This window comes from Fodinibius sp., from assembly GCF_034521915.1.
GTDB lineage: Bacteria > Bacteroidota > Rhodothermia > Balneolales > Balneolaceae > Fodinibius.
Window position 1 is genome coordinate 1 of record NZ_JAXHLU010000004.1, and the last position, 115,343, is coordinate 115,343.

Annotated in this window: 100 protein-coding genes, 1 tRNA gene, 1 pseudogene and 1 riboswitch (1 of these 103 running past the window's edge); of the genes and pseudogenes, 32 read left to right on the forward strand and 70 right to left on the reverse strand. The window is 43.7% G+C overall.

Features of this window, described 5'->3' with window-relative positions; translation table 11 throughout:
• The first annotated feature begins 316 nt into the window (after positions 1–316).
• Positions 317–739: an IS200/IS605 family transposase gene (gene tnpA / locus U5J89_RS02625; protein ID WP_322574050.1), complete on the forward strand. Its 423-nt coding sequence runs from the start codon at positions 317–319 to the stop codon at positions 737–739.
• Between the two features lie 351 nt (positions 740–1,090).
• Here tnpA and U5J89_RS02630 read toward each other — a convergent pair whose 3' ends face one another.
• The 9 genes from U5J89_RS02630 to U5J89_RS02670 form a co-directional block, all read right to left on the reverse strand.
• Positions 1,091–1,564: a hypothetical protein gene (locus U5J89_RS02630; protein ID WP_322574051.1), complete on the reverse strand. Its 474-nt coding sequence runs from the start codon at positions 1,562–1,564 to the stop codon at positions 1,091–1,093.
• A gap of 111 nt (positions 1,565–1,675) precedes the next feature.
• On the reverse strand, positions 1,676–4,192 hold the full coding sequence (locus U5J89_RS02635; protein WP_322574052.1) for a glycoside hydrolase family 31 protein: 2,517 nt from the start codon (positions 4,190–4,192) through the stop codon (positions 1,676–1,678).
• A 464-nt stretch (positions 4,193–4,656) separates the two neighbouring features.
• Entirely contained in the window at positions 4,657–5,826 is a 1,170-nt protein-coding gene (locus U5J89_RS02640; RefSeq protein WP_322574053.1) for a porin, read from the reverse strand.
• A 41-nt stretch (positions 5,827–5,867) separates the two neighbouring features.
• Positions 5,868–6,635: an MIP/aquaporin family protein gene (locus U5J89_RS02645; RefSeq protein WP_322574054.1), complete on the reverse strand. Its 768-nt coding sequence runs from the start codon at positions 6,633–6,635 to the stop codon at positions 5,868–5,870.
• 74 nt (positions 6,636–6,709) lie between these two features.
• On the reverse strand, positions 6,710–8,278 hold the full coding sequence (locus U5J89_RS02650; RefSeq protein ID WP_322574055.1) for a glycerol-3-phosphate dehydrogenase/oxidase: 1,569 nt from the start codon (positions 8,276–8,278) through the stop codon (positions 6,710–6,712).
• A 41-nt stretch (positions 8,279–8,319) separates the two neighbouring features.
• Positions 8,320–9,816 carry a glycerol kinase GlpK gene (glpK, locus tag U5J89_RS02655; RefSeq protein ID WP_322574056.1) on the reverse strand — a complete coding sequence of 499 codons (1,497 nt, stop codon included), beginning with the start codon at positions 9,814–9,816 and terminating at the stop codon, positions 8,320–8,322.
• Between the two features lie 178 nt (positions 9,817–9,994).
• Entirely contained in the window at positions 9,995–10,780 is a 786-nt protein-coding gene (locus U5J89_RS02660; RefSeq protein ID WP_322574057.1) for a GntR family transcriptional regulator, read from the reverse strand.
• Between the two features lie 140 nt (positions 10,781–10,920).
• Positions 10,921–11,442 carry a class IV adenylate cyclase gene (locus tag U5J89_RS02665; RefSeq protein ID WP_322574058.1) on the reverse strand — a complete coding sequence of 174 codons (522 nt, stop codon included), beginning with the start codon at positions 11,440–11,442 and terminating at the stop codon, positions 10,921–10,923.
• Between the two features lie 159 nt (positions 11,443–11,601).
• On the reverse strand, positions 11,602–12,369 hold the full coding sequence (locus U5J89_RS02670; RefSeq protein WP_322574059.1) for a lysophospholipid acyltransferase family protein: 768 nt from the start codon (positions 12,367–12,369) through the stop codon (positions 11,602–11,604).
• A gap of 137 nt (positions 12,370–12,506) precedes the next feature.
• Between U5J89_RS02670 and U5J89_RS02675 the strand changes: the two genes are divergently transcribed.
• Entirely contained in the window at positions 12,507–14,057 is a 1,551-nt protein-coding gene (locus tag U5J89_RS02675) for a Na+/H+ antiporter NhaC family protein (RefSeq protein ID WP_322574060.1), read from the forward strand.
• An 81-nt stretch (positions 14,058–14,138) separates the two neighbouring features.
• Here U5J89_RS02675 and mscL read toward each other — a convergent pair whose 3' ends face one another.
• The 4 genes from mscL to U5J89_RS02695 form a co-directional block, all read right to left on the reverse strand.
• Complete coding sequence (gene mscL / locus U5J89_RS02680; protein ID WP_322574061.1) at positions 14,139–14,594, reverse strand: large-conductance mechanosensitive channel protein MscL; 456 nt, start codon at positions 14,592–14,594, stop codon at positions 14,139–14,141.
• 119 nt (positions 14,595–14,713) lie between these two features.
• Positions 14,714–14,887 (reverse strand): hypothetical protein, encoded by a 174-nt coding sequence (locus U5J89_RS02685; protein ID WP_322574062.1) that lies wholly within the window; start codon positions 14,885–14,887, stop codon positions 14,714–14,716.
• 116 nt (positions 14,888–15,003) lie between these two features.
• Positions 15,004–17,001: an ATP-dependent zinc metalloprotease FtsH gene (gene ftsH, locus U5J89_RS02690; protein ID WP_322574063.1), complete on the reverse strand. Its 1,998-nt coding sequence runs from the start codon at positions 16,999–17,001 to the stop codon at positions 15,004–15,006.
• Between the two features lie 181 nt (positions 17,002–17,182).
• Positions 17,183–17,255 (reverse strand) — tRNA-Lys (locus U5J89_RS02695).
• 170 nt (positions 17,256–17,425) lie between these two features.
• On the opposite strand from U5J89_RS02695, the gene U5J89_RS02700 reads away from it, so the two are divergent.
• From U5J89_RS02700 to U5J89_RS02720, 5 genes are all read left to right on the forward strand, one after another.
• Entirely contained in the window at positions 17,426–18,382 is a 957-nt protein-coding gene (locus U5J89_RS02700) for an MBL fold metallo-hydrolase (protein ID WP_322574064.1), read from the forward strand.
• A gap of 190 nt (positions 18,383–18,572) precedes the next feature.
• Positions 18,573–18,971: an HIT family protein gene (locus U5J89_RS02705; protein WP_322574065.1), complete on the forward strand. Its 399-nt coding sequence runs from the start codon at positions 18,573–18,575 to the stop codon at positions 18,969–18,971.
• On the forward strand, positions 18,968–19,402 hold the full coding sequence (aroQ, locus tag U5J89_RS02710; RefSeq protein WP_322574066.1) for a type II 3-dehydroquinate dehydratase: 435 nt from the start codon (positions 18,968–18,970) through the stop codon (positions 19,400–19,402). Before U5J89_RS02705 ends, aroQ begins: the two co-directional genes overlap by 4 nt.
• 71 nt (positions 19,403–19,473) lie before the next feature.
• On the forward strand, positions 19,474–20,946 hold the full coding sequence (locus U5J89_RS02715) for a lipopolysaccharide biosynthesis protein (RefSeq protein ID WP_322574067.1): 1,473 nt from the start codon (positions 19,474–19,476) through the stop codon (positions 20,944–20,946).
• 95 nt (positions 20,947–21,041) lie between these two features.
• Positions 21,042–21,851: an NYN domain-containing protein gene (locus tag U5J89_RS02720; protein ID WP_322574068.1), complete on the forward strand. Its 810-nt coding sequence runs from the start codon at positions 21,042–21,044 to the stop codon at positions 21,849–21,851.
• Positions 21,852–21,979: 128 nt separating this feature from the next.
• Here the strand turns inward: U5J89_RS02720 and U5J89_RS02725 are convergent, their stop codons facing one another.
• Positions 21,980–23,290 carry a ScyD/ScyE family protein gene (locus tag U5J89_RS02725; RefSeq protein ID WP_322574069.1) on the reverse strand — a complete coding sequence of 437 codons (1,311 nt, stop codon included), beginning with the start codon at positions 23,288–23,290 and terminating at the stop codon, positions 21,980–21,982.
• A 249-nt stretch (positions 23,291–23,539) separates the two neighbouring features.
• On the opposite strand from U5J89_RS02725, the gene U5J89_RS02730 reads away from it, so the two are divergent.
• A complete protein-coding gene (locus U5J89_RS02730) occupies positions 23,540–26,455 on the forward strand; it encodes an IS30 family transposase (RefSeq protein WP_322574070.1) in 2,916 nt (971 codons plus the stop codon).
• A 150-nt stretch (positions 26,456–26,605) separates the two neighbouring features.
• On the opposite strand, the gene mdh is transcribed toward U5J89_RS02730, so the two are convergent.
• From mdh to U5J89_RS02780, 11 genes are all read right to left on the reverse strand, one after another.
• Positions 26,606–27,562 (reverse strand): malate dehydrogenase, encoded by a 957-nt coding sequence (gene mdh / locus U5J89_RS02735; RefSeq protein ID WP_322574071.1) that lies wholly within the window; start codon positions 27,560–27,562, stop codon positions 26,606–26,608.
• Positions 27,563–27,766: 204 nt separating this feature from the next.
• On the reverse strand, positions 27,767–28,081 hold the full coding sequence (locus U5J89_RS02740) for a four helix bundle protein (protein ID WP_322574072.1): 315 nt from the start codon (positions 28,079–28,081) through the stop codon (positions 27,767–27,769).
• A 138-nt stretch (positions 28,082–28,219) separates the two neighbouring features.
• Positions 28,220–29,092 carry an NAD(+)/NADH kinase gene (locus U5J89_RS02745; RefSeq protein WP_322574073.1) on the reverse strand — a complete coding sequence of 291 codons (873 nt, stop codon included), beginning with the start codon at positions 29,090–29,092 and terminating at the stop codon, positions 28,220–28,222.
• Positions 29,093–29,096: 4 nt separating this feature from the next.
• Positions 29,097–30,602, reverse strand: a complete 1,506-nt coding sequence (locus U5J89_RS02750) for an ABC transporter substrate-binding protein (protein ID WP_322574074.1) — start codon at positions 30,600–30,602, stop codon at positions 29,097–29,099.
• A 26-nt stretch (positions 30,603–30,628) separates the two neighbouring features.
• Positions 30,629–31,837 (reverse strand): D-alanine--D-alanine ligase family protein, encoded by a 1,209-nt coding sequence (locus U5J89_RS02755; protein WP_322574075.1) that lies wholly within the window; start codon positions 31,835–31,837, stop codon positions 30,629–30,631.
• 172 nt (positions 31,838–32,009) lie between these two features.
• Complete coding sequence (recQ, locus tag U5J89_RS02760; protein ID WP_322574076.1) at positions 32,010–34,190, reverse strand: DNA helicase RecQ; 2,181 nt, start codon at positions 34,188–34,190, stop codon at positions 32,010–32,012.
• 49 nt (positions 34,191–34,239) lie between these two features.
• The gene (locus U5J89_RS02765) at positions 34,240–34,623 is read right to left on the reverse strand and encodes a GxxExxY protein (RefSeq protein WP_322574077.1); all 384 of its coding nucleotides are present in this window, start codon (positions 34,621–34,623) and stop codon (positions 34,240–34,242) included.
• A gap of 131 nt (positions 34,624–34,754) precedes the next feature.
• Positions 34,755–37,592 (reverse strand): carbamoyl-phosphate synthase large subunit, encoded by a 2,838-nt coding sequence (gene carB / locus U5J89_RS02770; protein ID WP_322574078.1) that lies wholly within the window; start codon positions 37,590–37,592, stop codon positions 34,755–34,757.
• 90 nt (positions 37,593–37,682) lie between these two features.
• Entirely contained in the window at positions 37,683–38,801 is a 1,119-nt protein-coding gene (gene carA, locus U5J89_RS02775) for a glutamine-hydrolyzing carbamoyl-phosphate synthase small subunit (RefSeq protein ID WP_322574079.1), read from the reverse strand.
• 304 nt (positions 38,802–39,105) lie between these two features.
• Entirely contained in the window at positions 39,106–39,315 is a 210-nt protein-coding gene (locus U5J89_RS15875) for a CPXCG motif-containing cysteine-rich protein (RefSeq protein WP_416208494.1), read from the reverse strand.
• Between the two features lie 358 nt (positions 39,316–39,673).
• The gene (locus tag U5J89_RS02780) at positions 39,674–40,570 is read right to left on the reverse strand and encodes a dimethylarginine dimethylaminohydrolase family protein (protein ID WP_322574080.1); all 897 of its coding nucleotides are present in this window, start codon (positions 40,568–40,570) and stop codon (positions 39,674–39,676) included.
• Between the two features lie 177 nt (positions 40,571–40,747).
• On the opposite strand from U5J89_RS02780, the gene U5J89_RS02785 reads away from it, so the two are divergent.
• On the forward strand, positions 40,748–41,668 hold the full coding sequence (locus U5J89_RS02785) for a DUF58 domain-containing protein (RefSeq protein WP_322574081.1): 921 nt from the start codon (positions 40,748–40,750) through the stop codon (positions 41,666–41,668).
• 6 nt (positions 41,669–41,674) lie between these two features.
• Here U5J89_RS02785 and U5J89_RS02790 read toward each other — a convergent pair whose 3' ends face one another.
• A complete protein-coding gene (locus tag U5J89_RS02790; RefSeq protein WP_322574082.1) occupies positions 41,675–42,466 on the reverse strand; it encodes an SDR family oxidoreductase in 792 nt (263 codons plus the stop codon).
• 191 nt (positions 42,467–42,657) lie between these two features.
• Here U5J89_RS02790 and U5J89_RS02795 point away from each other — a divergent pair, with 191 nt between their 5' ends.
• The 11 genes from U5J89_RS02795 (at position 42,658) to U5J89_RS02845 (ending at position 54,957) form a co-directional block, all read left to right on the forward strand.
• Positions 42,658–43,359, forward strand: coding sequence for a response regulator transcription factor (locus U5J89_RS02795; RefSeq protein WP_322574083.1), 702 nt, complete (start codon positions 42,658–42,660; stop codon positions 43,357–43,359).
• Positions 43,360–43,662: 303 nt separating this feature from the next.
• On the forward strand, positions 43,663–45,060 hold the full coding sequence (locus U5J89_RS02800) for a HAMP domain-containing sensor histidine kinase (RefSeq protein ID WP_322574084.1): 1,398 nt from the start codon (positions 43,663–43,665) through the stop codon (positions 45,058–45,060).
• 172 nt (positions 45,061–45,232) lie between these two features.
• Positions 45,233–46,351 carry a ferrochelatase gene (gene hemH, locus U5J89_RS02805; protein WP_322574085.1) on the forward strand — a complete coding sequence of 373 codons (1,119 nt, stop codon included), beginning with the start codon at positions 45,233–45,235 and terminating at the stop codon, positions 46,349–46,351.
• A 4-nt stretch (positions 46,352–46,355) separates the two neighbouring features.
• Positions 46,356–47,618 (forward strand): glutamyl-tRNA reductase, encoded by a 1,263-nt coding sequence (gene hemA / locus U5J89_RS02810; RefSeq protein ID WP_322574086.1) that lies wholly within the window; start codon positions 46,356–46,358, stop codon positions 47,616–47,618.
• On the forward strand, positions 47,611–48,402 hold the full coding sequence (gene hemC / locus U5J89_RS02815) for a hydroxymethylbilane synthase (protein WP_322574087.1): 792 nt from the start codon (positions 47,611–47,613) through the stop codon (positions 48,400–48,402). Before hemA ends, hemC begins: the two co-directional genes overlap by 8 nt.
• Positions 48,403–48,625: 223 nt before the next feature.
• Positions 48,626–49,363 (forward strand): uroporphyrinogen-III synthase, encoded by a 738-nt coding sequence (locus U5J89_RS02820; protein WP_322574088.1) that lies wholly within the window; start codon positions 48,626–48,628, stop codon positions 49,361–49,363.
• 66 nt (positions 49,364–49,429) lie between these two features.
• Positions 49,430–50,476, forward strand: a complete 1,047-nt coding sequence (gene hemE, locus U5J89_RS02825) for a uroporphyrinogen decarboxylase (protein ID WP_322574089.1) — start codon at positions 49,430–49,432, stop codon at positions 50,474–50,476.
• A 269-nt stretch (positions 50,477–50,745) separates the two neighbouring features.
• On the forward strand, positions 50,746–52,128 hold the full coding sequence (hemF, locus tag U5J89_RS02830; protein ID WP_322574090.1) for an oxygen-dependent coproporphyrinogen oxidase: 1,383 nt from the start codon (positions 50,746–50,748) through the stop codon (positions 52,126–52,128).
• A gap of 107 nt (positions 52,129–52,235) precedes the next feature.
• Entirely contained in the window at positions 52,236–53,231 is a 996-nt protein-coding gene (gene hemB / locus U5J89_RS02835; protein WP_322574091.1) for a porphobilinogen synthase, read from the forward strand.
• A gap of 100 nt (positions 53,232–53,331) precedes the next feature.
• Positions 53,332–54,630, forward strand: coding sequence for a glutamate-1-semialdehyde 2,1-aminomutase (gene hemL / locus U5J89_RS02840; protein ID WP_322574092.1), 1,299 nt, complete (start codon positions 53,332–53,334; stop codon positions 54,628–54,630).
• Positions 54,631–54,957 carry a DUF6787 family protein gene (locus U5J89_RS02845; protein ID WP_322574093.1) on the forward strand — a complete coding sequence of 109 codons (327 nt, stop codon included), beginning with the start codon at positions 54,631–54,633 and terminating at the stop codon, positions 54,955–54,957.
• A gap of 8 nt (positions 54,958–54,965) precedes the next feature.
• On the opposite strand, the gene U5J89_RS02850 is transcribed toward U5J89_RS02845, so the two are convergent.
• From U5J89_RS02850 to U5J89_RS02860, 3 genes are all read right to left on the reverse strand, one after another.
• Positions 54,966–55,331, reverse strand: a complete 366-nt coding sequence (locus U5J89_RS02850; RefSeq protein ID WP_322574094.1) for an MmcQ/YjbR family DNA-binding protein — start codon at positions 55,329–55,331, stop codon at positions 54,966–54,968.
• A gap of 231 nt (positions 55,332–55,562) precedes the next feature.
• Positions 55,563–55,937: a DUF423 domain-containing protein gene (locus U5J89_RS02855; protein WP_322574095.1), complete on the reverse strand. Its 375-nt coding sequence runs from the start codon at positions 55,935–55,937 to the stop codon at positions 55,563–55,565.
• A 246-nt stretch (positions 55,938–56,183) separates the two neighbouring features.
• Positions 56,184–56,834 (reverse strand): CDGSH iron-sulfur domain-containing protein, encoded by a 651-nt coding sequence (locus U5J89_RS02860; RefSeq protein WP_322574096.1) that lies wholly within the window; start codon positions 56,832–56,834, stop codon positions 56,184–56,186.
• 119 nt (positions 56,835–56,953) lie between these two features.
• Here U5J89_RS02860 and U5J89_RS02865 point away from each other — a divergent pair, with 119 nt between their 5' ends.
• Positions 56,954–58,135: a Gfo/Idh/MocA family oxidoreductase gene (locus U5J89_RS02865; protein ID WP_322574097.1), complete on the forward strand. Its 1,182-nt coding sequence runs from the start codon at positions 56,954–56,956 to the stop codon at positions 58,133–58,135.
• Here the strand turns inward: U5J89_RS02865 and U5J89_RS02870 are convergent.
• On the reverse strand, positions 58,122–58,937 hold the full coding sequence (locus U5J89_RS02870; protein WP_322574098.1) for an SDR family oxidoreductase: 816 nt from the start codon (positions 58,935–58,937) through the stop codon (positions 58,122–58,124). The two genes, U5J89_RS02865 and U5J89_RS02870, sit on opposite strands and share 14 nt — an antisense overlap.
• Positions 58,938–59,079: 142 nt before the next feature.
• Here U5J89_RS02870 and U5J89_RS02875 point away from each other — a divergent pair, with 142 nt between their 5' ends.
• A complete protein-coding gene (locus U5J89_RS02875; protein ID WP_322574099.1) occupies positions 59,080–59,514 on the forward strand; it encodes an Rnase Y domain-containing protein in 435 nt (144 codons plus the stop codon).
• A gap of 146 nt (positions 59,515–59,660) precedes the next feature.
• Here U5J89_RS02875 and pruA read toward each other — a convergent pair.
• Positions 59,661–61,293 (reverse strand): annotated as a pseudogene (gene pruA / locus U5J89_RS02880) (L-glutamate gamma-semialdehyde dehydrogenase).
• Between the two features lie 112 nt (positions 61,294–61,405).
• Positions 61,406–62,761, reverse strand: coding sequence for a protoporphyrinogen oxidase (gene hemG, locus U5J89_RS02890; protein ID WP_322574101.1), 1,356 nt, complete (start codon positions 62,759–62,761; stop codon positions 61,406–61,408).
• Between the two features lie 152 nt (positions 62,762–62,913).
• Here hemG and U5J89_RS02895 point away from each other — a divergent pair, with 152 nt between their 5' ends.
• Entirely contained in the window at positions 62,914–63,981 is a 1,068-nt protein-coding gene (locus U5J89_RS02895; RefSeq protein ID WP_322574102.1) for an iron ABC transporter substrate-binding protein, read from the forward strand.
• Between the two features lie 420 nt (positions 63,982–64,401).
• Here U5J89_RS02895 and U5J89_RS02900 read toward each other — a convergent pair whose 3' ends face one another.
• From U5J89_RS02900 to U5J89_RS02930, 7 genes are all read right to left on the reverse strand, one after another.
• Positions 64,402–66,879, reverse strand: coding sequence for a TonB-dependent receptor domain-containing protein (locus tag U5J89_RS02900; protein ID WP_322574103.1), 2,478 nt, complete (start codon positions 66,877–66,879; stop codon positions 64,402–64,404).
• Positions 66,879–68,279, reverse strand: coding sequence for an HTTM domain-containing protein (locus tag U5J89_RS02905; protein WP_322574104.1), 1,401 nt, complete (start codon positions 68,277–68,279; stop codon positions 66,879–66,881). Before U5J89_RS02905 ends, U5J89_RS02900 begins: the two co-directional genes overlap by 1 nt.
• Positions 68,280–68,285: 6 nt before the next feature.
• Positions 68,286–68,987, reverse strand: coding sequence for an imelysin family protein (locus tag U5J89_RS02910; protein WP_322574555.1), 702 nt, complete (start codon positions 68,985–68,987; stop codon positions 68,286–68,288).
• Positions 68,984–69,241, reverse strand: a complete 258-nt coding sequence (locus U5J89_RS02915; RefSeq protein WP_322574105.1) for an imelysin family protein — start codon at positions 69,239–69,241, stop codon at positions 68,984–68,986. Before U5J89_RS02915 ends, U5J89_RS02910 begins: the two co-directional genes overlap by 4 nt.
• The gene (locus U5J89_RS02920; RefSeq protein WP_322574106.1) at positions 69,213–69,389 is read right to left on the reverse strand and encodes a hypothetical protein; all 177 of its coding nucleotides are present in this window, start codon (positions 69,387–69,389) and stop codon (positions 69,213–69,215) included. The genes U5J89_RS02915 and U5J89_RS02920 overlap by 29 nt, the downstream gene beginning before the upstream one ends.
• A 65-nt stretch (positions 69,390–69,454) precedes the next feature.
• Complete coding sequence (locus U5J89_RS02925; RefSeq protein WP_322574107.1) at positions 69,455–70,612, reverse strand: DUF4856 domain-containing protein; 1,158 nt, start codon at positions 70,610–70,612, stop codon at positions 69,455–69,457.
• A gap of 158 nt (positions 70,613–70,770) precedes the next feature.
• Positions 70,771–72,270 (reverse strand): hypothetical protein, encoded by a 1,500-nt coding sequence (locus U5J89_RS02930; protein WP_322574108.1) that lies wholly within the window; start codon positions 72,268–72,270, stop codon positions 70,771–70,773.
• 104 nt (positions 72,271–72,374) lie between these two features.
• Here U5J89_RS02930 and U5J89_RS02935 point away from each other — a divergent pair, with 104 nt between their 5' ends.
• The 3 genes from U5J89_RS02935 to U5J89_RS02945 all read left to right on the forward strand — a co-directional run bounded on the left by U5J89_RS02935 (position 72,375) and on the right by U5J89_RS02945 (position 74,897).
• Entirely contained in the window at positions 72,375–72,746 is a 372-nt protein-coding gene (locus U5J89_RS02935) for a carboxymuconolactone decarboxylase family protein (protein WP_322574109.1), read from the forward strand.
• Positions 72,747–72,758: 12 nt separating this feature from the next.
• Positions 72,759–73,901: a BamA/TamA family outer membrane protein gene (locus tag U5J89_RS02940; RefSeq protein ID WP_322574110.1), complete on the forward strand. Its 1,143-nt coding sequence runs from the start codon at positions 72,759–72,761 to the stop codon at positions 73,899–73,901.
• A 255-nt stretch (positions 73,902–74,156) separates the two neighbouring features.
• A complete protein-coding gene (locus U5J89_RS02945; RefSeq protein ID WP_322574111.1) occupies positions 74,157–74,897 on the forward strand; it encodes a uroporphyrinogen-III synthase in 741 nt (246 codons plus the stop codon).
• A 157-nt stretch (positions 74,898–75,054) separates the two neighbouring features.
• Here U5J89_RS02945 and U5J89_RS02950 read toward each other — a convergent pair whose 3' ends face one another.
• On the reverse strand, positions 75,055–77,457 hold the full coding sequence (locus U5J89_RS02950) for an endonuclease MutS2 (RefSeq protein ID WP_322574112.1): 2,403 nt from the start codon (positions 77,455–77,457) through the stop codon (positions 75,055–75,057).
• Positions 77,458–77,752: 295 nt separating this feature from the next.
• Between U5J89_RS02950 and U5J89_RS02955 the strand changes: the two genes are divergently transcribed.
• The gene (locus tag U5J89_RS02955; protein ID WP_322574113.1) at positions 77,753–78,532 is read left to right on the forward strand and encodes a PhzF family phenazine biosynthesis protein; all 780 of its coding nucleotides are present in this window, start codon (positions 77,753–77,755) and stop codon (positions 78,530–78,532) included.
• Positions 78,532–79,341, forward strand: a complete 810-nt coding sequence (locus tag U5J89_RS02960) for a sulfite exporter TauE/SafE family protein (RefSeq protein WP_322574114.1) — start codon at positions 78,532–78,534, stop codon at positions 79,339–79,341. The genes U5J89_RS02955 and U5J89_RS02960 overlap by 1 nt, the downstream gene beginning before the upstream one ends.
• A 122-nt stretch (positions 79,342–79,463) precedes the next feature.
• Here the strand turns inward: U5J89_RS02960 and U5J89_RS02965 are convergent, their stop codons facing one another.
• The 21 genes from U5J89_RS02965 to U5J89_RS03065 all read right to left on the reverse strand — a co-directional run bounded on the left by U5J89_RS02965 (position 79,464) and on the right by U5J89_RS03065 (position 106,860).
• Positions 79,464–82,205 carry a prolyl oligopeptidase family serine peptidase gene (locus tag U5J89_RS02965; protein ID WP_322574115.1) on the reverse strand — a complete coding sequence of 914 codons (2,742 nt, stop codon included), beginning with the start codon at positions 82,203–82,205 and terminating at the stop codon, positions 79,464–79,466.
• A gap of 260 nt (positions 82,206–82,465) precedes the next feature.
• A complete protein-coding gene (ftsZ, locus tag U5J89_RS02970) occupies positions 82,466–83,794 on the reverse strand; it encodes a cell division protein FtsZ (RefSeq protein WP_322574116.1) in 1,329 nt (442 codons plus the stop codon).
• Between the two features lie 293 nt (positions 83,795–84,087).
• Complete coding sequence (gene ftsA / locus U5J89_RS02975) at positions 84,088–85,353, reverse strand: cell division protein FtsA (protein ID WP_322574117.1); 1,266 nt, start codon at positions 85,351–85,353, stop codon at positions 84,088–84,090.
• A gap of 149 nt (positions 85,354–85,502) precedes the next feature.
• Positions 85,503–86,252 carry a cell division protein FtsQ/DivIB gene (locus tag U5J89_RS02980; protein ID WP_322574118.1) on the reverse strand — a complete coding sequence of 250 codons (750 nt, stop codon included), beginning with the start codon at positions 86,250–86,252 and terminating at the stop codon, positions 85,503–85,505.
• 69 nt (positions 86,253–86,321) lie between these two features.
• Positions 86,322–87,746, reverse strand: coding sequence for a UDP-N-acetylmuramate--L-alanine ligase (gene murC / locus U5J89_RS02985; RefSeq protein WP_322574119.1), 1,425 nt, complete (start codon positions 87,744–87,746; stop codon positions 86,322–86,324).
• 151 nt (positions 87,747–87,897) lie between these two features.
• On the reverse strand, positions 87,898–89,067 hold the full coding sequence (gene murG / locus U5J89_RS02990) for an undecaprenyldiphospho-muramoylpentapeptide beta-N-acetylglucosaminyltransferase (protein ID WP_322574120.1): 1,170 nt from the start codon (positions 89,065–89,067) through the stop codon (positions 87,898–87,900).
• Entirely contained in the window at positions 89,060–90,250 is a 1,191-nt protein-coding gene (locus U5J89_RS02995) for a putative peptidoglycan glycosyltransferase FtsW (protein ID WP_322574121.1), read from the reverse strand. The genes murG and U5J89_RS02995 overlap by 8 nt, the downstream gene beginning before the upstream one ends.
• A gap of 74 nt (positions 90,251–90,324) precedes the next feature.
• On the reverse strand, positions 90,325–90,780 hold the full coding sequence (locus U5J89_RS03000; protein ID WP_322574122.1) for a glutamate ligase domain-containing protein: 456 nt from the start codon (positions 90,778–90,780) through the stop codon (positions 90,325–90,327).
• Positions 90,728–91,693, reverse strand: coding sequence for a UDP-N-acetylmuramoyl-L-alanine--D-glutamate ligase (gene murD / locus U5J89_RS03005; protein WP_322574123.1), 966 nt, complete (start codon positions 91,691–91,693; stop codon positions 90,728–90,730). Before murD ends, U5J89_RS03000 begins: the two co-directional genes overlap by 53 nt.
• Positions 91,690–92,826 carry a phospho-N-acetylmuramoyl-pentapeptide-transferase gene (gene mraY, locus U5J89_RS03010; RefSeq protein ID WP_322574124.1) on the reverse strand — a complete coding sequence of 379 codons (1,137 nt, stop codon included), beginning with the start codon at positions 92,824–92,826 and terminating at the stop codon, positions 91,690–91,692. The genes murD and mraY overlap by 4 nt, the downstream gene beginning before the upstream one ends.
• Positions 92,826–94,307, reverse strand: a complete 1,482-nt coding sequence (locus U5J89_RS03015) for a UDP-N-acetylmuramoyl-L-alanyl-D-glutamate--2,6-diaminopimelate ligase (protein WP_322574125.1) — start codon at positions 94,305–94,307, stop codon at positions 92,826–92,828. The genes mraY and U5J89_RS03015 overlap by 1 nt, the downstream gene beginning before the upstream one ends.
• Positions 94,304–96,430: a penicillin-binding transpeptidase domain-containing protein gene (locus tag U5J89_RS03020; protein ID WP_322574126.1), complete on the reverse strand. Its 2,127-nt coding sequence runs from the start codon at positions 96,428–96,430 to the stop codon at positions 94,304–94,306. Before U5J89_RS03020 ends, U5J89_RS03015 begins: the two co-directional genes overlap by 4 nt.
• Positions 96,431–96,469: 39 nt before the next feature.
• Entirely contained in the window at positions 96,470–96,880 is a 411-nt protein-coding gene (locus U5J89_RS03025; RefSeq protein WP_322574127.1) for a hypothetical protein, read from the reverse strand.
• A 19-nt stretch (positions 96,881–96,899) separates the two neighbouring features.
• Positions 96,900–97,838: a 16S rRNA (cytosine(1402)-N(4))-methyltransferase RsmH gene (rsmH, locus tag U5J89_RS03030; RefSeq protein WP_322574128.1), complete on the reverse strand. Its 939-nt coding sequence runs from the start codon at positions 97,836–97,838 to the stop codon at positions 96,900–96,902.
• Positions 97,828–98,295: a division/cell wall cluster transcriptional repressor MraZ gene (gene mraZ / locus U5J89_RS03035; protein ID WP_322574129.1), complete on the reverse strand. Its 468-nt coding sequence runs from the start codon at positions 98,293–98,295 to the stop codon at positions 97,828–97,830. Before mraZ ends, rsmH begins: the two co-directional genes overlap by 11 nt.
• 665 nt (positions 98,296–98,960) lie before the next feature.
• Positions 98,961–99,083 carry a hypothetical protein gene (locus U5J89_RS03040; RefSeq protein WP_322574130.1) on the reverse strand — a complete coding sequence of 41 codons (123 nt, stop codon included), beginning with the start codon at positions 99,081–99,083 and terminating at the stop codon, positions 98,961–98,963.
• A gap of 144 nt (positions 99,084–99,227) precedes the next feature.
• Positions 99,228–101,642 carry an aspartate kinase gene (locus tag U5J89_RS03045; RefSeq protein WP_322574131.1) on the reverse strand — a complete coding sequence of 805 codons (2,415 nt, stop codon included), beginning with the start codon at positions 101,640–101,642 and terminating at the stop codon, positions 99,228–99,230.
• Positions 101,643–101,648: 6 nt separating this feature from the next.
• Complete coding sequence (metX, locus tag U5J89_RS03050; RefSeq protein WP_322574132.1) at positions 101,649–102,692, reverse strand: homoserine O-acetyltransferase MetX; 1,044 nt, start codon at positions 102,690–102,692, stop codon at positions 101,649–101,651.
• A gap of 121 nt (positions 102,693–102,813) precedes the next feature.
• On the reverse strand, positions 102,814–104,145 hold the full coding sequence (locus U5J89_RS03055) for an O-acetylhomoserine aminocarboxypropyltransferase/cysteine synthase (protein WP_322574133.1): 1,332 nt from the start codon (positions 104,143–104,145) through the stop codon (positions 102,814–102,816).
• A gap of 18 nt (positions 104,146–104,163) precedes the next feature.
• Positions 104,164–104,661 (reverse strand): CoA-binding protein, encoded by a 498-nt coding sequence (locus tag U5J89_RS03060; RefSeq protein WP_322574134.1) that lies wholly within the window; start codon positions 104,659–104,661, stop codon positions 104,164–104,166.
• A gap of 134 nt (positions 104,662–104,795) precedes the next feature.
• Positions 104,796–104,909, reverse strand: a riboswitch (SAM riboswitch).
• Positions 104,910–105,144: 235 nt separating this feature from the next.
• Positions 105,145–106,860, reverse strand: a complete 1,716-nt coding sequence (locus U5J89_RS03065) for a M1 family metallopeptidase (protein ID WP_322574135.1) — start codon at positions 106,858–106,860, stop codon at positions 105,145–105,147.
• A 14-nt stretch (positions 106,861–106,874) separates the two neighbouring features.
• On the opposite strand from U5J89_RS03065, the gene U5J89_RS03070 reads away from it, so the two are divergent.
• Positions 106,875–107,507 carry a hypothetical protein gene (locus U5J89_RS03070; protein ID WP_322574136.1) on the forward strand — a complete coding sequence of 211 codons (633 nt, stop codon included), beginning with the start codon at positions 106,875–106,877 and terminating at the stop codon, positions 107,505–107,507.
• Positions 107,508–107,556: 49 nt separating this feature from the next.
• On the opposite strand, the gene era is transcribed toward U5J89_RS03070, so the two are convergent.
• The 3 genes from era to U5J89_RS03085 are packed head-to-tail and all read right to left on the reverse strand — an operon-like array spanning position 107,557 to position 109,222.
• On the reverse strand, positions 107,557–108,444 hold the full coding sequence (gene era / locus U5J89_RS03075) for a GTPase Era (protein WP_322574137.1): 888 nt from the start codon (positions 108,442–108,444) through the stop codon (positions 107,557–107,559).
• Positions 108,445–108,495: 51 nt separating this feature from the next.
• The gene (locus U5J89_RS03080; protein WP_322574138.1) at positions 108,496–108,828 is read right to left on the reverse strand and encodes a pyridoxine 5'-phosphate synthase; all 333 of its coding nucleotides are present in this window, start codon (positions 108,826–108,828) and stop codon (positions 108,496–108,498) included.
• On the reverse strand, positions 108,779–109,222 hold the full coding sequence (locus U5J89_RS03085) for a pyridoxine 5'-phosphate synthase (protein ID WP_322574139.1): 444 nt from the start codon (positions 109,220–109,222) through the stop codon (positions 108,779–108,781). Before U5J89_RS03085 ends, U5J89_RS03080 begins: the two co-directional genes overlap by 50 nt.
• 93 nt (positions 109,223–109,315) lie before the next feature.
• Here U5J89_RS03085 and U5J89_RS03090 point away from each other — a divergent pair, with 93 nt between their 5' ends.
• On the forward strand, positions 109,316–109,903 hold the full coding sequence (locus U5J89_RS03090; RefSeq protein ID WP_322574140.1) for an NlpC/P60 family protein: 588 nt from the start codon (positions 109,316–109,318) through the stop codon (positions 109,901–109,903).
• A 13-nt stretch (positions 109,904–109,916) separates the two neighbouring features.
• Here U5J89_RS03090 and U5J89_RS03095 read toward each other — a convergent pair whose 3' ends face one another.
• Positions 109,917–110,309 carry a DUF805 domain-containing protein gene (locus U5J89_RS03095; protein ID WP_322574141.1) on the reverse strand — a complete coding sequence of 131 codons (393 nt, stop codon included), beginning with the start codon at positions 110,307–110,309 and terminating at the stop codon, positions 109,917–109,919.
• A 165-nt stretch (positions 110,310–110,474) separates the two neighbouring features.
• Here U5J89_RS03095 and U5J89_RS03100 point away from each other — a divergent pair, with 165 nt between their 5' ends.
• Positions 110,475–110,663 carry a hypothetical protein gene (locus U5J89_RS03100; RefSeq protein WP_322574142.1) on the forward strand — a complete coding sequence of 63 codons (189 nt, stop codon included), beginning with the start codon at positions 110,475–110,477 and terminating at the stop codon, positions 110,661–110,663.
• 3 nt (positions 110,664–110,666) lie between these two features.
• Here U5J89_RS03100 and U5J89_RS03105 read toward each other — a convergent pair whose 3' ends face one another.
• Entirely contained in the window at positions 110,667–111,011 is a 345-nt protein-coding gene (locus tag U5J89_RS03105; protein ID WP_322574143.1) for a DUF3127 domain-containing protein, read from the reverse strand.
• An 82-nt stretch (positions 111,012–111,093) separates the two neighbouring features.
• Entirely contained in the window at positions 111,094–112,014 is a 921-nt protein-coding gene (locus tag U5J89_RS03110) for a DUF4412 domain-containing protein (protein WP_322574144.1), read from the reverse strand.
• A gap of 203 nt (positions 112,015–112,217) precedes the next feature.
• On the opposite strand from U5J89_RS03110, the gene U5J89_RS03115 reads away from it, so the two are divergent.
• Entirely contained in the window at positions 112,218–113,816 is a 1,599-nt protein-coding gene (locus U5J89_RS03115; protein WP_322574145.1) for an AAA family ATPase, read from the forward strand.
• Here U5J89_RS03115 and U5J89_RS03120 read toward each other — a convergent pair.
• From U5J89_RS03120 to U5J89_RS03130, 3 genes are all read right to left on the reverse strand, one after another.
• Positions 113,813–114,262 (reverse strand): hypothetical protein, encoded by a 450-nt coding sequence (locus U5J89_RS03120; RefSeq protein WP_322574146.1) that lies wholly within the window; start codon positions 114,260–114,262, stop codon positions 113,813–113,815. The two genes, U5J89_RS03115 and U5J89_RS03120, sit on opposite strands and share 4 nt — an antisense overlap.
• A gap of 182 nt (positions 114,263–114,444) precedes the next feature.
• Positions 114,445–114,927 (reverse strand): HAD domain-containing protein, encoded by a 483-nt coding sequence (locus U5J89_RS03125; RefSeq protein ID WP_322574147.1) that lies wholly within the window; start codon positions 114,925–114,927, stop codon positions 114,445–114,447.
• 411 nt (positions 114,928–115,338) lie between these two features.
• Positions 115,339–115,343, reverse strand: the end of a protein-coding gene (locus U5J89_RS03130; protein WP_322574148.1) for a hypothetical protein. The gene runs 418 nt beyond the window's last position; 5 of the gene's 423 nt are visible here — the last part of the coding sequence; the start codon falls outside the window, past its right edge — the gene reads right to left on this strand; it ends in the stop codon at positions 115,339–115,341.

Genomic DNA, 115,343 nt, shown 5'->3' on the forward strand with positions numbered 1-115,343 from the left:
TTTGTCCCGATACACAAGAAGTGGGGAGATCAGTAGCGCGGGAATTTATTCCCGTGCATTAACTACCCACCCCATCGATTCCAAAATTTCGGGATCGCTACCCGCACCCCTCCGCAATAGGGCCTCAAGGAAAATGTGTAGGTCTTTTTACTTTGTAATGATATAATACTTTATGAAGATATCTATCAGAAATTAATCTGTTGAGATAGTGCTATCATGAAAGCTGTAATGTTGTAAGGATTATGTTTCTTAAGGGTCTTTCTATTACGCGGGAATGAATTCCCGCGCTAATAATGAATTATTAAAATATTGAGCCATGAAAAGCTATTCATCAATGTGGGTTCATTTGATTTGGACAACTAAAGATCGAAATCCACTGTTGCATAAAAACTTTCGGGTGGCGCTTTTCAAGTATGTGAAGGGCAATGCTCAGCAAAAGGGGATGATTGTAGATACGATAAACGGTATAGAAGATCATGTTCATTGCCTTGTAAGGTTAAAGACAAGCCAATCAATTGCACAAATTGTCAAGCAGCTAAAAGGGAGTTCATCTCGTTGGATTAGCAGTAAGAATGTAATTGGAATACCTTTTTCATGGCAAGTAGGATATGGGGCGATATCTGTAAGTCCTTCAGAAATAAATGCAGTTCGCCAATATATTATCCAACAGGAGAAACATCATGCAACATGGAAGTTGGATCAGGAAATAACTCAATTTGAAAGATATAATAACTTTTGAGCCATACCAGCACTAGCGCGGGAATTTATTTCCGTGCATTAACTACCCACCCCGCCTCGTTCCTCAGCACCCCTCCCGGGGAGGGGATTTCTGAGTTGCTATTTTTTGGGTTGAGTAATTAGAATATTAGCAGGAATAAATCCCCTCTATCAAGAGGCATGCAGATCAAAGCTTTAGCGTAGTTCTGGGTGGTCCCGACGGATGTCGGGAGCGGGGTGTGTTTTTTAAAAAAATGCTACTACCCACCCCATCGATCCCGAAATTTCGGGATCGATACCCGCACCCCTCCCGCGGAGGGGATTTATGGTGCATGTGTATTTAAAGATATTACGAAAGTATGGGCAGTTATTATTACTCCCGGCTGCCCATCGCTTCGCCGGCCATATCCCGAGTGGTAGCTAAATACGAGGTGGAATGGTCGATCAGGGACATATAACTATCCATAAGCTTCATAGCTTTGTCCATGCCGCCTTCCTGCTCAGCCATTTGGGCCATCCATTTAGCGTCATCGGGCGACGTCTCCCAATTTAATTCTTCAATTCCCTTTAAGGTCCAAACCATCAGCATGTCCCATTCGCCGGAGTGCAGGCGCATAATTTGCGGACCGGGCATATCCGATTCCATTTCCATACCGGCCTTCATAAAATGATTGTCAATGATCTTTGCAGCCGAATCAACCATGCCGGGCTTAAATTTAACCATCACAACCTGGTGCCAGGTATGCCCCTCCATCTTTTTGGCCTGTGGCATATCTTGAGCAACGGCATCAAACGTAATAGCGAGCGAAAAACATGCGCACAAAATAAAAGCGAATAGTGATCTCATAATGACCTCCCTCTATATTGGATATAAGTGATTTTAAAACAAGTAGTTATAGAATAATAAGGGAGTGAGCTCTAAAATATAGGGGAATCCCTGTGACAGCTATCAGGGAGATCAGTAGACTCTAATGGTTTTAAAATCGGGGTCAACTTCGAAAGCATATACGGATTGATCGGCAGATGATTTCTGGATGGAAACCGATCGTCCGTCTGCTTCAACGCCTTCGGGTTCAAACGGCAGGCCAATGAGATTGATTTTTACCGTATCATATTTTGGAGTAAAGGCACCCTCTCGATCGGCAGAAAGCCTAAGGGTTTTTTCTTGGGGATTCGATTCAAATTGGAATTTGGTTAAACGGTAGTCGCCCTCGTTGTGAGTAAACCCTTCTCCTTGATCCTCATACAGGTGGCTTTCGCTTACTTGCGTTCCGTAGTATACATTCAGTTCCAACAGCTCAGGATCTCGTTCCTGGGTATATTGCATGACTTCGCGCAGGGGTAGTACCGTACCCGCTTTAATAAAGAACGGGATCTCCGAAATGGGGGCATCAACCTGATGGGTTTTTCCTCCCTCGAGGAGTTCGTTGGTGCGATAGTCGTACCAGTGGCCAGAAGGGAGATAGGTTTTTCTGCCGCGTGCACCTTTTTTGATAACGGGCGCTACTAAAATATGATCCCCAAACATAAAGGTATTTTGCGAGTTAACGGACTTGGCATCGACCTGGTTGTGAAAGGTTGTGGGACGTAATATCGGGGTGCCGTGCTCCACGTATTTGTGAAAGGCGGTATAGAGGTAGTGAAGCAGGCGGTAGCGCAGCTCGATGACCGAGCGGTTGATGTGGGTATATTTTTGGCCGAAGGTCCAGGGTTCCTGGTTGTCATCGGACTGGATTTTTTTCTGTTTTGCCTGATCTTCTTTGACGACGTCAGCTCCTTCTGCATCGTAGCCCATGGTGTGGTTGCGGAACAACGGATGGAAGATGCCCAGCTGCAGCCATCGGGTAAAGAGCTCGGCGCTTGGTTGCTCGACGAAGCCGCCGATGTCGGTGCCCACGAAGGAGTAACCGGAGATGCTGAGCCGCACGCACTGCTCGAGGGCGTGGCGCAGGTGTTCCCAGTTGGCGATGTTGTCGCCGGTCCACAGGGCAGCGTACCGCTGTCCGCCCGAAAAGTTGGCGCGGGTGAGCAGGAATGGACGTTTGCCCTGGTTGTGTTTTTTGATGCCTTTGTATGAGGCACGGGCCATCTGCATGCCGTAGATATTGTGGGCTTTTTTGTGGCTGACTCCTTCACCCTCGTAATGGTGGCGAATATTATCGGGAAAGGTTTTGGCTTTGACTTCAAAGACGGCGGGTTCGTTCATGTCGTTCCAAACGCCGCTGACGCCTTTTTCGGTGAGCAGATCTTTGTAAAGATCGCCCCACCACTGACGTACTTCGGGATGGGTGTAGTCGGGGAAAACGGTTTTGGGCGGCCAGACGGGACCGATCATCAGCTCCCCGTCGGGACGCTTGCAGAAGTAGTCGTTCTTTAATCCCTGCTGATATATTTCATAGTCACCATCCACTTTGATGCCTGGATCTATCATGACGATGGTTTCGAAACCGTCTTCTTTAAGATCACTGATTAACTTTTTTGGATCGGGGAAGCGATCGTTGTTCCAGGTAAATACGCGGTAATCGTCCATGTAGTCGATATCGAGGTAGAGGGCGTCACAGGGAATCTCTTTTTCGCGGAAGGTTTTTGCCAACGTGCGTACTCGCTCTTCGGGATAATAGCTCCATCGGCACTGGTGGTAGCCAAGTCCCCAGAGGGGTGGCAGTTCGGGCGTTCCGGTCAGCGTGGTATAGCGCTCGGTGACGGTGGTGGGGTCCGGACCGTAGATAAAGTAGTAGTTCATGCATCCGCCTTCGGCCGAAAAGGTGCAGGTGTTGTTGTCATCGGAATCAAAATCGAAATGAGAACGGAAGGTGTTATCCATGAAGATCCCATAGGCGTTGCCATCCTTGTTGATAGCAGTAAAGAACGGGATGCTTCGGTAGAGTGGGTCACGGTGCTCATCAAGCTCGTAGGCATAGGCATCGGTATTCCAGTTTTGGAATGATTTACCCCGCAGCATGCCGTCGTCGGTGATTTTGTCGCCCAGTCCAAAGTAGTGGGTGCCTTCGGGGGCTTCTTTGGTGATTTTTACTTCGGTAATGCCCTTCATGATGCTGTCTTTGCGGTGGAAGGGTTTGGCATCTTTGCATAGTTCCGTGCCACTGGAATCCAAAAAGCTAACCTTCATGTCTTTTTGGGATATTTTGCAGATCAGTGAATCAGTAGTGATTTCGAGGTATTGATCCGTTTCCCGCGTTGAGAATTCAGCATTGTCGGGATTAAAGTCGGGAGCAATGGCGTAGGAAAAGTCTGTGGGACGATCGCCTTCCAATACGTATCTCAGCTGAATGATTTCTGGTGTATGAACCGTAACCCGAAGCTCGATATCATTTTCGGAGCGCACAAAAACAGTTTGTTCCTGAACTTGATAATCGGCAATGGCATTGGGCTTACGCCGGTAGGTGACATCGGCTTTGCGCTGCTCATCTTCTTCTGATTGTTTCTGCTTAGCTTCTGGATTGGTCTTGGCCATAGTCTGGTGCTAAAATTCGTAAAGGACTCCCGAAAATATAAAAACATGGCTTTAATGCAACGCGGAGATTTGTTTTTAAAGAGGTCTTTGATACCCTACTTTCGTGTCATTCTGAACATAGTTGGGAGGTGGTTGTACCACCGACCATAAAAGCTCGCAAGGCGGGAATGCAACTCCCGCCAAACGGAAATCGATAGTTTTACAAAGAACTCTATAATTATCCAATATAAAGCAGATGCTTATGTCAGAAAACGAGTTTAGCGGTTAGAAGTAGCTTAGGTATCATCCTGAACTTGGCCTGCCCCGACTTTTCGGGGTTTCAGGATCTGGCAGGGATAACAAACGTTGATTAAGATTCTTGCCAGATCAACGCTATAATCCTTACGAGATCCCGGATCGGAGTCCGGGATGACACGGCAGGTATTTCTTGGTTCTTGCCATCTAAGCTAACCGCTTAATACGTTTCAGAAAGAAAATTGTGTTCCCAATATCATAGCCTGATAGTCGGCCTGTGCATCGGAGGAGAAATTCTGGAGTTCTATCATGAGCATCAGGTTGTCGGTAACAGGCATGCGGGCAAAGAGCATAGCCAGTTGGTTTTTGATTGCAGGAGATGCGCCAACCGGCGTGGTTTCGGAATCTTGGTTGCCTTCACCGTAACTGCCGCCAACCAGGATATCTTCAAAATCGTAGGTTCCTTCCAGGTACCACTGGCTTGCGTTTACATCGGCTTGATCCAGTCCGGTGCCTCCTGAGATGTTCAGTCCGATGAGTCCGTCGGCACCAATACTATTGGTACGGGAGTAGGAGCCGAGCAGCGTCAAAGCTCCTGTTTTTAGCTTTGATCCCAGTTCCAATCCTGAAAATGCATAGGAGAAATCTTGACTGATGACATTTACATTTTGATATAGTCCGCTGCTCCAAAGCTGTATATCAGCAGAATTATATTCCCTGCTGTAGTGTATTTGAGCTTCAATGCGGGGTGTTGCCGTTTGTAAATCAGCCGATCGGTTTCCGCTTCCGTTTGGTTTTTCCGGATTTATTAATCCTGCTTTAATCGTAAAGCCGTTAATTTCGGGAGTGGTATAGGTTACCCGTGGATTGAAATTGGCGTAGGTATAGCCGGTTCCGATGCGTCCAAGAGTAGCATCAGCGGCATCGGGTCCTCCAAATCGGCCTACCCCTAAACCGCTTCCATTGTCACCAATGGAAGTACTGTTAAAAATACCGAATCCCTTACCGGCATGAATGATCCCAAAATCTCCCGAGATCTTTATCTGAGCAATGCGGCTTTCGAAGAGCCCGTCGTTTTGAATGCCCGGACCTTGAAGGTGTGTATTGATTTGTACAATCCCAGAAACGGTGACCCCTTTCTGAGTAGGTGCCGTAATGCTGAATGTGAGATTCGCAGGATTAAATCCCGACATGATCCTGGTAGAAAATTGATTGGTGTTATCGGTATTATAATTTTGATGATTTGAGCCTACCATAAATACCGGAAAAGCACCGGTAAGCTGGGCTTGCCAGCCATTACTGTCGAAAGATACCTCTTGTGCAAAACCTTGAGAGGGTGATAGGATAATTAGTAACGAAAATATAGCTACAATCAGGGCATGGATGGTTGATTTTTGCATGATAAAAACCTTGGAAGTGAAATTTATTTTTAAAGAAGGGTCTATTGAAGCAGCAGGTATAATCCTGCAGCAATTATGGAACCCATGATAGGACCTAAAACAGGTATCCAGGAGTATGCCCAATCGCTGCTTCCTTTATTTGAAAAAGGTAATAAAGCATGGGCAATGCGTGGTCCAAGATCTCGTGCAGGATTAATAGCATAACCTGTTGGTCCACCCAATGAAAGGCCTATACCGAGAACCAATAATCCGACGGGGAGGGCAGAAAGGGCCCCCAGTCCAAAGCCCACTTCTTGGCCGTCGATAACTATTGAGGAAAGTAGTTGCCCATCACCATTCGTAAATCCGGGAGCATCCAGATAAAGCACACCAAACACAAGAATAAAGGTGCCAATTACTTCGGTAAGAAAATTGGAAGAGTAATTTCTTATTTCAGGTGCAGTAGAAAATATCGCGAGTTTTGTTGGGCCATCTTCGGTAGCTTCGAAATGATCTTTATAAGAAAGCCACACTATAATACCACCTATTAAGCCCCCAAGCGTTTGGGAAATTATGTAGGGAAACACCAAAGACCAATCAAATAGCCCTGCTGTTGCCAAACCCACCGTTACGGCAGGGTTGATATGTGCACCACTAAATTGGCCCATGGTAAATACGGCTATAAAAACTCCCATAGCCCATCCCCAGGTAATAACAATCCATCCGCTGCTGTTACCTTTGGTTTTTTTGAGAACGACATTTGCAACAACACCGCCACCAAAAATGATAAGGATGGCGGTTCCTATTATTTCTGCGATATATGGAGACATAACGATGTGATTTAATAAGTGACAATTTTAAGAATAAGGTGCTACATTATTTTGAGTTTGATAATCGATATTTGTTAACCTGAAAAGATGTATCGATCGGCTATTGTTTTGTATTCTTCCACTTGTTTTTCCTGCCATTGCTTATCATGACCTGCTTCTTTGGCCATAAGGCGTGCTACTTCGGGGGCCATCTCGATACTTGCTTTGGCATCGAGGAGCAGGGCCCGGGTCCGGCGTGACAACACATCTTCGACGGTAATAGCCATTTCGTTGCGAACGGCCCAAATAACTTCAGCTTTGAGGTAGGGTAAGCGTTCGTGCAGTGGTTCGCCCATTTTAGGATTATTTTCAATGATTTTATCGATGGCTACTTTGTCAGATCCGTAATTGTGAAGATGATCTTCACGATCAACATTTTTGAGCCAGCCGTGAATACGCAGTTCTTCGGTAATACAATCTTGTTCCTTAAGCCCTGCAACTGTAGCTGCTTTGTCAATGGTATCCTCAGCCATTTTACGGTACGTAGTCCATTTTCCTCCGGCAATAGTCACCAGACCCGATAGGGAGACCAGGAGCGTATGGTCGCGCGAAATGTCGGCGGTATCTTTAGAGCCGCTGGTATTTACGAGGGGGCGAAGTCCTGCAAAAACGCTTTTAATATCAGCACGAGTAGGATTGCCGGTAAGGTATTTGGTGGCATGATCCAGTATAAAATCTACTTCTTCTTCCATCGCCATGGGTTCAAGCTCGGGAGATTCGACCGGGGTGTCGGTGGTGCCAACGAGAATCTTGTCGTGCCATGGTACGGCAAATAATACGCGGCCGTCTTCGGTGTGGGGAACCATGATGGCGCTATCGCCTGGCAGAAAATCTTTGTCGAGCATGATATGTACACCTTGACTTGGCACAATAATATCCTGGGCATCTGAGTCGTCCATCTCCAAAATGTCGTCGGTGAAAACACCCGTAGCATTTACCACGGCGCGGGCATTGACCTCAAAATCTTCGCCGGTTAACTGGTCTTGTGCCTTAACGCCGCTCACTGCATCATTTGTTTTGAGAAGGCCCGTAACTTTGGCATAGTTAATAGTATAGCCCCCATGATCTAACGCAGTTTGAGCCAAATTTATGGCCAGCCGCGAATCATCAAATTGCCCGTCATAATAAATGACCCCGCCTTTGAGTCCCTCTGATTCAATCGTAGGAAGTAATTCAAGGGTTTTCTCTCGCGATAATTTTTTTGATTTGCCAATTCCAAGCCTTCCGGCCAGCATATCATACACTTTCATGCCGATGCCGTAAAAAGGTCCTTCCCACCAATCGTAGTTGGGTACAATAAACGACTGGTTTTTTACCAGGTGAGGAGCATTTTGGATCAATAGTCCTCGTTCTCTCAGGGCCTCCAAAACCAGTGCCACATTGCCTTGCTGTAAATACCGAACGCCACCGTGCACCAATTTAGTAGATCGACTTGATGTTCCCTTGGCAAAATCATGTTGCTCCAGCAGAAGAGTTTTATATCCTCTGGAGGAAGCATCAACAGCAGCACCAAGTCCGGTTGCACCCCCGCCGATTATGACAATATCCCAAAAGTCAGTTTCCTTTTTGACTTTATCTAACATGGTAGTTCTATCAATATTCATAACAAAAATGGTTTAAGTGGAATTAAAATTTTAAAATGGGATTATGCTTTTGACCAGGCATTGGCCGCTTTGAGCGCTCTGTTCCAACCGGCAATTAATTTGTCAGCCTTTTGAGGGTCCATTTCGGTCTCAAAGCGGTTATCCTCTTTCCATTGTTCACTAATTTCTTCCTGACTTTCCCAATATCCTACCGCGAGACCGGCCAGGTATGCAGCACCAAGGGCTGTGGTTTCGAGGACTTTGGGGCGTATTACGGGTGCGTCAAGAATATCAGATTGGAATTGCATAAGAAGATCATTTTCGGTAGCTCCGCCATCTACGCGCAATTCACGAATTTCAATACCCGAGTCAGCTTCCATTGCTTTGAGAACATCTCGGGTTTGATAGGCAATGGCTTCCAGCGAAGCGCGGGCAAAGTGACCTGAATTGGTGCCGCGCGTCATACCCACAATTGTTCCTCTTGCGTGCTGGTTCCAGTGTGGGGCCCCAAGGCCTGCAAAGGCCGGCACGATATATACCCCGTCGTTATCAGGAACAGTTTTTGCCAGTGCTTCAACAATAGATGACTGACGAATTAACCCAAGTTCATCCCGCAGCCATTGAACAATAGCACCACCGATGAAAATACTGCCTTCCAATGCGTATTGAACCTTCCCGTCAACTTCCCAGGCAATGGTGGTAAGTAGATTATTTTCGGATTTTATAAACTTGTCGCCGGTGTTCATGATCATAAAACAGCCGGTACCATAGGTGTTTTTAACCATTCCTGACTTTACGCAGCGCTGACCAAATAGTGCCGCTTGTTGATCTCCTGCTATTCCGGCAATGGGAATTTTACTTGAGAAGATGGTGGTACGCGTATGACCGTAGACTTCACTCGATTGTTTAACTTCAGGTAATAATGACTTAGGGATATCCAATAAATCAATAATTTCATCATCCCATTTTCCCTCTCTAATGTTGTAAAGCATGGTCCGAGAGGCGTTGGTTGCATCCGTAACATGAAGGTCACCGCCGGTGAATTTCCATGCCAGCCAGGAGTCCATGGTGCCGAAAGCCAGTTCTCCTTTTTGGGCTCGTTCTCTTACGCCTTCCACATTTTCGAGAATCCAGCGAATTTTGGTAGCCGAAAAATAAGAATCGATCATCAGGCCTGTTTTATCCTGGATCATATCGGTATGTCCCTGTTCTTTAAGCTCATCACAGTAATCTGATGTTCGTCGATCCTGCCAAACAATAGCATTGTAAACCGGCTTGCCGGTTTTGCGGTCCCAAATGAGCGTTGTTTCGCGCTGATTGGTAATGCCGATTCCTGCGATATTATTACCGTTTATTCCTGCCTTGGCGATTACCTCGGCCACAGTACTGGCTTGGGTAGACCAGATCTCGTTACCGTCGTGCTCTACCCATCCGGCATTGGGATAAATTTGTTGAAATTCGGCTTGAGCTGATGACACAATAGAACCTTTATGATCAAAGATGATTGATCGGGAGCTGGTAGTGCCCTGGTCGAGTGCTAATATATACTGGTCATACATGAGAAACGGGTTTAAGGATTATAGATGGCGATCATTTGTATTAATGTATGGTTGTCTATACAACTTGTAATCAATTTGTGAAACCGGTTACAATAAGTCAAGAAAAATCTTTCAAAGAGAAAAAAATCTTTTCTCTTACTAATATGCTGCAAGAGAGCGCCTTAGCGATGAGGTTATATTACGATATCGTCTGGTCGGAGATATCTATGGGTAAACCGGTTTCAGTATGGGTGCGATCGTACGAGATAGTTTTGGTCGTAAAACTGATTCGATCGCTTCTATAGACATCTTCGGAATACTGGAAATATTCACCCGACTTGGTTTGGATGAGTCGCTTTAGTAGCAACAATGGCGTACCTATAGGAATATTTAGCATTTGATGCTCAGGCTCACCGGCGTTAATTGCCTCGATATGCTGAACAGCTTCTCCCAGACGTATTTCGGTATGGTCGTATAATAATTTAAAAATTGAATTATTCGCCAGGTCTTTTTCATAGATAGGTTTGAATAGACGGTAATTGAAATAAGAGCGTTCAATAATTAATGGCAGATTATCGCCATAACGAACCCGGATGATATGTACTACTTTATCGTCTTCGGACAAATGCATCCGCTCTTTTAACTCCTCCGGAGGGGTAATAATCTCTTTATGAAGAAGCTTAGCGTCCGGTTTGATGTTATTTCGTTTCATCAGCTCACTGAAACCGATGAGCTGATCGGATGTTTGTTCAATTTTTTTATAGGTAACAAATGTCCCTTTACCTTGTTCCCGTACTAAGTAGCCTTGATTGATTAACATTTTAACAGCCTCTCGTACGGTTCCTCGGCTCACGTCAAACTGGTCAACCAGTTCGGTATCGCTGGGGAATCGATCATTTTCTTCATATTCTCCGGATTGAATCTTCTCCAGCAGCTTCTCATAAATCTGGTAATATTTGGGGCTATTTGGAGAAAATGAGATCATTAAAAATTATTTGTGGTTAAACGGTTCTGTAATGCTTATTCAAATATATCATCCCTATAAAATATAAAATACTTACATTAGTCACCGAAGGCTAATATCAGTAGTATAGTATCAGCAATAAATATTATTGTAAACTAAAACTATTCTGCGGTACTCAAAAGCATATCGGAATAGGAGTGGGAGATGAGTTGATTATCCTTAATGTCGAATAGCTCAAGATATTTTTGGCACTGCTTACGAAGCTTTTCTTCTCCGATGGTGCCATCTTCGTCAATTGCTTCAATCTCCACAAAATTACCAAGCTCTTTTACCTTATCGATATGAAATTTTATGTTATCGATGAAATAGATCTCACGCACTTTATCAACCACTACTTTAATGCCCAAGGCATTACCCAGAAGTGTATGTAATTTTTCGGGATGTTCTGCGGGTACCAGGTTGATATTTGAGGCTTTGGGTCCGGATTGGTTATCACGCCGGTAGAAAATGAGGTTGTTTTCGATTGTGCCTTGGCGCAGTTTCAGCCTTCCTTCAGGTACGTCAAAATAGGTATCTGTTTGATGGTCGGTACCTTCGAAATCGGCATTGTGCTCGTGAAGTATTGTACGGATGCGATCGGGCTGATCGCAGCGAGCTTTTATTTCGATATTGAGGATGTCCATTGGAATTTTTTTTATCTTTTTTATTGCTTAGGAGTACAACTCCTTCGCAACTATAAAATCCCTCTTGGAGAAGAGGGATTTAGGGAGATTGAACTTAAAGTTATCTGGGAGTTGAACAAGAGTTTAGAGGGAGTTGTACTCCCGAAAAGTTGATTAACATCACGAAATAGACCGTACATCATCATCTTCAACATTTTCCCACTCCAAATATTTGTTTCTTACTTCTTTCATTTTCTCTTCCAGATTATCGAGCGTCCAATCAGTAGTATCAATAGCTTCATGGATGTGTGCCGTAACTTGACCCGACTTGGTGATCATGGTTCCGCCCTTACTGAGATCACGGTTCCCTTCAAAATAGATGGGCACAATAGGATAGTCCAGATCCATGGCCATGCGAAAGGGGCCTTTTTTAAAGGGACCGATAATGCCGGGATGTTTGCGTGATCCTTCGGGGGCCATCATCACCGAAAGCTGATCGCGTTTAATGCGGCGGTGTGTTTTCTTCAGCGTTTGAATGGCTTTATCGGTTTTTTTGCGTTTGATGAAAATTTGTCCGGTAAGTCGGCCCAAAATCAAAAAAATGGGATTGTACTGGAACTCCCACTTGGCTACGAAACGAATTTTGGGCAATCCCAGAGCCAGCAGGGTAAGGACATCCAGCGTAGAGCTGTGGTTAATGATAAAAACGGCCGGGCTGGTTAGTTGATCGGCATGCATTTTGACATCAAAAGAGATGCCACTGACCCACATTACGGGACGCACCATTATGGGAGCAATTCGTTCTACAACAAAATTGGAGGCCTTGCCAAAAGATATCAGTAGCAGAAATAAAATAATAGGAGTAAAGAGCAAAAAGATCAGAAAAAATATAGCAATGGCAAGGATGCTGCGCAGATATTCTGGAAAGCCGAAGTCCGGGTAGCTCATAATGCCCTTAATCTATTCACCAGTTATGTTGAGGGCTAATATAGCAAATTGATGGTTTATTGCGAGAATAGTCATTTGACTTGATGGCCGCTTTTATACAGATTGCGGTGACCTTTTGAATACCAACCAAATAGAGGATGACAGATACCAACAGTTCAATACTTTCTAAATTGTCCCAAGGAAACCGTATTAACATTGTCATTGGTCTTATTATAATTGTGTTGGGGGTTGTTTTTGCGGGTGAGCTTCCCCAGTATGGTGACCATTACGGATTTTGGTCGGTGCTCCCGCCTCTTATTGCTATTGTACTGGCGTTTTGGACCCAAGAGGTGGTGAGTTCCCTGTTTGTAGGTATCGTATTAGGGGGTTTTATTTCGGGCAATATAAATGTTGTGGATGCTTACCTTATTCCTTCGATTGGAACCGAGGATTTTGCGCTTATTTTGCTGGTATATCTTTGGTCGCTCGGTGGTTTGATTGGTATCTGGACGCGCACCGGCGGAGCCGAACGTTTTGCCGAGTGGGCCGGTAGTAAAATTGTACGTGGACCAAAATCCGCTAAGTTTTTTACCTGGATGATGGGATTGGTTTTTCACCAGGGAGGAACAATCAGTACCGTTCTGACAGGAGCTACAGTGCGCCCGATTTCAGATGAACAAGGTGTTTCGCACGAAGAAAGTTCTTATATGGTAGATTCAACCGCATCGCCGGCCGCTACCGTAATTCCCTTTAATGTTTGGCCGCTCTATATTGCCGGATTATTGGTTGGTACGATCCCGCTGTTTGAAACGAATCAAGATGTTGTCAGCTTTTTTATTCAGGCAATACCATTCAACTTTTACGGGATCTTTGCTCTTTTGATGACACTCCTCTTTGCCTGGGAGCTGCTGCCCTGGATTCCAAGTAAGAAAATGCGCGAAGCCATCAAGCGATCTCGGGAAACCGGAAAGTTGGATCGGGATGGGTCGGAGCCGATGTCATCGAAAGAGTTAACAGAGATGGATATTCCGGAAGATTATAATTCAGGATTGATAGATTTCTTAGGTCCCATTGGGACGCTGCTTGGAGTAGCGATTATTCCCTATATTATCACGTTTTATGTGATGGGCAATACCGAAGATCCGCTACTGATGATTGCCGAGGCTTTTGTGTTAGCCGTACTTGCGGGTATGTTCATAGCGTTGGCAAAAGGGATGGAGCTTAAAACGGTGATGGATGGTTTTGTGGATGGCTGTAAAGGAGTGACAATTGGTGCTATTGTATTAGCTTTAGCAGTAACGCTGAAAGAGGTCGCCGAATCGGTGGGTACAGCAGAATATGTTGTTGCGATGGTGGGCGATTCTATTATGCCGATGTTTTTACCTGCTATCTTAATGGGATTATGTATGTTAATTGCTTTTGCAGCGGGAACCTCATTTGGGACGTATGCCGTGGTATTTCCGGTGGCGATGCCGTTGGCCTGGGCTATATTGCCTGATCCATTCTTTATTACGCTCTGCTTTGGAGCGGTTGTAGGCGGCAGTGTTTTTGGAGATCAGTGTTCACCTATCTCGGATACAACGATCCTATCTTCGCTGGCTACCGGTAGTGATTTAATGGATCACGTAAAAACCCAGATTCCCCTGGCACTTGTAGCTGCTGGAATTGGTGCTGTATTATACACGCTAATTGCTGCGGTATTTGTATAGTTCTCTGATAACATAGTCGAATATATGAACACTAAGGATTTTAGGAATCCTCAGGGTTTATAAATAAAATAGCTGGGAATATTACTCCTCTAAATCCGATGTACAATGTGGGCAACGTGTTGCCTTTACGGAAATATCAGAAAAACAGTAATCGCATTTTTTTACTGATGGTGAAACTGGCTCAGGAGTTTCTTCCGGCCGTTTTAGCTTGTTGATGTAGCGTATTAAAATAAATACGGCAAATGCTACGATCAAAAAACTAATAGCAGTATTTATAAACTGACCGTAATTTATGGTAACGGCTCCAACTTCCTGGGCAGCGGATATGGTAGCATATGGAGGAGGAATACTTCCCTCCTTGAGTACAATAAAAAATTCCGAAAAGTCTACCCCTCCCATCAGCAGTCCCAATGGAGGCATTAATAGATCCTTCACAAGTGATTGAACAACACTGGTAAAGGCTGCACCGATGATAATTCCCACTGCCATATCCACTACATTCCCTTTAATGGCAAACTCTTTAAACTCTTTGAGCATAGTCCCTCCTAATATTTGGATAATAGTTAACTACTGATAAAAATGACTTTACAAAAATGTAAGATAAAAACCTATAGAGAGGGCTTGATTATTCAATTTTAGATAAAAATGACGGGTGGTTAAGACTGAGGAATAATAGCGGAAATATCCTCGAAGTTGAGATAGAGCTCTTCCATCTCCTTGCCATCATCATCCTTAACTTCAACTTTATCCAGGACATCGTTTAACTCAATACTGCCAGCTGTAATATCTACCATAACTCCGCTCTCAAAGATGATTTTATATTCAGTCATTATATAAGTGCTTTTTGTTTAGAAATTACCAAGATATTTGCAGCGTGTTATATTATTCCATACATGAATACTGCATTACATGTATCTGAATTCCAAAACTCCGAAAAATATTTCAGTTATTCTTCTTCGTCAGCAGGCTCTTCGTTCTCTTTTAATTTAGTATCATCTTTTGATTTTTCCTGGTTTTCTTCGTCAGCTGTTTCCTCTTCTGCTGATCCATTCAGCCATTCCATTACTTTTTTACCGGAAATCTCTTCGTGTTCGATGAGCTCTTCAGCAAGTTTATCAAGGATATCTCTGTGTTCGGTGATAGCGGTAACGGCACGGTTATAGGCCTCTTTGAGGATTCTCAGGACTTCCTCATCTACTTCACGGGCCGTGCTTTCACTGTATTCCTTAGAACTTCCCATCTGTTCGCCCAAGAATACCTGTTCACGCTGACTGCCAAAAGCGATGTTGTTAAATTTATCGCTCATACCCCAGTCGAGCACCATCTTTCGGGCCAGCTTGCGAATCTGCTTGAGATCGTTTTCGGCACCGCTGGTGGCCGTATCAAAAATGAGATTTTCTGCAGCACGTCCACCCATCATTACGGCCATACGGTCGAGCATGTATTTCTTTTCGTATAAATACTTTTCTTTATCCGGCATCTGCATAGTTACGCCCATTGCTTGGCCACGTGGTATTACGGTTACCTTGTGGATGGGATCAGTGTTAGGTAACACTGCCGCAACAATTGCATGTCCGGCTTCGTGGTAGGCTAAAAGTTTTTTCTCGTGATCAGTAAGCCTGATGCCTTCCCGTTTAAGGCCCATCATTACCTTGTCGCGGGCCTGGTCGATATCTTGCTGTTCAATTGCCTTTCGTTTGTATCGCGCAGCAATAAGAGCAGCTTCATTGAGCAAGTTTTCGAGATCGGCACCGCTAAAGCCGGGGGTTGATCGGGCAATTTCTTCAAGATTCACATCCTCTGAAACTTTTTTGTTTTGAGAGTGGATTTTTAGAATTTGCTCGCGGTGTTCCTGCGTAGGCAGATGTACGGTGATCTGACGATCAAAACGGCCGGGACGCAACAAGGCCTTATCCAAAATATCGGGACGGTTGGTCGCTGCCATTACGACGACCCCTTCATTTTTTTCGAATCCGTCGAGTTCGGAGAGTAGCTGGTTGAGCGTCTGTTCTCGCTCGTCATGACCGCCACCAAGACCTGCACCGCGCTTACGTCCGATAGAGTCAATTTCATCAATGAAAATGATTGCAGGTTCTTTTTCTTTGGCTTTTTCAAACATATCGCGAACGCGCTTGGCGCCAACGCCAACAAACATTTCCATAAAATCAGAGCCGGTAATTGTAAAAAATGGTACGCCTGCTTCGCCTGCTACTGCACGGGCAAGTAACGTTTTACCGGTACCGGGAGGACCTACCATCAACAGACCGCGGGGAAGTTCTCCACCCAGCGAATCAAATTTACCGGGATTTTTCAGGAAACTGACAACTTCCTGGAGTTCTGTTTTAGCTCCTTCAAGACCGGCCACATCATCAAATGTGGTGTTTACTGTTTCGGCATCCTGCAGCTTGGCCTTGCTTTCTCCGATCTTGAACATGTTTTGTCCCTGCATGCGCATTTGTCGGAAGAACTGGAAGCCGATCATAACGAGGAAAATAAGAGGGAGACCCCAGAGTAAGACGGTCCACCAGTTAAAGTCACTTTTGGGACGCGTTTCTACTTGCACGTCGTGCTCCTCGAGCATGCTCATCAGTTTATCATCCCCAAAAGAAGGTAGATAGGTGTTAAAACTTTTATAATGAGTAGTATCGTTTTCGGCCGCATTTAAACGCGTTGCCTCTTTGAGATCACCGGTAACTTGTTCACCTTGAATAAGAACCTTCTCGACATTGCCGGAGGTGATTTGATTACGAAACTCGCTGTAATCAATAGTGGGAGGACCGCCAAAAAGTCCACCGCTTTGCGAGCTGAATAACCAAAAGCCAAAAAGCGCTGCTAAGACAATCCAGTAAAAGGTGTACTGATGTTTGCCTCCGGGCCCCTGAAGTCCTTTATTCTTTTTTTGATTGTTTTTATTTGAGTTTTGCTTCTTTTTATTCTCGGGCATAGAAAATAATTAAATGAAATCAACTAAAATTGGGATAAATATGTATCACATTCAACGAAAGTTAACGGTATTTAAATTCCAAGATTATCCAACCGTTTTACTTTTTTACTCTGAATTATACAAAAAAAGCCTCTGAGGCTATCAACCAGCAGAGGCTTAGAGAGAGTTTCTTTACATATTGTGAGTCGGGAGGGGATCGAACCCACGACCCACGCCTTAAAAGGGCGTTGCTCTACCAACTGAGCTACCGACTCTCGGGTCAAAAACAGATTCCAAATATACGGATTTCGACCGACTAATTTCAAGGAAAAATCAGCTAAAATTTTATTTCTTTTAAATTCAGAATAAAGGGGAAGGAAATTGATCGATTTTGGTAAAAAAATAGTACCTTCAACGTATTTCGAACTTTAAGACAAAAAGCGTGTTGCGGCCCGATATTTTAAAAGAGTATTCTATATATCCTATTAAAATTCCCACCCCATTTGCCGTGGGAGATGTTTTTAGCTATCTAATTAAAGACGAAAAAAATGTACTGGTTGATACCGGTCAATATACTGATGATGCCTTTGATTGTGTTCGTTATTATTTGGGTGAACAGGGATTAACGATCAGGGATATTGATGAGATTTGGCTTACGCATGGGCATCCGGATCATTACGGACAGGCTGCCCGACTTGCCGATCGTGCGGGAGCAACGGTGTTCGGACATCCATTGGAGCGATCTAATTTTGGAGGCAATGATGATGCCGATTTGTTTGAGGCGTTTTTTCAAAAACATAGTATTCCCAAAGGGGATATTCAGAATATGATTGATCAGCTGGATTGGCTACAGCAATTTCAGTTGGCGATTGAACCCGAATGGATCCAAGAGGGAGTAGTACTTAACAGTGGTGACCTTTCATTCAAGGTTGTTCATACGCCCGGCCATGCTCCCGGTCATGTATCATACAAAAGTGAGAACGGTGTTATTTTTGGTGGGGATTTGTTGCTGGCACATATCAGTACCAATGCCTTAATTAATTTTGATACGGAAACGGATCAGCGAAATAAGAGCTTATTACAGTACCGAAAATCGCTAAAATGGATTCGTAATCAGGGTGGGCTGGTGCTGCCGGGTCATGGAGAGATAATTGAAGATGCGGCGTCGGTTGCTGATCATCACTTAAACGAACACAAAAAGCGATATCAGAAAATAAAAAAGCTGTTGGGTAAAGAGTCGATGTCGTTATTGGAATTATCTCACCGAATTTTTGCCGATGCCATAAAAAAGGGAGCTCTATTTCTTGTTTTATCAGAGGTATTGGGCTACTTGGACTGGGGGATCGATGAAGGGAGTATTGAAGTGGATGAGTCGAAAATGGAATATCGAGCTACTAACTAATAAGAAGTCTCTGAGCTGGGATTATGAATTTGTAATTAAAAATGAAAAATTGTGATCGTTAATTTGACAATGAACAATGTGATCAACATTCTGCTAACTGTTAACCAAACTACGCTGAAGCTTTGTAGGGCAAGCTGCTAACTGCCTGTTCTCCGAAGCATATGCGTAGGAGAAATAACTGCTAACTGCTATGTCTACGATATTCACGAAAATTATTGAAGGTGAGATTCCTTGTCATAAAGTAGCCGAAACCGAAAATCATATCGCCTTTTTAGATATCAATCCCATTTCTGAGGGACACACGCTCGTGGTGCCCAAGGAAGAGATCGATTACTTTTTTGATTTGCCGGACGAGTTGATGCAGAGCACTATGGCAGTCTCCAGGGATATTGCAAAAGCAATCGATGAGGCATTGAATCCGCTGCGGACCGGCGTTATTGTTCAGGGATTGGAAGTACCGCATGCTCATGTGCATTTGATTCCCCTATATAAAACGAACCAGGTGATGGCACTGGGACATAATGTATCGGTGAGCGAGGAGCGGATGGTTGAGCTGAAAGAAAAGATTGCAGCCGAGGTATCGCTATGAAAATATCGGTTTTGAATGGACCCAACCTAAATATGTTGGGCAAACGCGATCCTGAGCAGTATGGCTCTGCTACACTGGAAGATATTGAACAGCTGCTTATCAGCTCGTTTCCCGACCATGAAATGACTTTCTTCCAAAGTAATTTAGAGGGAGAATTGGTCGAAGCTATCCAATCGCTGATGAAAAGTGATTTTGATGGGGTTATCGTTAATTTTGGAGGATTTTCACATACGTCAGTAGCAATTCGTGATGCGCTTGATTTGATTGATATTCCCATCGTGGAAGTGCACCTGTCCAATATTCATGCTCGCGAAGAGTTCCGGGAACGCACGCTTACGGGAGCAGTAGCAGATGGCATTATTACCGGATTTGGGAAACAAAGCTATCTTATTGGAGTACATGCTCTTGAGAAGTTGATAGTGAGCAAGTAACCTTTGAATTGTCATCTCGACGGCAGGGAGAGATCTTTGTTTATTTACTCAGCACAATCTAATTCTTCCTTTTGAAAAAGCTACGAGAACTACTTTCAGACACACTTATTTATGGTATCAGCAGTGTGCTGGCTCGGTTTATCGGTTATCTGTTGGTACCGCTGCATACTGATGTATTCCCAACATCGGAGTATGGTGTAGTAAGTTTAGTGTATGCCGGTCTTGCTTTCTTGAATGTGATCTTCACTTTTGGGATGGAATCGGCCTATCTGCGTTATGCCAAAGATCGTGATCAGGCAAAAAATGTATTTAAAACCCTGCAGTTGGGACTGGGAGCTCTTTCCACAGTCTTGGTTGTATTACTTGTTTTTCTTGCTCCTGCCTTGATGCCGGCTATGAGTCTGGAATCGACCGGAAGCCAAAACCTGTACTGGATGATGCTTGGTATCCTCTGGTTCGATACTATGGTACTGGTTCCTTTTGCTGAACTTCGCTTAGTCCGCCGTCAATGGTTGTTTGCGATATTTAAAACTGGGAATATTCTGGTAAATGTTGGTTTGCAGTTTTATTTAATTCTCGGACTTGGATGGGGTATCGAAGCGGTATTTTTTGCAAGTCTTATAGCTTCCGGATTAACAGCTATTGCTCTATGGATTGCTACAGCGCCCATGTTATCAGGACATTGGGATACCCCTGTATTTCGTAAAGCGCTAAAGTTTGGATTACCTTTTGTTCCGGCTGGACTTGGCTATGCTATCAATGAAACACTTGACCGTTTTTTCTTGGGCAATTACATGTCGCAGTCTACGGTGGCAGAACTCTATAGTCCTGATATGGCACCCGACGATGTAGTAGGAATATACAGTGCCTGTTATAAGCTCTCAGTGTTTATGTTGCTGCTGGTACAAATGTTTCGGATGGCGTGGCAGCCATTCTTTTTGCGTGAATCCGATGATCCTGATGCCCCTGAGCTTTACCGCGATGTGTTTCGATACTTCAACGTAGTCGCGGGAATATGCTTTTTGGTCGTGGCCTTATTTGCTCAGCATATTGTCCAGATAAAAGTACCTGTCCTTGATGTTTATTTGGTAGGTGAGCAATATTGGTCAGGACTTACAATTGTGCCGGTGTTACTTGGAGCCTACTGGTTTCAGGGCTGGTACATGAATTTTTCGGCTGGTATCTTCATCGAAGAAGAAACCAAAATACTGCCCGTTATAACGCTAATAGGAGCAGGAATAACCGTAGTTGCCAATCTGTTGCTGATTCCCTATTTCGGAATGATGGGTTCTGCCTATGCTACCTTTCTAAGTTATGCCTCTATGGCGATGATGCTCTACTATAAAAGTGTTCGCGTATATCCTGTCAATTATCAACTTATGCGCACATTTCTGATGATGCTGATTGCTGCCGGTTCATTGTATGCCTTGCCGTGGGTAATAGGATGGATGGGATCGGAATGGACAAGTCGCTTTACAGTGTTATTAGTAGGCGGAGCAGGAATGGTCTTACTGGCAATTCCAAATTATTTACTGAAGAAATAAGACCATTTTTCCCGGTTTTGAGTGAGTGATTTTCGGGAAATCCTGCCCCGTAAAACTATTAGATCAAATATTTAAAACTATTTGGTGATATTATTATGAAGGGCAAAGTTGGTATTTATGTTGACGCGGTAAACGTAACTATGAACGGTGGTTTTGGTCTTCGATACGATGTTTTGCGCAAATTTGCCTGTCGCGGCGGCATGATCCCCTCCCGCATGAATGTGTACTTAGCTTATGATGAGCAGCGAGCCGAAGAAGATCCGGATTATAAAAACAAGACTACTCGGTTTAGTGAAGTCCTGCGGGATTTTGAGTACAAGGTGATAAAAGAGCCCGTCCAATATTACAGGGACCAAGAAACCGAGGAGATTATCACCAAGTCTACGGTCGATATGGATATGGCCGTGGATATGGTTACGCAGGCCGATAATATGGATAAGCTGGTACTGCTGACCAACAACGGTAGTTATGTTAGTGTAGTGGATGCCGTTCAACGCAAGGGCACGCGCGTAGAGCTGGTTGGTTTTGATGATATGTCAAGTAATCTGAAAAAAGAATCGGATGTTTACATTTCGGGATACCTTATTCCGGGTCTGCTGCCCATCGAATCGCCCTATGGCTGGGGCGAACCCGGCTCCAAGGTGCGGGGAGTTTGCTATGATTTCTCTCATGAGGATGGTTATGGCTTTCTGCGTTTTCTTACGGATATAGGAGAAAATCTCTGGATTACCGATTCCCGCTTTGAAGAATCTCCCTATAGTACCGTTTTTGCGCATATTTCTCAGTTCGAAAACAACTTCGATACCGATTTCCTACCCAGCCGAGATCTTATTTTTGAATTCGATCTGGTCGAAAATGAAAAAGGACTGGTGGCCGAAGATATTGTGCTGGTTTCTGCTCCGTAAATTTAAAAGGGAATCGGAATAACTTCCGACTCCCTTTTGGATTACTACTTCAATGGTCTCTCTTGTCAAGTCCCGACTATACGGGTCTTGTTAAATTATTAGATAATTCTTGTTTAAATAATAAAAGGCTAATCTAAGGCCACTTGCCGTACCTTTGCAGGGTTGGCAATATTACTTTCCAACAGCCATAATTTGCCCCACTTGTCAAAGGTGACGGCACCAGGGTAAAGTAAGAAAGAATTATCTCCTTCAACGGTTTCGCAATTTCCTGTTTCAGGATTGCATCTTTTTATTACACCACCCGCCGGACTTTCGCCAGTGGTGGCAGTAAACCAACCGTCCTTGTCATATTCAACGATATACAGCCAACCATCCGGCCCAAAATCGAGATCAAGGATCGAAGTTAAACCGTCGAAGGCTACTTCGCACTGGTCGGATGGGCAGTTCACATTCCGGGCACCGGCCTCGATGCGCCATACGCGGGAAAGACCGGTTGTTTTTCCGCCTACTTCCAAGCCTATGTCAGTAGGTGTTACGCCAGTTAGTTCTCCTACATAAATATCACCGTCAGGTCCTACAGCAACCGCGGTTGGTACCGGTTGAACATAACAGGTAAAAGCGTCGGGTACTGAAAAAAGTACCATCCAGTCCTCTGCATTGATTGAACTTCCCCCGTTTTCGGTTGGTGGAGTAAATACTGCTACCCAGTCAATATCTCCGTTTGGACTAACGCTCAGCAGTGAATTACCGGCTGCATCCGCTACAAGTACATCATTTTTATAATCTGTAAGGTGATAAGGATTTGATTGGGGGCCGGCTGTGAAAGGCTCGGCTTCCTCACAAAGTACATTTTTCCACTGTACTCCTTTGTTGGCATCCACATCAACGGTCTGTTCATAAGCTTCAATATCACCGATCACCCATTGACCACCGGGGTTGATTCGATAAACTTTTGCTCCTACCGCCTGATCGGGGCCACCGGAAGCGGCAAAGAAGTTTTTGGCACCGTGAGCTTGCAACCCATTTATTCCTGCTCCCTTTACGGTTTCAACTGTTGTTAGGGTGCTTACGCCTCTTTTCCCGATTTTCTTTATTACCGTTTCGGAGGTTTCTCCATCTCCCGGTATCGTAGCAGAGGGGAAAATTGTTTCAGCAACCAGAATGCCGCCATCAGGCGTGGCACTGATATCAAAAACAGGTGCGTTAAACTCATAGGGGCCGGTGTTACCGATAGCTCCCAAATGTCTACCCGAATGAGCAGCTTCAAGGGTTGACTCTCCTGCTGCCGGCTTTTCGATTTCTGTTAAGCTACTGTCACATCCCACCAATAAAAAAGCTATAGCAACAGCAGCAATAGATATGCTTTTAGGTATTATCGACGATATTCGGCGGACGAATTTGTCGTATATATTACCCTGATTTAGATTGTATTTACTCATAATAGACCTCTTCTCTGTTTTATTAGGTAAGCGTTTCAGAGGACAGACTTGATAGAAGAATAAAAGCGAGCAATCCAATTGATCCGCTAACCCTAGTTTATTTTTTGACGAAAGTGGGAAGACAAGAATGACAAATTGGTTACTCTTATATTCCCAATTTCATGTAGAATATATATTCGACCTCTTTGCTTAATATCTTTTCTTTCTTAGATTACTTCTAAGAGATTAATTAGGGGGAGGAAGGGAGATATGATTGAATTAAGGGTGTTGGGCACTACAATTCTTGAAAAAGAGGATGGAAGTCTTGAGTATTCCGTTCTTTCAGGACCGAAGCGACTGGCTATTTTGACTTATCTGGTTCTCCACGACCCACAAGGTTTTGTTAGAAGAGATGAGCTTATTGCTATGTTTTGGCCGGAATCCGGACAAAAAAAAGCTCGTAATGCTCTTAGCAATATTTTATATCACATTCGAGAATCTTTGGGCAAAGATATAATTATCAATCGGGGTACAGAAGAAATTGGAGTGAATCAAGATAAGATATGGTGCGATGCTATCGCATTTGAAAAAGCTTTAGAAGATAGTGAGCCCAGGAAAGCACTTAGTTTATATAAAGATGATTTGCTTATCGGGTTTCATGTAAGTGATGTGTCCAATGAATTTGAGAACTGGCTGGATCGGGAACGTCAACGTTTAAGGTCTTTGGCCTGTGAAGGGGCATGGAAAATTGTTGAAGAGAGCGAGGAAAAGGGGAATTATGATGCTGCTCAAAGATGGGCCCGGAAAGCGACAGCGTTTGAACCCTATTCCGAAAAAGCGCATAAACGGCTAATTGATCTTCTGAAACGAACAGGCAATACATCCGATGCTTTGAGGATATACGAGGCTTTTTCAATACGTTTACAAAATGAGTGGGATATGGAGCCCAGCCCGGAACTGCAAAAAATAATTGAGGATATCAGTATCCAAGCTCAAGGTCATTCTAAAAGAACGTTACCCACCGAAACTCAGGAAGATATACCAGCCCGAGGGAGTGACTTGCAACATGACCGGGAATGGGCTGCAAAAAATTCCCTGAAGAAAGAAAATGTTCTAACTACCGAGACAGTTGGCAGTAGCTGGCTGTTAATAATTGCGGGAATCGGTATACTGGCTGTAGCATTTATAATGTGGTTTTGGTGGAATGATAGTTCGGTAAAGTCTGGTTCCAATGCACACTTTTCCGGCCACTCGGTTGCTGTTTTGCCTTTTACTTACCTGGGGGTTGAAGACAGTACTGATTATTTCAGCCTTGGTATGACCGAAGAAATTCTTGCCCGATTGGCGCAAGTCAGTGATCTGGCGGTGATATCGCGGACTTCGGTCATGAGATATCGGGATACAGAGAAAAGTTTAAAGACTATTGGGAAAGAACTGGGTGCCACAGCTGTTGTGGAAGGAAGTGTGCAGCGTGTTGGAAACCGTGTGCGTATTACCGCACAGTTGATTGATGCCCAAACTGATCGACATTTGTGGGGTGCGAGTTATGATCGGGCTCTGGAAGATATTTTGGGTGTTCAGAGTGATGTGGCAACCAAAATTGCGGGCGCTCTCGAAGCAAAACTGTTGCCCGGGGAGCGGGACCAGCTCGCGACCCGTCGCAATGTTGATGAGAAGGCATACCATTTGTATTTGCAGGGTCAGTATCTACTAAATCAGCTTGAACCGAAGGGATTGGAACAGGCTCCAGATCTGTTCCTTGCTGCTATACAACACGACTCCACTTTTGCTCCGGCCTACGGCGGGCTGGCTATGGCGTTGGTACAGTTAGGGGTACTTAATTGGGGTGATTTTGATGTGACAGGGATAGTAGGCTTATCACCAGAAACGGCAGCCCGAGCGGCTTTGGAAGCATCCGATAACGCCTTGGCTCATGACTCTACCGTAGTAGCAGCACACTTGGCTAAGGCCATGGTTCATGAGTTATTTCTGCGGAACTGGAAACAGAGTAGCATTTCGTTTCAACGTGCTCTTGGTATCAGTCCCAATAACAGTGAGGTCAGAAGAGAATACGGGTGGTATTTGCTCCGCATCGGTCAGTTGGACAGTGCATTAGTTCATATGGAATATTCGGTGGCATTAGATCCATTTTCTTGGGCAGCCCACCATGGTCTTGGCTATACCTATTATTGTGAACGTCGTTACGGGGAGGCGATTCAACACCTTGAGACAGCTCTTAATTTGGGGAGTGGATATCCAAATACAAAAAAATATTTGAGTACGGCTCGTTTCAAGGAAGCCAGCTTGTTGTTTGATCAAGGTCGGATAAAAGAGGCGGAAGCCCTGATGGATAAAGCTAGTGCTATGCTTAATGAAATGTGGGATTCCAGTTCGGAATGGAGAGAACCGCTAATGTATGCTGTTCAGAGAGAAAAAGCTCGAACTCTTGAAGAGTTGCAGAGGGTTGAGCTGCCATTTGCTCCAAAGCTTTATACGTTGCTTCTTGTTGGTCAAATAGATCCTGCTCTAACTATGATCAACGAGGGGCTCAATTTTAACAGCCGGGTATACTCTGATCCAATATTTGATATGGTGAGAGATGAACCGAAATTTGTGAAGCTTGTTGAGCAAAAGCTTGGAAGGGAAATAAATGACAAAGGACTCTACAAGCACCTCAAACATGGCCGCCATAAGCGCAGGCGCGGCAATCGACAAGACAGCAGAGGCCGAATTAAAGGCCGGGTATCGATCACCAAGCGACCCGAAGTTGTAGAAGAGCGCTCCCGACTGGGAGACATTGAAGTGGATCTAATGATGGGCAAAGCCCATAAGTCGGCGTTGTTGGTGCTAACTGATCGGGCCACCCTGCTGACGGCTCTTCAGAAAGTTACCAGCCGAAAGGCTGAGGAAATCGCTAATCAGATCACCGGACGCCTGGGCCAGATTCCATCCTCTTTTGTCAAAACCCTGACGTTTGATAATGACAAAGCCTTTGCCCGACATCAGGATATTGCCGAGAACTTGGAAGCTGATACCTACTTTACCCGCCCGTATACTTCCCAGGATAAAGGAACCGTAGAAAACCGGATTTGGGTACTCAGGCGGTTCTTCCCGAAGGGAACAGACCTGCGAAAGATCTCCCAAGAGCGCATTAGTATAATTAATCTGAATGGTTTTTATTCGTAACCAATCCAGTAATGTGAGAATAGGGTGATGTAGGTTGGAATCGTTTTGTAGTGTATCTGAAAAAGAAAAAGGGACTTCGCTATGGTCTGCGAAGTCCCTTTTTATAAATGCAAGTAGTGAGGGCCTTACGTCCTCATAATTTATTGCGATTTATTTGTCCATCAGCTGACGGAATTCTTTAAGTACAGAATGTACGTGATCAGCTGATTCATCTAAAAGTTGTTGTTCTTCGTCGTTTAAGTCAACCTCTATTATTTCCTTTATTCCGCCTTCACCCAGCTTCACGGGTACGCCAAGGAACAGATCCTCTTGGCCGTATTCGCCATTTAGGTGAGCAGCACATGGGAATACACGATTCTGGTCGAGCATAATGGCCTCTACCATTTGTGCGGCTGCAGCTCCGGGTGCATACCATGCAGAAGTTCCCATTAGGTTGACGAGTTCACCGCCGCCCCCTTTGGTACGTTCAACAATTTCTTCAAGCTTGTCTTCATCAATAAATTGGGTAACAGGCATACCGCATACCGTAGTAAAGCGGGGAAGAGGCACCATCGTGTCTCCGTGTCCGCCAAGTAAAAGCGCCTGAATATCTTTTGGGGATACGCCAATTTCTTCAGCGAGGAACGAGCGATAGCGAGCCGTATCCAAAATGCCGGCCATACCCATCACGCGATGTGATTCAAAACCACTGGTTTCGAGGGCAACCTGGGCCATCACATCCAGAGGATTTGATACAACAATTATGATGGTGTTGGGAGACTGCTCTACAAGTTTTTCGGTAACCTCCTGAACGATGTTTGCATTTATTTCGAGAAGGTCGTCCCGGCTCATACCCGGTTTGCGAGGTACACCCGCTGTAATAACGCATACATCTGATCCGGCAGTATCTTCGTAATCAACTGTTCCGGTCAGCTTGGTATCAAACTTGTGGATGGGCGAAGATTCCCACTGGTCAAGTGCGCGCCCTTTTGAGGGATAAATTTTATCTCCGTCTTTTTCTTGTACAATATCAACCATGACAACCTCTTTGGCAAAATCGCGTTGTGCTAAGGCTAATGAAACCGTTGAACCGACATTTCCGCCGGCACCGACTACTGTTACTTTCATGAGACTAATAGTTTTGGGGGTTAAAAATTTCAGAGTAGAAGATACTATTTTATGAGCTGAATATCAGGGATAGAAGCTGGATATTGGAAGGTAGAGGCTGGACAATAGAAGTGGGATGCTTGAAGTTAGATATTGGATGAATTAGTTATTAGCTATTTTGGTAGGTGGTCCAATTTTGATGTAGCTTAGTTAACATTTTCCTAACTATACTGAGCTCTTTTTATAATCTTGGTACTCTTTTTCGGATATGTAATTACAATTATTTGCGAATTTAATCCAGTTTTCTGTTTCTGAACTTGATCCTAAAGCATGTATTAGGTGTTGCTTAAAATAGTTTTCATAATTTCTTTTTGCCCATCCCTCAGTAATATTTGAACTGATTGATCGCGATGATCTAATTACTTGTGATGTTAGTGAGAATTTTTCTTCTTTGGGAAATTGTTTGCTTCTCCAAAATATTTCCATTGCTATTTGATAGGCACGTTCATATACCTCAAGATCTTCATACGATTTAATCATAATACTCTCCTGATTTCTCTATTTAATAAAAAGGCCTCTCACTTATATAGTTTGATGTAAAAAAATCTACCATATCTTATTGCTAACTTCCAATTTCTAGCTTCTATCATCGAGCTTCTAACTTCTAATCTCCGGTCTCTAGGTTCTATTCCGCGAATCCATGCCCCACATTAGCTTCTGGCGGAGAGTATCAAAATAACTTTGATTGGGCAGCTCGATAAGATCAATGGTAAAGTTTGAGCGTTTAATATGTACTTTGTAAGGATAGTCGGAGATCTCTTTAATTTGTCCATCATAGGAAAATAACACCTCGTGATCTTGCTTTTCGACAGTAACTTTAAGGTGTTTATCAGAAGGTAGAACAAGAGGTCGAGTTGTAAGTGTATGTGGGTTGATAGGTGTTACTACTATCACATCGGTATTCGGCATTACAATTGGTCCGCCGGACGATAGGTTGTAGGCCGTAGAGCCCGTGGGAGAGGCGACTATTAATCCGTCCGCCCAGTAGTTGTTGATAAACATCTCATTATACTCTGCGCCTACATTCACCATCGATGTAGAATCCTTTTTCGAAAACAGGAATTCATTAAGCGCATGATAAATGTTACCCTGATTGTCTTTAGCTTCCAGCAGATAGCGTTTTTCTATGCGGTACTCGTCCTTTATCAGATATTCGAGCGCCTGATGGAGATTCTCTTTCTGGGTATAGGCCATGAATCCCAATCTGCCACTATTTACCCCAAGTATCGGTTTTTGAATACTTTTCATAAGCCGGGCGGTATATAGCATGGTGCCGTCGCCGCCAAGGGCGATAATAATATCTGCTTGATCGATAGCTGACTCTTCATCGTCAACAACCACTGCCGAAGGATGGTCTTCACCATCGTATAATGTACGCAGATCTGAACAGAAGTAGACCTGCACTTCGTGCTCATCTGACCACTTGAGTAGGTCGACAAAGGGTTCTTTAACGGAGTATTTTGTGGGATTTGCTATTACGGCAAATTTCATGATACTAATTCAGTTTGTCGGCAGTCGGAAGAGAAACCCCGCGCAAGTTAAGCCACCATCCGTATTGATTAAAGTTGAGACCCGTTATCTCATTGCGCTGCAGAGCCGTTGGATACACCCGAAAGCGGAAGACTACGGGATAATTATTATTCAATTTATCCTTATCTTCATTTATGAACGAAGCGTGCTGTGTAACCCATAGCTCAGTATTCCTTGTAGGTATTCGAAACTTAGTCATTTCCAGATTAACCCCCTGTCGATTCAAAATTTTTGAAAGGTTACCCAGGTATGTTCGTATAAAGGGGTCGTCAGAAAAAACCGCATATAAGTTCTCTTCAGTAATGGTTGTATCTGATGGTTGCTGATTTTCAGTTGAATCAACAGCAACAATAGGGTCGGGCAGCTGTTCAAAATAGGATGAAGTATTCGCGTAGGTCAAGCGAGAGATGCGTTCTGCATCTTCTTCCGTAATGTCTGTATTTGGATTGAAGCGGAGAGTAATTTCAATGGGGTTGTTCCGTTTCGTCAATGTATACCGATCATTGAATCCTGCTTTAAGTGTTCCTGCATCTGTAGCAAAATTCTGTATTATATTGGGTCCAATTTCAGGGAGCAGATGGATATTGCCTGACGCCATTTGTCGTATTAGGTTAGATTCGGAGCTGCTTGTAAGAATATCCACTCTGTTTAAGCGAATGGTTTTGTATGCATGATATTTTTGGGATTTGGCAAAGATATAGCCCGAATCTGCTCTTTGGGATGAAAGCGTAAATGGACCTGACCCCACGGGTGCGAAAGATTTTTGTGTGTTATTGACAGCCTCACGGGGATAGATAAGTGCATAGGGTGTTGCCAGCTTTTCTAAAAATTGCGGGTCTTCCTCATGGAGTTCAAAAACAACGGTGCTATCGTTTGGAGTTTGGATGCCCGATACCTCAGAGAGTGTCCGTTTTTCCGGCTCATAAACGTTGTGCTGTTCCTGATAATAAGGCTCGAAACCTTTGATATTCCAAAATAACTTTGCAGCTGTTGATGGATTCCCGGCTTTGGCCATTCGTTCAAATACAAATTTAACATCTTGGGCTGTGAGTCGACGTCCCGTTCCGGTGCTGAATACTTCGCTGTCGTGATAGTAAATATTTTGGTTGAGTGTAAAGGTATAGGTAAGAGAGTCATTACTTACTTCCCAGTTTTTTGCTACTGCAGGAACGGTATTACCATTGGAATCCAGGCGGACGAGGCCTTCATAAATGAGCTGCAGGGCTCGCATGGTTGCACCATTGTCTGCCAGCAGAGGATCAAAACTTGTAATAGATTGATATTCGCCGATGACTAATTTTCTGAAGTCCGAATTGTCATCACCGGTGGGATATTCTTCAGTGGTATCTGCAGGGGCCGAAGCGGTGGGCGCATCTTCAATAACGACAGTTTCTGGCTGTTTACATCCCCACAGCAACACCAACGATACAATGAGTACAGGTAAATAATTCTGTGAGCTAATTAATTTCATGATCCGAAAATTATGGTTGATAACGTTTATTTATCCAAGGGTTCTTGTTGAGCACCTTTTAAGCCCTTAATGCCTTTTACAGCTTTTTCATTCAGGAGATTCGTATCATAAGAGCGGATACGACCCACTTTCTTCTGATGCTGTTTGATAGCTATGTCGATTAATTTTAGCATTAATTTGCGCATATTCATTCCGCTTTCCTCCCAAAGATAAAACGAGAATGACCCGGGAATGGTGTTAATCTCATTAAAATAGAGCTCTTCGGTATCTGCATTAATCAGGAAGTCGAACCGAGCAATGCCCGAAGCTCTAAATAATTTAAATATCTTTTCTGACCGTGACTGAATTTTTTGGGTAAGCTCATCTGAAATATCTGCGGGAATTTCTCGATCTGCCGAAGCCATTCCTTTTTGGGAACCATTATCGGACTGATACTTATCCTCAAATGAAAGTGTTTCGTCTTGTCCAAGTGGACGTTCGCAAACACTTGTTTGAAGATTATGAGAAGTACCTAACACCGAGCAGTTGATCTCAATGAGGGGTGATATGGCTTTTTCGACCATCAGGTTTTCATCATATCGGAAAGCAGTTTCAATAGCCTCAATAAGTTCATCTTCGCGTTCTACTCTGGAAACGCCGATGCTACTTCCTAAATTTACGGGTTTTAAGATAACCGGATAACCGAGCTGCTCGGCAAATTCTAAAATCGATTGCTGGTCTTTAACCCATTCTGATTCGAAGAAATCGAATCCCTCTACGACAGGTATGTCATGAGCTCTGCAAATATCTTTTGCTTTTATCTTGTCCATCCCAAGGCTTGATGCAAAAACACCGCTGCCTGCATAGGGAACGTTATACATTTCGCACGTTCCTTGAAAAGCGCCATTTTCTCCCTCTGAGCCATGAAATGCCGGGATTAGAGCATAAATCGGATAGCTTTCGGGAGAATTAAAGAATCCTTTTTTCTCTGTTTCCAGCAGTACCGGCTTTCCTAAATTGTCATGAGAAAAAGTACAGTGGGTAGCCTGTTCTTTCAGCTCGTCAAGATCTTGATAATTTTCCATTTCCAGAAGTGTATCGCCAGTCAGCCATCGTCCCGATTTTGAAATGTAAAGCGGAACGACGTTATAATTGGTCCCTTTCAGGGAAGCGATAACCTGCATGGCGGTAAGCACTGATACTTCATGCTCCGGCGAAATACCACCAAATGCCACAACGATATTGCGAGAACTCATGGATCAGTTTTGAATTTAGGTTAATATACCTCTAATGATAAGAAAAGATCGCCTCAGATGTGATATAAATACAAAAAAGCAGAAGTGGTTTTGTTAAACAAATAGATAAAAATCGGTGCCGTTATTATTTGCAAATATAGGGAATTAGGAAGTACGAGCACCGACGTTTTATTTACTTATTGCTTTTAGCCATATAATATAGCTGAATGATACGCAGCTCGCTATAGCTTACTGATTTATCGAGCTCGGTATAGACCTTACGTATCATGTGCGTGGGCACTTCGGCCATAATGTCCATGACTTCTTCTCGTTTGCGATGTGAAAGCGAAGAAACTTCTACAATTCCTTCGGGACGAATATTATTTCCTTCTTTTAAATATTTTTTTAGATGCTTGATGATGGTCACATCTTTAACGCCAAACTGTTCGGATAGATGGTCAATGGATTTTCCGGCATTATATTCCTTGCCGATGCGCTCATAGGGCTCACCATACTCCTGGAACTTTTTTAATTTTTCTTCGAGCGCTTCGCTCTTTTCCTCAACATCTTTGGCACGGCAGTATTTGTTAATAATTTTTAAAAAGTCAGTGCCATATTTTTTTAGCTTCACTGATCCTATCCCGTAAATAGGCATTAGCTTATCTTTTGATTGGGGATAATAGTACGCCATCTCCATAAGTGTTGTATCCGGAAATATGGCGTAGGGTGGAACTGATTGCTCGTCGGCCAGTTCTTTACGCTTGACCTCCAACTGCTCAAAGAGATCGTTGTCATAATTTTGTTCTACTTCGGTCGTAGTACGATCAATGGATTCATCATCGACTACGTTTTCTGTACGATCAAGAACGCCAAATACATTTTCTTTGCCATTTAATACGGCTTGTCCCTGATCGGTAATATGCAATGCGTTTTTTTCTTCTTCGGTTTGCAAATATCCTTGCTTCACAAGCAGCCGTGCCAATAAAATCCAATGCTCCTTGGCCCACTCTGTACCAATATTATAGGTTGATAGCTCATCATGGCCGTTTTTAAGTACTTTTGCCTTGGTGGACCCGCGCAGAATATCTGCAAGATAATAGCTATCAAATTGTTCGTCTGTTTGCGCAATACAGGATAGCATTTTTTGAGCTTGAACCGTTAAATCTTCCACTTCTGCATCTACCGACAGACAGTTATCACACATGCCGCAGTTATCCTTTTTGTAGGTTTCTCCAAAATATTCCATTAATGGTACGCGACGACATTCATCCGTTTCCAGGAACTTCATCAAATCCTTAAGGTGCTTTTCGGCTACCTCCTTTTGTCTGCCTTCTTTTTGATTAATGAAATACTGAATCTTCTGCTTGTCAGATCGGCTGTATAACAGCAGACAATCAGATCGTAAACCGTCACGACCGGCGCGGCCAATTTGCTGATAGTACGACTCAATATTTTTGGGCATATCGAAGTGCATTACAAAACGAACGTTTGGCTTATCGATTCCCATTCCAAACGCAATGGTCGCTACAATGATGTTGACATCGTCTCGGATAAAGAGTTCTTGGTTACGATTTCGGAGTCGTTTTGAGAGTCCGGCATGATAGGGCTTTACGGAGTGCCCTGCTTTTTTCAATTCCACAAAAAGTTCTTCTACCTGCTTACGGGAGAAGCAGTAAATAATTCCCGACTGTTTTTTTCGGGTATATAGAAAATCGAGGGTTTGTTCCACCGGATCTTCTTTGTCCGCTACTTTCAGGAACAGGTTTTTACGATCGAAGCTGCCAAGGAATGTATCAGAATCCTCGAACTCTAAGACGTTTTTGATATCTTCGCGAACACGTGGTGTGGCCGTAGCAGTTAACGCCAGGCAGGTGGCTTCGGGATACCGGTCACGTACGGTAGTAAGCTCGCGGTAATCAGGACGAAAATCGTGTCCCCATTCTGAAATACAGTGCGCTTCGTCAATGGTAAACAGATCAATACGCTGGTTATCAAGTAGCCTGAGCGTGCGTTCCATGAGCAAAGTTTCCGGTGCCAGGTACAACATCTTTACTTTTTTGTCTTTTAGTCGCTGGATATTGCGTTCATATTCTTCGTCAGTAAGTGAACTATTAAGATAAATGGCAGGAATATCGTACTGGCGAAGCTGTTCCACCTGGTCCTTCATCAGCGATATTAGTGGGGATACGACCACCGTGAGCCCATCAAAAAGAAGTGCTGGAATCTGGTAGCAAAGCGATTTTCCACCTCCCGTAGGCATAATGACGAGTGTATCTTTCTCGTCCATAACATTTGCAATAATATCTTCTTGCAGGGGGCGAAAATCTTCAAATCCAAAAACGTTGTTAAGCTTGTCGCGTGCTTCTGTAATCATGTATCGCTGATGTGTTAGATTAATCTGATACCACAGATTATGATCGGTATTATAATTTACTATTTATAAATCGTTTAAAGTTAAGGCTGTTTTCGCTGAAATTTATGAGAAGACCTATTTCCAGTTGAAAAGCAGTTAGGTAATTCAGCACCTGATTATAATGTGTTTCATTGATTTCTGAAAGCGCCTTTAGTTCTACCAATACCTTATCTTCAATCAGAAAATCAGCCATTCTTTTACCTATCGATTGGCCCTTGTAAAATAGAGGCATCGATTCCTCTCGTTTATAACTGATATTTTGATTCTGGAATTCGATGGCTAAACTACGTTGGTAAATAACTTCAGGAAAACCGTTACCTAAAGCTGAATGTACCTGCATAGCCGCACCAATCACAGCACCGGTAAGATCGCTGTACTTGTATTTTTCACTCATTTTATCACAGATTTACTTGATTTATCTGAATTCACTGATAGTATTATCATTTATAAGAATGATCTGCGTAGGCTTTAATCCTTACAAATAATTTTATCAAACAATTAGATAAATCAGTTTAATCTGTGATGTTACTTACTCAGATAAAGACTTTTAAACTCGTACGGTTTCTTGAAATGTTCGTCGTTGAAATCCTCCATAAAGTAGATGGTTTCTCCAGTGGATTTCATTTCGGGCCCCAGCTCTTTTTTAACTTCCGGAAATTTATCAAAGGGGAAGACCGGTTCTTTTATGGCCCAATTCTTAAGCTTAGAAGTTAAATCTTCTTTATCAAAGTCTTTGAGCTTTGCACCGAGCATTACCTTAACGGCAATTCGTGCCTCGGGACGTCCGGTTGCTTTTGCGAGGAACGGAATGGTCCGCGTTGACCGAGGATTAGCTTCAAGCACATACACATCGTCGCCTTTAACGGCATACTGTACGTTCAGGAACCCTTTGATGTTCATGTTTGAGGCAATTTTTTCGTGATACTCCTTAATTTTTTCGATAGCGGTATCACTCAGTGAATAAGTCGGAATGACCGCGGTAGAGTCACCTGAATGTACACCGGCTGGCTCGATATGCTGCATGATCCCTGCAATATGCATATCCTCTCCGTCATAAACGGCATCCACATCTACCTCAACCGCATTTTCCAAAAACTTATCAATGAGGAAGGCATTTTCGGGATGGGTTTCGAGGACGCGCTCGGTGTAAAATTCAAGCTCTTCCTGTTTTACTGCGATGCGCATGCCCTGTCCGCCCAGTACATAACTTGGTCTGATAAGTACGGGATAACCGATGCGATCCGCGATTTTTAAGGCGCCCTCTACATCTTCGGCTGTACCGTACGAAGGGAAGGGGATATCGAGCTTTTTCAGGAATTTCGAAAATGATCCGCGGTCTTCTGCGAAGTTGATCATCTCGAAGTCAGTCCCGAAAATCTTGATACCTTCTTCTACAAACTTTTTCCCAAGTTTAAGCGCGGTTTGTCCGCCCACTTGTAGGATAACGCCCTCGGGCTGTTCGTGCTCGTAAATATCCATTACACGCTCCCAGAAGACCGGCTCAAAGTAGAGCTTATCGGCGGTGTCGAAATCAGTAGAAACCGTCTCAGGGTTACAATTCACCATAATCGCTTCGTAGCCCATTTCCTGGGTAGCTTTAACAGCGTGCACGCAAGAGTAGTCAAACTCAATACCCTGACCGATGCGGTTGGGACCGCTTCCGAGGATCATCACTTTCTTTTTGTCGGATGCTTCGCTCTCGTTTTCCCCTTCGTAAGCGGAGTAAAAGTAAGGCGTCTCAGCGGGGAATTCTGCGGCGCAGGTATCCACAACTTTAAACGAAGGCTTCAAGTCGAATTCATTACGTTTTTTGCGTACCTCTTTTTCGGTCACTTCGCCATTACTCTGGCTCATCATCCAGGCAATTTGTTCATCCCCAAAGCCGGCTTGTTTGAGTTCAAAGAGATCTTCCTTTGTGATGGTATCGAGTGATTGTCCTTCGGTACGGTTTTCAAGGGAAACCATGTATCGAATTTGTTGCAGGAACCAAGGATCAACTTTGGTGATATCTGCAATTTCTTCAACCGAAGCCCCAAACTTAAAGGCGTTGCGGATGTTCAGCATGCGATCCCAGTATGGCTTTTTGAGTCGTTCGCGTACCTCCTTGCGATCAATCTCGTTGTAGCCGTCGGCGCCCAATCCGGATCGACCGATTTCGAGCGACTGATACGCTTTATTCAGCGCTTCGGGGAAATTTCGACCGATCGACATCACTTCGCCCACCGCTTTCATCTGCGTGGTGAGTTCCTCATCTACATTGGGAAACTTCTCAAAGTTGAAGCGCGGCGCTTTTACGATTACGTAATCGATGGATGGTTCAAAGCAGGCTGAAGTATTTCCGGTAATGGGATTGGGCAGTTCGTCGAGATTATAGCCTACCGCCAGCTTCGTTGCAATTTTTGCGATGGGATATCCGGTTGCTTTGGACGCGAGAGCAGAAGACCGGCTCACGCGCGGATTAATTTCGATAGCTACATATCGGTCGCTGCCCGGCTCTACGGCAAACTGCACATTACATCCACCGGCAAAGGTACCAATCGAACGCATCATTTTGATGGCCGCATCGCGTAACATTTGAAATTGCTTATCCGTGAGTGTTTGGGATGGAGCTACCGTCATTGAATCACCGGTATGCACGCCCATCGGATCGACATTTTCAACGGTACAAATAATGACCACATTGTCATTGGGATCACGAAGTAACTCAAGTTCGAATTCTTTCCATCCGAAAATAGACTCTTCGATGAGTACACGGTGTACGGGACTCATTTCAAGTCCGCGCAATACTTTTTTCTCAAACTCATCTTCGGACCAGACGATACCTCCCCCGGCGCCGCCCATTGTGAATGAGGGACGAATGACGATGGGAAGTCCGCCTAACTCTTCAGCAATTTCTTTGGCCTCCAATACCGATTCGGCCGCTCGGCTTTTGCACTGCGGAATGTTAATTTCATCCATTAGGTCACGGAACTGTTGGCGATCTTCGGTGATATCTACGGCATCAATATCTACACCTATGATTTTAATATCGCGCTCTGTCCAATAGTTCTCTTGCTGTAGATTTCGGGTCAAATTTAATCCCGTTTGTCCACCCATGGTAGGCAGTACCGCATCGGGTTCTTCGATTTCTACAATTTCTTTAATAGATTCCTCGGTAAGCGGCTTAAGGTAAACCTCATCGGCCATCATAGGGTCGGTCATGATCGTGGCCGGATTTGAGTTAATTAGGACTACTTCGTAGCCGTCTTCTCGAAGCGATTTACAAGCCTGAGATCCAGAATAATCAAATTCTGCTGCTTGACCAATTACGATTGGTCCTGATCCGATGATAAGAATTTTGTTGATGTCGTTGCGTCGTGGCATTGGGTTATTGGGTATCTGTTTTTCTAATTAAAAATTTTTAGACTTTCTGCCGAGACACGGCGCGCCGCGTCCATACTATTGGTATTTTTATTAAACCAGCTTTCCTTTTCCTTCTTTGATCATATCCAGAAACTGGTCGAAGAGGTAGCGAGAATCGTGCGGACCGGGCGATGCTTCGGGGTGATATTGTACCGACATGCCCGGAAAGTTTTTAAACCGGAGTCCTTCAATAGTGCCGTCGTTCAGATTTTCATGGGTTACCTCTACTTTGGATTTATCCAGCGCTTCTTCATCTACGGCAAATCCATGATTTTGCGTCGTGATTTCAACCAGGCCGGTTTCGAGGTTCTTCACCGGATGATTGGCTCCGCGGTGACCTACAAACATTTTGGTTGTTTGGATGCCTTCAGAGAGAGCCATAAGCTGATGTCCCAAACAAATGCCGAATATCGGTTTGCCGGTCTCTTTCGCATAATTTACGGCATCCAGCGCATATTTGGCCGTGGCATCCGGGTCGCCGGGACCGTTGCTAAAAAAGAATCCGTCGGGATTCCACTGATCGAGTTCTTCTTTGAAGTCCCCCTTTGCTGGAAATACCCTAAGCGTGCATCCCCGATCTACGAGATTATCAATGATACTTTGTTTGATACCGTAGTCGAAAGCGGCAACTTTAAAAGGACCATCGCTGTGAAACGTTTGCGGTTCCTTGCGCGTAACTTCAGTCGCCAGTTCAAGGCCAACCATGTCATCCCAGTTCTTGGCCTTTTCAACCAGCTTGTTCTCATCAAGTTCGGTAGATGAGATGACCGCATTCATTACTCCTTTGCTGCGGATGTGTCGCACCAGCTTTCGGGTATCAATACCGGTAATGCCAACTACTTCGTTGCGTTCCAGATATTCCTGCAGGTTACCGTCGGCTTGTGAATTGCTGTGCTCCCACGAAAAGGATCGTACAATCAATCCGGCAATCATCACCTTGCGGGCTTCATCGTCGCGGCTCATGGTGCCGTAGTTTCCGATATGTGGGTAGGTCATCATCATGAGCTGACCGTAGTAGCTGGGATCAGTAAAAATTTCCTGGTAGCCGACCATGCTGGTGTTAAAGCAGAGTTCACCGCCGGTAGTACCTTTTTTGCCGATGGCGTAGCCGTGTTCTACGGTGCCGTCGGATAGAGCAATGATAGCTTTATCTCTGGGATAGAGTGACATAGTGAGGGTGTATTGGTTTTGTGGAATTAAAGTTTAGACATAAAAAAAATCCGACTAACAATAAGTCGGATTTTGAAAAAGGGAATGGAATGTGAGATTTCCGAATCGAAGTGCCGTTCGGAAATTTTCTATGGCAGTTGAGCCTGCCATCTACTTTAAATTTAGTAGATTGGTAGATCAAAAGAATTCTTTTAGAGCATCAAGATTTCAAAATGTGTACGCTTTATTCAGCTCCAGCGCAAAACTGTGGAAAGATACAAATCCGAATATCTATTTTCAAAGGAAGATTTGAGATTAATGTATCCTACTGAGATTTACGACTTTGGATAATAAAATTGTCGTTCCACTTATCATAAGAGATCGAAAGTTCATTCGGTCGGCCCCGAATACATCGGGGGCAATCCTCAATATATTTTTGCGTATTGCCTTGAGAAGGGTCTACGAAGGTGTGGCTTACCTCTCCGCAATATGCGCAGCGATATTTAGATCCTTGTGATTCTGCCTGATATTTCATGGCTTTGGTATCTGTGTTTTTTTGCTAAAAGAGAAATGGCAATAAATACGTTCCGTGGCTTTTTAATCCCACAGATGAATCTGTGGTCTATATTATTAGATTTAGATGAATAAAAGCTCACTTAAAGTGAGCTTAATTTATGTTTCCTGATGATTCATCATCAGGCTATGAAAGTGTTGTCTTAATCTGACTATAAAGCTCCAGCATCGTAATGGGTAAGAAGCGTGACAACACAGAATATGGTTTAAGAGATAAAAAAGCACTGCTGTAGAGTAATGGTGCCAGAATTGGTTATTAAACTATAAATAAAGTAAAAGCAGGTCGTCTCAATACTTACTACTCAGTACTCATAACTATCTCACCACAACAACATCTTCATGCAAAAGACACTACCGCCGCTTTTTAGAAATTGGTAGGTACTGACTTCATGTACTGAAAATCCATGATCACGCAAATTCTTGTTTACATCGGTGCAGCCCTGCTGAATAATTACGTTGCGCCCGTCGGGACAGGAGGCATTGCAGGCAAAAAGTTTTTCCGCCTCATACTTAGATGCATGGATGACTTTATCAAACATCTTGTTAATCATCTCGAGTCCCTCTTCGGTGAAAGCATCGGGATAAATCAGGGCCGTATGTTCATCCAGCACACACAGACAGGTATCCAGATGATAGAATGATTCGTCAACGAGTTCGAGCGCCAGGATGGGTACGTCAAACGTATCAGAAATTGTTTCGTATGCCTCTAAGGATGACCGGTAGCCATATCCGCCCCAGAGTAATCGTTTGCCCGTATGCCAAATGGCGTCGCCACAACCTTCAAAGTCGTTAATCTTATCCTCATCCAGGTAATGAATTTTATAGCCGTTTTGGCGATACCACTGCTCAATATAGGGCACCTCATCTTTGCGCTCATCGGCGTGCATGATGCTCATAAAAACATGTGTGTTGCCATCTTCGTCGATATAGGGTAAGCTCTGGTTGGCACAAAAAACCATATCGGGCAGTCCTTCCTGATCTTCAATAACGTTGATGTTCATCCCGATTTGATCAAAAAGCGAGCGTACGAGGTTCCATTCATTATTGGCTTCAATTTTATCAACCTTGCCCACCTGATCCGCCATATGGGGATTGATAACATAATCTACAGAATAATGTAGTGGCCGAACCATAAGCACCTCGGTAGGCAGGGGCATGGATGGACGGTCATCAACGGTAAAATCAATTTGATCTGCGGAGGTAATTACTTGCGCCATAATTATTGAACTTTGTTACAGTATTTCAGAAAGGTTTGCCCATAAATCGGACTCCTAAAATAACCATTTGTATAAAAGAATAAACTTTAAACTCTTTTTTATCTCTCCCTATTATTGAATACGGGATTAGGGAAAGATTCGTTAGTTTAAAGCTTCAAATTAAAAGAAACAATGAATATGCTGCTTGATCACGAATTACTGTCGCAATTGGCTCCGCTTGAGCTGCGTGCCCGAAAAATTGTGGAGGGTTTTATATCCGGGCTGCATAAAAGTCCGCACCACGGATTCAGCGTCGAATTTGCCGAGCACCGACCGTACAATCCCGGTGATGAAATCAAGCATATCGACTGGAAGGTGTACGCCAAAACCGAGCGGCTTTATGTGAAAAAGTACGAGGAAGAGACGAACCTCCGCTGCTATGTCTTGTTGGATACCAGCAGCTCGATGTTTTATAAATATTTTAGCCCTTGGAGCAAACTGCGGTATGCTATCCATTTTGGGTCGTCGCTCATGTATCTGATGAATCGCCAGCGCGATGCCTGTGGGTTGATTACCTTTGATGAAGGGATTAATAATTTTATTCCGGCAAAGTCGTCGTATTCGCACCTTCGAAGGTTATTTGCAGAGTTCGAAAACTTGCTTGAGCAGGAAAAGAATGCGGATAAAAATAAGCGTCAAACCGCAACGGCACAGGCTATGCACGAGGTGGCCGAACGTCTCAACCATCGAAGTTTGGTTGTTGTGCTTACCGATCTCTTTGAAAATGTAGATAAACATGATCAGCTGATTTCAGCTCTAAAGCACCTGCGTCACAGTAAACACGAGGTATTACTTTTTAATGTCTTGGAAGAAAAAAGTGAACGGGAGCTGGATTTTCCCGACCGGCGGTTAGTGATGCAGGATATGGAGACAGGCTCACAGATGGAGGTGGTACCCTCGCAGATCCGCGAAGATTATCAGAAAAAAGTGGAGGAGCTGACTCACAAATTTAAAATGGCGTGCAGTGAGTTCCAGATCGATTTCGAACAGTTGGATACCCAAAGTGAGTTTGACTTGGCGTTACTGGCTTATCTAAATAAGCGTAAACGGTTGGGATGATTGTTTTTAAGTCACTTCAGTATTGCGCAGCATTTTATTTAAAAGCCGTGGGAAAAGTCGTTTTAAATACACGGCCCAAACCTCACGACCGCCTATATAAATTTCATCCTTCTCTTTCAGGATTTTTGGGATGAGCTTTTCGGCAAATTCATCAGCCGGCATTCCGTTTTTTTGTCCTTTGCCCATTTTATTGTGCTTGCTGCCGTCACCTTCCAGTGCATTTTTAGTAATATCCGTTTTGATGAATCCCGGACAAACCAGGGAGATCTTAATATTATCATCGTATAGTTCTTGCCGGAGACTGTCAAAATAGCCGTGTAAAGCATGTTTTGAGGCTGCATAGGTCGATCGCAGCTTTGTGCCAAATTTCCCCATTACGCTGCTGGTAACAACAATATGTCCTGCTTGGCGCTCGATCATTGACGGCAATACTGCTTTTGTTAAGGCAACTGTGCCAAAGAAATTAATCTCCATGACTTTGCGTACAACCTCCAGCTGGGTATCAACAGCCTCCGATCGCTGACTGATGCCTCCATTATTAAAGAGGTAATCAATATGACCGTAGATGTTGAGTGCCTCTTTTGCTTTGGCTGGAAGCTGATCTGTTTCGGCAAGGTCAAGCGTAATGATGTGAACGTCGGCGGGATTTTTGCAATTATTTTTAACTTCCGCTAGGGCTTCTTCGCGTCGCGATGAGAGAATAAGTTTTGCGCCCCGGTTACTGAGTTCATAAGTAAGGGCTTCTCCAATCCCCGAGGAAGCGCCGGTAATCCATACAATCTTATCTTGAAATGACATTTGGAAATACGATTTGTAGTACTATTCTGTTATTGTAGATTTTAAAATGTATAAACCGAAGTACTATGACAAAAATGATATGAGAAGATGCACTTATTCAGATACTCGGTAACATTTGCTATTTTATGGCAATCAACGATTTGTGAGTAAAAGCTGTTCTTGACTCATTATTATAAGTAAAAATAATTATTGTGAGACCAAAGCATAGCATATTATTAGTTGAAGATGAAGAGGAACCGGCAGAGATGCTGGCCAATTTCCTGGAGATGAATGATTATGAAGTACTCGTAGCCCATGAAGGTAATCGAGCGCTGGAGCTTATTGAGCAATACGCCGGGGAAATACATCTGGCAATTCTCGATATTATGGTTCCCAATGTAGACGGCAAGGAGATCTGCAAGCATATTCGCAGCCATCCCGTACTGAATGATATACCCGTAATTTTTTTAACGGCCAAAGATGAAGAGCAGGATGAGATTGAGGGGCTGGAGCTTGGAGCCGATGATTACATTCCCAAACCGGCCAGCCTTCCGTTGGTAAAGGCGCATGTGGAATCGCTGCTGCGTCGTCAAAATCCCCAGAAAGCCAATTGGTTACAGTACGGTGATACTTATCTGGACACGGATGCCAAGGAGTTGTATGTGGAGGATGAGAAAATTGAACTGACGTCGACGGAGTACACGCTGATCGAACTCTTTTATCAAAATCCAAAACGTGTTTATACGCGGCAGGAAATTTTAGAACACATCACAGAAGATGACCGATATGTCTTTGATCGCACGGTGGATGTACACGTAAAAAATTTGCGACTGAAGATGGGCGATGCCGGAGAAGTGATAAAAACTTATCGCGGTATCGGATACGGCCTAAACCGCGAAATTGTCAAAGTGTAGAAAGACACGTCTTTAAAGGATATGGTGAGTTATAACAGATATAAGAGGCCTTTGCAAAACCTTACTGTCATTGCGCCTTGTCCCGCCTATGCGGGGAATGTAATGCGGCGATCTCCTTTTATTAACTTTGATTGGGAGATTGCCTGCCTATGCCGAAGCTTTTTTAAAATAGTTTCTCATATATATAGAAGGCTCCGCGCAGGCAGGCTTCTCAAGCTCGCAATGACAAGCTTAATTTTCTGGGTTTTGCAAAGACCTCTATAAATCAGTGGGCATCAGTACAACTAGCGTAACCTGTGTTTTATGAAGATTCGTTCAAAATTAGCGTGGACATTTATCCTGCTGTTGATTTTTGGGATAACTTCCATCAGCAGCTACTCTATTTTATTTATTCGCGACTATCTGCTCGAAGAAGGGCGCGCAGAAATGGAGCGTGATACCCGCTGGCTGGCGGTGACGGCGGCAAATTTATCAGATGATGAAAATTTTGAGGATCGGTTATTAAAGACCGCACGTACATCAGGATACCAGCTGGCTGTTTACGATTCTACCGGAAAGCTAATCGACAGTTATCAAAGCAGTGATACTACCATTACTCCCACACAGAAACTGGACGCCGGCATTATTGAAAGTTTGAAAGCCCGTGATAACCTGCCGTTGCTTCCCCGAAATTCTGATTCAGAAGTTCTGAAAAGCTATATTATGCTTCCTGATTCTACGGCCGGCACTGTGTTTCTGCAGGCCGCCCAGTTTAAGGATCAGATCTATGAGCCCATCAAAACTATCCGCTGGATTATCTATTACGGGATGTTTATTTCCATCGGATTGGTGGTGATCGTCAGTATATGGATTGCCCGCTACGTTACGAAACCAATCACACAGATAAAAGATGCTGCACAGGATATTGCTGACGGTGACGTGGATCGGGAGATTGATATTAATCGCAGTGATGAGTTTGGAACGCTGGCAACATCGCTCAACCAGATGGCATCGAAACTGCGGGCCGACACCGAGCAAATAAAGCAGTTTGCCGAGAAGCAGCGCCAGTTTTTTGCGGATATTACGCATGAAATTCGCAATCCGCTACATACCATTTCCGGCGCGCTTGACATGCTGGAACTGGATGAATTATCAGAAGAGAAAAAGGATAAATATATCACTACAGCAAAGAAACAGACCGAACGGATTTCACATCTGTTTAAAGATTTGAAGATTCTTCAGCGATACGATTCTGATGAGTATTTCGTGGAAAGGCAGGAGTTTGATTTGGCTGATATTGCACGACATATGGAGGATTGGTATAGTGACAAGGCCAAAGATAAAGGATTGGAATTAAATATCGATCAGCACTCCTGTAAAGCCGTTGGAGATCCCGGGAAAATTGAACAGGTGATGGACAACCTGATCTCAAATGCGTTGAAATACACGAATGAAGGATCAGTGGATGTTACCTACAGAGCCGAAGATGCTGAAGTGACGGTTGCTGTAGAAGATACCGGTATTGGAATATCAGATGAACATCTGGATCGTTTGTTCGATCGATTCTACCGCACGGATAAAGCACGCTCCCGCGATAAGGGAGGTACCGGACTTGGATTGGCGGTCGTAAAGAGCATTTTAAAAGGTCACGGTTCTGATATCCACGTGGAAAGTGAAGTCGGGGAAGGAACCCGTTTTTGGTTTACTCTGCCTAAGGGATAAATACGCGTTATATTCCTGCAGTTAGACTGATTCTAAATAGAATTCACCAGCTCTTCTTCAAATTTCCTTCACAAAGAATGACTTTCTTCACCATGATGAATGAAGATTGCATTCAGTTGAATGTCGAAATAAAAAATCAGCCTGTACAGGCTTGAAATAGGGAAATAATTTTATGGCAGAAGAAGAGAAACGTATCGGTGTTGTATTGATGAATCTTGGTGGTCCCACTGCCGACTACGCCGTTCGACCATTTTTGTATAATCTCTTTAGAGATGAAGATATCATTAAATTGGGCGGCGGAAAATTTCAGGACATTTTTGCGAAGATAATTTCAAAGTTTCGAGCCCCGAATGTCCAAGAGGATTATGAGGAAATAAATGGCTGTCCGAAGGGATGTATGGGAAATAAGCACTGTCTGAATCGCAAAAAAAACGTTGTATCAACTTGCTGTTCGCCCATAAATAGTCTAACCGAAAAACAGCGGCGCGGGCTTGAGAAGCATCTTTCGAAGATAATTCCCGATCATGAAGTAAAGGTTTATACCTGTATGCGTTATTGGCTACCGTTTGCTGAAACCACGATGGACGATATGGTTGAGGATGGCATTACGCATGCCGTGATGGTACCACTTTATCCTCAATTTTCCTGGACGACAACCGGCAGTAGTTATCGCGATTGGGAAACCAAGCGTGATGAGAAGTTTGGTCATGATACCCCTTGGAAAGAGTTTCATGTTAAGAATTATCATCTCGATGAAAAGTATCTCACTGCGATGAACGATCGCATTGATGAGGCCCTGGCCGAAATGGATGAAGAAACGCGCAACAAAACGCACTTTATATTTAGTGCACACGGTACGCCTAAGCTCGAGGTGCGAAGCGGAGATCCCTATACCACGGAGATCAACCAGACGATGGAAGCTATTATGGAGATGCGTGGCTACGACTACGATTACTGGCTGGGATATCAATCAAAGGTGGGTCCACAAAAATGGACGCAGCCCAATACCGCCGAACTTGTGGAGCGACATATCGAGTACGGTATTAAAAACTTTTTGATGATTCCGGTTGCTTTTGTGACCGATCACGTGGAAACGCTGTTTGAGTTAGGTGTTGAGCTGGTCGAGGATCTCGAAGAGGAGGGTTACGAATTTGAAAACCTTAAAGTGATGGAAGGGATTAACGATCATCCAAAGTTTATTGAAGCTCTGGCTGATCAGGTTTTGGACAAGTTGGATCACGAAGTCGATGGTGAACAGGAAGAGCAAACATCTAAAAAAGTTTCTGTCTAAATAGATGTCAGAGCAACCTCAAATATCGGATTTTTGTGTTGTTGGCGTAAATCACTGGGAGGCAACCATTGATGTGCGCGAACGTTTTAGCTTGAAAAATGCTCAGAAGCGAGAGCTTATCGCAGGTGCTAAACGCGAAGGTATTAACAGCTTATTTGTTGTTTCGACCTGTAATCGGACGGAGATCTTTGGGCAGGACGTGACGCCCCAGGAACTGATTCGCCTTCTGGTGACTTATTCCAATGCTTCGCTGGAAGAGTTTCACAATTATGGATTTGAAAAAGAAGGGCAGCAGGCGGTTGATCATCTTTTTCAGGTTACCGTTGGGCTCGATTCCCAGATTCTTGGCGACCTGCAGGTGGTAAAGCAGGTGAAAGAAGGATACGAGTTGGCCAGCGAAATGGATGCCGTGGACGGTGAGCTCCACCGGCTAATGCAGCATGTTTTCCGGGCACACAAACGTTCGCGTAACGAGACGTCGCTTGGTGAAGGAGCAGCTACTACCGCTTATGCGGCGGTAAAGTTTGCCGTGAAGACATTCGACAATTTGAAAGACAAAAATATTCTACTGGTTGGAACCGGCAAGATTGGTAAAGTTACGTGTAAGAATCTGATCAATCTCGGTGCTAAAAAGCTCACACTTATCAACCGGACGCGAGAACGGGCCGAGTTTGTGGCGGATAAATTCGATCTTCAAGTGGCGGATATGGAACAGATGCCTGAGGAAATTGCTGAGGCTAATCTGATTATTGTTGCAACAGGAGCTAAAGAGCCGGTTATCACGCTGGACGATATGAAGCCTTCCCTGCTGGATCCCCAATTTAAAGTGATGGTGGACTTGTCCGTTCCCCGCAATATCGATCCGGAAATAGGGGAAATGGATTTTGTGGATCTGGCGAATATGGACTTTTTGACGGATGTGACCGATGAGGCCTATCGTAAGCGCGAAGAGAATATTCCACTGGTCAAAAAGATTATCGAAGATGAGCTGACTGACTATAAGAACTGGCTAAGCAAACAGAAGGTGGTACCCACCATTAAGGCGTTGACGAACAAGTTTGATTCCATCCGTGAAGACGAATATGATTTTTTTAAGAATAAAATTTCTGATACGGATAAAGAAAAGGTTGAAAATCTGACTCGTCGTATTGTGAATAAAATTGCGGCTTATTCCATAGAACATCTGCGCGATCATCACGAGTCGGAGCAGGTGACAAAAGTGGTGAATGATATGTTTAAGCTCGAAACCAAGGCCGGAGATGAGTAAGAAAACGATTCGCATTGGAACGCGTGACAGTCAATTAGCAACGTGGCAGGCCGAAAAGGTTGCCCGCGAATTGCAGAAGCTCGGCCATGACACCGAGCTTATTTTTGTTAAGTCAGAAGGTGATTTGGATCTGACCACCCCACTGACGGAAATGGGCGGTAAGGGCGTGTTTACCAAGGCTCTTGATGACGCACAGCTCAACGACGAGATCGATATTGCCGTCCATTCTTTTAAGGATCTGCCGACCGAAAATCCTTTGCCGCTAAAAGTGGCCGCTATTATGGAACGTGCCGATGCCCGCGATTCACTGGTTGCGCCCGACGGGACCGACTTTTTGGAAGATCCTGATTACAAAGCGACTATTGCCACAAGCAGTAACAGGCGTCGTGCGCAGTGGTTGAATCGTTATCCCCATCATGAAATCGTAAACATCCGTGGGAACGTCAATACTCGTCTCGAAAAAGTAAAAAACAAAGACTGGGACGGAGCTATTTTTGCAGCGGCCGGATTGGAACGTATCGATCTCGGTCATCATATAAGTGAATACCTTGATTGGATGGTTTCGGCAGCCGCGCAGGGTGCCATGGCAGTGATGATTCGTGAGGATGACAGTGAGATGGAAGAAATTGTATCGCAGCTCAATCACGATGAAACGGCACTTTGTACAACGATTGAGCGCGATTTTTTACACGATATGGAAGCTGGTTGCAGCGCCCCGGTGGGTGCCTATGCTTATATTGAGGATGAGAAAGTTCATTTTAAAGCCGTTGCGCTTGACACTTGATGGCAGTGAGCGATATGATTTTGAGGAAAAAGTCAACTGTTGGTGAAGCCGGTGAACTGGGCCACGAAGCCGCCCAGATGCTTCTCAGCGAAGGGGCTATTAAGGTGATTAACGAAATGAAATCGGAACGCGGATGAATCAGATTACGCTGATAGAATGATTAACTTTCAGCAATAAGAAGAAATAACAGCGAAATCATACTAATCAGTTTAATCAGCGATCAATGAGACAGAACAAACGAAATATCTTAGTAACGCGACCTTTGTCTGCACAGCAGTTTGAATACGCTCGTATTCTGGGGCTGGAGCCCATGATAGAACCAGCGCTACAGTTCAACTTTCCCGACTACTGGGATAGCGTACTGAAAGTTATTAATGAGAATCTTAAGTCGGATTGGGTTTTTACCAGCACAAATGGAGTTAAAGCGTTGGAGGAATTGATGAAAGCCGGATTACAGGTGCGTCCCGAAGTGCAGATATTTGCAGTGGGATCGAAAACACGCGATGCCCTTCAGGAGTTGGGTCTCGATGCTAAAATCCCGAGAACTCAGGATGGGAAGCATCTGGCTGAGTTGATTATGCAGGAAGGAAAAATTAATTCGGTCATTTATTTCCATGGAAATTTAAGTCGGGACGAGATGACTGACCGACTGAAGGATGATGGCATAGAAGTGATTGAGCTGGAGGTTTATGAAACGATTATTAATCCGGTGGAAATGCCGAATAAATCGGTGAGTGGAATTCTGTTTTACAGCCCCAGTGCGGTAGAAGGATTTGCCCGAGGCACTGGGTTTGATAAAGAATTGCCACCACTTTTTGCTATCGGCCCTACGACGGCAGGTGCGCTTAAGAAGCACACCGATCAGCATGTAGAAATTGCTAAGCAACCTGACACCGAAGTGCTTTTACGCACCACTGCTGACTATATTTTTAACAAAGAAAGTACAGAAGCCGCGGATTAGCACAGGTAGAAACAGGTAAATCTGTATTAATCCGTGTAGATCTGCGGCTATATCAAAAAAGTATTTATGAGCAACAATTTTCCAGAACTTAAAAACGACTTATTACTACGAACACTACGCGGCGAAGAAGTCGAACGTCCCCCGGTGTGGATGATGCGTCAGGCCGGACGTTACTTGCCACAGTATATGAAGCTCCGCAAGAAATACACGTTTTTTGAACGCGTCGAGACGCCCGAGCTGGCGTGCGAGATTACCATTCAGCCCATTGATGAACTGGAGCCCGATGCCGCTATCATTTTTTCGGATATCTTAACAATACCACAGGCATTGGGCATTGACGTGGATCTCGTAAAAGGTAAGGGGCCGGTAATGGAGAATCCTATCCGCAGTGTAGATGATGCCTTTTCGATATTGGCAGAGGATATTCCAGAAAAACTTAATCACGTAATGGAGGCGATTACGCTAACGCGCAAGGAGCTTAATGGACGCGTACCGCTAATCGGCTTTGCCGGGGCGCCGTGGACGCTCTTTTGTTATATGGTGCAGGGCGAAGGATCGAAAAATTTTGCCAAGGCCAAGGCGTTTATGTATCAGCATCCCGATGCAGCCAAGCACGTAATGAAAGAGTTAACGAAGGCTACGATTGATTATCTGAAAGCCCAAGTCGAAGCTGGTGCACAGGTGGTACAACTTTTTGATTCGTGGTCCGGTTTGCTGAGTCCCGAAGATTTTAACGAGTGGGCCATGCCGTACCTGATGGAAATTTGTGATGCTATTGATGAGGTGCCGGTGATTTTATTTGCTAAGGGCAGCTGGTATGCGCTGGAAAGATTAAGTTTTAAAAGCAATGCCTCGGCACTCGGTTTGGATTGGACAATCACTCCGGAATATGGCCGTGAAGCCACGCGCGGTGATGTGGTACTACAAGGAAATTTTGACCCATCTAAGTTGATGATGCCGCGAGATGAAATTGTACGCCAGACCAAGCGGATGATCGACCGATTTGGTGCACAAAAATATATTGCAAACCTTGGGCACGGTATTTTACCGAACATCCCCGTAGATAACGCCCGCGCTTTCATCAATACAGTTAAGGAATATTCTGCCATATAAAAACTTTGATAAGGGTGTCCCCCTTCGAAGGGGGATTAAGGGGGATGGCCCAAGGCAACAAACGCGTTGATTGGTAATGATCTGAATGTAAGGGAAACGAACCGAGAATAAGTCAAATTATAGCAATGGAAATAGTTAGTGATTATACGCCTGGCCATCCTCCTTTTTCTTCCGGTTGTCACCGGAATTCATTTTCCTCCTTCGAAGGAGGACATAAAGCGAAATTCTAAAAAAATAAAAAGTACCCTTGGCTGAAAAAGACATATAAAATGGAAAAGAAATTTGATCATTTAGGTTATAATAAAAAGCTCAAAGAATTGGCTCGTAAGCTTCGAAAAGACTCAACAAAAGCTGAAATAAGGCTTTGGTCTGAAGTGTTGAGAGCGGGGAAAATGAAAGGATATACCTTTCTTCGTCAGCGACCGGTGTTGAATTATATCGCTGATTTTATGTGTAAAGAACTCCAGCTGGTTATTGAGGTTGATGGCTACACCCACGAAGACGAACGGCAATGGTACAAAGATTTAGATCGACAAAAAGATCTCGAGCAAAAAGGATTTACTGTGTTGCGATTTTCTGATGAGGAGGTAATGAATGATCTTAGAAATGTTGAGAGATCCATCGAGCAGTGGATAGAGAATCATCCCCCTGCGCCCCGCCACGTCGCTAAAGCTATGAGGCGCCGGCGACCTTCGAAGAGGGACTCAAATGAGTCTTCGATCAAAAATAGATTTGAAGCCTACATCCAAAATCTCCAAGATGAGATTTGTGATCGCTTGGAGCAAATCGATGGCAAGGCCAAATTCCGTCACGATGACTGGGACCGCGAGGGCGGGGGTGGCGGACATACCCGCGTGATCGAAGAGGGGGATGTTTTTGAAAAAGGTGGTGTCAATATTTCCAGCGTGCACGGGGAACTTCCTGAATTGATTCGCAAGCGTTTTGAAGTAGACCAAGGCTGGTTCTGGGCCGGAGGGTTGTCACTTGTTATCCATCCCCAAAGTCCGATGATTCCGACGGTACACGCTAATTATCGCTATTTTGAGCTTTATGATGATGCTGAAATGAACGAGGTGCGTGACCAATGGTTTGGCGGCGGCGCAGATTTAACGCCCTACTATTTGTGGGATGAAGATGCTGTTCATTTTCATGAAGTGCTAAAAGCCGCTTGCGATAAACATGGCAAGGATTTATATCCCCGGTTTAAAAAAGAGTGTGACGAATATTTTTATAACGATCACCGATCCGAAGGACGCGGCATTGGCGGATTATTTTTCGATTACTTGCGTCCCAATGATAAGCGCTCGGCCGAAGACTGGTATGATTTTACGACGGAGGTGGGCGATGTCTTTTTAGAAAGTTACGTTCCTACTGTTGAGCGGCGAAAAGATGAGTCGTATACCGATCGACAGCGATATTTCCAGGAGATTCGGCGCGGGCGTTATGTGGAGTTTAATTTGATTCACGATCGCGGTACATTGTTCGGCCTCAAAACTGATGGTCGAACTGAGTCGATTTTGATGAGTTTACCGCCGCGCGTGCGCTGGGATTACGATTTTGAGATTGAAGAGGGCAGTGAAGAAGCATATTTGCTCGAACGACTTAAAAATCCTATTGACTGGATTGAATATGGAAAAAAAGAGGAATTTTGAATTAATGTGTCATCTCGACCGTCAGGGAGAGATCTTTGTTTTAGAGATATTGAACATAGATTTCTCGCTTCGCTCGAAATGACATCAATTATAATTATTTAATTAGTATGTCACACGGACAGTTTCCTTACATACGCGGACGACGATTGCGAACATCGGCAGCCATGCGCGATATGGTAGCCGAGCATAATCTAAAGCCGGCTGACTTTATTGCACCGGTTTTTGTGATGGAAGGAGAAGACGAAAAAGTCGAAATTCCATCCATGCCAGACTATTACCGCTACACGCTCGATCTGCTGATGGATGAAATCCAAGAGCTGAAAGATGTTGGCATCCGATCGGTATTGGTATTTGTCAAAGTACCCGACGAGCTCAAAGATAATAAGGGTACGGAAGCACTTAATCCCGATGGATTGATGCAACGAGCCGTTCGTAAAATCAAAGATGAGTTTCCCGAGATGCTGGTCATGACCGATATTGCGATGGATCCTTATTCGAGTTATGGTCATGACGGTATCGTGGAAGATGGCGAAATATTGAATGACGAGTCGGTTGAATTATTATCTAAAATGGCGGTCAGTCATGCCGAGGCCGGTGTTGATATGGTCGCGCCATCAGACATGATGGATGGTCGAATTGGCGCTATGCGCGAAGCACTGGACGAGGAAGGATTTGAGCATACAGGTATCATGGCATATAGTGCCAAATATGCTTCCAGTTACTACGGACCGTTTCGGGATGCACTGGACTCTGCGCCTGGGTTTGGCGATAAGAAAACCTATCAGATGGATCCCGCTAACGTTCAGGAAGCAATCAAAGAAGCCCAGCTCGACGAACAGGAAGGCGCCGATATCGTGATGGTAAAACCCGGATTGCCATATATGGATGTGATTCGAGCCGTTAAAGAAAATGTATCGGTGCCTGTTTCCGTTTATAATGTATCCGGTGAATATGCTATGTTAAAGGCCGCTGCCGAAAAAGGGTGGTTGAATGAAGAAGAAGCGATGATGGAGGCACTAGTCGGATTCAAACGAGCCGGTGCCGATTTGATAGCTTCTTATTTTGCCAAGGCAGCATCGAAGATTTTAAATAATACAAAATAGTCATCTCGACCATTAGGGAGAGATCTTTGTTGTAGCAGTGAGATAAAGCAAAGATTTCTCGCATACACTCGAAATGACAAAGAATTTATTTAAGGATTACATGTTAGATAAGAGTAAAAAATTATTTGAGCGAGCACAGCAATTTATTCCCGGGGGTGTAAATTCTCCTGCCCGGGCTTTTAAATCAGTAGGCGGTACTCCCGTATTTTTGGAAAAAGCCAAGGGATCAATTCTCACAGATGTTGACGGAAAAGAATATATCGATTACGTAGGTTCGTGGGGACCGATGATTTTAGGCCATGCCTATGAGCCGGTAATTAAAGCCGTTAATGAAACAGCGGCGAAATCCACCTCCTTTGGAGCACCAACAGAGATTGAAGTCAAAATGGCCGAGTTGGTTCAACAGATGGTGCCGGGAGTAGATAAAATTCGCATGGTAAATTCCGGAACCGAAGCATGCATGAGTGCCATACGAGTAGCTCGGGGTTATACCGGAAGGGATAAAATCATCAAATTTAAAGGCAATTATCATGGTCACGGAGATTCTTTTTTAATTAACGCGGGCAGCGGCGCATTAACACTGGGCCAGCCGAGTAGTCCCGGAGTTACTCAGGGAACAGCAAAAGATACTTTGACGGCTAATTTTAATGATCTAAACTCTGTCAAGAAGCTGATTAATAAATATGAGGGAGAAGTTGCGGCTATTATTTTGGAACCTGTTGCCGGTAATATGGGATGTATTCCACCCCAAAAGGGATTTTTAGCCGGGCTTCGTGAGCTGTGTGATGCCCATGATGTCATTCTTATTTTTGACGAAGTGATGACTGGTTTTCGCGTAGCAATGGGCGGGGCGCAAGAACGTTATGGTGTTACGGCTGATCTTGTGACTTATGGGAAGATTATCGGTGCGGGATTGCCGGTGGGAGCTTTTGGCGGAAAGCAGGAAATTATGGATGTTGTCTCTCCAGTGGGACCTGTTTATCAGGCGGGGACCCTTTCGGGTAATCCGCTGGCGATGGCTGCCGGATATACACTGCTTTCAGAGTTGCAGCAGAACCCTATGAATTATGATGAGTTGGAAGAAAAGACCGTCAAGCTGGCTGCGGGATTAAAAAATGTGTTAGAAGATCTGGGAGTGCCTTTTGTGTTAAACCAGGTTGGTTCCATGTTGAGCATCTTTTTTACAGAGGAAGAAGAAGTTGTTGATTTCAACACAGCTAACACGACCGATCAAGCTTTCTTTAAGTACTATTTTCATGAGATGTTAGAACGAGGTATCTACTTGCCGCCATCGCCATTTGAATCGCTGTTTCTTGCAAATTCTTTAACAGATGATCATCTGGAACAGACCATTGAGGCCGCTGATGAATCTATTAAAAAAGCCCTGAAGAAGAGTTAAATGAGGATAATTGTGGGCGAAATGATTGAAAAAATGAAAAAGCGGTGGGGCGTCGAAAGTTTCGGTGGCTTACTGCTGATCCTTTTTATATTTGCCATAACCGGGATCACGACCCTATATGTACGCGAGTTGGTTTTTGGCTGGTTTGGAATTGGCGCAGCAACACCGTTTTGGTTAGAGCTTATAGCGTGGATTCTAATAGTATTTCCAGCCTATCAGCTTCTGTTTTTGCTGTTCGGCTTTGTGTTCGGACAGTTTGAATTTGTATGGGAATTTGAAAAGAAAAGCCTTAATAGGATTAAGAACCTTTTTACAAGTAATAAGTGAAAAGATTCCTAATCTTCTTCCATCTTTTCGAGCTTCTTCTGTTTTTTGCGCGATAATCCTTCTACCACTAAGTTATACGAATCTTTAATCCATTCTTTAATAATTTCGTCGTCGAGTTTGCCCTGTGGATTAACGGTATTCCAGTGCTTTTTATTCATGTGATAACCCGGCTGTACATCTTGATAGAGATCGCGAAGCATGGCGGCCTTAACCGGATCACATTTTAGATTTATACCGTCAAACTCCTCAACATCTGTGATTGCAAAAATTTTGTCCATTACTTTAAAGGCAAGGGTTTTTTCATCATCAAAGGGAAAATCCTCGGTTACACCATTGAATGATAGGCAAAATTTTCTGAAGTCTTCTAAATTCATGTGAAATGATTGATTGGTAACGAATTGATTTATAAAAAACGCCTACAGTTTATATGTTGCTCGATACAGAGCTAAATTTGTGTTGGTTAATTTGATATAAATGTGCGTCTATTTGTGACAGATGATAGCCTCAAGAAAAATGAGACGTTTTTTTATAATTAGTCTTAAAATATAATAATGATCGGGAACTGCAAGTGCTTTTTTAAAGCGTGTGCAGCGGGTTTTGAGTTATTAGAGGTTTTGCCAGCTTGCAAGGGCCAGTAATATCCAAGCTACGATAAAGCATAGGCCGCCAATTGGAGTTATGGCTCCCATCCAGCGAATACCGCTTATCGAAAGGATATATAAGCTTCCAGAAAATATGAAGATCCCCGCAAGCATTAACCAGCCAGACCATTGCAGAAGTGAAGAATCGGGTATCAGCTGTGCTACAAAAGCGATAACTAATAGCCCAATGGCGTGATAAAAATGATATTTGACGCCGGTCTCAAATATATCCAGCATTTCATCAGTAAGCATCTCTTTTAAACCATGAGCACCAAAAGCACCTAACCCCACGGCAAGAGCCATAGCAATTGAGCCGATAATCAAAAATAGTTTTTGCATAGGTAGTATTAGCTTTTTGTGTGAAATCAATCAATAATTGGCAGAGAGAATTTTTGGGCCGGCACTATATAAAAATGGCAAATGAAGCTATTGTGAAGCTTTTCGATTCTAATTAAAAATAGAAATGGGAAGGGTTTTAAAACCATTTAAATAGTCCTTCTTCCTGAAATTAGAGAGAGAGGACAAAATTGATTTACGAAGCTATGTAGTCAATTGTAGGTTTTGAGAATAGGGTAAAAAATAAGGTTATCCCTCAAAATCTACATCCTTATGTGTGCCATCGCAAAAGGGTTTGCCGGATGATTGACCGCAGCGGCAAAGAGCTACATTTTTAGAGCTGTTTACTGCTTCGTTTGCAATAGAGTGTACGCGATAAGTGCCCTCAAGTAAAATCGGCCCATTGTCCATCAATTTTACAATTAGTTTACTTTGGGATGGATCTCCATCTTTGGTGGGATGTAGTTTAGCCTTATCAAACGAGGCGGGTGCTTCAAAGTCGACGTCCTTGTGCGTATCGTCACAAAGGGGTTTATTTTCGGATGCCCCACAACGGCAAACGGCAACTCGCGTATCTTCAAGTAACGTTTCGCCCTCTGCATTCTGAATCTCGATATCGCCCCGAAGGTATAGGGGACCATCTGGTACAATGGTAATGGTATTTTCTCGTGCCGGAAGTTCCTCTTCATCATCCTTATAGTGTAAGGCTCCCGTAGGACAGTGGTGCACAACCTCTTTTACTTTTTCTGTCGATGCTTCTTCAGGGGTTATCCAGGGTTTATTATCGGGATTAAAAACCGAAGGCAAGTTCTTGACGCATTCCGCAGAATGGATGCACCGCTTGCTGTCAAATTCTACTGTGATATCGTCTGATTCGTAACTGTGTATCTTCTTTTCCATGGCATCAAAATTCTTGATTGGTTTTGTACATAAGATATATGATTTGAGTAAATCGTCAAGCGGACAAAAGATTTATATATTACAGTTCTTATAAGAAGCTAAATCAAAAGTAATTGTAGATGGATATGCAAGGAAAAGTTCGGTATGGAATGGTGGGCGGAGGTCCGGGAAGTTTTATTGGCAAGGTGCATCGTATGGCTGCTAAATTGGATGGAAAGATGGAACTTAGGGCGGGCGCGTTTTCTTCAGATCTCCGGAAGTCCAAGAAAATGGGCCGGGAACTGGATATCGAAAATGAAAGAGTGTATGGCACCTTTCAGCAGATGGCCCAAAGAGAAGCTTCCCTGCCTGATGATGAGCGTATCGAGGTGGTAAGTGTAGCTGTGCCGAATAATCTTCATTTTGAGGTGTGCAAAACATTTATCGAGGCGGGCATCCATGTAATATGTGATAAGCCCATGACAAATACCATTGAAGAAGCAGAAGAGCTCTGTCGATTAGTCGATGAGCACGATACTATTTTTGCACTTACCCACAACTATGCCGGCTATCCGATGGTCAAGGAGGCAAGGAGTTTGGTAAAGAGTGGAGAGTTTGGATCTCTTCGGAAAGTAGTAGTGGAATATCCCCAGGGTTGGTTGTCAGGTTCAGTAGAAAACGATACGGACATTTGGCGTTTAGATCCCGATGTGGCGGGAATATCTGCTGCTGTCGCTGATATTGGAACCCACGCCGAACATCTGGTGCGCTATATTTCAGGGGCTAAGCTCAAAGAACTTTATGCTGATATTCACACCTTTGGCACGGGCCGGGAGCTTGAAGATGATGCCAGTATGCTGGTGCATTATGAAAATGGAATGCGTGGAGTTTTGTATGTATCTCAGGTTGCAATAGGAGAAGAGAATGCTTTAAAAGTTCGATTATATGGGGATGAAGCAGCCCTCGAATGGAGGCAGGAAAATCCCAATTACTTGCACCTGAAATATCCCGACAAGCCGGAGAAAATCCGCAAAAGAGGAAATGATTACCTTTCGGATGCGGCAAAATATAACAACCGCATTCCGGCTGGTCATCCCGAAGGATTTATAGAGGCCTTTGCTAATATTTACTCGAATGTAGCTGAAGTGATTGCTGCTCGGCGGGCCGGAGAAGAACCTGATAAATTAGCACTGGATTTTCCTACTGTGGAAGATGGGGCTCGCGGTGTGCATTTTATTCATAAAGCAATAGAAAGTGGTAAGAATAAAGAGTGGGTTGCAATGGATTACGATCCACCAATTTCGAATGTTAAAAATCCATAGGATTGGGATGGCTGAATGTGTAGTTCAGCATCATTTTTAGTTTTCTGTTCGAGACAATTTTGTACTCTTTGCTTTCATCGTCTTCGAAAGTAGGGGGTTCCAGGTCCATCGCTTCGGCCACCGCGGGATAGTACATTTTTTTAGGAGGATGACCGTCGGAGACTCCATTGAATATTTGATCAGTAATATTTTCTTCGATCACCTTCTGGATAATATTAATACAATCTTTCTGGTGGATTAGATTTACCGGAGCATTACCCATGGGTATATTTTTTCGCCCGGCCATATATTTGACGGGATGGCGATCATGACCATATAATCCTCCAAATCGTATAATGGTTGTCTTAAACGCCGACTCTTTTCGAAGCATCCTTTCTGCTGCCAAAAGAGCATTACCGGAAGCACGAGAGGCATTTCCTTTTTTGGTATCCTCTTCGCTTACAATGCCATCTGTCGGTGGATATACGGATGTCGAACTGATGAATACCACAAAGTTGATAGTGGAATCGGTAAGCTGATCAATAACTGCTTGTATCTGCTGCTTATGAAATTCTTTTACATTATCATTGCTTCGGCCGGGAGGGATATTGAGAACAAGGACATCGGCATTCCAAAAGTCATCACAGTTTTTGCAGTGCAAGTCGGGCGTTAGCTCAAGTAGAAAAGGCTGTATTTCTTTTCCCTTAAGGAGTTGCAGTTTTTCTTCAGTTGTTGTTGACCCTTTAATCTGATGCCCATTATCGCGAAGACGTTCAGCCAGGGGCAGGCCAAGCCATCCGCAACCCAAAATGCTAATTTTCATAGTTGGTTAATTACCTAAAAATAAATTCGGTTTAATATCTAAAAACCCAAACCCAATATCATTGTTGGAACAAAATGCAGGGTTTGGTATAAAATCATAGGTATTAAGTCATTCAACGAAATATGAATTAAACTATTCTGTCATGAAACGATTAACAATTTATTTGGTTACAATTTTATTTAGTCTGGGATCTGTTGCATGTACCGAAAAATCAGAAGATGATATGCAACAAGCACAAGAAGAGGTTGAGGAAACCATCGAGTCAGCTGAAAAAGAAGTTAAAGTTAAGAAGCAGGAATTTCTGAATAACGTAGAGGAAGATCTTGCTGAAATGGAAGATGAGATGAAGGAGTTAAAACAGAAAATTGATGGAGAATCAGAAGAGAAAAAATCTGAGCTCCAAAAACAGTGGGAGAGTCTTAATGATAAGAAGGATAAGCTTGAAAATGATTTGGAGGAGTTAAAAGCAAAAGCTGATGAAAACTGGTATGATCTCAAAGAGAATATTGACGATCAGCTTGATAGCGTCAAGGATTCGTTCGACAGCCTGAAAACCGAGCTGGGTATAGAATCCTAAGCAAATAAAAAAAGGCTCCCGACCGGAGGTCAGGAGCCAGAAATAATTTCATCGGATGGATGTAGTTGCCATCCGATGTATATTTAATTTGGAATAAGGTTAAATCATCTCGATCCGTACGAGATGTACGGAATGAGAGTGTTTTATTATTCTTCTTCCATGTACGGATAGGTCCAGTCTTTCGCCGGAACGGTCGTTTCCTTGATAGAACGGACTGAAATCCAGCGCATTAAGTTGGCGGCGCTTCCGGCTTTATCGTTGGTTCCGGATTTACGTGCTCCGCCAAAGGGCTGCTGGTTGACGATAGCCGCAGTTGGCTTATCGTTGATGTAAAAGTTACCGGCTGCCTGACGAAGGTAATCCGCCATCTTATTAAGGGCATAGCGTTCCTGAGCAAAAATAGCGCCTGTTAATGCATACGGTGAGGTGTTGTCACACAGCTCAAGGGTTTCATCAAATTTGTCATCTTCATAGACATAAACGGTGAGTACCGGACCAAATATTTCCTCTTTCATAGTCTTGAACTTGGGATCATGAGCCTGCACCAGGGTTGGTTCTATGAAGTATCCTTCAGAGTCGTCATAATTTCCTCCATACAGAATCTCGGCATCGTCAGACTCTTTTACGTAATCGATGTAGGAGCTGATGTTATCAAACGCTTTCTGATCAATAACAGCGCCCATGAAGTTAGTGAAGTCTTCCACATCGCCGTATTTGACATCCTTGACTTCGTCGAGAAATTTCTCCCGGAATTCCGGCCAGATTGATTCGGGAAGATACATGCGAGAAGCTGCAGAACATTTCTGTCCCTGATATTCATATGCAGCACGGATAGCTGCAATAACAACAGCATCCACATCGGCGGATTCGTGAGCAAAAATGAAGTCCTTACCGCCTGTTTCGCCTACAATGCGCGGATAGGTGTTGTAATGCTCAATATTTTCTGCAATGCTCTTCCAGAGATGTTGGAAAGTTGCTGTTGAACCAGTGAAGTGAAGTCCGGCAAGATGTTCGCTTTCGAGCACCGGATCACCAACATCGGGACCATTGCCCGGCAAGAAATTGATAACGCCATCCGGCATGCCCGCTTCTTTAAGCACTTTCATGATAAAATAGCTGGAATAAATAGATGAAACAGCTGGCTTCCAGATAGAAACATTTCCACAGAGCGCAGGGGCCAGTGGTAGGTTTCCTGCAATGGCGGTAAAATTGAAGGGCGTTACGGCAAAGACAAAGCCTTCCAGCGGACGATATTCCATGCGGTTCCACATGCCGTCCGGAGAGTAGGGCTGTTTCTCATAAATTTCTTGTAAGTAGTAAGCGTTGAAACGCAAGAAATCAGCAAACTCACCAACAGCTTCAATTTCAGATTGATGCGGGGTTTTCGACTGCCCCAGCATAGTGGATGCATTCATGGTGTATCGATAGGGACCGGTAATGAGATCGGCAGCTTTTAGATAGATCGCCGCTCGATCTTGCCACGGCATATCGGCCCATTTTTTGCGAGCCTCAAGAGCCGTTTCAATAGCCATCTCCACTTCTTCTTCTCCACAAAGGTGTACGGTTCCAAGCTTGTGGCTGTGATTGTGGGGCATGACCACATCTTGCTGGCGATCGGTCGTTACTTCCTTGCCGCCAATAATGGCCGGTATTTCAATCTCTTGACTTTTTCAATCGATCCAGTTCTTTACGGAGTTCTTCGCGTTCGGGTGTACCGGGAGCGTATGAGTTATAGGACTCATTTTCCGGTTCCCGAATTTCAAAAAATGCATTAGCCATAATAATTGGGTTGCTTTTATTTCGGATTTTCTTAGAAAATAATACTTGCTGATTTTGTGTATGAAGGTACTAAATTTTTAACAGAATTGGAGTTTTCAGACTCTAAAGAAATCTATTGTCCATTTAGAAACGTATGAGCTTTTTTAGCTGTTTTAAATCCTGATAAAATGCAGTCGGGTACGGATACCCCGCCTCTAAAATTACCTTCGATAAATAAACCTTTTTCCTGCTTTTCAATTTCTGCTATTTGATTGAGAAATTTATCATATCCAACTTCATATTGGGGAATCGTTTTTGGCCAGAAACGATGATGGGAAAACACCGGTTCCCCGGTAATATCCAACAGTTCACGAATTTCAGATAATACGATTTCTTGTAATTCTTGCTTCTGTTTTCCCGCAAGTTCCGGATTTCTTGCACCGCCGATGAAACAAGTCAGCAGCTGGTGATTTTCAGGAGCTCGGCCGGGAAAAAGTGATGAGGAGAATAGCACTCCCAATGTCTTTCGTTTTTCCGCTTCGGGAATGAGCATTCCAAAGCCATTGAGTGGGTGCTCAATTTGCTTGTCATAGAATCCTAATGCTACCACACTGAGTGGGGCATACGGTAGGTTATTCAGCGGCTTAAAAATAGAATCATCAAAAATAGCTGGGAGTGAATGTGCCGGCAGTGTTGATATGATGATATCATGCTCATCTTTAAAAGGTTGGTTGTTTTGTTGGCCTTTGACAGTCCATTTATCACCATTTTTAACAACAGACTGTATTTCCGTATTGGTTTGTACCTTTTTATCCAGTACATTGGCTATTGCTATGGGTAATTGCTGATTTCCCTTATTGAAAGAGAGTAGAGAGCTTTTTGAATTATTGTTGCGGTCACTTTTGAACATGCCTTTTAAGAGACTGCCGTATTGTTGTTCCATATTCCAGAGCGATGCAAAGGTGTGCTTGACCGATAATGTTTTGGGATCACCGGCATAAATTCCGGATACAAACGGATTCACCGCGTAGTCCAGTGGTTCCCTGCCGAGGCGACGTGTGATAAAATCCGCAATGGATTCATCCTCGTTATTCGATTGAGAAACAAATGGCTCTTTTAATAGTCGAAATTTAGCCCTGGCAGAGAAGAGATTGGTAATCAAAAAACTTCCCAACGACATCGGCAGAGGAATAGGGCGGTCATTCTTGACAATGAATCTCTTTTTTGCGGTTTTGCCTGCTTCGATACTGCTGTCGGTTAGATTTAATTCCTCAAGCAGCTCCCAAACTTCCTTGGATTTAACCATCAACGTGTTGGGACCTTCTTCAACAAGCCACTCGTCTTGATGATATGTTTTAATGGCACCACCCACCTGTTTCTCTTTTTCATAAACGGTGACGGCGTAGTTTTCGGAGGATAATTTATACGCTGCAGATAGCCCCGAAATGCCTCCGCCAAGTATACCAATCGACTTATTTTTATTGGTCATTGTATAATTATTTCGATACTTTCTGTAGCTTAATTAGAATTAATCTAAGTAAGCTAAGTGTGGTTACTACACACATTAAAAATGATAGTAATAAAATATTAATGACAAGTGAAGACTGAGGATTTATAATGATGAAAAATGTATTAAAAATTTTGGCAGTAGGAATTGCTGCTTTTTTCTTGAGTTCATGCGGTGAAACAACCGATGATCAATTGGTTGTATATTCAGGACGGAGTCAGGGGTTGGTTGATCCGCTGGTAGAAGATTTTAAGGAACAAACAGGTATTAATATTGAGGTACGCTATGGAAATGATGCTGAACTGCTGGCTGTAATGAGTGAAGAAGGCGATCAAAGTCCTGCCGATGTTTACTGGGCTAATACTACCGGAGCTTTGGCCAATGCATCACAAAAAGGAAAGCTGGTTACACTTCCCGACTCGCTGACATCAAAGCCTGCTTCTTATACCTCTTCTTCGGGCGAATGGATTCCGGTGACGGTACGTTTTCGAACATTGGCTTATAATCCCAATACTGTTGATCCCGAGGATCTGCCTGAGTCGGTAATGGATTTACCCGATATGGATGACTTTGATGGACGCATAGGATGGACGCCTACCTATTCCAGTTTTTATGATTTTATGACAAGCATGCGTCTTATCGAAGGTGAAGACGTAGCTAAAGAATGGTTGGAAGGGATGATGAGTCTAAATCCAAAATCCTACAGTTCAAATACCCCGATGTTGCAGGCCCTTGCCGGTGGTGAAATTGATATCGCACTGACCAATCATTATTACATTTTACGTATGAAACATGGAAGTACCGGAACACAATCTACAGATACGGATAGTGATACGGCAATGGACTCAGATTCGGATACTTCCATGGGTAGTGGAGAAATTGACCCTAATGCAACTGTAGAAATGTATCATTTTGCTGAAGGAGATGTAGGCAATTTGGCTATGGTAACGGGTGCAGCACAGTTGGCAACTTCGGATAATGCGGAGAAGGCACAACAGTTTTTAAGCTTTCTGTTATCAAAACAGGCTCAGAAATTTGCAGCAGAATCGGTCCATGAATATCCTGTGATTCGTGATGTGGAGCTTCCGGATTACATGCTGGATGCTGAGAAGGCTTTTGAGCTTAGTCCTGAATATGATTATGAGCAGCTAAAGCAGTTAGAGGGAACATTGAATCTGCTTCGCGAGGTAGGACTTATTTAGCGTTCCTTTTCGATTGTATACATGTAAAGCCCTGTCAATACTGGCAGGGCTTTTTTTATTAAGTGGAGATCGGAAATTTGTCTCGATCAAATACATCGAAGATAAACCGATCATCCCGAGCCCGGGAATTAATTCACGGGCTATTTATGGTAGTTTCCAAATGGAATATTTCGCTCACTCTATATTTACATTGTTGTCCTCACTCGAGGAGTTAGGAATGACTAGAACCGAAATACCTCCTGGAAGCTGTACATAAATGAAGGATAACCTTTGAAATCTATGAGAATGATGATCGGGAAATCTCTCGGTCAACAGCTGTCGGGATGGAATGAGACTGCTTTTTAGTTGTTACTGTTCAAACGCCATATTTATTGAAGGGAATTATTTAATTTGCAATAAAAAGCCAAATAATGGCTTATTCTAAATTTCTATTCCCACAGAAAAATAAAAATTGCGAATCTTTGCCGGAATAATACCCGGGCCCGGATAGCCGGTAGCGCGTCGCGTAAAATACTTTTCATTCATGAGATTATTAACGCCTCCTTCCAGCGTAAAACGGCTAAAACTGTATTTTGCTGATAAATCCATCACCTTATAAGAAGGAATAATACCTTCGATAGCAGTCGGCGTACGTCGAGCGTTAGAAGCATCAGAGAAGTGTTCGGCCACGTAGGAAAATTGATAGGACGCTTCAAATCCACTTTTGGAAAAGCTCAGTCCCGTCTTGAAATTGAGAGGTGGAACGAGCTCTACGTCATTTCCCTCAATACCGGGCTCATCAGATTCTGTGTACGTGGCCTGGATAAGTGCCAGGTTTGTAAAAACGGATAGGCGGCTTTCAGTATCGAGATCAAAAAGTTTTAGCAGATTGGCCTCGGCAAACGATTCGATGCCGTAAATTTTGGCATCGGCGATGTTAGTACGATACCGAAAAGTCCGGTCGACTAATCCATTAAATTTAGGATTTGGTTCGGTGCGTAATACCGTACCGATCCGATCTTCATAGGAAAGGTGGAAAGCAGTTACATCATATTGGAAGAAGTTGTCAACCTGTCCGCGAATACCTAAGTCGGCATTAAAACCGCTTTCATCTTGTATATTTGGATCCACTTTTAAGTTACCGACATCAACCCGAATATCATTAAAATTCATAGCGCGATAGTTCTGGGAGAAATTCCCGTAGATCTCCAGTTCACTGCTTGGCCGGTAGCTTGATCCGATGCCAAATAGCACAAACGAACGTTCCCGACTGCGATCTTCTGTGATGCGCTCATCTACCAAAATGTTACCGGCCAGATCTTTAACAATATTGCGATAATAACCTTCGGCTTCTGTTTTGATGTACTCAAATCGCAATCCCGGAGTAATACTAAATTTGGGTGTGATATTGAAAATATTTTCAACAAATACGGACCGGTTTTGACTGGGTAGATCAAAGTCAGACCCTTCGAGATTTGAGGGATTGAGATATTGGAATCGGGGTTCACTCCCGGCAGGACCATTACCTTGGCGGCGATGAGTATAGCCGTTATAAAAACGCGTGCCGGCTAAAAAGACAGAAATACCGTCGAGAAAGTCATAACGGTGCATCAGACGTGTTTCATTGCCCCAATTTTGGAAGTCATCTTTCAATAAGTTGCGTTCCCCACCGGTATCAAGTCGATCGATACGCTGTAAGTTTCCTAATGCATCACGACCGGCCAGCAAACCAAAAAAGCGACTATTGATTCGCGTTTTGCTGTTAAAAATATAGGTAGCGTCGAGGGCAAAAATATTCCAGTTTACTTTAAACCAGTTCCGTTCCCGGTTCGATTGGCTGGGATCATCGTAAAATTGGGCGTCGGTTAATCCGCCGGGTTGCTGCGCCAAATAGTACATATGGGTATATTCTGGCGTCAAAGTGAATTTATCGGTCAGATCGATATCAAAAGATACATAAGCAGTATGCTGATTGAGCTGAGAATTGGGCCGCCAGCCGTCGCTCGTTTTGTATTGGTAAAAGCCATAATAACTGACATCTCCTTTGGTACCGCCCACGCTGTTAAAAGAATTAAATAATCCGAATGAGCCATAGGATTGATTCGTGTTCAGCTGAAAGGGATCGTTTTTTGGAGGATCCTTGAACTCAAAATTGAGCATGCCGCCAAATTGGGTTCCGTACTGTAGCGAAGCAGCACCGCGAATAATCTCGATACGTTTCAGGGCTTGTACAGGAGGTGTATAATAGCTTTCGGGATATCCGAGGGCATCGGCGGCAATGTCATATCCGTTCTGCCTGGTATTAAAGTTAGAATTTCGTTTGGGACTTAGTCCGCGTCCGCCTACGCTGGTTTGTATGCCGGCATCCCCGCTCTGCCAGATATTGAGTCCCGGTACCTTGGCATAAATTTGGCGGGTATTATTTGCGGCTTTGTTAACCACCATGTCGTCAAGGACGAGCACTTCATTTTTTTTACTCTCGTTAATGGTTACGCCTTCGACGGCTTGCAGGCGGGTAATTCCATTCGTTTGTTGTTGCTTTCCGCCCACAACAACCTCTGCCATTTCACTTTCAAACCCCTTGAGCTGAAAATTCTTCTCCTTGGGACTGTCGGTGATACGTACTGTTTTGCTTTGCGTTCGCTTGCCGGGATAATAGGCTATTATAATATACTTGGCCGGTGACAAATCGCGAATAACATAATTTCCAAGTTGGTTGGTAGAGGTTTTTGACTGGTATTGTACAGGCAATGTCCCGTCGGTTTTTGAGGTGTCTTCAGAAACAAAAATGCTCACTTCCTCGATGGGATCGCCATTTTTATCAGTAACTGTTCCTGATAAAGTAAAACTTTGAGCAAATGCTAAATCAAAAGAGAGAAGGATTAGACAAAGTAAAAAGGGTATTACACGAAATTTCATTATTGTAGATTTTTGAACCAATTCTTTTGATCTTCGTTAAAGGGCAAAATCCATTCTTTGTGAGCAAAGCCCCGCTCTTGCTCGGTGAGATCTACATTGGGATCAATCAGCGGTTGGCTGCGTCGCCCATTAAGTGTTACGTTAGATGTCACCGTAATTTCCACATCACCGGAGAAGTTTTTCTGATATTCTTGTTCCAGGTGATGGGCAAACTGTAGGATCATGTCTGGCCGAGAAGACATCTCCTTTTCTTGATTTGGTGTGAGGTAATCCCAGTTCCGAACCTGCCATTCGTTACCTGTTTCGGGATTTCGCATGTGAAAGGTAGCATGTCCCGCTTTTTCCATGAGCATAACCCGCCAGGAAAAGCGAAATCCCTGTTCAGTCCAAAAAAGATTACCGGGATAGAGCATGAATCGAAGCGGTAGTAAAAGCTGTAGTACAAAATGAATGATAAGAATACCGCCTATAATAGAATTTCCTCTTCTGCTAAGTTGAAAATATTTGTTCTCGGCAGGTTTTGGTTTCGATAGTGAAAACGGAAGATAATTTGTGAACCCGGTTATGATTTGTATGATTTTTTTGTGGAAATCAGCCGGAAAAAAGATGAGGGTACACAAAATCATGATGAACGGAAACATGCCGATTTGGAACAGGAACCAGGTGAACATATGAAAGACGATCACGGCCAGATATGCCAGAGTTCGTGTCCGTTTCCAGAGCAGAAAAAAGGCAATGGTGAGATCGTAAAAGGCTCCCGCCCAGCTGAATATATAGGCACTGGCGGTATATTCCAGCAGGGGACCTACAATCGGGAGGTCGGCATTGGCAGGGAGCCATATTTGAAGTGGCATGGCGTTGAGCAGCCAGTCGGGATTGAGTTTGGCTACTCCGGCAAAAAAGTATACGAGCCCCAACTGTAGTTTAAATATGTTGATCGTCCAGGCGGGTACGTATTCACGACGAAGCGAAGGTTTTCGTAGTACGTCAAGGGAAAAACTTCGATTCGCTGGGACGAACATCAGCAGAAAACTGATGATGCTAACAAAATAGTAATGGTTTAAGTAGTTGGTTTTGTCTATGAGTTCGACATAGGTAAAAGCCAGGAAGAAGATGACGATACCGAAGCGATAAAAATAGCCCAGCATAATGGACAGGGCTGCGAGGCCCATCCCCAAAAATAGCAGGTACATGCCGGTTTCTCCCAGCGGCGTTACCCAGTCGAAACCGTAAAAAGTGAAAAAATAGTCGGGTTTTACATACAGCTCGTAGATCCAGCCGTTGGCGGCAAAACGGATGATGCTGACCAGCATGATGAATCCAAAAAGGAACCGAAATACCGCCAGTGGGGCAATAGAAATCCGACCTGTTATATGTTTTTTGATCGCCTCGGGAATCATGAGTTATTAATCACCGTCGTTGTCTTGATAGGTAATGGTGATGCCGAGAATGGAGGTCATGTCGGCTTTGAGAGTTGTAAACACCTGTTGCATTTCTTCGAAGGTTGTTAAAACCGGATCATTGTTTTCTTCAATCTGCTGTGAAAGCGGGTCACTGAGTCCATCGAGTGCAGACTGTGCCTCATCAAATTGTGTTTGTATTTCATCAGAAAGATCTCCCGCTCCGAGTGCTTCGAGGTTGTCGTCGAGTCCTCTGCCATCAGCCCCTGTAAATATCTTTTCAACCTGCTGTAAATTTGCAGAGGCCAGCTCAACAGAATATTCTCCGTAATAGGCTTCTACAGCAAGGGGACGAGGCGTTCCGGCACTTCGTACCCCGGCAGGAATGCCAATTTTGCCATCACGCAGAAAGCGTTCATAATGCTTGCTATAACTGTTGATAAGCATGCCCAGCGAACTTCCCACATCGGTACCGGCATTTTCTTCACTTAGAAACATGCCGATATAGTCGCCGCCGGATGCCTGCCATTCATTAGTAGCAGTGTCAACCTGATCTTTGATAAAAGATATATTATCCAAAAGATAGTTCATGCGGTTTTCGGCGTCTGCGTCGGTAGTATACATCGATAGTATTTCTTCATTGGTATCTCCCACACCGTGTAGCAGATAGCCAAGAGCAGGAAGGCCAGCTGCATCGCGGCTGTCTATGGTACCAAACGAGTAATCACCTGCTGGACACTTGCTTCAGAAACTTTGTCGGTATCAACCGGATAAGTATTTAGCGAGGCCCTCAGTAAGACATCTTCAGAAGGACCAAATTGAAATGGACTTACATCTTGCCATGCCAGCCGTGCATTTTTAAGGGCTTCTTGAAGTGTTTCTAAGTTTTCAGGCGTGCGTTCCGTTTCAAAATCCTGTGCCGCGGCCTGCAAATCATCCACAGAGGTTTGTAGCGGTCTCAAAAGCAGGTACAATAATATTGTTACCATAATTTTCAAGCATAGCTGCCCGATCAAAATTGGCTGTTTCATCGGGGTTCGTACTGCTGCTGCAAGCACTTACGATAAAAAGAATAAGTAATAGAAAGCAGGTGTTTTTTTGATATAACATAAGGCGTAAAAATTTAGAAAGAGCCGAATCTGTTTAGAAGATCCGGCTCCGTAAATTTGAAATGCTTAAAGTTGATCTTGTACCGATTCGAGATCAGGGTAAGTTTCAACAAGCGTAGACTTTGCATTGTTCAATCCTGAAGGAGTAACTTTCCAGAAGTTGCCGTTTTCACCGAAATCCGTGTTTAAGATTTGATCGATTTGGTCATTTGTAATTTTTCTGTTGGGACTATATTTCAACGCATTGACAAAAGCCCAGGCTTCCGAAAGTGCATGAAAAGCTTCTCCGGTATTGTCATCATTCAGATGTGAAAGCGTACTGTTGATATAGTGAACAGCAGTCGCTGCTGAGAGCAGTTCAAGCTCTTCATAGAGCACATCCACTTGTTCTTCTAGCTTACTATGATTGCCATTGACAATAGCAGTGCGCCCAAGGATGAAGGCATCCATAATTTTATCGTTGAAGCCGAGTTGTGCATCAGAGCCGTTGGAGTATTTGCTCCAGAATCGAAGCTCGTCGCTGCGGGAATCTGGCCAATCGGACTCAAAATCTGCAGGTGCATTAAAGTAACCGAAAGCTTCATCAAAGTGATGTTCTTTGGCTGTGTAATTAGCTCCTTCTTCGGTCTCACTGTTTTCTATATTAGGACCAATTTTTTCATCAGTAAGATAAACATTGAAGATCTGGTTGTAGAAAACGGCGCCCATCAGGCCTTTTTCAACGAGTTGGGTAAATTCGCGTCCTTTCTCGTCAACTAAGATTTGTCCATCTCCGCGTTGTAAAAGACCAGCTTTTCCATTGTCTGCTTGTCCGTTTTCACTGGCTGCAGCAGCCGCAGCAAAAAAGCCTTCGAAAAGGTTATTGTCGCGATCAGGAGCAAAGGTTTTGCTTTTGAGATCACGATCAGAAGTAAAAGAGAAGTTTCCGCCACCGTTGCCGTCAGTATTCTCATACATATCGAGCAGGGCTTGTTCGGAGAGAACGTCCCCTTCATGAGCAGTGGCGATATAGGCTTTCATTTCTTCGACCATATTCAGTCGATCGTTTTGACCGGGGAAGGCTACAGTCGATTCGCCATCGCGCGTAAATTCATAATTTTCAGGTGGTTCTATGGTAGAATCGTTGTCGCTGTCACTGCCGCTGATATCACAAGAAGAAATCAGCAGGGCAATAGCCAACAAAGGTACAGTTATTAGTAGTTGGGTGCGATTTGAAGAATGCATTCGTGCGTATTTTTATTTATATTAATTCTAATTAGCGAGAGAAAATAATAACTATATAGACTAATTCTAAATAAAAAATTGAAATTTATTAGCTTTTGGTAGTAAGTCTGAAAGCCAATAGGAATTTCTAAATTGAGGAATGTATCAGAGAGAAAGCCTTAATCCCGGTCTGAAAAAATATCCATCAATTGATTAAGTAAGCTGTTACCAACAACCGAAAGTTTTTCTTGCCGACCCATTGAGAGAAAGCGCAGAAATTTTCTTAACTCTACTAATACGTAGGGTGGATTAGTGACCAGCGAATCACTTTTTATGATGTGATCCCAGTCCAGAGGACGTTGAAATTCGACGCCGTGTTTCTCCATTGTTTCTTTGTATAGATGTGCTATAAGTCCATAGCCAATAGTCGTAGGGTGAATTCCATCCAGACTAAAAATACCACCCTTATATAGCTTACCCGTGTCTCGGTCTATGCGGACATAGTCGGTACTGAGTTTTGGATTATTTGTGTTCTCTACAAGATGGTTGGTATCGGGATTACGCTTCATAGCCCGGCAGAATTCTTTGGGATAGGGTAACCGCATTTTATTCCCGAGTCTGCGTCGTGCAATACCACTTACGTACCTATTTAACGGCACGGTAATCCAGCCGTACTCGTCGGCAACCTCTCGGATAATATTATTATATTCATCCACATGTTGATCAAGAGAGATTGCCTGTTCCTTGGTGAGATGGGGATGTTTGTCGGGATCAAAATCGGCATCCCAAATCCAGAATCGCGTATAATAATCGAAGTATCCGGTATGCCCTTCTCGCGATTTATCTGCGTTGACTCCTCGTGTAACAGGCGGAATGGTGACATAAGGAATGGTTTGGGTAATAACACGTTCGGCCCCAATTTTACTTACTCTTTCAGCCAATTTGCGGTACTCCTGCTCAAAATGTTCTGTTCGATAAACCGTATAGTTACGTTTTGAGGGAAACTTATCTAAATCTTCTTCTTCGGAAAGTTCATACTTCAGGTCAGATGCTGCACCAATAACATTGTTATGGCCTGCTGAAACGATGAGGTTTTCGATGCCGCCGTGCTTTTGCAGGTGCTCTGCATTATCGAGCTGTGTAAATTGGCTGAACTTTTCGTCAAATGATGGGTTGAGTACCAATCGCGCGGTAACATACATGGCATGATCGGGAAGCATATCAAACATAGAATATGTTTCGGGCTGGGTTTTGATATATTCCCGGCTGTTTTGCTCGGTAATCATCCAGGTATCATTCATGGAGAATCCCCATATCGATTGGTTGTGATAGGGCATGTCGCGCTCCTGTTTAAGGGGCTTTATCTTTCCCTCCCAATAGCGTTTTACACGTCGCAGGGTTGAGTACAAGTGAGTAATGGCAGGCAGGTATTCGTTCCATTCGATAGAGTTGCCAAACTCATCCGAAAGTCCGCGCGCTAATACCTCGAGATTAAGTGGAATTCCTGCCTGGGCAGTGAAAAGGGGCTGTTCAAAATTGGGTTCGGGTTCCCAGCACTGACGCAAAAAGTTGGGAAAGTTGAGATCGGTACGGTAAATACCCCCGTTTTGGAAACCCTGGCTGACACTGTCGCCCAGAACTACGAGCTTATGTTTTGGATGCTTTTTTTTGCTGCTCACAGATAAAATGGTGTCTTGGCCATCCGGCTTAGAATTATGATTAAACTTCCTGAGAATAAGTCGTATCTTAACAGGTCTTTTTTCAAACAGAATGTAGTAAAAGGATGAGCAAAATAGAAAGCAACCGACTGGAAGAATTTCGCAAGGAACGCGAGGAAGCAAACGAAAAGGTGTTTGATCTCGATCATTTGGGTATCAAACGTTTTTTTAATCTTGATAATAATACGTATCAAGATGGAGCACTTCCGGCCCAAACCAAAGAGCTTTTGGGATTAGTGGCTTCTACAGTACTTCGCTGTAATGATTGCATCGATTATCATCTGGAACAAAGTGCAAAAAGCGGATTTACCAAGGATGAAATTGTTGATGCCCTAAATGTTGCGCTGGTTGTGGGAGGAAGTATTGTGATTCCACACTTGCGTCATGCAGTGGATACGCTCGAAATTTTGGAGGAAGAAGGTCACCTCGATTCATAAATTATTGCAGTTTTGATTCGTTACACAACGCTATTATTCTTCATATTATTCTTGATAGGATCTTCGGCTAATGCCCAGATGATGGCTACCCAGGTAGGTCCTGATTCCATATCAACGGCTCTGGTACCAGCGGTGGGTTATAGTTCTAATGAAGGATTGTTAGGGGGACTGATCTTAAGCCGTTACGATTATCGCGGAAATCAGCGGCCGTTTAATAATTTGTTGGAGACATCGGCTATAGCAACTACTAAAGGATTTGTTGAGGTGAATGCACGCTATGAACAAACTGGGGCCTTTGATCAGGATATAAGATCGATAGCAGATTTTTATTTTTATCGCTATACACAGGATCAGTTTTTTGGGATTGGAAACGAAACGACGTTTACTGACCAGCGATGGGATAATGAATACTATTTTTTCAGGTCGTTAGGGTTTAGTCTGGATTACCGAATACGAAGACCAATATATGAGCAGGGACGTCAGCAGCTTGATCTGCAGATGGGGGCTGCTACTGAATATCATATCCCCTATATAAGTGAAGCTCAATCATCTTTTGCGCTGCAAACGCCTAACGGAAGTGAGGGCGGCTGGGTTAATAATCTGAATACCGGGCTTATTTGGGAGAATCGAGATAGTGAGTTTGATCCTCATCGTGGGAACAGAGCAGAGCTGGAACTTCGTGCGGCTCCAAAGTGGATTGGTAGTTATGGGTTAGCTACGGCACGATTAGAACTACGACAATATTTTTATCTGTTTGATTGGTTGACCGTGGCAAATCGATTCGAAGCACGTCATGCAGCGGGAGATACTCCGTATTGGGAATTGTCTACATTGGGAGATAAAAATACGCTTCGAGGTTATCCGCTGAATCGTTTTAAGGGTAATAGTTCATTGGCCTATACGCTGGAACTACGAACATGGCTGCTTAAATTTCCAGAACTTTACGGTCTTAAATTTGGCGGACAGCTTTTTACCGATGCAGGGCGTGTCTTTACCGAAACTGATGATGTAAATGATTTGTTTGAAGGATATCATCAAACTGTGGGATTTGGTGGAGCGATGTCAATTTTTAATCCCGATTTTATTTTGCGAGGAGAAATTGGTTTTTCCGAAGATGTGAGCCGTATTTATATCGGTATCGGATATATGTTTTAGGATTTTTAATTAGAGGCCTTTGAAAAACCACACGCTTTGAAGGAGTTGAACTCCTGAAGCGGGAGTATAACTCCCTTAGAGCCATTTTTTATATTTTCAAATAATTATTTATAAAATTGACAATGGTTTTTCAAAGTCCTCAATTAAAGACTTCCGTCAGCTTGAATTCGTCTCAGCTTTTGTCATTACCTAATTTCTAAACGAATTTGATCTGATAGATTACCGTAATTTTAAGCTTTAAGCAGTGTATAAATAATGAGTAGATCAGTTTTATTAACAGCAGCAAAAGAAGACACTGAAGTCTTTCGATCTGAGCTGGAGGAGAAACCCGTATCCATCTTGCATTATCCCCTGGAACGTTACGAAGCGCTGGAAGATAATGCCGATATCCTGGATGCCTTGGAGAATCTCGAAGAATATGAGAACATTGTCCACGCCAGTAAACGTAATGCCCAGTTTTGGATTAAGTGGTTGCAGGAGTTTGATAAGATGGAAGAAGCGCGTAATCAGCTGAATTTGGCGCTCAATCAGCATACCGCGGATTATCTTGAAGAGCAGGGCATCCCGGCGGTGCATCCACATTCAGAGGGTAAAGCCATTAACCTGCTGGAATTTATGCTACGGATTAAACGTATTGGCAAAACGCTTTATCCCTGCGGAGATAAAACCGCTGAGGATCTACCTGCCTTGTTACGTGAGTTGGATATGGAGGTTAATGAATTAGTGCTGTTTACCTTGGAGGGTCCGGAAGAAAATAAATTGGAAGAGTATCGAAAAGACTTTGCGGCACATCAACCGGAGTTTGTAATCTTTCATTCACGCCGTTCGGTGAATCGAACCTTAGCGGCTTTCCCGAATGCCAATTTCAACGATCCCTATATTATTTCCGGTGATCAGGCCGTAACCGATAAGCTGGAGAAAGAAGATATTGAGGTTAATGAACAGGCCGAGGGAAGCTGGGGATCTATTCTGAAAAAGGTTAAAGAAGCTCTGTAGGATAATCCAGTTTCGTCCAGCCATAAATGACTGGGCTATATAATTTTGAAGCTGTCTTAAGACAGCTTTCGCTGTTGTCAATTAGCCTATACATTCATGTATAGGAATGTGTTTTGTTTTGGATTGAGATCAAATCTTTACAATTCTGCGGCCTTGATTATTTAAACCTCACAATAGTACACCCCGCACCGCCCTGTGAAATAGGGGCCATCTGATACCCGTCAACTTCTTTGCGCTTATCGAGATATTCGTGCACCAGTTTTTTGAGGATGCCTTCGCCTTTGCCGTGGATGATTTGCACATCATTTTTGCCTGCAGCAACAGCATCATCGATATAGCGCTGGACCTCCTTCATGGCTTCATCGCCACGCATGCCCCGAATACTGAGTTGCGGCTTAACCATCTTGAATCGGCTGCCGTCCTCAAAATTAACTTTTACTTTCTGCTTTTTGGGTTTGCGGTCCGAAGCATCCTCAACCTTGATCAGCTTTTTGTATTTCGTTTTAACTCGAAGGCCACCGGCCGAAACCACTGCTTTATTACCGTTAATCTCTTTTAGTTCACCAGTCGTATTGGCGTCTTGTAAACGTACCAAGTCACCCACTTCCGGTTGTTCGGATGAATCCTGGTATTGTTCCTGCTGTTGCTCCAATTCTTGTAGCTCAGAGGATACTTTCTTGCGATGGGATTCTACTTCTTTTCGCGCCTCTTTTATCGTTTCATCATTTTTTTCGCCCTGTTCAACGATTCGCTGCACCGCCTCTTCAATTTTTTGGTTGGCGGAGTCCATAATTTCTTTGGCTTCCTTAAGCGCTTTCTCCCGAATTTGTTCTTTTTCTTTTTCGATGGCCGAGCGCTTTTCTTCGTAACGATTCCGTTCTTTTTCCGTTTTGGACTGCAGCTGATCGTATTTCTTTTTGAGCTCTTCAGCTTCCTGTGTTTTCGATTCAAGCTCGGTAATCAGTGTTTCCATATCACTTTTGGCTTCGCCCAGTAGCGTGCGGGAACGACGGAGAAGTTCGTCCTGAAGCTTCATCCGTTCGGCAATTTCAAACGCATAGCTACTGCCGGGCACACCCTTTTTGAAACGGTAGGTGGGGGAAAGCGTATCCTGATCAAATTCCATCGAGCCGTTTACGGCATGTTCGTGATCGTGGGCAAAAATTTTGAGCGATCCGTGGTGCGTAGTGACCAGCGTTTTAGCTTTACGCTCCATCAGTATTTCGATGAGAGATTGAAACAGCGCACCGCCTTCTTCGGGATCTGTTCCCGCTGCGGCCTCGTCTATCAGAACCAGGCTTTGGTCATCGGCATTATCCAAAGTATGCTTCATCCATTCCAGGCGCGAAGAAAAGGTACTTAAGTCATTTTCGATGGATTGGTCGTCGCCCATATCCACAAAAATGCTGTTGAAGATGGGAATCTCGGAACTATCCCGAGCCGGAATAGCAAACCCGGATTGAATCATCATGCTGCATAGGCCCAGCGTTTTGAGCGCGACTGATTTACCGCCGGCATTGGGACCTGTAATCACGAGACAATGCTCATCTTCGGTAAGCTCCATATCAAGCGGAACGACCTTTTCCTGTTTATCTTTGGGAAGTTGTAGGTTTTTTAGGAGTAGCAGCGGATTGTACGCTTCTTTCAGGTATAGATGAGAAGTCTCCGAAATGACAGGCACAAATCCATCCAGATCGATGCTAAGGCGTGCTTTGGCCGATATAATATCGAAGGTTGTAAGAGTTTCCAGGTTTTGACGGATAGAATCACGCTGCCGTCGTACGTGCGTCGTTAATTCACGAAGTATGCGTTCGATCTCCTGCTTTTCCTCAGATTCGAGCTGACGTATTTCATTGTTGATGTCCAGCGCTTCCACCGGTTCCAGGTAGACCGTTTGTCCCGATGAAGAAACATCATGGACAAATCCCTGCACTTTGCGTTTGTATTCGACTTGAACGGGAATCACCATACGACCATTGCGGATGGTAGCGCCCTCATCAGAGGTCATTCCCTTCTTGGAGAGGTTGCCCATCACCCGGTTGATCGTTGTGCGGAGGTCATTTTTTCGCTTGTTAATGTTATTGCGAATAGATTGCAGCTTGGGACTGGCATCACTTCGGAGTTCTCCATTTTCTGTAAGTACATCTTGGAGGGTTTCTTCTAAATCTTTCAGTGGAATAAGACCTACGGAGATATCTTTGAGGGCGGGATAGTGCTCCTTTCGCTGATCGATGTATGATTTTACGACACGCGCAGTAATACTTAGTTCCAGAATTTCGACAAAAGCTTCCAGTGGAATAATACTGTTTTCCGGGCGGGCTTTATCGAGATAGTCGCGAACATCATGCAGGTTGCGAAGCGGAAAGGCCGAATCATTAAGCAACAGGTCCATCATCTCTTTGACCTGGGCCAGCCGGCGTTCAATAACCTGCCGGTCGGAAAAAGGCATCAGGGATTTGAGCTGCTCACGGGCCATACCGGATTGGGCTTTTTTGACAGTGGCCTCACGAATCGATTCAAATCCAATTTTATCGCTTAGATGTTCCGGAAATAAGTGCATTTATATTTTCTATCTCGTGTCATCCTGAACTTGGTTCAGGATCTTTTAAAAGTAATTGTTTAAAATACACCTTAATATAAGCTTATTACCGCGGAAATGATGAATTTGAAAAGAGTAAAATAATTGTTAATTCCACAGAGTAAATCCTCCTTGAGGGGGAGTGTCCCGAATAAAATTGGGACGTGGGGTGTATCTATGAGTATTAACACCTCCCGACCAATTCCGAAATCATTCGGAATTGCCCACCCTCCTCGAGGAGGGATTTTTCTTCAACCGAATTAAAACTCGTAACCAAATGAAATTACCGATTTACCAAGTCGACGCCTTTGCTTCAGAGCCTTTTGAGGGAAATCCCGCTGCCGTATGTCCACTGGATGAGTGGCTGCCCGATGATTTGATGCAAAATATTGCCATGGAAAATAATCTCTCCGAGACGGCTTTTTTTGTCGAGCAGGATGGAAACTATCGCCTACGATGGTTTACACCTACCACAGAAGTAGATTTGTGCGGACACGCGACGCTTGCTTCAGCACATGTGCTTTTTGAGCATCTGAATTATGATCAGCAAATCATTCGGTTCGATTCCAACAGTGGAGAATTGAAGGTCCGAAAAGAAGGAGATCGACTGGTGATGAATTTTCCTGCTGCAGAATTAAATAGAACTGAGAGTCCTGAATTTTTAGAAGAGGCTGTAGGTATTCCCGCTAAAGAACTTTATCGCGACACTGATTATTTGTATGTGATAGAATCTGAAGAGCAAGTTCGTAATTTAGATCCGGATATTCGAGCGATGGCCAAGGCAGATGTGCGCGGAATTATTGTCACGGCACCCGGCCAGGATTATGATTTCGTATCTCGGTTTTTTGCTCCCAATGCCGGTGTTGATGAAGATCCTGTGACGGGTTCGGCCCACACCATGTTAACGCCTTATTGGAGTAAGCGACTGGGAAAAAAGAAGTTGGTTGGCAGGCAAGTATCACGGCGCGGGGGCACAGTGTATTGTCATTATAAGGAAAACCGTGTTGAGATAGCAGGGGAAGCCTGTACGATAATGAAAGGGCAGTTTAAAATCTGATGGATATACTTATACTTTTATTACTTGGCGTTATTGCGGGCATAGTAGCCGGACTTTTTGGTTTGGGGGGAGGCATTCTCTTTACGCCTATTTTGTTTATTGTTTTTAGTGATGCGGGTATCGAAAATCCGGTGATTTTAACCATAGGAAGTTCGCTTTTCTGCACTTTTATAGCTGCTTTTGGGAGTTCAGTGCGCCAGTTCCAGCAAAAGAACTTTTATTGGTCAGAGGGTTTAACGACTGGTTTAATGGGAGCGGGTGGAGTCTATCTGGGCAAGCTTGTAATTACATCCCCATACTACAGCCAGCAAGAGTTCGTCATATTTTTTAGTCTGCTGTTATTATATGTTGCTTACATGTTTTATCGACGGGGTGCGCGGAATAAAAATGAAATTGATCAAAATGATACCCCTGTAACGTTACCACAGTCTTTTGTTAGCGGTGGACTCGGTGGATTTGTAGCGGCCCTGGCCGGTATCGGTGGTGGAGGGGTGATGGTTCCGCTGATGAATCTTGTCTTTAAAAAAAGCTTTGCTCGCTCAGTTAGTATCTCTTCCCTGGCTATCGTTTTGATTTCTCTTTCTGGCTGGATTCAGCTCGGATTGACCGAAAATGGGATAGGAACACTCACGGAATTTCACTGGGGCTATGTGGATTTTGGAGCGGCTTTTCCGCTGGCGGTTGGTGGTTTGGCCGGTGGATTTTTTGGGGCGTTGTTTAATTTAAAAATTAATCGTCGTTATTTGCAGTATGCCTTTTCGGTATTGGCTATTGCAATGGCTATCAAATTGATTGTTGAAGTTTTTTGATCAGAAAAGCTGAATGGAAAGCAATTAGTAATTCAAACAATGCCATTTAAAAAGGAGTCCCGATCAAAGGACTCCTTTTCTTATAATAGCAATCAAAATATCTGAGTAAAGGGCTTGGTAAGTTATTTCTTTTCCTGTTCTTCTTTTTCCTGCATTGCTGGTCGTTCGATATAGGGAAGCCCATCGGTAATCCATTTCGGAGCCTCTTTTCCGAGCAGATAATGTTCGTGCCATTCGAATGCTCGGGTAGCGTAGTCAATTTGGTTTTCTTCGCGCGCCAGACCGTGATTTTCTCCTTCATATACCAGCATTACAAAGGGATTCTGCATGCGACGCATCGTATTATAGAGTTCCACACCTTGGTTAAAGTCGACCGCCCCGTCATCGGTGCCGAACTCAACAAGCAGCGGCGTTTTAACTTCTTCCATGTTAAAGATGGGCGAATTTTCAACGAAATTATCCCAGTCTTTCCACCAGGGGTCGGGGAAGCGCCCTTGACTTGTTTCAAAAATTCGGGCGTCGGTGGTACCAGTATTCCAGTAGATCGAATTATACATGCTAATCATGTTGGTAAGCGGGGCCCCGGCTACAGCTGAGTTAAACAAGTCGGTTTGCGTAATAATAAATGTCGTTTGGTAAGCTCCCCATGAGTGACCGGTAAGTCCAATTTGTTCCTTGTTGATCATACCGGTTTCAAGAACTTTTTCTACCGCCGGAACGACACTTTCTACGGCCGACATTCCGGGATCGCTCAATTCGTATGTAATATCCGGAAGAAAGACGAAGTATCCCTCAGAAGAGAATCGCCTAAGATTGTAGGGACTTTTCTTCGATGGCATACTGTAGCTGTGCATCGACTGCGAGAGCTCTTCGTAAATATAGGTGATCATCGGATAGCTTTTGTCCGGATCATAATTTGCCGGATAGAGTAAGCGTCCCTCGAGCTCTTCGCCATTTTCGTTGGTAAAGGTAATCAGTTCATCGTCTGCCCAGTGGTATTTGTCTTGTTGGGGATTGGTGTATGTAAGCGCAATTGGGTCGTTAAAATTATTATCCACATAAAAGTAATCGGGAGAATCGGTAGCCGACTGTTTTCGATAAACGAAGTTTTTGGTTGAATCGGCTTTGGCAAGACTAGTGAACATCTTGGAATCATAAATGAGTGTCTCGGCAGTTTGGCTGTCGTTAACACGCGCATACCCGCGATCCTTCGTTTTATCTCCATACATCGAAAAGTAAATATCCTCATCGGATTCGATACCCTCATTGTCGTACTCAAATCGAACTTGCCGGTATCGAATTTTATCCTTACTTCCTTCCGTAATTTTTTGGTAATTGCTGCCATCTGCCCAAACCTTATAGGCATTGTACTGATCATAAAGCAGCATCCAGGAATCGTCTTCCGCCCATTCGCCTGTTCCGAATGGCCTGCGGTTTTCGCGTCCATTTACATTTGTAAAGTTCTCGAATCGGGTGTCGATATCTTTTGTCAAGTTGCGATGTTTTTCGTTTTCAATATCGTAGGTCCACCAGTTCTGATCTTTGAAATACAACAAATATTTACCATCGGGTGATGTGCGCACCTGCTCGTGACGCTCCAGAATTTGTTGGGATTCACCCGTGGCAACATCCACTAAATAGATATCCCGCCAATTTTCTTCGAAAGTCGGCTCGTATGGATGCGGATTATATGCCACGGCATGTTGTTGGTCGCCGGTAAGCTGTAACTCCTCAAACTGTTCGGTGCCGAGCTGAACAAAAGCCTTCTCGTCAAGATGCCAGGCCGAGAGATGATTATCTTCTTTAAGCTGATTGGCCATTACCTCTTGTTTGGGTTGGATTTCATCATCCTGCCAGTGCCAGACTTCTACATTCGAGGGATCAAGCTCATCTTTTGATTCCGCTTTTGCTGTGTCAGATTTGGTAGCTTTTTCCCACTTTTTAATGCCGAAAAACAGAGAATTACCATCCTCCGACCACTTCAGTGATCGGTAATCGACGACACGAAAATCCTTGGGAAAAGCATCACTTTTCTGTTGATTAAATTTGAATTGTCTGGGGGTGGTATCGAGGTTTTTGAACGCTATAATACGGTGAGTGGCATCTTTGTAATCCTCATCCTCTTTTTCTTTTAGAAATGCCAATGCGTTTTTATCCTCATGCCAAGTAAGATCTTTATAGGTTGTGGTATCACTGTCTAATACGGTAATTCTATTGGATGGTAAATCATAAAGATGGACGCCGTTTCCAAGTTTTTCATTTGAATTAAGGAGGACAGCCAGTTTCGATCCACTATCGTTAAAAGCAAATTCCGAAACATTGCCAATCAACTGATTTGTCCCCCGGGAAAGGTCACGCAAGATAAGGTCAGTGCCATTGCTTTTAACTTCTTCAGGCTTATACTTTTTCATAGCCAGGTATCGACCGTCATCAGAAAAAGTATATTCCTGTATATTTTGAAAGGTATCTACGTTGGCAGTTTCCAAATTCATCAGTCCCAATTTGAAGCGAACCTGCTTTTTCTGTTCTTCGAGCTTTTCTTTCTTATCCTCGGAGACCCCAATTAGAAAAGCGGCCCACTTATTGTTTTGAGAGAAATCAACTCGTTCTCCATGCATAAATTTATGTTCTTCGGTAGAATCTGCTCCCACCTCTTTGATGATTAACCATCCATCGCCATCTTCCAGGCTTATGTTATACGAAAACCAGCCACCGTCTGCAGAAAGTTCGGTCGAAGAAATGTATTGCCACTGATCATAGTCTTCGGGCTCAAGTTTCTGCTTTTGATTTTGAGCTGTGAGCGAATGGAAAGAAAAGAGGAAAGTTACGACCGTAAGAAAACAAAGTTTTGAAAACCGCATCATGTTGACTTTTGTTGAATGTTAAAGCTTTAACAGTACAAATATTGATTCTTTATAGAAAACAGTTCTTGCGTACGATTATACTTCAAGTTTGTTATATAGATAAAGTTTTAAAGGAAATGCAAAATAAAAAGGAGTCCCGGTCAAAGGACTCCTTTTCTTTTATAGCAATCAAAATCCCAGAGTAAAGGGATTAAATAAAACTGGTTGTTACCAGCTATTCGTTAGGTACATAGCAATCTAAACAGGATTTAAATCGATGATTAATCCATTATTTTGCGCAGAAATGCCGGCTGATCAGAATCGGTTTTATCGATTCGTTCGCGGCGATTGTTCAGCAGTTCGTTGCTTTTTTCCTGCTCGTCCTGCATTTCTTTTTCCTCTTTTTCATCATCGTTGAGGGGACGCACATTTTTGAGTCCGCGACGGTGAAATGCCGGCTGATCCATCTGCTTTAGATTTTTTTCTCCTTTGTAAAAAGGTTCATTGGTTGCAGAATATCGGCTGTGTCCTGTAACATCACTGGCTTTTGGCATATCCAGTTCGTCATTATCTGCTTCCTTTTGAGTTCCTTTCTTTTTCTCATTGGGAGCGACACGAGCTTCTTTGTTGCTTTTAGCCAGATCAAAACCGGTAGCGATAACGGTAACTCGAAGTTCATCCTCAAAACTTTCGTCAAGCACCGTACCAAGAATAATCTCAGCGTCTTCACCTGCTTCTTGCTGGATGATGCTGGTAGCTGTATTGGTTTCTTTCATACCCAGGTTGGCCCCGGATGAAATATTAACCAATACATTGCGCGCACCGTTGATGCTTACGCCATCGAGAAGCGGTGAATTAATGGCTTCGCGGGCTGCAATTTCGGCGCGATCTTCGCCCGTTGCGTTAGCAGCACCCATGATGGCGGCGCCACCGTCGAGCATAGTTGTACGCACATCGGCAAAGTCAAGGTTGATGAGGCCGGGCATCAGAATGAGATCCGAAATGCCGCGCGTTGCATTATAGAGCACCTGGTTAGCCTGCTCAAAAGCTTCGAGCAGTGTGGTATCCTCATCAGCGATATCCATCAGTCGCTCGTTGGGAATAACAATGACCGTATCACTGTTTTTCTTGAGTTCAGTTATCCCTTCAAGGGCGTATTTCATCCTCTTGGGACCTTCACAGTCGAATGGAGTAGTTACAATACCGACTGTTAAGATGCCTTTGCGTTTGGCAATACCAGAAACTACAGGTGCACCACCTGTTCCGGTTCCACCACCCATGCCGGCCGTAACGAAAATCATATCGGCGCCTTCGATGGCTTCTTCAATTTCGTGTCGATTTTCTTCCACGGCTTCCCTTCCTATCTCAGGGCGTGCACCGGCACCAAGTCCGTTGGTAAGGTTAGCACCTACCTGGATGGTAAGATCAGCCATGCTGTTTTTTAATGCCTGTGCATCAGTGTTAAGAGCGATATACTCCACACTGGTCAGGCCTTTTTCGATCATGTTGTTAACGGCATTGCCTCCGCCGCCTCCAACACCTATCACTTTTATTTTCGCATTGTCTTGACCGTCGATGTCAAAACTAAAACGAGAGTTTAGGTTAGACATAATAGTTACTCCTTTTTTTAGATTGCTGTGTACTGTTTATTGCTATTTGATTGCTATATGTTATTTATATCTTCTCTAACTCTGACAGGATTCTGAACCCTGTCAGGATTTAATAAAATATTCAGTTGGTCGTGATTTGTATTTTTGAACCCCTCTTGCATCTCCCCTTCATAAGGGGAGAAATGTTAGTTAGCATATTCTTGAAATAACTTTCTGAAAATCCCATCCTTTTGAAGGAGGGGAATAGGGGTGGTTGGTTTGTATTAAACTGTATCATTGTTTCTATTTATTTTTTAAAGTTCTTTGAACCAGCTCTTCATTCGTTCGGCGATGCGATTCATTACCTTCTCCACACTTGATCCTTTGGTTGATGATGGAACAATAGCCTGGTTTGTAGGCCCGGAACCGGTTTTTATAGCGTGCATAACCAGTCCCACGCCTGTTGCATAAATTGGATTATTTACTTCTTCAATAAGCCCGCCACTGAGTCCGATCGGCTTGCCGATCTTGGCATCCATGCCGAGTATTTCGTTGGCTAATGGACAGACATTATTGATTAGCGAGCCTCCGCCACTGAGTACTACCCCAGCGCTTAGATTGTCGGCATAGCCGCTTCGTTTTACTTCGATGGCTACAATCTCCAGGATCTCTTCCATACGAGCCTGTATAATTTTGCCAAGAATGCTTTTTGTGATTTCTTTTGGCGGACGACCTGCAATGCCGGGCACGGTAATGGCTTCATCTTCTTCAATCATATCTACATACGCTTCGCCGTGCTCGCGCTTCAGTTTTTCAGCCTGATCGTCAAGCACACTTAACCCAACGCGAATATCATCGGTCACTTTTTTGCCGGCAATGGCAATGACGGCCGTATGCCGGATCGTATTATCCTGGAAGATAGCAACATCTGTGGTGCCGCCACCGATATCCACCAGTACTACACCGGCTTCTTTTTCTTCTTCATCGAGTACGGAATAGGAGGAAGCAAGTGGCTCCAGGATAATATCGGCGACTTGGTAGCCGGCGCGCTCAACGCATCGGTAGATGTTTTTAGCGGCGGAAACAAGACCCGTAATAATGTGGACTTCCGCCTCCATGCGCATTCCGCTCATGCCCACGGGATCGCTGATTCCGTCCTGACCGTCAACGACGAACTCTTGCGGAATTACGTGGATAATCTGTTGGTCGGTTGGCAGCATAATACGTTGGCAATCTTCAAGCAGGCGTTCAACATCATCTACCGTAATCTCATTATCACGATTGTTGATGGTGATCACGCCTTTGCTGCGCATGCTGCGGATATGGTCTCCGGCAATACCTACATTTACGGAATTTACTTCAATCCCGGAAGCCAGCTGAGCCTGTTCAACGGCTGTTTGAATGGCATTTACCGTTTTGTCGATATTTACTACCACGCCGCGATTCAATCCATCGCTTGGTGCTTTACCTACTCCCAGGATATTAATTCTATCCTGTGGATCGATGGATGCAACAATTGCACATACTTTTGTAGTGCCAATATCCAGACCAACAACAATTCTATCTTCTTGTTCTTCCATAATGTTATCCACGTACTATTGTGATTTATTTAGTCATCATGTCATGCTGTCCCGACTCTTCGGGGTTTCAGCATCTTAGTTCGTTTCATCATTTGTTAGATCCTGAAACGAGTTCAGGATGACACTGTAATTATATTTAAGTTCTTATTTTAATTTTCGCGCGTTACGATCTGTCCTTCAAACCTCAGATCAACAGAACGCATTTTTTCAATTCCTTTTTGTTTGATGATTTTACCGTAAAATGCTTCCCAGTTACGAAGTCGGGTATCAAAATCTCCTTTCCCGAAAATCAGTTTTACACCATTCTGATTCGTCAATGCCACAATACCATCATTCGATGAAGACCAAGCTATTTCACTTATGGTAGCATCAGCTACATTGTTATTGCGAACAGCTGTTAGAAAACCCGAAACGGTTTTAAAAGCATTGCTTTGCAGCGTATCACGCATCGGGGTAGTGCTAAATCCATAGAGAATCGGTACATCAACGGTCTTTCCAGGTACAATAGGTAGTTTAATTCCTTCACTGTCGATGTAAATTTTCTTCTTATTATCTGCTAACAGGGCAACGGGCTGGCGTTCAGTGATGCTGATGTTGATTGTACCGTTTGGTTCTACACTAATGTCGGCCTGTTTGACATATGGCAACTCCTCAAATCGATTTCTAATTTCTCCAAAATTCATGCTATCCGGATTCATACCCATTGGTACTTCCACCAGCTGCAGATCTTCTTTAGATACAAAATGGTTGCCCTCGAACTGAACGTCCTGCACCTTCATCGTTGAGTTCCAGTAAAGTCCGGCCATAACTGCTAATCCCAGCACTAATACTGCACCGGCAATCCATGGCCAAGGATTATTGCTGTTTTGGGATTCGGTATGTTGCTCGTTTTCAGTCATTTAGTTGATTAAAAATTGTGTCTTCCTGAACTTTCTTTGTCCCGACTCCTCGGGGTTTCAGGATCTATATTATTTCAATTTTGATATTCCTGCTTCCAGTGCTTCTACAAATTGTTCGCCGTATTTGTAAATGTCGCCGGCCCCCATGGTGATGACTACATCACCCGGTTCTACAATATCCTTCAGCTTTACCGGCAAGTCGTTTTTGTCTTCTATATAGTGCACTTTCCGATGCCCGTACTCCTTGGCTACATCAGCAATAAGTTTACCGGTAACGCCTTCAATAGGTTCTTCACGGGACGGATAAACATCGGTGATAACACACACCTCGGCATCGAAGAATGAGAGTCCAAATTCCTTGTAAAGTTCTTGAGTACGGGAATACAGATGCGGTTGAAAGACGGCGACAATGCGACGATCTTTCCATCCTTGTCGTGCCGCATCCAGCGTTGCCTGTACTTCTGTAGGATGATGCGCGTAATCATCAATCACGATTACGCCGTCTTGTTCGGTCTTCAGTTGAAAGCGCCGGAACACCCCTTCAAATCGTTCAAGCCCGGATTTTATATCTTTAAAGTCGATATCCAGTTCGAGTCCCACTGCAACTGCGGCCAGCGCATTTTTCACGTTGTGTTTGCCGGGAGCCTGGAGATTAATTTCACCAAGTTCTTCTCCTTCTTTGATAACCGTAAATCTGCTGTTAAAGTGATCGATCTCGATATCAACGGCCCGGATTTCTGCTTGGGGCGTTAATCCATAAGTGGTAGTGCGGCGTTCAATATCGGGAATGATGCTTCGTACATTGGGATCATCCAGGCAAAGTACCACGGCGCCGTAAAACGGAACTTTATTCGCAAATTCTATAAAGGCTTCTTTGACATCGTCGAGGTTGTCATAAATATCCAGATGTTCGGCTTCGATATTGGTAATAACGCCTAAGCTCGGGGTAAGTCGTAAAAAAGTCCGATCAAATTCATCGGCTTCAACAACAATAATATCACCTTTTCCAACCACGGCATTGGTTTCTGAAAAGCTGTGTACTTTTCCGCCTACCATGATGGTCGGATCAAAGCTGCCGTCCTGGATGACGTGTCCAATCATTGTTGTGGTAGTTGTTTTGCCGTGAGTACCGGCCACACCTACGCCATATTTCATGCGCATGAGCTCGGCAAGCATTTCAGCCCGCTTTATTACCGGAATTCCTTTGTCGAGGGCGGCGCTGGTTTCAATATTTTCTTCAGCTTTAACCGCACTGGTGTACACAACCACATCGGCTCCTTCAATATTTTTGGCATCATGTCCGATGGATATTTCGGCACCGAGTTCTTGTAGTCGCTCAATGGTTTCGCCCATGTTGGCATCCGAACCGGTAATGTGATATCCTTTTTGAAGCAATATCTCGGCCATGCCGCTCATACCGATGCCACCAATCCCGACCATGTGGATATGGCGGGTTCTGCCAAAAATAGGTTGTGTTTGTATTTGCTTACTCATTTAATCTCTTTCTATTCTGATTCTATATACATACCCGCGGCTAAAGCCGCATCCCCTTCGAAGGGATACCTAAAAATCTCCCCTTGAGGGGAGTGTCTCATCCCAATTATTTGGGATAGGACGAGGGGTGTTATAAAGAACAAGCTTTGCATTAATTAGGCTTTGAATTTTTTGTCAGTTTTAAAACTTCATTTGCTATTTCTTTGGCAGCATTAGGTCGCGCTAAATTTTTAGCTGCTTTGCTCATTTCTTTTAGTTGCTGTTCATCATCAATAATTTCTCGGACAACATTTGCCAAGCTGTTTTCCAACTGGTCATCAGTTACCAATTTTGCAGCACCGTTAACAACCATTGATTCTGCATTTTTGGTCTGGTGATCACCCGCTACGTTGGGTGACGGTACGAGAATACTTGGTTTCCCGGTTAGGGCGAGCTCCGAACAGGAGAGAGCGCCGGCTCTGCTTATCACCAAATCTGCTGCCGCGTAGGCTGCTGGCATATCATGGATAAAATCTTTAAGTCTCAAATGTTCAAAGTTCTGGGGGGTTACATCTTTGCGGAGCTTATCATAATAGCGTTTCCCGCACTGCCAAATAATTTGAAGACCTAAATCGTCATGTAGTGTTCCAATATGCTTATGCATTGCATTATTGATGCTTCTGGCACCACCACTTCCGCCCAGGATCAACAGCGTTTTTTTGTCGTTGTTAAAATCGAACGCTTGCAGTGCCTCTTTGTGGTTTACTTGGCTTAGAGATTTTCTTGTAGGGTTACCTGCAAGTTCTGTTTTTCCCTCCGGGAAATAATCTTTGGCATCATCAAAAGCGATAAAAATGAGCTCTGCATTTTTGCCCAGCATTCGGTTGGTTACGCCGGGGAAACTGTTTTGTTCTTGAATGACAAGCGGAATGCCCATTTTTGTTGCTACCCATCCTACAGGTCCTGCAACATATCCACCGCATGAGATTACTACATCAGGGTTAAACTTTTTGATGATACCCAAGCTCTGAATGATGCTTGTTGCCAGTTTTATGGGAAACAGCAGGTTTTTAAGTGTAAATCGACGGTGAAATCCACTAATCCAGATACTGGTAATATCATATCCCGCCTTGGACACGGTATCCCATTCCATGTGATTTTTTGTACCGACAAAAAGAATTTCAGTATCGGTAGAGGAATCGCGCAGTGCATCGGCAATAGCGATGGCCGGATATACATGACCACCAGTACCTCCGGCTGCTATGAGCACTTTTATTTTGCCCATAGCACCGGAGTCTGGTTTGACCTGTGATGATATGTTCTTTGTTACGGCACTATGCATAAAACACTGCTTTTTTACTGCTGTCGTATTTCGAAATATTCATGAGAATGCCAACCATAATGCCGGCAAATAGGATATTGGTCCCGCCATAGCTCACAAAGGGCATGGGTAGTCCTGTAACAGGAAGCAATCCGCTGGCAACGCCGGCATTAATAAATCCGTAAAGCACAATCGTAAGAGTACAGCCCACGGCAATAAGCATCCCCATGATATCGGGAGCATTTTTAGCGATTTTTGCAATACCGCGAAATAGGATGACTGTAAATATCAGTATGACTAATCCAGAGCCAAATAGTCCGTACTCCTCAGCGATTATAGCAAAGATGAAATCGTTGTAAGGGGCAGGGAGGAAATTACGCTGGGTACTTTTGCCCATGCCTACACCAAATAACTCGCCTTTCGCAATGGCAATGTGGGCCTGTTGTGCTTGGTATCCTTCTTCGATATTAAATTTAGTACTGTTTATTTCTACAACTTGATCTACGTACTGATCGATGCGGCTCTGTCGTTCAGGGGATTGCCAAATTAAAACACCCGCTCCCATAGCCCCGATCAGTACCAGCGTACTTAGTTGCGTCATGCTAATACGTCCGACAAACATGACCAGCAGCGACAGAGAAAATAGTAAGGCAGCAGTGCTAAAGTCTTCGATTCCGATAAGGCCACAGGTAATAATCACCCAAAACATGATGGGTAAAAAGGCCCGTTTAAAATCTTTTATGTACTCCTGTTTTTGCTCTAAGAGCACTGAAATGTGTATGAGCAGTGCGGGTATTGCAAAAGACGCCGGCTGGAATGAAACGCCGCCAATAGTTAGTGATCGTTTGGCACCGAATACTTCATTTCCGAAGACCATGACGGCAATTAATAGAATCCAGCTAAATACTACACCCAATCGGCTAAATTTGGCCAGGAAGTGATAGTCAATCTTCGAGACAATCAACATGGCCAGAAAAGCGATGCCCACCTTTACGGTATGACCTACAACAAGGCTGCCGGCCGTAGTATGTTTGGCCTCGGCAAAATAGGCGATGGATGAATACACGGCCAGAACACCAAATATCATCAATAGAATTACCGATACCAGCAAGACACGATCACTCCCTTGTTTGGGCGTATCAATGTCATCTGTACTGGTGCCCAGTATGGATGATATGTTTTTATTTGGTGTTGTATATAGCATAATTTCTGTTTTTCAGTCTTCAGCTTTCAGCTATCAGATGATATATGGATAGCTGAAAACTCAAGGCTGAATTCTTAAAGTCGATTTACTGCTTTTTTGAATTCGTTGCCTCGGTGTTCATAATTATCATACATATCAAAGGAGGAGCATGCCGGGCTTAGCAAAACAACTTCTCCGCGCTTGGCTACCTCCTTGGCTGATCGTACTGCGCTATTCATATCCTCAGCAGTTTTAAAATTGGGAACTACAGATTTTAGCTGCTCTTCAATCATTGGTCGGGCTTCACCAATCGCAATAATGGTGTGGACTTTTTCTCGGATCTGTTCAACCAACTCTGAATAATCATTTCCTTTATCACGTCCGCCCAGAATGATAGTCAGGGGAACGTCAAAACTGTCCAGGGCATACCACACGGCATTGATATTGGTGGCCTTGCTATCGTTGATGTATTTTACTCCGTTAACCGTGCGCACCAGTTCAAGGCGGTGTTCCACACCTTCGAAAGGTGCGTAGGCTTTCTCGGATAACATCACTTTTAATTTCGGAAGCACGAGCGGCAAGAGCCGTAGCAAGTCCATTGCTTAAATTATGCTTACCGGAAAGATTAACATCACGAGTTGGCATTAGTACCTCTTCTTGTTTATTTATTTTTAAGATGATGTTCTGGTTTCGAACAAAAGCTCCGTCTGTTTCTGAAAGATCTTTGTTGATTGAAAAGGGCAGAAGCCGGGGTGTATCTGCTTTTTTTTTAAGCGAATCTACATGTCCGGCAATTGTTGGATCATCATAGTTGTAGATGAACCAATCTTCTCCCGTTTGGTTTTCGGTAATTCGAAATTTTGATTTTGCATAGTTCGAAAAATCATGATCATAACGATCCAGGTGATCAGCGGTAATATTTAGCAACACACTTATCTGTGGGTGGAAGCTATCTATATGATCCAGCTGAAAACTGCTGACTTCCAACAAAGCTTCGCTATTTTCTGATGTTTGTTCGACCTTGTCAGAAAACGCATATCCGATATTGCCGGCAGTTATATGGTTACGATCAGCTTTTTCCCATGTATGATCCAGCCAATTTGTTACGGTCGTTTTTCCGTTGCTGCCGGTTACAGCCACAATCGGGCTTTCGTTGAACCAGCTGGCTATTTCGATCTCTGAAAATACTTCTTTCCCACTATTCAGATATTTTTGCACCAAGGGAGCTTCTGTGGGTACACCCGGACTGATAGCCAGGAATGCTGCCCCTTCTGCTTTACCAGTATGTCCGTTTTCTTCAAAGTCGATATTTAGTGTATTTAGTTTTTTCTTCACCGAATCCTCAATAGAATCGTGATCAGTGACAAAAACTTCTGCTCCTTTACGCTTTAGCAGCGATGCCACAGCCAGCCCGCTTCGGGCGGCTCCCACAACAACGATATGTTTGTTTGCAACTTCTCTCATCGCAGCTTGAGGGTTAAGAGGCTTAGAATTCCAAGGAGCACGGCTATAATCCAAAAGCGTATTACAATTTTAGATTCAGGTAATCCTTTTTTCTCAAAGTGATGGTGGATTGGAGTCATCAAAAAGACTCGTTTCCCCTCACCGAATTTGCGTTTTGTATATTTGAAATAGGTTGTCTGAATAATTACTGAAACAGTTTCGACAAAGAAGATTCCGCAAATAATGGGCAGTAATAGCTCTTTGTGCAGCATCAGGGCCATGGCTCCAAAAGATCCGCCCAGTGCCAGTGAACCGGTATCCCCCATAAACACGGAGGCGGGATGGGCATTGTACCACAAAAAGCCCATGCAAGCGCCGACCAGTGATGCAGCGAATATGGTCAACTCTCCGGCTCCAGGCAGATAGATAATGTCAAGGAAATCGGAGAAGTCGGTTCGGCCGGATACATAAGCAAAAATGCCAAGTATAAGACCGGCAATAGCCGATGTTCCTGCTGCAAGTCCATCAAGACCGTCGGTCAAGTTCACGGCATTGCTTACCGCTGTTATCACAAAAATGACCATGGGGATATAGATGACCCAGCCGAGTGCTTCGCCCAGTACCGCGTAATCGATGTTTACATTTTTCAGGAATGGTACCGTAGACAGAGTGTTGAATTCCTGAAATTCCGGCCAGAAATATAGGGTGAGTCCGAGCAATAGGCCTACGATAATTTGTCCTGCTACTTTGAGCCTCCCGCTTAGGCCCGATTTATCTTTTTTAACCACTTTTATATAGTCATCAGCAAAGCCAACTACGCCAAGAATGAGGGTGACAAGTATAATCATCCAGGTGTAAATGCTATCCATTTTCATCCAAAAAGCTGCCGGAATAAGGATAGCCAAGAGGATGATTAATCCACCCATAGTAGGAGTATGTGCCTTGCCAAGATGGGTATCCAGTCCAATATCTTCGCGGATAACTTCGCGCAGCTGCATCTTTTCAAGCCATTCAATAATGCGGCGGCCAATCATAACGCTGATAAACAGAGCCATGGCTGCAGCAATAGCGGCCCGGGTCGTAATAAATTCAAATGCACCAAAGCCGGGCGGCTGATAATTAACTTCTAACCAATGTATGAGTTCGTATAGCATTAGGTATCCTCATTTTTAGGATTCATGTTTCTGCTACCTAATGCTGCTCGGGCAATGGCACGGTCGTCAAAATCGTGGCGTTCACCTGCAACCTCCTGATAGGTTTCGTGCCCTTTGCCAGCAATTAAAATCATGGTATTGTCGTCTGCGTCCTTAATAGCTTGTTCAATAGCTTTTTTACGATCCGTAATGCGTGTAATGGATTCTGGATTATCAAATCCTTGCATTATTTCGTCGATAATGGCATCGGGTTCTTCGTTGCGCGGATTATCGGAGGTGACGGTAACTTTATCGCCATACGTTTCAGCAATCTCTGCCATTTTTGGCCGCTTTGTTTTATCCCGATTGCCACCACATCCAAAAACAATGTGCAGCGTTCGGCCCTCGGTTTTGATCTCAGCCAGTGTTGAGGCCACATTTTCCAGGGCATCCGGGGTGTGAGCATAATCCACGAGAACTACGGGATTTCCATCTTTGCCCGAACCTTCAACGCGTTCCAGTCTGCCGGCTACTCCGGCTGAGGTTTCCAAAGCATTTTTAACCTCATCTTTTTCATATCCCATTGATCGGCAAATCAAAAACGCCTGGCTTAAGTTGTAGGCATTGAAGGTGCCAACTAAGGGACTTTCAATCATAACTTTGCCAATGCGAACGACTAGCCCATTCATTGTATTTGAAAGTACCTGGCAATCAACTTCAAGGGCTTGATTAAAACTGAAGTCAATGATACGGGCAGGACAGTCCATCACCATAAAACTGGCATACTCGTCGTCCCCGTTAATAACTGCAGTTGCATCGGGATCGAGGTTATCGAATAATTTCTTTTTTGACTTCGCATATGACTTCAGATCATCGTGATAATCCAGATGGTCGTGGCTGAGATTGGTAAATGCCGCAATCTGGAAATCAACTCCATGAACTCGTTGCTGATCGAGCGCATGCGATGAAACCTCCATCACTAAGTGGGTTGATCCTGCTTCAACCATTTGAGCCATATCGCTGGCTAATTCAATGGGATCTGAAGTCGTAAGTTTGCTTTCCATCTCTTGGTCACCAATGCGTTTTGCAATTGTTCCCAGGAGGGATGGTTTGGCTCCCAGCTTTTGCAGTGTCTGGTAAACCAGATTGGCAACCGTTGTTTTACCATTGGTTCCGGTTATTCCGATAAGCGTCAATTTATTAGCAGGATTGTCATAAAATGCCTGTGCAAGGGGGCCAATCAGTGATCGCGTATCCGAAACTTCAACTATGCATGCGTCATCATCATCATAAAATGGATCTTCGCATATAATCACAGAAGCGCCATTGGCAATGGCATCATCAATAAAAGAATGCCCGTCAACCTGGAACCCTTTTATGGCAATAAACACATCACCCGTTTCTATCTTGCGGGAATCCTGGCGGAGCATACCGATGGTATTCGGCTCCGGTCCGGAGACGGTGGCGGGTTCACAAAGCGATATAAGCTTATCGAATGTCACTCTGTTGATTTATCTGCTGTTAGTGATTTCAATGGTTTTGCTTTGCCGCGGATGGTAACGGTTCGTCCCTGCTTCATCATATCACCGGGACGTGGGAACTGCGTATATATTGTTCCCGAGCCAATTATTTCGGTTTCGAACCCGCGGTTATTAAGCAGTACCATTGCTTTGCGCATACTCATTCCACCCACATCGGGAATCACAGAATATCCATTGGGCAACTCTTGTACTTCTGCTTCAGCAATGGTGTTAGATAGCGTTAATTTTATCTTATCAGTCGGTTTTAATTCTGTACCGCTTTTTGGCTGTTGCTCCGTAATCCATTCGCCATTTCCTTTTAATTTGTAGGGCAACTGTTGTTTCTGTAATAGCGCTTTGGCATCCTTCTTTGTTAACCCTTTTAGGTCGGGAGCAAGAGCCCAAACCTCATCTTCTTGCTCTTTTTGTAGAATGTGTTTTTCAATTTCATTATCCAGACCTGCAATGCGCTTGGCTGTTTTTCTGAAAATAGGACCCGCAGTAACGCCACCGTATGGCGGATAGGTATCGGGATCATCAAGCACAATCAGGCTTACGTATTTGGGATCATCTGCAGGAAATACACCTACAAACGAAGAGCGATATTCGTTGCGATATTGGCCATCGATATATTTTTGAGCCGTACCGGTTTTGCCTACAATAGAAAGTCCGTCAACTTGTGCATATTCAGCAGTTCCCGAATCAGAAACGACATCCTTAAAAATAGGATACAGCTTATTGATAGTGGATTCCTTGGCAATTTTTCGTACAGGCACTTTGTTGTTTTTCTGAACGACTTGACCTTGTCCGTTTGTAATCTTTTCTACCAAATAGGGACGCATCATTGTTCCTTCATTGGCAAAAGCAGCATATGCTTGGGCAATCTGAATGGGAGTGGTTTGTACTTCGTATCCAATCGACATCCAGGGGAGAGTAACTTGACTCCATTCGTAGGGTTTTGGTAGTCGTCCGCTTTCTTCATTGGGAAGATCAATATTTGTGGGGGTACCAAATCCAAGATTGCGCGCATATTGGTAGAAGGCATCTTTCGACAGGCGCATGGCGATTTGAGCTGTGGCCACGTTTGATGACTTTTGGATTACCTCGGGAAACGAAAGGGTGCCCATCGGTTCGTGGTCACGCATCCATTGACCGTGTATTAGTATTTTGCCGTCTTCAGGTGTTTCAAACTTTTCATCAAACTGCACCTTATCTTGTTCGACAGCTGCTATAGATGTGACGAGCTTAAAAGTAGAGCCGGGTTCGATCATATCCGAGATCGCAAAATTCCTGCGGTTCTTGCTGTTAAGGGAGGCAGGATTATTGGGATTGAATGTGGGATAATTAGCCATCGCTTTAATGGCTCCTGTTTGGGGATCCATAACAATAGCGGAACCGCTGGCGGATCTGGTTTTGTCAATCCCGGCTTTAAGTTCTTCTTCTAAAATAGCTTGTATATGAGAATCAATGGTAGTGTGCAGCGAATGTCCTTGCTGCGGTTGCTTACGAGGGGCTCCCAGATAAGCATAAATATTTCCGTTACGATCACGACGAACTTGCTGTACTCCATCTTCACCACGAAGCTGGTTATCATATTCTTTTTCAAGACCCGTCATACCATCAAGGTCGTGATTTACAAAACCAAGAGTGTGTGCTGCTAATGTTCCAAAATTATACTTTCGCTTATATTCCTCTTCCAGGATGACACCCCGAATATTGAGTTGACGGAGGGCTTCATGGGCTTCAGTGTCAATGCTTTTATTTAAGACAACATAGCGTGACCGGTTGGGGGCCTGCCTTATTTTTTGATGATAAAAGCTTGAAGATCTGCTCGTATATTTAGCAAGAGTATCGCAGATTTGACCAATTTGCGCATTTGTTAGCCCTTTTATTTTAGGATCAATGGCCGCCTTATATACTACGTTGTTTGTCGCAAGAAGACTGCCATCTTGATCGTAGATATTGCCTCGCTGAGCCGGTATGGAGATATAATCAATAGCCTGTTCGTTCCAGAGGTTGCGTAGCTCATCCCCCTCCACAAAATTGACGCGGAAAAGCTGTAGTCCTATGGCGAACGGTATCAACAATACCAGGCCAAAGGCCATAAACATTCGGTTTAATATGGCAGAACGAATATTTCTCATCTACTTTTCCACCTCGATTACTTTTTCTGCTGGTCCACCATTGATAAAACCTGCTTCTTGGGCATTTTCATAAATTTTGGCCGGACCAGTCATCCGATCATAAATAAGTTTGTAGTCAGTATGCATTCGATGAACCCGATTATATTCGGCCTCAAGCTGATTGACCTCACGCAGCAGTTTTTGGGTGGCGAATACATGATTTAGGTAAAGAATACCCAACGCTCCCAATACGATAGCCCCAACAATTACTTTCCAGGGTTTAAGCTTGGGTAGAGATATACCCTTTTTCTTTTTGGCTGCCCCATTTGTTCGTTTATTTCCGTTAGTCCCATTAATAAGGATACGGTTTGATGAACGAGACGATTTTTTGTTCTTAGATCGTCGGTTCTTTTTAACTTTGTCTTTTTTCATCGGAGATTTTATGAGCATATCAATTCACCTCCGGCTGTTCTATTTTTTGAGCAACACGCATCTTTGCACTACGGGCCGCGGGATTTTTTTCGATTTCTTCTTTAGCGGGACGAATAATACCGCCGGAAATTTCTTCGATGGGATTTTGGGGATTGCCGTAAAAATCTTTTTCAATTTTTCCCTCGTGGTTTCCCGCTTTAAAAAATTTCTTGACGATACGATCTTCCAGTGAGTGATAGCTGATGGCAACAATACGTCCATCCATTTTAAGTATGTCAAGCGATTGCTCGAGCACCTTGCGGAGCATATCCAGTTCGCGGTTTACTTCAATGCGAATGCCCTGGAAAACACGGGCCACACTTTTGATCTGATATTGTCCCTTAACTACCGCCTCTACGGCATCGCGAAGTTCAGTAGTGGTTTCGATGGGTCGCCGGTCGATAATTTCGCTCGCGATTTTACGACTATTGCGCTCTTCGCCGTAGTGATATATGACATCGCGCAGATCTTCGTAGGAGTATTCGTTCACTACCTGGTATGCGGTAATACCGCGGAGGTTGCTCATGCGCATATCGAGCGGACCTTCTTTTTGGAACGTAAATCCGCGATCAGCTTCTTTTATCTGATGTGTTGAGAGTCCTAAATCAAGAAGGATTCCGGCTACCTCCCCATGGAGTTCTGGGGGTAATAGCCTGGAGAGGTAACCGAAATTGCCTTTTATGGAAGAAAATCGTTTGTCATCGCCGATGCGGGTATTTGCTGCCGCAAGGGCTTCATCATCCTGATCAATACCAATAAGCTGAGCGTCGTTGTCTAAGTGAGATAACAATGCCAGGCTGTGTCCACCACCGCCAAGCGTAGCATCGATATAGATCCCGCTGGAATCCGTAATCAAATACTCTACGGATTCTTCCAGCAGTACCGGTTGATGCTCATAATATGTATCATTATTCGTCATTGTGGTTGTCATCGTCACCCATCACGCGCTCAAAAAGTTCTTGGTACGATTCAAAATCGAGGCCGGAATCAATTTCATTCAGTTTTTCGGGCGACCATATCTCGATACGTTCGCCGCTACCGATGAAAATGGCTTTGCCATCAATGCCGGCCCAGTCTGTTAATTGTGAAGGGAGAGGAATGCGATTCTGATTATCGAGGTTTACATCTTCAGCAAAACGCAGGAAGTTGCGCTTAACTGTGCGACCCTCTTTCGTAAAGCTGTTGATCTGAGAGAGCTGATTCTCTACTTTCTGCCATTCATCTTCTGGGTACAGATAAAGGCAGGGTTCAAGTCCTCTTAATATAGTGAAACGCTCTTGCGCCTGGGGATTGAGAGCTTTACGCAGTTTAGCCGGGAAGCTAACGCGTCCTTTATTATCAACACTATGTTCGTATTGCCCTTTGAAACTTGGCATATGGTCCCCAGAATTAACAGCAAATATTATCGAATTCGACAAGTGGTTTTAGAACTCCCACATTCTCCCACTTCACCCCACAATGTACCCCTAAAGGATGTAATTTGTCAAGCACTTATTGCAGAAAGGTTTAGGAGGAAGAATTTCTGGAGAATAATGTTTAGATGTTGAACTGGAAAAGTGCCTATTATTGTACTTAGAAGTAGATTTGTAAGATTTTTGTATGTGTAAATACTGAAATATTAGAAAATGGGTGAAGTGTGGTAGAGTGTGGAGCAGTTTTGATTATTACTCATCATTAGTACTGATGGGAGGGTATCATCAATTTTCTTATGAGACTATGGCAAAGTTTGAAAATTATAAAAAACCTATTAGTGCGGATAAAGATTTTGATCCGGTGGTGTTTCTTAACGCAGGTCACGATCTTGGAAACTCCTGGTACATTATGAATATGTCTTGCGCTTATTTTGCAAAGCATTAAAAAGGGATAGAGCAACCGTCGACTTTAATTTTAATGATAATATGTGATAGGATTTAAAGCATCGGGCATAAAAATAAAAAGAGGACCGATCTTCCGATCGGCCCCCTTGGTATAAGAGTTGACTACCCCAATAGCCACTCTATGTATAGATGTAATTAGCTGCTGTAGATTGTTAAGCTCTCCCTCAACGGGCGTTTGAATGTCCTTCTTCCGTAGAGTTATTGATGATGTTCATCTTCTCTTGCAGCTCTTGACAAATAGTTTTCAGCTCTTGTTTGAGAACCGTCTTGTTATTTTGCTTTTCCATGATGATATGTGTTTTGTCTTTGGAAGTTGGGGGTTAAGGACATTCTGTCTTGTTTCTGTGACCATGTTATTGAATACGTGGATAAAAAACAGGTATTTAAGAGCAATCTAACCTTGGTTAAAAACTCTTATAATTTGCTGATTACTATTTGATTAGCAGATTTGCAGTTTTAATAATATCACTCAGTACGCCCGAGGCGGTAACTTCTTTACCGGCACCCGGACCTTGAATAACCAGAGGGGTATTGCTGTAATTATTAGAATAAACTTGAATGAGATTATCGGTTCCTTGTAGCTGTCCGAGGGGAGAATCCTTTGGAACGGACTCAATACCAATCGCAATCTTTCCATTTTTTAGTGTACCAGTGTATCGGAGAGTTTCATTGCGTTCTTTTGCTGAATTAATACGTTGTTTCCATTCGCTATCGTAATCAGATAGTTCGTTTAAAAAAGTTTTCTCGTCAACATGTTTTAACTCTTTTGGAATTAACGATTCCACTTGCAGTTCTTCCCGTTCTATGTTGATACCCAGCGTTCGCGCCAGCGTCAAGAATTTGCGAGCTACATCTTCACCTGATAAATCATCGCGCGGATCGGGTTCGGCGTATCCCTTTTCGCGCGCCTCAATAATCGCTTTGCTGAAGGGAACGCCCTGCTCGAGCTGATTAAACAGGTAGGTCATTGTGCCGGAGACAACACCCGATATTTTCGTAATTTCGTCACTGGAAGATTGGAGATCTTTAATGGTAGAAATGACCGGCAGGCCTGCGCCTACGGTTGTTTCATATTTGAAAGATACATCGTGATCTTGAGTCAGTTTCTGGAGTTTATCAAAAAATGATTGTTCAAAAGTGTTTGCCAGTTTACTCGGTGTAACTACATGGATGCCATTGGCAAAAAGCTTCGGATATAATCGGGCTACTTGCTCACTACCGGTAGCATCCACAAAAATTAAATTGTGGTGCCGATTAACAGTAAGCTTTTCAATCAGGAGATCCCAATCTGTTTCAAGAGACTTTTTCCAGTTCAGATTTTCTTCAAATGGGAGACCATCCGCATCCCAAAGCATTTTTCGACTGTTGCAGGTACCAAGCAGGTTAAACTGAAATTCTTCACTGTCTATATTTTTGAGCTGATCCAACAGGGTTTGGCCCACCGCCCCGGTGCCCGCTATAAAAAGATCTACCGTCGGCTTCTTTTTTGTGAACGAATTATTAATTAATTGAGCAGCCCTGCGAGCTTCATCCTCAGGCAATAAAAACGAGATAAAACGCTCATCAACATTACGCTCGGTGTGCAACGGCTTAATATTATTATCATTGAATAGCGAAATAATTTCCTCTGATAGCTTTTCATCCTCATTAAATTGATTGCTGAATTTCTTGACCTTGTAGAGATTGTCATCCAGATTAAAAAGGGTATTCTGCCGGGAAATCCATGCTGAAAGCTTGTCCTTGATTTCCTCAAAGAATGATTGCTTTAACAAAAACCGGGCGGCCTCAAACTCTGTTTGCTGGCTAAACTCGATGGGTTTGGCATTGGGATTATCAGCGCTCCATTCATTTAATTTTATAAACAGATCGTAGGCATACTTTTGATCAATCTGCAAACGAACAAAAGGTCCTGTAATGGTGATCGTTTTGAGCGAGCCGTTGGTGTTAAAATCTGAAGTAATGAGCGTTCCGGGATGTTTTGGGTTGTAGCTATTTTTGACTAACACGGTAGTTTTTTTGTTTTGGATGGGTTGAATGGTTTTGGGATGAATAACGCGGGCGCCATGAGATGATAGCTCGGAAATATCGCTAAAGCTGAGCTGTTCGATGGATTCTGCATCCGGCACCCAACGCGGATCGGCTGTAAGTACGCCATCAACATCGGTCCATATTTCAAGATGATCAGCATCCAATGCATCGGCAACAAGTCCGGCGGTATAATCAGATCCGGATCGCCCCAGCGTGGTGATACTATTGTTATCATTGGAGCCAATAAATCCTGTTATGACGGGAATCGCTTTTTGGTTTAGGATAAATTTCTGTATCAGTTGTCGACTTGCGCTGCGATCTACCTTTGCCTGCCCGAAGGTAGAGTCAGTTTTAATAAACTGATGAGCCTCGTAAGATTGTGCCGGATATCCTTTTTCAGAGAGAACGGCAGCAAAAATAATAGCCGAAGCACGTTCTCCAATGGAAAGTATTTGGTCTTTCCATGCATTAAAATGTTCGTTTCTGAATTTATGATTATTGAGCGTAGATCTGAGTTCAACAAACAAATCTTGCAGGTCACCGCGGTTGGGATGACTGATGGAAACCAATTCGTCAAAAAGTTGCCGGTGACGATTTTCCAATTCGTTCAATTTTTGAAATTTGTGGCTGCTGTCTTCTTGATAGTGTTCAGCTATCTCGATGAGGGTATCTGTAACACCCCCAATGGCAGAAACCACAACCACGGGTTGAGCTTCCTGCAGGCGATCGATCACAATTTGAGCCGACTGCTGAATGAGGGATGCATTCTTTTGTGATGATCCCCCGAATTTTAGAACGTGTGTTTCTGAGTGTGACATAGAGGGTTAAACTGCTTGTTCAGATAGTTCTGATTTGAGTGATTTAATGATCGGGTTTAGTTGATCAAACTCGATTAAAAAGGCATCGTGTCCATGCGGAGAACTGATTTCTTCGTAGCGCGCTTTGGGTAACTTGGTGGCCAGTTCAAGACACTCTACAGCGGGATATAACATATCACTGTCAATACCGATAACGGCAATTGGGATGGTTAATCCGGCCAGTGTTTCTTCAATACGCGGTCGGCTGCGCCTAATATCATGTGAATCCATTGCTTGGGTTAGGCGCACATACGAAACGGCATCAAACCGTTCCACGAGTTTTTCACCTTGATAATTGAGATATGATTCTACCTCATACTGAGATTGTCCGTCTTGAAGCCTGCGTCCAAATTTTTCATCAAAGTCGGAGGGATGGCGGTAGCTGTTCATGGCAATCATGCGAGCCAGTGCCAATCCCTTTTTCGGGGGATTATCTTCGGTATAAAACCCGTTATTCCAGCTGGGATCGTTATAAATGGCCTGTCGCTGCGTATGACTAATGCCAATAGCCCAGGGGCGATGCTTTTCACCCATCCCAATAAGTACCGCCGACTGTGGACGTTCATCCATGATGCACCATTCCAGTGCCTGCATGCCGCCCATCGATCCGCCAATCACCAGCTCGATCGCATTGATATCGAGCTCATCCAAAAGCTGTTGCTGGAGTCGTACGATATCACGAATAGTAACTTTCGGGAAATCGGCGCGATACGGCTTGTCAGTTTCGGGATTGACAGAAGTGGGACCGCTTGATCCATAACAACTGCCCAAAACATTAGGACAAATAATAAAATGCTCGTTGGGATCAAGTCCTTTGTTTTGACCAAAGATGCCCTCAAACCATTCATCAGCCGCAGTATTGCCAGTCAGCGCGTGACAAACCAGAATTACGTTATCCCGCTTGGCATTTAATTTTCCCCACGTTTGATAGGCGATGGTAGGATCGGGAATCGTAGCACCGCCCTCTGTAACAAATGGTTTTTTAAAAGTATGTGATTGTTTCGTACTCATTTTATTAGCGTGTCATCCTGAATTCACTGTTTCCCCACTCTTCGGGATTTCAGAAGCTGTGGTTTTGAGTTTCCTAATGATCCATCGGATGGCAGGTTCAGCCATCCGATGGGATTATAGTTTAAGCCGGTTGGTTGATTTTGCTGAATGCGATTTCGAAGTCTTCTTTAATATCATCGATATGCTCGATACCGACTGATACACGAATCAGATCCGGTTCTACACCGCTGGCAGCTTGTTCCTCTTCGCTGAGCTGCTGATGCGTTGTTGAAGCAGGGTGAATAACCAGCGTTTTGGCATCACCGACGTTGGCCAGGTGGCTGGCAACTTCGACGTTTTCGATAAAAGTTCGGGCCGAGTCAAAACCGCCTTTTACACCAAAGGTCAGAACAGCACCGAACTTTCCTTCATTCAGATATTTTTTGGCTCGTTCGTGATAGGGATGATCTTCGAGTCCGGTATAGTTGACCCAATCGACAACATCCTGTTCCCGCAGCCACTTAGCTAACGCAAGCGCATTTTCGCAGTGGCGTTCGGTACGCAGTGACAGCGTTTCGAGTCCCTGAAGCAACAGGAAGCTGTTAAATGGCGATTGTGCTGATCCAAAATCACGAAGTGCTTCTACCCGAGCGCGGATCGCGAAGGCGATATTGCCAAAAGGTCCATCGGGACCGAAGGTCTCCCAGAAATTAAGCCCGTGGTAAGCGGGAGAAGGTTCAGTAAATACCGGAAAATTACCGTTGCCCCAGTTAAAGTTTCCGGCATCAACAATAACACCACCGATGCTGGTGCCGTGACCGCCAATCCATTTGGTGGCCGATTCGACAACAATATTGGCACCGTAATCTATGGGACGTACAATAGATCCCGCTGCACCAAACGTATTATCCACGATAAGCGGAATGCCGTGTTCCTGGGCCAGGGCAGAGAGTCCATCAAAGTCAGGTACATTGCCACGCGGATTACCAATGGATTCTACATAGATGGCCTTGGTATTCTCGTCAATTTCTGCAGCATAACTTTCTACCTTGTCATCCTCTACAAAATTGACGTCGATGCCAAGCCGGGGCAGTGTAACTTTAAATTGATTGTAGGTTCCGCCATATAAAAAGCTGGTTGAGACGATATTATCTCCGGCTTGTGCAATAGTGGCGATAGTCATGAATTGGGCCGACTGACCCGATGCCGTTGCCACAGCTGCTGCTCCCCCCTCAAGTGCGGCGATGCGTTTTTCAAATACATCGCTGGTGGGATTCATAATTCGGGTATAGATATTGCCAAACTCTTTAAGTGCAAAGAGCGTGGCCGCGTGCTCGGTATCATCAAACTCGTATGAGGTAGTTTGATAAATGGGAACGGCGCGTGATCCTGTGGTGGGATCGGGTTCTTGTCCGGCATGGAGCTGCAGGGTTTCAAATTTGAGATTGCGTTCTTCTTTTCCGTTGGTACTCATAGTATTGATGGTTATGTGTTAGTTGTTATTGGATGATTCTTTTTTAGGTCGTATTAAAAACTGGTGGTCGACTTTGATACATCGGTTTTCATAGATCTCAATGCCCGTTCCTTCAACTTTTTCAATTTCTTCCGGTTGATCGCCGGTACCCAGCTGCAGCCAGATGGCTCGTGGTTTGGGATCCAGTTCCAAAGCTTGGTCAACCGCTTTATGAATATGTTCGGGCGGAAGAAATACATCCACGACATCAATAGGATGAGGGATGCTCTTTAAATCCGGATAGGCTGTTTCGCCCAGAATTTCATCTGCATTGGGATTGACCGGCACGATATTGTAACCGGCATTTTGCAAGTATCGGGCTACAAACTGACTATCCTTATGAAAGCTCCGTGACAATCCTACAATGGCAATGGTCGAAATGTTGGCCAGTGTTTCTTCAGCACGATCAGTTTCGGCACTGAGTTCTTCTGTCGCCCGCATCTTTTTGTCGTACCAGTTGTTAAAAGTCGATTTCATTAATTGTAAATACGTTGTTTTCGATGGTTGAAATTTTTGCAAACAAAAAAGCCCCTTCCAAGATCTTGCGCCGTTTATGGGGACAAGATCTCAGAAGAGGCTTTTGTAAGTACTCATTATAAGTACGGCCAATTCTCTCATCTTTCCCCGTAATACCGGAGCAGGAAGTGGCACCTTCTCCCGCACATAGTGCAGGATGGTTGCCAAAGCGTCTTCGGGCCTGATCCCTCAGCTTTTCTGGATAAGAGTGCTCACTAAATCAAAAGAACGATAGCTCAGAAACTAAAAAAGCCCTTCGGGATCGACCGAAGGGCTTTGAATCTGTTTCACAAGTGAAAACGAATCAGTCCTCCGGTTGCAGATGCGACATGCGCATACACATACAACAGGGGAGACAAAAATGTTTTTCGATTCGTTTCATGACTTGGTTTTTTAATTTCAAATCAAACATAAATGATTATCAGTTGCGATACAAGTATCAATTTATCGGGCTGATACAGAATCCGTATTCACATAAAAATCCTTGTCGATTTTGAAATCATTTGTGTTTTCAAGTGATAGATTACTGCGCTTCCATCGGTCTGATGAAGGATAGATAAATGTATAGCTCCCATCGGTTAAAGTGACTTTCAGGGGCATATCAAAATGGTCTACGTCGGCTTTCCAACGGTAAAATAGAACATCATTTTTGATGTAATATTGGAAAGTCGGAATGTCGGCATAGTGTACGTATTGATCAAAAACGTCATCGAGATCTTTTCCCGATTGTTCGATGATATAGCGCTCGATCTGATCGGCCGTTACGATTTGATGGCGAAATTCTTTTTGAATGCCCCGAAGGATATTTTTCCAAGTAGAGTCATTATCTACAATCTGACGAATCATGTGCAGCATATTATGGGCTTTATAATACATATCACCCGAGCCTTCGTTATTTAAGCCATATTTCCCGGTGATTGGCTCCTTGTTCTGAATACGATCTCGCAGTCCCCGTGTATATTCTCCGGCTGCATCTTTTCCAAACTGACACTCGGTGTAAATAGATTCCGAGTAGCTTGTAAAACCTTCGTGTATCCACATATCGGCCACGTCATTGGTGGTAATGTTATTTCCCCACCACTCGTGACCTGCTTCATGAATGATGATAAAATCCCATTTTAATCCCCAGCCCGAACCGGAAAGATCAGTACCCTTATATCCGTTTTGATATCCATTGCCATAGGCCACCGCACTTTGGTGTTCCATCCCCAGATGCGGGGTTTCCACTAATTTAAAGCTGTCTTCATAAAAGGGATAAGGGCCAAACCAATCTTCAAAACACTGCATCATCGGTTTAACTTGCTGAAATTGTTCTTTTGCTTTTTCGAGGTTGTGTTCCAGTACCCAATAGCTTAGATCAAGCTTGCCGTTTTTACCCTCGTAAGTATCTTTAAAATTCACGTAGTTGCCGGCATTTACGGCAATATTATAATTGTTTATGGGATTGGATACGAACCAGTGCCAGGTGGTCATGCCGTTATCGTGCTGGGTGGTATCGCGCAGACGTCCATTCGAGACATTTTTTATTTCATCGGGCACGGTAATATTGATGCTCATGCTGTCGGGCTCTGCGGATTGGTGATCCTTGTTGGGCCACCAGACACTGGCACCCAATCCCTGGTTGGCCGTTGCAATCCAGTGGTTGCCGAGTGAATCCTGTGCCCAGACAAAGCCACCGTCCCAGGGAGCGTTCTCAGCTACTTTCGGTTTTCCCTGGTAATAAACCGAGATTGTATAAAGGGAATCCCTTTTGAGGTTATCGGGCATATCCACCATATAGGCGTAACTGTTTTTGGCCCGATTATAATCAAGTGTTTGACCGTTTTGTTTTATCTGATCGATGTTAAGCGGATCTTGAAGGTCGATTTGCATACGCTTTGGCTCTTTGGTGACGCGATAGGTAATATTGTTATACCCGGTGATGGAAGAGTCCTCCGGTTGAATAGTAACATTCAAGTTGTAATAGACCACATCCCACCAGCCGCGTTCGGCCGTAATTGAGCCCCGGAGTGAATCATCGGTGGTGGCAAGAACTCCGGAATTTTGGGCGATGGCAGAAGCTGAAAATATCAGCAGTAAAACAGCAGTAGCTCCAAGTTGGATAGCTTGCTGTTTCTTTTGAATTGAAAACAGATTTAATAGATTGGAAAAAATATTCATAAAAGAGTGCTGTTTTGGGAAATAATAGAGAGCCTTTTGAGCCGAATACCGTTTATCACGTATACAATCATGGTAACGCCGAGGATAATATCTTCAGAGAAGATACAAATTACGGATTCTTTTTAAAGCGTTATCGCAAATATATTCCGCCTATCGCTGATACTTATGCCTACTGTCTGATGCCAAATCATTTCCATTTTATGGTGCGGATAAAAAGTGAGGAGGCGTTGGTAACATTTGTTAAGGAAAAATATCCGAATAAAGATCCGCAAAGTAATAAAAACCCTCAGGGTCTTAGAAACCCTGAGGGTTTAAGTAAGAAATTATCAAACTTAATATCGCACCAGTTTGGGACGCTGTTTAATTCGTATACGAAATCTTATAACAAGTTTTATGATCGAAGGGGTAGTTTATTTCAAAATACTTTCAAGCGAAAATCCTTAACAAGTAATGCATATTACATCCATCTTATCTGCTACATCCACAAAAATCCAATCCACCATAGTTTTGTGGATAAAATTGAGGATTGGCCTTATAGTTCATACCATAGTTTACTTTCTAAGCAACCGACGAAACTAAAACGCAAAAAAGCGCTTGAATGGTTTGGAGGGAGGGAAAATTTTATTCAGGCCCATAAAAGAGATTGATGGAAATCCGCAAAGTCTTCTAAAACTTTGCGGATTATTACATTACCTACTAATATCCGTAATGACGCACCCGACTCGGATCTTCGCGCCACTTTTCGCGCACCTTTACATGCAAATCCAGATACACCTTTTTGTCTACAAAGTCTTCGATGACTTCCCGGGCGCTTTCGCCAAGTTTTTTGATTGCCTTACCACCTTTGCCGATTAATATTCCTTTTTGGGAATCGCGATTTACTATGATATCAGCGCTGATGTAGTCTAAGTCGTCGCGTTCATCATACTGTACTATATCGATGGTAGAGGAGTATGGGATTTCCTGATGGTAAAGCAAGAATAATTGCTCGCGAATCATCTCGGCCACAAAAAATCGCACCGGCTGCTCGCTGAGCATATCCTTGGGATAGAAGGGCGGACCCGGTTTAATATTGTCCTTGATATGATCCATAAGGTTTTGCAGCCCTTTTCCATTAATAGCCGAGACAAAGAATGTGTCGTCAAAGTCGAATTCGTCCTCCAATTTACGGGCGACTCCCTCAGCTTCCTGATCGGTGACTTTGTCAATTTTATTGATAATCAGGAATATCTGCTTGTTCTTCATAGAGGAGAACATCTTGTAGATACGTCCCGGAATGTTGTGGTCCTTTACATCAACAATTAATAGCAGGATATCGGCATCCTTACGTGCCCGATCTACCGTTTTCATCATTGCTTTTTGGAGCTCGTATTTGGGATCGATGACGCCGGGCGTATCCAGGAAAATGATTTGCAGGTCTTCTTCGGAATGGATTCCGAGAATTTGATGGCGTGTAGTTTGCGGCTTGTGTGTGGTAATCGAAATTTTGTTGCCCAACAGGCGGTTCATCAATGTAGATTTTCCGGCATTGGGTTTACCCAAAATTGCAACGTATCCGGAGCGGTGTTGTTCGGTATTTTCCATAGTTGGGGATTAGCGGATCGCAATAATTAAGTTTATAACAAGATAGATTTATTATTCAGCATTCTGCATGATCGCTGTAAATTTCTTGACGGTATCATGCAGTCCATAAAATAAAGCTGAAGATACCAGTGCATGTCCAATACTAATATCGTTTAGGTGAGGTACCGTTTCAACAAGGGCTTTCAAGTTATCAAGATTCAAGCCATGCCCGGCATTTACTTTCATGTTCAAGCTATGTGCCAGTTCGGCGCCTTCTTTGAGCCGCTTTAATTCGTGATTACGGTCGGCTTCGGTGGTTGCATTTGCGTAGGTGCCGGTATGCAGCTCAATGGCATCACTGCCAAGCTTCGGCAGCCAACTCGATATCTTTTTTATTGGGATCAATAAAGAGACTAATAGCAATATTGGTATCCTCATAAGCAGGAAAAACGCGATCGCGGAAATCATCAAAAACTGTTTCCATGTCGAGCCCGCCCTCGGTGGTGAGTTCTTCACGACTTTCAGGAACAAGGGTGACCAATTCCGGATTAACATCCTTGCTGATAGTAAGCATTTCGTCGGTAGCAGCCATCTCAAAATCAAGGTCGCCTTTGACCGCTTCTTTTAATTGATAGACATCTTCGGTTTTAATATGGCGGCGATCTTTGCGTAAATGAAAGACAATACCTGTAGCCCCGGCTTTTTCGCACACTATTGCTGCTTCAGTAGGATCGGGATATCCTTCGCCCCGGGCATTGCGGAGGGTGGCAACGTGGTCAACATTTACCAGAAGTTGCATTGTAATAAAACACTTAATTTAGAGTTGTCATTAAACCTTTAAATATAGATCATTTAAAGGAGATTGTAAGTTCAAAATTCAGAAACCCAAGGAATGTATCTACAGAAGGTTTTGATCATATTAATGATCGGGGGATTTGTCACGGCGTGTGGTGTCGTCCCGCGATCTTCGCAGCCGCCTGGTGTTGCCGGAGGAGATAAGAATCCTGCTCAAACAGGAGAATCAACCTCTTCTTCATCTGTTGAGGATGATACTGTATCATCTGAAAAGGAATCGTCAGCTTCAAATGCGGCTATGGCTGTGTCATCACTAAACGAGGCTAAAGCATCATTAATGCAAGCCTATCGAGAATGGAAAGGCACACCGTATGATTTGGGAGGAGCATCGCAGGAAGGAGTAGACTGTTCTCGCTTAGTTAACATTATTTTTGATGATTACTTTGGCATTAATTTGCCTACCAATACCCGAGAACAATTAAATGCAGGGAATAAAATACGGCGGGCTGCGGTGCGAACCGGAGATCTGGTATTTTTCAGAACCGGTCGTAAAACTCTGCATGTAGGCATTGCTGTTAATAGCGGTGAGTTTCTGCATGCCTCCACCTCAAATGGAGTAATGATAAGCAAACTCGGTAAAAGCTATTGGCGCAATCGCTTTCTGGCAGCCCGACGTGTTTTGTAAATGGCGTAATGAATTAGATAACGGCGGTATCAACTCTTTTTGGATTTTCACCATACTGATTGGCGCCCGGCTGGCTATCTTGTACCAAGAAAACAAGTAAGACAATAGCACCAATAATGGGTACCAAACTAATGAGCAGCCACCAGCCGCTGCGTCCGGTATCGTGCAGGCGGCGAACGCCCACTGCTATGCTGGGAATAAAAACTGCCAGAGAATAGAGGCCTAGAATTCCAGTTATCAGGACTCCAATACTTGATTCAGGATCCATTCCACCGAACATTACCATAATAGCTTGTAGCGCGACGTAAATTAAAAAGTTTATAAGCGTAAACATCCAGTACTCTTTGCGTCGGGCCCGACCCTCAAATTCTGCATAATTTTTTAGTACTTTGATATACCATTCCATAAGCTCTCCTCTTTATATTTTGATTATATATTATTTGTACCCCAATACAGTTATTAATCAGTAATGTAAGAAAAAGTACAAAATGTGCAAGTTGAAGGGAATGCAATCTAAGAGCATGATTTGTACTTTTCTTCTGCGCAAAGAATAAGTTTACGAAATCACGCTATGGTAATTATTATTTTGAGTATAGTTTTAGGAGTTGCGGCTTTGATATGGTTTTGGAAAGTACCTATCCAAAAAACAGTACGTGCAATGAAAAAGAATGGCAGCAGTGCTGTTGAAGCTTATAGCGTTGTTTTTATACTGATGCTGATAGCAGTTTTTACAATATATATGATTGCCCAAGTCGTTTGAAGCTTAAAAAGGTACGTCGTGATCCATATCGGACATATCAATGACATTTTCATCGGGGTTATCTTGTGATTCGCTATCCCCGCGCTCTACTTTCCAGGCTTTAACATCCGTATACCAGTTGCCCTTGTATTCCCGGCTCTGCAGATCTACATATACTGTCACCTCTTCGCCCTCCTGAACATTAAACTGATCAATCTTATCGCCCCACTGGGTAATACATATTTTCTTGGGATACTTGCCCGGCGTTTCCAGGATAAAGTCCTGCTTGCGCCATTTCCCGTTTTTACCCGTGCCGGACTGTTCTTCCAAAACCTGGGCAACCTTACCTTTTACTTTCAACTCATCCATAATATCAGTTCGCTCTTTGACCCTTACATATTGCGTAACTGAGGATAGGGATGACTGCCATTTATATCAATTAAAATATGGCTTATTTGTCGGATGATGTTTTGCCAAAGCTCATAGGCGGATAGTCGCTCATGGAATACGAAATATTTTCATTTTTCTTGATGTCGGTGACCTTCATAGTCATTTGTTCTCCGGTGTTGGAGTTTTCGCTTTTCATATCCATAATCATCCCATAGGGATATTCCTCTGGAATTTTGTCCCTCATCTGTTTGGCATTTGACTGTGCTTTAAAAAGCTTTGTCATTCCGAAATCTTCGTCGCGGGTTACCCAGATTTCCACCGTTTCCCCATCGGTTTCGGATCGATATCCGTCACACCGGTAGCCTAAAATATTTTTACTGCCGATTTTTTCATATCCGCGCCACTCTTCGAGCTCTTCCCAGTCAGCCTCGTCCTGCGATAGGCTGTCATTTTCTATTATTTGTTGATCCCATTTGTAGCCAAAAGAAAACTTATTGCCTTCATTTTCCATCAGCATGAGCATTGCTTCATTTTTCAAATCATAAATGATAAAAAAATCGCCCTCCTCTTTTTTCATCTCCTGGGAGTGGAATTTGGTGCCGGTATAAAAATCGTCATTACTAAAATGCATATCCACGTACATTGGCGGTTCCTCCTTTCCGTTTTTATCACGCGACCGCACTTCCATAGTTGTTATCGTTTGAAACGAATAGCGATCCTCGGTTTTAATATTGCTATTCATTGAAAAGGGTACACGCATTCCGCCGGAACTGTCGGCCTCCCATTCTCCAAAGATCGAATTCCAAGATCGCTCAACAGCGCGTTGAGCAGCTCGCTCTACTTGTTCAGTAAGTTTTTCTTCGGCTTTCTGTTCTGCGGCTTCTTTGGCCTTCTTTTTAAGACGATTGAGCAGTTGCGCTTCTGCATCTACGCTCATACTTGTCAATAGCAGGGTGGTAATAATTCCAATTAGAAATCTCATGATGAACGCCTCATTTTTATTATTAGTGTTGGAATGTCATAAAATGTACTCCAAATTTTAGTAAAAACATATATTTAGCAGTTAAATTTATCATTATCGGTCAGTTATTCTTACCCAAGTTGGCTGAATTTTCCATAGGTGATTTTTGTACATTACCCATCAGAGAAAATACTATAACGGGCTTTCAATAAGTACGGTTGTTTATGAATTCATCACTGATTTCGTTTTTACAAAACCCTGAAGCATATCCGCATGGACCGGAGGCAGTAACACATATACAGACACACATCTCGCACGTTTTTTTGGCCTCTCCATTTGTGTACAAGTTTAAGAAGTCGGTAGATTTCGGCTTTTTAGACTATAGCACGCTCGACAAACGAGAGAAGTTCTGCCACCGAGAGGTTGAGCTAAATAGAAGGCTTTCGGATGATATTTACCTGGGAGTAGTATCGGTCCTCAAAGAGGGCGACTCGTTTCGAATATCTGATGAGGTACTGCAATCTGATTCCGTAGTCGAATACGCGGTAAAGATGAAGCAGCTGCCCGAAGAATATTTTCTGCATACGTATCTAGAAGACGGTACGCTCACAAATACTCACCTTGATCGCGTAGCGGATAAGTTGGCCGACTTTTATAATAACCAGCAGCCCGATGAACAGGTGTTACAGTATGGAAAAATTGCGACTATAAAGGTAAATACGGATGAAAACTTTGAGCAGACCAAAGCGTTTACCGGACAAACGATTGAAGATAATACCTACCGGGCTGTACAGTATTTCACCAATCAATATTTTGACCGTCGAAGCGAACTCTTTGAACGGCGGATTGCCCAAAAACGCATTGTCGACGGTCATGGCGATCTGCATCTTGAGCATATCCATATTACGCCCGATAACGTGCAGATTTATGACTGTATCGAATTTAACGACCGGTTTCGGTATGGAGATGTTGCTGCTGATTTAGCATTTCTGGCCATGGATCTGGATTTCAATAATTGCTGGCCGGAAGAGCGCTATTTTATAGACCAAATGGCTGACAAGCTGGATGACCCTGATCTGCTGGAGATCATCGATTTTTACAAATGTTACCGTGCTTATGTTAAGGGCAAGGTGAAAAGTTTACAGAGCGGAGAGGAGGAGGTTCCGCAGGCCGATCGTGAAAAAGCATCACAAACGGCCAGGGAATATTTTGAGCTGTCCCTGCGGTATGCACTGCTGGGATCAAAGCCCATCGTGCTGATATTCATGGGCGGCGTGGGGACAGGAAAGACGACGCTTGCCAAACATTTTGAGCAAAAATTTAATATCGACCGATTTTCCTCTGATCGCATCCGAAAATCCATGGCCGGAGTTCCCCTGCAAGAACGAACGCCGTCAGAACAGCGTGATAAACTGTATAACCGGTCAATGTCTGAGCAAACGTATCAAAGCCTTGTGGAGAAAATGGAAGAGTGTTTTAAAGATGGGAAAAGTGTGATTCTGGACGCCACGTTTAGCAACAAGATGGCCCGGGAAAAGCTTGTTCGAAGGTTCCGGGAGCTGGAGGTCAATTATTTATTTGTTGAAGCCCAAGCACCTGAGGAAGTGATAAAATCACGTTTGAAGCAGCGCGACCAGCAGGATGATATTGTCTCGGATGCCCGCTTAGAGGATTTTGAACTTCTTAAAAGTCGGTACAGTCCACCAACTGAAATTGCGGATGAAAACCTTATTTCCGTGCAGACCGACCAAGCGGTCGAGCAGACCATCAGAACATTATATTTTGAGCTGGCTGATAGGAATATAACCGGCGGCAATAACTAATTTCTGCTGTAGTACATCTGTTGATGAGGAAATTCTTTGGCTATTTCTACCAGCTTGTTCCATCCGCTTTTGACGGGACTGTTCTTCCCACCTGCGTTTTCAACCTGGGTACCACTGTCTAATCGAGCATGAAATTGAATACTGGAATCGTTAACCGAAGCTGTAATTTTCATTGAATAACTCCCCCATACGCCAAACATCAGAGGCCCAAAGGTTCTGTATTTTGTTTCGAGGGTAAGCGGTTTATTATTTGATTGGATTACCGTAAATCCCTTATTGCCCAAGTGTTTCTGTAAATTTTTGTAGGCAATAGTTGGGTTTTCTTCAATGGTGAGGATGATACGGTCGGCCTGCTCCATCATTTCTGGAGTCGGCTCTACCGGCGGAAGCGAGGAGGCGCAAGAAATAATGGTAATGGCTATAAGGGTTATACCTAATGCACGCATGTATCAAATTTGTATTGTGGAAAGTGAATTTTAATGTACGATAAATTAATTAATGTCTAAATAGATTTGTAAGAGGAGGTTGAGAACAAGTTATGAGGAAATATCGCAGACGATATTTTCATTATCCAATTTGGATATGTTATAAAGTTAAGAAAGTAGTATTGTTAAACCTTATCAAAAAGTTACCTCTCTAAAATATTTGAAGCTCTTGTAACTGCTTCTTTTGTCGCAAATCCTTTCTCTTTGTTTACTCTTACCAAATGATCTTGTTGAGTTTCTAAGAATTGAGCTTCATCATCAATAATGATATAAGAAGTTATGTCAGTTGAGTTATTTTGTAACCAATGTTGGATTTCATGTCCTCTGCAATAATTGTTTCTATCCTGTTGAGGGGCATAGGAACTGGTAACATCTTTGATGAATTTCGAGGGAATCTTATTCGATGCAAAGAAGTCTTTAAGTTGCTCAATATTATATTCATGGCGCCACGAAGAGGTGATAACTATTCCTGCGTCATAATGCTCGCAAAGCATGGAAATATGTTTACAGGCCGTAGGATCCCATATCTTATTTGTTGCTTTACCAGATTTTATTTTCTGGCGTTTTAAGTGATGGATTGTATTTAATACCCCGTCAATATCGAGAAAGATGATAGATTTGACCATTTATTAGGTGTGCAATTAAATTTAACGGTAAATAATAAACGGAGAGTATAAATGCTAAAAACCAGCAAATGATGGGGAGGTGCTAAGGCTTAAGGCGCAGTTTAAAAGGGCTGTTGAATTAACCTGATTATTTTATTCTATAGGTTATGCCAAATCTGATAAATCTGGAAAATCTTTCTCTATTGCCTCCATCTAAATTGCCGGAATAATTGCGTAATCCGTAAGAATAACCCGTCGATATACCCAAGTTTTTATAATAGACTGTTAAAGACGATCGAAGTCTAAAATCAGTATCGGCATGGGTCCTTTTACGATCTGATTTAATTACAATATCATTATTCGTTATTGCTTCACCTTTCTCTCTGCTGACTACATTGAATCCTAACTCAGGACCTACCGAAAGATCAATATTCAGA

Bases quoted from the DNA above. Each gene is read 5' to 3' on its own strand.
- ftsA (WP_322574117.1), bottom strand. From the start codon at position 85,353: ATGGAAGAACAAGAAGATAGAATTGTTGTTGGTCTGGATATTGGCACT.
- U5J89_RS03045 (WP_322574131.1), bottom strand. From the start codon at position 101,642: ATGTCACACTCAGAAACACACGTTCTAAAATTCGGGGGATCATCACAA.
- U5J89_RS03060 (WP_322574134.1), bottom strand. From the start codon at position 104,661: ATGAAATCGACTTTTAACAACTGGTACGACAAAAAGATGCGGGCGACA.
- U5J89_RS02865 (WP_322574097.1), top strand. From the start codon at position 56,954: ATGGATATGCAAGGAAAAGTTCGGTATGGAATGGTGGGCGGAGGTCCG.
- tnpA (WP_322574050.1), top strand. From the start codon at position 317: ATGAAAAGCTATTCATCAATGTGGGTTCATTTGATTTGGACAACTAAA.
- mraZ (WP_322574129.1), bottom strand. From the start codon at position 98,295: ATGCCAAGTTTCAAAGGGCAATACGAACATAGTGTTGATAATAAAGGA.
- U5J89_RS02765 (WP_322574077.1), bottom strand. From the start codon at position 34,623: ATGAGTGAAAAATACAAGTACAGCGATCTTACCGGTGCTGTGATTGGT.
- U5J89_RS03055 (WP_322574133.1), bottom strand. From the start codon at position 104,145: ATGAGTACCAACGGAAAAGAAGAACGCAATCTCAAATTTGAAACCCTG.
- U5J89_RS02875 (WP_322574099.1), top strand. From the start codon at position 59,080: ATGAAACGATTAACAATTTATTTGGTTACAATTTTATTTAGTCTGGGA.
- U5J89_RS02740 (WP_322574072.1), bottom strand. From the start codon at position 28,081: ATGATTAAATCGTATGAAGATCTTGAGGTATATGAACGTGCCTATCAA.
- U5J89_RS02665 (WP_322574058.1), bottom strand. From the start codon at position 11,442: ATGGACATCCTCAATATCGAAATAAAAGCTCGCTGCGATCAGCCCGAT.
- U5J89_RS02630 (WP_322574051.1), bottom strand. From the start codon at position 1,564: ATGAGATCACTATTCGCTTTTATTTTGTGCGCATGTTTTTCGCTCGCT.
- U5J89_RS02850 (WP_322574094.1), bottom strand. From the start codon at position 55,331: ATGAATTTAGAAGACTTCAGAAAATTTTGCCTATCATTCAATGGTGTA.
- U5J89_RS03115 (WP_322574145.1), top strand. From the start codon at position 112,218: ATGAATTCATCACTGATTTCGTTTTTACAAAACCCTGAAGCATATCCG.
- rsmH (WP_322574128.1), bottom strand. From the start codon at position 97,838: ATGACGAATAATGATACATATTATGAGCATCAACCGGTACTGCTGGAA.
- U5J89_RS02960 (WP_322574114.1), top strand. From the start codon at position 78,532: ATGGATATACTTATACTTTTATTACTTGGCGTTATTGCGGGCATAGTA.
- U5J89_RS15875 (WP_416208494.1), bottom strand. From the start codon at position 39,315: ATGAAATATCAGGCAGAATCACAAGGATCTAAATATCGCTGCGCATAT.
- hemF (WP_322574090.1), top strand. From the start codon at position 50,746: ATGGAAAAGAAATTTGATCATTTAGGTTATAATAAAAAGCTCAAAGAA.
- U5J89_RS02635 (WP_322574052.1), bottom strand. From the start codon at position 4,192: ATGGCCAAGACCAATCCAGAAGCTAAGCAGAAACAATCAGAAGAAGAT.
- U5J89_RS03085 (WP_322574139.1), bottom strand. From the start codon at position 109,222: ATGCAACTTCTGGTAAATGTTGACCACGTTGCCACCCTCCGCAATGCC.
- U5J89_RS02920 (WP_322574106.1), bottom strand. From the start codon at position 69,389: ATGTTATATCAAAAAAACACCTGCTTTCTATTACTTATTCTTTTTATC.
- mscL (WP_322574061.1), bottom strand. From the start codon at position 14,594: ATGCTCAAAGAGTTTAAAGAGTTTGCCATTAAAGGGAATGTAGTGGAT.
- U5J89_RS02980 (WP_322574118.1), bottom strand. From the start codon at position 86,252: ATGACTGAAAACGAGCAACATACCGAATCCCAAAACAGCAATAATCCT.
- U5J89_RS03110 (WP_322574144.1), bottom strand. From the start codon at position 112,014: ATGAGATTTCTAATTGGAATTATTACCACCCTGCTATTGACAAGTATG.
- U5J89_RS02650 (WP_322574055.1), bottom strand. From the start codon at position 8,278: ATGAATATTGATAGAACTACCATGTTAGATAAAGTCAAAAAGGAAACT.
- murG (WP_322574120.1), bottom strand. From the start codon at position 89,067: ATGCATAGTGCCGTAACAAAGAACATATCATCACAGGTCAAACCAGAC.
- hemH (WP_322574085.1), top strand. From the start codon at position 45,233: ATGGCAGAAGAAGAGAAACGTATCGGTGTTGTATTGATGAATCTTGGT.
- U5J89_RS03105 (WP_322574143.1), bottom strand. From the start codon at position 111,011: ATGGATGAGTTGAAAGTAAAAGGTAAGGTTGCCCAGGTTTTGGAAGAA.
- U5J89_RS02965 (WP_322574115.1), bottom strand. From the start codon at position 82,205: ATGATGCGGTTTTCAAAACTTTGTTTTCTTACGGTCGTAACTTTCCTC.
- U5J89_RS02780 (WP_322574080.1), bottom strand. From the start codon at position 40,570: ATGGCGCAAGTAATTACCTCCGCAGATCAAATTGATTTTACCGTTGAT.
- U5J89_RS02945 (WP_322574111.1), top strand. From the start codon at position 74,157: ATGAGTAGATCAGTTTTATTAACAGCAGCAAAAGAAGACACTGAAGTC.
- mdh (WP_322574071.1), bottom strand. From the start codon at position 27,562: ATGAAAGTAACAGTAGTCGGTGCCGGCGGAAATGTCGGTTCAACGGTT.
- U5J89_RS02820 (WP_322574088.1), top strand. From the start codon at position 48,626: ATGAGACAGAACAAACGAAATATCTTAGTAACGCGACCTTTGTCTGCA.
- U5J89_RS03090 (WP_322574140.1), top strand. From the start codon at position 109,316: ATGTATCTACAGAAGGTTTTGATCATATTAATGATCGGGGGATTTGTC.
- U5J89_RS02755 (WP_322574075.1), bottom strand. From the start codon at position 31,837: ATGAGTTCTCGCAATATCGTTGTGGCATTTGGTGGTATTTCGCCGGAG.
- era (WP_322574137.1), bottom strand. From the start codon at position 108,444: ATGGAAAATACCGAACAACACCGCTCCGGATACGTTGCAATTTTGGGT.
- carB (WP_322574078.1), bottom strand. From the start codon at position 37,592: ATGCCACGACGCAACGACATCAACAAAATTCTTATCATCGGATCAGGA.
- U5J89_RS02685 (WP_322574062.1), bottom strand. From the start codon at position 14,887: ATGACTGAATATAAAATCATCTTTGAGAGCGGAGTTATGGTAGATATT.
- U5J89_RS03065 (WP_322574135.1), bottom strand. From the start codon at position 106,860: ATGAATATTTTTTCCAATCTATTAAATCTGTTTTCAATTCAAAAGAAA.
- hemC (WP_322574087.1), top strand. From the start codon at position 47,611: ATGAGTAAGAAAACGATTCGCATTGGAACGCGTGACAGTCAATTAGCA.
- U5J89_RS02640 (WP_322574053.1), bottom strand. From the start codon at position 5,826: ATGCAAAAATCAACCATCCATGCCCTGATTGTAGCTATATTTTCGTTA.
- U5J89_RS02905 (WP_322574104.1), bottom strand. From the start codon at position 68,279: ATGATTCCCGAGGCGATCAAAAAACATATAACAGGTCGGATTTCTATT.
- U5J89_RS03040 (WP_322574130.1), bottom strand. From the start codon at position 99,083: ATGGAAAAGCAAAATAACAAGACGGTTCTCAAACAAGAGCTGAAAACT.
- U5J89_RS03100 (WP_322574142.1), top strand. From the start codon at position 110,475: ATGGTAATTATTATTTTGAGTATAGTTTTAGGAGTTGCGGCTTTGATA.
- U5J89_RS02870 (WP_322574098.1), bottom strand. From the start codon at position 58,937: ATGAAAATTAGCATTTTGGGTTGCGGATGGCTTGGCCTGCCCCTGGCT.
- U5J89_RS02785 (WP_322574081.1), top strand. From the start codon at position 40,748: ATGCTGCTTGATCACGAATTACTGTCGCAATTGGCTCCGCTTGAGCTG.
- hemG (WP_322574101.1), bottom strand. From the start codon at position 62,761: ATGACCAATAAAAATAAGTCGATTGGTATACTTGGCGGAGGCATTTCG.
- metX (WP_322574132.1), bottom strand. From the start codon at position 102,692: ATGAGTACGAAACAATCACATACTTTTAAAAAACCATTTGTTACAGAG.
- U5J89_RS02790 (WP_322574082.1), bottom strand. From the start codon at position 42,466: ATGTCATTTCAAGATAAGATTGTATGGATTACCGGCGCTTCCTCGGGG.
- ftsH (WP_322574063.1), bottom strand. From the start codon at position 17,001: ATGCCCGAGAATAAAAAGAAGCAAAACTCAAATAAAAACAATCAAAAA.
- U5J89_RS03020 (WP_322574126.1), bottom strand. From the start codon at position 96,430: ATGGCCTTTGGCCTGGTATTGTTGATACCGTTCGCCATAGGACTACAG.
- glpK (WP_322574056.1), bottom strand. From the start codon at position 9,816: ATGTATGACCAGTATATATTAGCACTCGACCAGGGCACTACCAGCTCC.
- hemB (WP_322574091.1), top strand. From the start codon at position 52,236: ATGTCACACGGACAGTTTCCTTACATACGCGGACGACGATTGCGAACA.
- U5J89_RS02935 (WP_322574109.1), top strand. From the start codon at position 72,375: ATGAGCAAAATAGAAAGCAACCGACTGGAAGAATTTCGCAAGGAACGC.
- U5J89_RS02955 (WP_322574113.1), top strand. From the start codon at position 77,753: ATGAAATTACCGATTTACCAAGTCGACGCCTTTGCTTCAGAGCCTTTT.
- U5J89_RS02860 (WP_322574096.1), bottom strand. From the start codon at position 56,834: ATGGAAAAGAAGATACACAGTTACGAATCAGACGATATCACAGTAGAA.
- U5J89_RS02705 (WP_322574065.1), top strand. From the start codon at position 18,573: ATGTCTACGATATTCACGAAAATTATTGAAGGTGAGATTCCTTGTCAT.
- murC (WP_322574119.1), bottom strand. From the start codon at position 87,746: ATGAGTAAGCAAATACAAACACAACCTATTTTTGGCAGAACCCGCCAT.
- U5J89_RS02725 (WP_322574069.1), bottom strand. From the start codon at position 23,290: ATGAGTAAATACAATCTAAATCAGGGTAATATATACGACAAATTCGTC.
- hemA (WP_322574086.1), top strand. From the start codon at position 46,356: ATGTCAGAGCAACCTCAAATATCGGATTTTTGTGTTGTTGGCGTAAAT.
- U5J89_RS02660 (WP_322574057.1), bottom strand. From the start codon at position 10,780: ATGATCTCATTTTCTCCAAATAGCCCCAAATATTACCAGATTTATGAG.
- hemE (WP_322574089.1), top strand. From the start codon at position 49,430: ATGAGCAACAATTTTCCAGAACTTAAAAACGACTTATTACTACGAACA.
- U5J89_RS02670 (WP_322574059.1), bottom strand. From the start codon at position 12,369: ATGAGCTACCCGGACTTCGGCTTTCCAGAATATCTGCGCAGCATCCTT.
- U5J89_RS02720 (WP_322574068.1), top strand. From the start codon at position 21,042: ATGAAGGGCAAAGTTGGTATTTATGTTGACGCGGTAAACGTAACTATG.
- U5J89_RS02800 (WP_322574084.1), top strand. From the start codon at position 43,663: ATGAAGATTCGTTCAAAATTAGCGTGGACATTTATCCTGCTGTTGATT.
- murD (WP_322574123.1), bottom strand. From the start codon at position 91,693: ATGAGAGAAGTTGCAAACAAACATATCGTTGTTGTGGGAGCCGCCCGA.
- U5J89_RS02645 (WP_322574054.1), bottom strand. From the start codon at position 6,635: ATGTCTCCATATATCGCAGAAATAATAGGAACCGCCATCCTTATCATT.
- U5J89_RS03125 (WP_322574147.1), bottom strand. From the start codon at position 114,927: ATGGTCAAATCTATCATCTTTCTCGATATTGACGGGGTATTAAATACA.
- U5J89_RS03120 (WP_322574146.1), bottom strand. From the start codon at position 114,262: ATGCGTGCATTAGGTATAACCCTTATAGCCATTACCATTATTTCTTGC.
- U5J89_RS02950 (WP_322574112.1), bottom strand. From the start codon at position 77,457: ATGCACTTATTTCCGGAACATCTAAGCGATAAAATTGGATTTGAATCG.
- U5J89_RS02995 (WP_322574121.1), bottom strand. From the start codon at position 90,250: ATGCTATATACAACACCAAATAAAAACATATCATCCATACTGGGCACC.
- U5J89_RS02750 (WP_322574074.1), bottom strand. From the start codon at position 30,602: ATGAAATTAATTAGCTCACAGAATTATTTACCTGTACTCATTGTATCG.
- U5J89_RS02925 (WP_322574107.1), bottom strand. From the start codon at position 70,612: ATGCATTCTTCAAATCGCACCCAACTACTAATAACTGTACCTTTGTTG.
- carA (WP_322574079.1), bottom strand. From the start codon at position 38,801: ATGTCACTCTATCCCAGAGATAAAGCTATCATTGCTCTATCCGACGGC.
- U5J89_RS02855 (WP_322574095.1), bottom strand. From the start codon at position 55,937: ATGCAAAAACTATTTTTGATTATCGGCTCAATTGCTATGGCTCTTGCC.
- ftsZ (WP_322574116.1), bottom strand. From the start codon at position 83,794: ATGTCTAACCTAAACTCTCGTTTTAGTTTTGACATCGACGGTCAAGAC.
- aroQ (WP_322574066.1), top strand. From the start codon at position 18,968: ATGAAAATATCGGTTTTGAATGGACCCAACCTAAATATGTTGGGCAAA.
- U5J89_RS02745 (WP_322574073.1), bottom strand. From the start codon at position 29,092: ATGAAATTTGCCGTAATAGCAAATCCCACAAAATACTCCGTTAAAGAA.
- U5J89_RS02845 (WP_322574093.1), top strand. From the start codon at position 54,631: ATGAGGATAATTGTGGGCGAAATGATTGAAAAAATGAAAAAGCGGTGG.
- U5J89_RS03025 (WP_322574127.1), bottom strand. From the start codon at position 96,880: ATGAAAAAAGACAAAGTTAAAAAGAACCGACGATCTAAGAACAAAAAA.
- U5J89_RS03095 (WP_322574141.1), bottom strand. From the start codon at position 110,309: ATGGAATGGTATATCAAAGTACTAAAAAATTATGCAGAATTTGAGGGT.
- U5J89_RS02730 (WP_322574070.1), top strand. From the start codon at position 23,540: ATGATTGAATTAAGGGTGTTGGGCACTACAATTCTTGAAAAAGAGGAT.
- recQ (WP_322574076.1), bottom strand. From the start codon at position 34,190: ATGATTACAGAAGCACGCGACAAGCTTAACAACGTTTTTGGATTTGAA.
- hemL (WP_322574092.1), top strand. From the start codon at position 53,332: ATGTTAGATAAGAGTAAAAAATTATTTGAGCGAGCACAGCAATTTATT.
- U5J89_RS03000 (WP_322574122.1), bottom strand. From the start codon at position 90,780: ATGTTATCCGAGAAAGCCTACGCACCTTTCGAAGGTGTGGAACACCGC.
- mraY (WP_322574124.1), bottom strand. From the start codon at position 92,826: ATGCTATACGAACTCATACATTGGTTAGAAGTTAATTATCAGCCGCCC.
- U5J89_RS02900 (WP_322574103.1), bottom strand. From the start codon at position 66,879: ATGAAATTTCGTGTAATACCCTTTTTACTTTGTCTAATCCTTCTCTCT.
- U5J89_RS02675 (WP_322574060.1), top strand. From the start codon at position 12,507: ATGACAGATACCAACAGTTCAATACTTTCTAAATTGTCCCAAGGAAAC.